The organism is Acidobacteriota bacterium (assembly GCA_016713675.1).
Lineage (GTDB): Bacteria > Acidobacteriota > Blastocatellia > Pyrinomonadales > Pyrinomonadaceae > OLB17.
Genome location: JADJOS010000004.1, coordinates 1 through 115343, shown reverse-complemented (window position 1 = coordinate 115343; position 115343 = coordinate 1). Strand labels below are relative to the sequence as shown.

General features: G+C 49.4%; 109 protein-coding genes and 7 pseudogenes (1 of these 116 running past the window's edge). 81 read left to right on the top strand and 35 right to left on the bottom strand.

Annotated elements, in window-relative coordinates:
- The 21 genes and pseudogenes from IPK01_13995 to IPK01_13895 form a co-directional block, all read right to left on the bottom strand.
- Nucleotides 1-621: the start of a hypothetical protein gene (locus IPK01_13995; GenBank protein MBK7934562.1), read on the bottom strand. 1083 nt of this gene lie to the left of the window's left edge; 621 of the gene's 1704 nt are visible here — the first part of the coding sequence; its start codon is at nucleotides 619-621; its stop codon lies off the left edge, out of view.
- Nucleotides 622-659: 38 nt separating this feature from the next.
- On the bottom strand, nucleotides 660-2069 hold the full coding sequence (locus IPK01_13990; protein MBK7934561.1) for a hypothetical protein: 1410 nt from the start codon (nucleotides 2067-2069) through the stop codon (nucleotides 660-662).
- Nucleotides 2070-2279: 210 nt separating this feature from the next.
- On the bottom strand, nucleotides 2280-2480 hold the full coding sequence (locus tag IPK01_13985; protein ID MBK7934560.1) for a hypothetical protein: 201 nt from the start codon (nucleotides 2478-2480) through the stop codon (nucleotides 2280-2282).
- A 559-nt stretch (nucleotides 2481-3039) separates the two neighbouring features.
- Nucleotides 3040-5495, bottom strand: a pseudogene (locus tag IPK01_13980) (ATP-binding protein).
- Nucleotides 5496-5502: 7 nt separating this feature from the next.
- Entirely contained in the window at nucleotides 5503-5970 is a 468-nt protein-coding gene (locus tag IPK01_13975; GenBank protein MBK7934559.1) for a hypothetical protein, read from the bottom strand.
- Between the two features lie 2 nt (nucleotides 5971-5972).
- Nucleotides 5973-6326, bottom strand: coding sequence for a hypothetical protein (locus IPK01_13970; protein MBK7934558.1), 354 nt, complete (start codon nucleotides 6324-6326; stop codon nucleotides 5973-5975).
- Nucleotides 6327-6395: 69 nt separating this feature from the next.
- Nucleotides 6396-6686, bottom strand: coding sequence for a hypothetical protein (locus IPK01_13965; GenBank protein ID MBK7934557.1), 291 nt, complete (start codon nucleotides 6684-6686; stop codon nucleotides 6396-6398).
- Nucleotides 6687-8422: 1736 nt separating this feature from the next.
- Nucleotides 8423-8944, bottom strand: coding sequence for a hypothetical protein (locus tag IPK01_13960; protein ID MBK7934556.1), 522 nt, complete (start codon nucleotides 8942-8944; stop codon nucleotides 8423-8425).
- Nucleotides 8902-9759, bottom strand: a complete 858-nt coding sequence (locus IPK01_13955; GenBank protein MBK7934555.1) for a hypothetical protein — start codon at nucleotides 9757-9759, stop codon at nucleotides 8902-8904. The genes IPK01_13960 and IPK01_13955 overlap by 43 nt, the downstream gene beginning before the upstream one ends.
- Nucleotides 9756-13178 (bottom strand): annotated as a pseudogene (locus IPK01_13950) (DUF3883 domain-containing protein). Before IPK01_13950 ends, IPK01_13955 begins: the two are co-directional and overlap by 4 nt.
- Before the next feature lie 559 nt (nucleotides 13179-13737).
- The gene (locus IPK01_13945) at nucleotides 13738-14271 is read right to left on the bottom strand and encodes a DUF1822 family protein (GenBank protein ID MBK7934554.1); all 534 of its coding nucleotides are present in this window, start codon (nucleotides 14269-14271) and stop codon (nucleotides 13738-13740) included.
- A 56-nt stretch (nucleotides 14272-14327) separates the two neighbouring features.
- Entirely contained in the window at nucleotides 14328-14726 is a 399-nt protein-coding gene (locus IPK01_13940) for a hypothetical protein (GenBank protein ID MBK7934553.1), read from the bottom strand.
- A gap of 60 nt (nucleotides 14727-14786) precedes the next feature.
- Nucleotides 14787-15332 (bottom strand): hypothetical protein, encoded by a 546-nt coding sequence (locus IPK01_13935; protein ID MBK7934552.1) that lies wholly within the window; start codon nucleotides 15330-15332, stop codon nucleotides 14787-14789.
- 2 nt (nucleotides 15333-15334) lie between these two features.
- Complete coding sequence (locus IPK01_13930; GenBank protein ID MBK7934551.1) at nucleotides 15335-15622, bottom strand: hypothetical protein; 288 nt, start codon at nucleotides 15620-15622, stop codon at nucleotides 15335-15337.
- A gap of 229 nt (nucleotides 15623-15851) precedes the next feature.
- On the bottom strand, nucleotides 15852-16886 hold the full coding sequence (locus IPK01_13925; GenBank protein ID MBK7934550.1) for a CHAT domain-containing protein: 1035 nt from the start codon (nucleotides 16884-16886) through the stop codon (nucleotides 15852-15854).
- Between the two features lie 20 nt (nucleotides 16887-16906).
- Nucleotides 16907-17527, bottom strand: a complete 621-nt coding sequence (locus IPK01_13920) for a hypothetical protein (protein MBK7934549.1) — start codon at nucleotides 17525-17527, stop codon at nucleotides 16907-16909.
- 176 nt (nucleotides 17528-17703) lie between these two features.
- Entirely contained in the window at nucleotides 17704-18408 is a 705-nt protein-coding gene (locus IPK01_13915) for a hypothetical protein (protein MBK7934548.1), read from the bottom strand.
- A gap of 252 nt (nucleotides 18409-18660) precedes the next feature.
- Nucleotides 18661-18885, bottom strand: coding sequence for a prolyl oligopeptidase family serine peptidase (locus IPK01_13910; GenBank protein MBK7934547.1), 225 nt, complete (start codon nucleotides 18883-18885; stop codon nucleotides 18661-18663).
- Nucleotides 18882-20585 carry a prolyl oligopeptidase family serine peptidase gene (locus IPK01_13905; protein MBK7934546.1) on the bottom strand — a complete coding sequence of 568 codons (1704 nt, stop codon included), beginning with the start codon at nucleotides 20583-20585 and terminating at the stop codon, nucleotides 18882-18884. Before IPK01_13905 ends, IPK01_13910 begins: the two co-directional genes overlap by 4 nt.
- Nucleotides 20586-20859: 274 nt before the next feature.
- Complete coding sequence (locus tag IPK01_13900; protein MBK7934545.1) at nucleotides 20860-21468, bottom strand: hypothetical protein; 609 nt, start codon at nucleotides 21466-21468, stop codon at nucleotides 20860-20862.
- The gene (locus IPK01_13895; protein MBK7934544.1) at nucleotides 21469-21945 is read right to left on the bottom strand and encodes a hypothetical protein; all 477 of its coding nucleotides are present in this window, start codon (nucleotides 21943-21945) and stop codon (nucleotides 21469-21471) included. It abuts the gene before it with no gap.
- Between the two features lie 710 nt (nucleotides 21946-22655).
- Between IPK01_13895 and IPK01_13890 the strand changes: the two genes are divergently transcribed.
- The 13 genes and pseudogenes from IPK01_13890 to IPK01_13830 all read left to right on the top strand — a co-directional run bounded on the left by IPK01_13890 (nucleotide 22656) and on the right by IPK01_13830 (nucleotide 32806).
- A complete protein-coding gene (locus IPK01_13890) occupies nucleotides 22656-22802 on the top strand; it encodes a hypothetical protein (protein MBK7934543.1) in 147 nt (48 codons plus the stop codon).
- Between the two features lie 459 nt (nucleotides 22803-23261).
- Nucleotides 23262-23900: an ATP-binding protein gene (locus IPK01_13885; protein MBK7934542.1), complete on the top strand. Its 639-nt coding sequence runs from the start codon at nucleotides 23262-23264 to the stop codon at nucleotides 23898-23900.
- 25 nt (nucleotides 23901-23925) lie between these two features.
- Nucleotides 23926-24291, top strand: a complete 366-nt coding sequence (locus IPK01_13880; GenBank protein ID MBK7934541.1) for a hypothetical protein — start codon at nucleotides 23926-23928, stop codon at nucleotides 24289-24291.
- Between the two features lie 239 nt (nucleotides 24292-24530).
- Entirely contained in the window at nucleotides 24531-24887 is a 357-nt protein-coding gene (locus tag IPK01_13875) for a hypothetical protein (GenBank protein ID MBK7934540.1), read from the top strand.
- A gap of 137 nt (nucleotides 24888-25024) precedes the next feature.
- The gene (locus IPK01_13870) at nucleotides 25025-25672 is read left to right on the top strand and encodes a HAMP domain-containing histidine kinase (GenBank protein MBK7934539.1); all 648 of its coding nucleotides are present in this window, start codon (nucleotides 25025-25027) and stop codon (nucleotides 25670-25672) included.
- Nucleotides 25673-25677: 5 nt separating this feature from the next.
- Entirely contained in the window at nucleotides 25678-25845 is a 168-nt protein-coding gene (locus IPK01_13865) for a hypothetical protein (protein ID MBK7934538.1), read from the top strand.
- A gap of 115 nt (nucleotides 25846-25960) precedes the next feature.
- Entirely contained in the window at nucleotides 25961-26287 is a 327-nt protein-coding gene (locus tag IPK01_13860) for a hypothetical protein (protein MBK7934537.1), read from the top strand.
- Nucleotides 26288-26923: 636 nt separating this feature from the next.
- Nucleotides 26924-28514, top strand: a pseudogene (locus tag IPK01_13855) (N-6 DNA methylase).
- A 630-nt stretch (nucleotides 28515-29144) separates the two neighbouring features.
- Nucleotides 29145-29546: a single-stranded DNA-binding protein gene (locus IPK01_13850; GenBank protein MBK7934536.1), complete on the top strand. Its 402-nt coding sequence runs from the start codon at nucleotides 29145-29147 to the stop codon at nucleotides 29544-29546.
- Nucleotides 29547-29650: 104 nt separating this feature from the next.
- Nucleotides 29651-30103, top strand: coding sequence for a hypothetical protein (locus IPK01_13845; protein MBK7934535.1), 453 nt, complete (start codon nucleotides 29651-29653; stop codon nucleotides 30101-30103).
- Nucleotides 30037-31494, top strand: coding sequence for a hypothetical protein (locus tag IPK01_13840; GenBank protein MBK7934534.1), 1458 nt, complete (start codon nucleotides 30037-30039; stop codon nucleotides 31492-31494). The genes IPK01_13845 and IPK01_13840 overlap by 67 nt, the downstream gene beginning before the upstream one ends.
- A gap of 135 nt (nucleotides 31495-31629) precedes the next feature.
- Nucleotides 31630-32073, top strand: a complete 444-nt coding sequence (locus tag IPK01_13835) for a single-stranded DNA-binding protein (protein ID MBK7934533.1) — start codon at nucleotides 31630-31632, stop codon at nucleotides 32071-32073.
- A gap of 79 nt (nucleotides 32074-32152) precedes the next feature.
- Nucleotides 32153-32806, top strand: a complete 654-nt coding sequence (locus IPK01_13830; protein MBK7934532.1) for a reverse transcriptase-like protein — start codon at nucleotides 32153-32155, stop codon at nucleotides 32804-32806.
- A gap of 11 nt (nucleotides 32807-32817) precedes the next feature.
- Here the strand turns inward: IPK01_13830 and IPK01_13825 are convergent, their stop codons facing one another.
- Nucleotides 32818-33075 carry a hypothetical protein gene (locus IPK01_13825; protein ID MBK7934531.1) on the bottom strand — a complete coding sequence of 86 codons (258 nt, stop codon included), beginning with the start codon at nucleotides 33073-33075 and terminating at the stop codon, nucleotides 32818-32820.
- A 383-nt stretch (nucleotides 33076-33458) separates the two neighbouring features.
- Here IPK01_13825 and IPK01_13820 point away from each other — a divergent pair, with 383 nt between their 5' ends.
- The 3 genes from IPK01_13820 (at nucleotide 33459) to IPK01_13810 (ending at nucleotide 38913) form a co-directional block, all read left to right on the top strand.
- Nucleotides 33459-34136, top strand: coding sequence for a ribbon-helix-helix protein, CopG family (locus tag IPK01_13820; GenBank protein ID MBK7934530.1), 678 nt, complete (start codon nucleotides 33459-33461; stop codon nucleotides 34134-34136).
- Nucleotides 34133-36514: a hypothetical protein gene (locus IPK01_13815; protein ID MBK7934529.1), complete on the top strand. Its 2382-nt coding sequence runs from the start codon at nucleotides 34133-34135 to the stop codon at nucleotides 36512-36514. The genes IPK01_13820 and IPK01_13815 overlap by 4 nt, the downstream gene beginning before the upstream one ends.
- Before the next feature lie 113 nt (nucleotides 36515-36627).
- Entirely contained in the window at nucleotides 36628-38913 is a 2286-nt protein-coding gene (locus IPK01_13810) for a hypothetical protein (protein MBK7934528.1), read from the top strand.
- Nucleotides 38914-38954: 41 nt separating this feature from the next.
- Here IPK01_13810 and IPK01_13805 read toward each other — a convergent pair whose 3' ends face one another.
- From IPK01_13805 to IPK01_13760, 10 genes are all read right to left on the bottom strand, one after another.
- Nucleotides 38955-39743: a nucleotidyl transferase AbiEii/AbiGii toxin family protein gene (locus IPK01_13805; protein ID MBK7934527.1), complete on the bottom strand. Its 789-nt coding sequence runs from the start codon at nucleotides 39741-39743 to the stop codon at nucleotides 38955-38957.
- Nucleotides 39743-40561: a type IV toxin-antitoxin system AbiEi family antitoxin gene (locus IPK01_13800; GenBank protein MBK7934526.1), complete on the bottom strand. Its 819-nt coding sequence runs from the start codon at nucleotides 40559-40561 to the stop codon at nucleotides 39743-39745. Before IPK01_13800 ends, IPK01_13805 begins: the two co-directional genes overlap by 1 nt.
- A 56-nt stretch (nucleotides 40562-40617) precedes the next feature.
- Nucleotides 40618-41007 (bottom strand): hypothetical protein, encoded by a 390-nt coding sequence (locus IPK01_13795; protein ID MBK7934525.1) that lies wholly within the window; start codon nucleotides 41005-41007, stop codon nucleotides 40618-40620.
- A 140-nt stretch (nucleotides 41008-41147) separates the two neighbouring features.
- The gene (locus IPK01_13790) at nucleotides 41148-43166 is read right to left on the bottom strand and encodes a type IV secretory system conjugative DNA transfer family protein (protein ID MBK7934524.1); all 2019 of its coding nucleotides are present in this window, start codon (nucleotides 43164-43166) and stop codon (nucleotides 41148-41150) included.
- Between the two features lie 11 nt (nucleotides 43167-43177).
- On the bottom strand, nucleotides 43178-43906 hold the full coding sequence (locus IPK01_13785) for a hypothetical protein (protein ID MBK7934523.1): 729 nt from the start codon (nucleotides 43904-43906) through the stop codon (nucleotides 43178-43180).
- Nucleotides 43903-44991, bottom strand: a complete 1089-nt coding sequence (locus IPK01_13780) for an AAA family ATPase (GenBank protein MBK7934522.1) — start codon at nucleotides 44989-44991, stop codon at nucleotides 43903-43905. The genes IPK01_13785 and IPK01_13780 overlap by 4 nt, the downstream gene beginning before the upstream one ends.
- The gene (locus tag IPK01_13775) at nucleotides 44988-46322 is read right to left on the bottom strand and encodes a hypothetical protein (GenBank protein ID MBK7934521.1); all 1335 of its coding nucleotides are present in this window, start codon (nucleotides 46320-46322) and stop codon (nucleotides 44988-44990) included. Before IPK01_13775 ends, IPK01_13780 begins: the two co-directional genes overlap by 4 nt.
- A gap of 12 nt (nucleotides 46323-46334) precedes the next feature.
- Nucleotides 46335-47612 (bottom strand): hypothetical protein, encoded by a 1278-nt coding sequence (locus tag IPK01_13770; protein MBK7934520.1) that lies wholly within the window; start codon nucleotides 47610-47612, stop codon nucleotides 46335-46337.
- A 20-nt stretch (nucleotides 47613-47632) separates the two neighbouring features.
- A complete protein-coding gene (locus IPK01_13765; GenBank protein MBK7934519.1) occupies nucleotides 47633-48427 on the bottom strand; it encodes a hypothetical protein in 795 nt (264 codons plus the stop codon).
- A 152-nt stretch (nucleotides 48428-48579) separates the two neighbouring features.
- A complete protein-coding gene (locus IPK01_13760) occupies nucleotides 48580-49326 on the bottom strand; it encodes a lytic transglycosylase domain-containing protein (GenBank protein ID MBK7934518.1) in 747 nt (248 codons plus the stop codon).
- Between the two features lie 275 nt (nucleotides 49327-49601).
- Between IPK01_13760 and IPK01_13755 the strand changes: the two genes are divergently transcribed.
- The 29 genes from IPK01_13755 (at nucleotide 49602) to IPK01_13615 (ending at nucleotide 76363) form a co-directional block, all read left to right on the top strand.
- On the top strand, nucleotides 49602-49943 hold the full coding sequence (locus IPK01_13755; GenBank protein MBK7934517.1) for a hypothetical protein: 342 nt from the start codon (nucleotides 49602-49604) through the stop codon (nucleotides 49941-49943).
- Between the two features lie 11 nt (nucleotides 49944-49954).
- Complete coding sequence (locus tag IPK01_13750; protein ID MBK7934516.1) at nucleotides 49955-50290, top strand: hypothetical protein; 336 nt, start codon at nucleotides 49955-49957, stop codon at nucleotides 50288-50290.
- Nucleotides 50291-50397: 107 nt separating this feature from the next.
- Nucleotides 50398-53154 (top strand): hypothetical protein, encoded by a 2757-nt coding sequence (locus IPK01_13745; GenBank protein MBK7934515.1) that lies wholly within the window; start codon nucleotides 50398-50400, stop codon nucleotides 53152-53154.
- Nucleotides 53151-54083, top strand: a complete 933-nt coding sequence (locus tag IPK01_13740; protein MBK7934514.1) for a hypothetical protein — start codon at nucleotides 53151-53153, stop codon at nucleotides 54081-54083. Before IPK01_13745 ends, IPK01_13740 begins: the two co-directional genes overlap by 4 nt.
- 40 nt (nucleotides 54084-54123) lie before the next feature.
- Complete coding sequence (locus IPK01_13735; protein ID MBK7934513.1) at nucleotides 54124-56463, top strand: hypothetical protein; 2340 nt, start codon at nucleotides 54124-54126, stop codon at nucleotides 56461-56463.
- Nucleotides 56464-56968: 505 nt separating this feature from the next.
- Nucleotides 56969-57427: a hypothetical protein gene (locus IPK01_13730; GenBank protein ID MBK7934512.1), complete on the top strand. Its 459-nt coding sequence runs from the start codon at nucleotides 56969-56971 to the stop codon at nucleotides 57425-57427.
- A gap of 4 nt (nucleotides 57428-57431) precedes the next feature.
- Nucleotides 57432-57803, top strand: a complete 372-nt coding sequence (locus tag IPK01_13725; GenBank protein ID MBK7934511.1) for a hypothetical protein — start codon at nucleotides 57432-57434, stop codon at nucleotides 57801-57803.
- 26 nt (nucleotides 57804-57829) lie between these two features.
- Nucleotides 57830-58801, top strand: a complete 972-nt coding sequence (locus IPK01_13720; protein ID MBK7934510.1) for a methyltransferase — start codon at nucleotides 57830-57832, stop codon at nucleotides 58799-58801.
- Nucleotides 58802-58816: 15 nt separating this feature from the next.
- The gene (locus IPK01_13715; GenBank protein ID MBK7934509.1) at nucleotides 58817-62179 is read left to right on the top strand and encodes a strawberry notch family protein; all 3363 of its coding nucleotides are present in this window, start codon (nucleotides 58817-58819) and stop codon (nucleotides 62177-62179) included.
- A 175-nt stretch (nucleotides 62180-62354) separates the two neighbouring features.
- A complete protein-coding gene (locus IPK01_13710) occupies nucleotides 62355-63401 on the top strand; it encodes a sigma-54-dependent Fis family transcriptional regulator (protein ID MBK7934508.1) in 1047 nt (348 codons plus the stop codon).
- Between the two features lie 115 nt (nucleotides 63402-63516).
- A complete protein-coding gene (locus IPK01_13705; GenBank protein ID MBK7934507.1) occupies nucleotides 63517-64668 on the top strand; it encodes a hypothetical protein in 1152 nt (383 codons plus the stop codon).
- The gene (locus tag IPK01_13700) at nucleotides 64652-64957 is read left to right on the top strand and encodes a hypothetical protein (protein MBK7934506.1); all 306 of its coding nucleotides are present in this window, start codon (nucleotides 64652-64654) and stop codon (nucleotides 64955-64957) included. The genes IPK01_13705 and IPK01_13700 overlap by 17 nt, the downstream gene beginning before the upstream one ends.
- On the top strand, nucleotides 64947-65192 hold the full coding sequence (locus IPK01_13695; protein ID MBK7934505.1) for a hypothetical protein: 246 nt from the start codon (nucleotides 64947-64949) through the stop codon (nucleotides 65190-65192). Before IPK01_13700 ends, IPK01_13695 begins: the two co-directional genes overlap by 11 nt.
- 14 nt (nucleotides 65193-65206) lie before the next feature.
- Nucleotides 65207-66028 (top strand): hypothetical protein, encoded by an 822-nt coding sequence (locus IPK01_13690; protein ID MBK7934504.1) that lies wholly within the window; start codon nucleotides 65207-65209, stop codon nucleotides 66026-66028.
- Nucleotides 66029-66031: 3 nt separating this feature from the next.
- Nucleotides 66032-66715, top strand: coding sequence for a hypothetical protein (locus tag IPK01_13685; protein MBK7934503.1), 684 nt, complete (start codon nucleotides 66032-66034; stop codon nucleotides 66713-66715).
- 8 nt (nucleotides 66716-66723) lie between these two features.
- Entirely contained in the window at nucleotides 66724-67368 is a 645-nt protein-coding gene (locus IPK01_13680; GenBank protein MBK7934502.1) for a Mov34/MPN/PAD-1 family protein, read from the top strand.
- Nucleotides 67368-68213 (top strand): ThiF family adenylyltransferase, encoded by an 846-nt coding sequence (locus IPK01_13675; protein ID MBK7934501.1) that lies wholly within the window; start codon nucleotides 67368-67370, stop codon nucleotides 68211-68213. The genes IPK01_13680 and IPK01_13675 overlap by 1 nt, the downstream gene beginning before the upstream one ends.
- A gap of 13 nt (nucleotides 68214-68226) precedes the next feature.
- A complete protein-coding gene (locus IPK01_13670; protein ID MBK7934500.1) occupies nucleotides 68227-68547 on the top strand; it encodes a hypothetical protein in 321 nt (106 codons plus the stop codon).
- Nucleotides 68548-68565: 18 nt separating this feature from the next.
- Nucleotides 68566-69942, top strand: coding sequence for a hypothetical protein (locus IPK01_13665; GenBank protein MBK7934499.1), 1377 nt, complete (start codon nucleotides 68566-68568; stop codon nucleotides 69940-69942).
- 25 nt (nucleotides 69943-69967) lie between these two features.
- Nucleotides 69968-70384: a hypothetical protein gene (locus tag IPK01_13660; GenBank protein ID MBK7934498.1), complete on the top strand. Its 417-nt coding sequence runs from the start codon at nucleotides 69968-69970 to the stop codon at nucleotides 70382-70384.
- A gap of 22 nt (nucleotides 70385-70406) precedes the next feature.
- The gene (locus IPK01_13655) at nucleotides 70407-70838 is read left to right on the top strand and encodes a hypothetical protein (GenBank protein MBK7934497.1); all 432 of its coding nucleotides are present in this window, start codon (nucleotides 70407-70409) and stop codon (nucleotides 70836-70838) included.
- A 314-nt stretch (nucleotides 70839-71152) separates the two neighbouring features.
- On the top strand, nucleotides 71153-72025 hold the full coding sequence (locus IPK01_13650) for an AAA family ATPase (protein MBK7934496.1): 873 nt from the start codon (nucleotides 71153-71155) through the stop codon (nucleotides 72023-72025).
- A 15-nt stretch (nucleotides 72026-72040) separates the two neighbouring features.
- On the top strand, nucleotides 72041-72439 hold the full coding sequence (locus IPK01_13645; GenBank protein MBK7934495.1) for a DUF1257 domain-containing protein: 399 nt from the start codon (nucleotides 72041-72043) through the stop codon (nucleotides 72437-72439).
- A gap of 14 nt (nucleotides 72440-72453) precedes the next feature.
- Nucleotides 72454-72645, top strand: a complete 192-nt coding sequence (locus IPK01_13640; protein MBK7934494.1) for a DUF2997 domain-containing protein — start codon at nucleotides 72454-72456, stop codon at nucleotides 72643-72645.
- A complete protein-coding gene (locus IPK01_13635; GenBank protein ID MBK7934493.1) occupies nucleotides 72642-73286 on the top strand; it encodes a radical SAM protein in 645 nt (214 codons plus the stop codon). Before IPK01_13640 ends, IPK01_13635 begins: the two co-directional genes overlap by 4 nt.
- A gap of 294 nt (nucleotides 73287-73580) precedes the next feature.
- Entirely contained in the window at nucleotides 73581-74201 is a 621-nt protein-coding gene (locus IPK01_13630; GenBank protein MBK7934492.1) for a hypothetical protein, read from the top strand.
- Between the two features lie 217 nt (nucleotides 74202-74418).
- Nucleotides 74419-74583 carry a hypothetical protein gene (locus tag IPK01_13625; GenBank protein MBK7934491.1) on the top strand — a complete coding sequence of 55 codons (165 nt, stop codon included), beginning with the start codon at nucleotides 74419-74421 and terminating at the stop codon, nucleotides 74581-74583.
- Nucleotides 74584-74747: 164 nt separating this feature from the next.
- The gene (locus IPK01_13620) at nucleotides 74748-75755 is read left to right on the top strand and encodes a TolC family protein (GenBank protein MBK7934490.1); all 1008 of its coding nucleotides are present in this window, start codon (nucleotides 74748-74750) and stop codon (nucleotides 75753-75755) included.
- The gene (locus IPK01_13615; protein MBK7934489.1) at nucleotides 75752-76363 is read left to right on the top strand and encodes a hypothetical protein; all 612 of its coding nucleotides are present in this window, start codon (nucleotides 75752-75754) and stop codon (nucleotides 76361-76363) included. The genes IPK01_13620 and IPK01_13615 overlap by 4 nt, the downstream gene beginning before the upstream one ends.
- Before the next feature lie 64 nt (nucleotides 76364-76427).
- Here IPK01_13615 and IPK01_13610 read toward each other — a convergent pair whose 3' ends face one another.
- Nucleotides 76428-76586, bottom strand: a complete 159-nt coding sequence (locus tag IPK01_13610) for a hypothetical protein (GenBank protein ID MBK7934488.1) — start codon at nucleotides 76584-76586, stop codon at nucleotides 76428-76430.
- A gap of 1 nt (nucleotide 76587) precedes the next feature.
- Between IPK01_13610 and IPK01_13605 the strand changes: the two genes are divergently transcribed.
- The 27 genes and pseudogenes from IPK01_13605 (at nucleotide 76588) to IPK01_13475 (ending at nucleotide 103114) form a co-directional block, all read left to right on the top strand.
- Nucleotides 76588-77208, top strand: a complete 621-nt coding sequence (locus tag IPK01_13605) for a hypothetical protein (GenBank protein MBK7934487.1) — start codon at nucleotides 76588-76590, stop codon at nucleotides 77206-77208.
- On the top strand, nucleotides 77151-78359 hold the full coding sequence (locus IPK01_13600; protein MBK7934486.1) for an efflux RND transporter periplasmic adaptor subunit: 1209 nt from the start codon (nucleotides 77151-77153) through the stop codon (nucleotides 78357-78359). The genes IPK01_13605 and IPK01_13600 overlap by 58 nt, the downstream gene beginning before the upstream one ends.
- Before the next feature lie 227 nt (nucleotides 78360-78586).
- A complete protein-coding gene (locus tag IPK01_13595) occupies nucleotides 78587-79000 on the top strand; it encodes a class I SAM-dependent methyltransferase (protein ID MBK7934485.1) in 414 nt (137 codons plus the stop codon).
- Nucleotides 78997-79209: a hypothetical protein gene (locus IPK01_13590; GenBank protein ID MBK7934484.1), complete on the top strand. Its 213-nt coding sequence runs from the start codon at nucleotides 78997-78999 to the stop codon at nucleotides 79207-79209. Before IPK01_13595 ends, IPK01_13590 begins: the two co-directional genes overlap by 4 nt.
- A gap of 15 nt (nucleotides 79210-79224) precedes the next feature.
- Nucleotides 79225-79635 (top strand): hypothetical protein, encoded by a 411-nt coding sequence (locus IPK01_13585; protein ID MBK7934483.1) that lies wholly within the window; start codon nucleotides 79225-79227, stop codon nucleotides 79633-79635.
- Nucleotides 79601-80485, top strand: a complete 885-nt coding sequence (locus IPK01_13580) for a cupredoxin domain-containing protein (GenBank protein MBK7934482.1) — start codon at nucleotides 79601-79603, stop codon at nucleotides 80483-80485. The genes IPK01_13585 and IPK01_13580 overlap by 35 nt, the downstream gene beginning before the upstream one ends.
- A gap of 34 nt (nucleotides 80486-80519) precedes the next feature.
- On the top strand, nucleotides 80520-80882 hold the full coding sequence (locus IPK01_13575) for a cupredoxin domain-containing protein (GenBank protein ID MBK7934481.1): 363 nt from the start codon (nucleotides 80520-80522) through the stop codon (nucleotides 80880-80882).
- 28 nt (nucleotides 80883-80910) lie between these two features.
- On the top strand, nucleotides 80911-81588 hold the full coding sequence (locus IPK01_13570; protein MBK7934480.1) for a DUF305 domain-containing protein: 678 nt from the start codon (nucleotides 80911-80913) through the stop codon (nucleotides 81586-81588).
- 21 nt (nucleotides 81589-81609) lie between these two features.
- Nucleotides 81610-84893: pseudogene (locus IPK01_13565) on the top strand (efflux RND transporter permease subunit).
- Nucleotides 84894-85142: 249 nt separating this feature from the next.
- Nucleotides 85143-85667, top strand: a complete 525-nt coding sequence (locus IPK01_13560; protein MBK7934479.1) for a nuclear transport factor 2 family protein — start codon at nucleotides 85143-85145, stop codon at nucleotides 85665-85667.
- A 200-nt stretch (nucleotides 85668-85867) separates the two neighbouring features.
- A pseudogene (locus IPK01_13555) lies at nucleotides 85868-86355 on the top strand (DUF305 domain-containing protein).
- Nucleotides 86356-86374: 19 nt separating this feature from the next.
- Nucleotides 86375-86803 (top strand): MerR family DNA-binding protein, encoded by a 429-nt coding sequence (locus IPK01_13550; protein MBK7934478.1) that lies wholly within the window; start codon nucleotides 86375-86377, stop codon nucleotides 86801-86803.
- Between the two features lie 239 nt (nucleotides 86804-87042).
- Nucleotides 87043-89571: a heavy metal translocating P-type ATPase gene (locus IPK01_13545; protein ID MBK7934477.1), complete on the top strand. Its 2529-nt coding sequence runs from the start codon at nucleotides 87043-87045 to the stop codon at nucleotides 89569-89571.
- Between the two features lie 36 nt (nucleotides 89572-89607).
- Nucleotides 89608-90258: a methyltransferase domain-containing protein gene (locus IPK01_13540; protein ID MBK7934476.1), complete on the top strand. Its 651-nt coding sequence runs from the start codon at nucleotides 89608-89610 to the stop codon at nucleotides 90256-90258.
- The gene (locus IPK01_13535; protein ID MBK7934475.1) at nucleotides 90255-90434 is read left to right on the top strand and encodes a hypothetical protein; all 180 of its coding nucleotides are present in this window, start codon (nucleotides 90255-90257) and stop codon (nucleotides 90432-90434) included. The genes IPK01_13540 and IPK01_13535 overlap by 4 nt, the downstream gene beginning before the upstream one ends.
- A 93-nt stretch (nucleotides 90435-90527) precedes the next feature.
- A complete protein-coding gene (locus tag IPK01_13530) occupies nucleotides 90528-91064 on the top strand; it encodes a DUF4198 domain-containing protein (GenBank protein ID MBK7934474.1) in 537 nt (178 codons plus the stop codon).
- A gap of 13 nt (nucleotides 91065-91077) precedes the next feature.
- Complete coding sequence (locus IPK01_13525) at nucleotides 91078-91884, top strand: DUF4198 domain-containing protein (protein MBK7934473.1); 807 nt, start codon at nucleotides 91078-91080, stop codon at nucleotides 91882-91884.
- 7 nt (nucleotides 91885-91891) lie between these two features.
- A complete protein-coding gene (locus IPK01_13520; GenBank protein MBK7934472.1) occupies nucleotides 91892-93286 on the top strand; it encodes a sigma-54-dependent Fis family transcriptional regulator in 1395 nt (464 codons plus the stop codon).
- On the top strand, nucleotides 93287-94378 hold the full coding sequence (locus IPK01_13515) for a hypothetical protein (protein MBK7934471.1): 1092 nt from the start codon (nucleotides 93287-93289) through the stop codon (nucleotides 94376-94378). It abuts the gene before it with no gap.
- A gap of 561 nt (nucleotides 94379-94939) precedes the next feature.
- Nucleotides 94940-95845, top strand: coding sequence for a TolC family protein (locus IPK01_13510; protein MBK7934470.1), 906 nt, complete (start codon nucleotides 94940-94942; stop codon nucleotides 95843-95845).
- Nucleotides 95778-96323, top strand: a complete 546-nt coding sequence (locus IPK01_13505; protein MBK7934469.1) for a TolC family protein — start codon at nucleotides 95778-95780, stop codon at nucleotides 96321-96323. Before IPK01_13510 ends, IPK01_13505 begins: the two co-directional genes overlap by 68 nt.
- Nucleotides 96324-96329: 6 nt before the next feature.
- Nucleotides 96330-96752 (top strand): hypothetical protein, encoded by a 423-nt coding sequence (locus tag IPK01_13500; protein MBK7934468.1) that lies wholly within the window; start codon nucleotides 96330-96332, stop codon nucleotides 96750-96752.
- Nucleotides 96737-97663 (top strand): efflux RND transporter periplasmic adaptor subunit, encoded by a 927-nt coding sequence (locus IPK01_13495; protein MBK7934467.1) that lies wholly within the window; start codon nucleotides 96737-96739, stop codon nucleotides 97661-97663. Before IPK01_13500 ends, IPK01_13495 begins: the two co-directional genes overlap by 16 nt.
- A gap of 174 nt (nucleotides 97664-97837) precedes the next feature.
- Nucleotides 97838-98632 carry a cation transporter gene (locus IPK01_13490; protein ID MBK7934466.1) on the top strand — a complete coding sequence of 265 codons (795 nt, stop codon included), beginning with the start codon at nucleotides 97838-97840 and terminating at the stop codon, nucleotides 98630-98632.
- A 31-nt stretch (nucleotides 98633-98663) separates the two neighbouring features.
- A pseudogene (locus IPK01_13485) lies at nucleotides 98664-101696 on the top strand (efflux RND transporter permease subunit).
- Between the two features lie 2 nt (nucleotides 101697-101698).
- On the top strand, nucleotides 101699-101959 hold the full coding sequence (locus tag IPK01_13480; GenBank protein MBK7934465.1) for a P-II family nitrogen regulator: 261 nt from the start codon (nucleotides 101699-101701) through the stop codon (nucleotides 101957-101959).
- 258 nt (nucleotides 101960-102217) lie between these two features.
- The gene (locus IPK01_13475) at nucleotides 102218-103114 is read left to right on the top strand and encodes a cation transporter (GenBank protein MBK7934464.1); all 897 of its coding nucleotides are present in this window, start codon (nucleotides 102218-102220) and stop codon (nucleotides 103112-103114) included.
- A gap of 261 nt (nucleotides 103115-103375) precedes the next feature.
- Here IPK01_13475 and IPK01_13470 read toward each other — a convergent pair whose 3' ends face one another.
- Nucleotides 103376-103828, bottom strand: a complete 453-nt coding sequence (locus IPK01_13470) for a DUF2911 domain-containing protein (GenBank protein MBK7934463.1) — start codon at nucleotides 103826-103828, stop codon at nucleotides 103376-103378.
- 441 nt (nucleotides 103829-104269) lie between these two features.
- Here IPK01_13470 and IPK01_13465 point away from each other — a divergent pair, with 441 nt between their 5' ends.
- The 9 genes and pseudogenes from IPK01_13465 to IPK01_13425 all read left to right on the top strand — a co-directional run bounded on the left by IPK01_13465 (nucleotide 104270) and on the right by IPK01_13425 (nucleotide 115026).
- Complete coding sequence (locus IPK01_13465; protein MBK7934462.1) at nucleotides 104270-104557, top strand: hypothetical protein; 288 nt, start codon at nucleotides 104270-104272, stop codon at nucleotides 104555-104557.
- Between the two features lie 126 nt (nucleotides 104558-104683).
- Nucleotides 104684-105127 (top strand): FixH family protein, encoded by a 444-nt coding sequence (locus tag IPK01_13460; GenBank protein ID MBK7934461.1) that lies wholly within the window; start codon nucleotides 104684-104686, stop codon nucleotides 105125-105127.
- 66 nt (nucleotides 105128-105193) lie between these two features.
- Nucleotides 105194-108311, top strand: a pseudogene (locus IPK01_13455) (efflux RND transporter permease subunit).
- A complete protein-coding gene (locus tag IPK01_13450; GenBank protein MBK7934460.1) occupies nucleotides 108298-109758 on the top strand; it encodes a TolC family protein in 1461 nt (486 codons plus the stop codon). The pseudogene IPK01_13455 and the gene IPK01_13450 overlap by 14 nt, the downstream one beginning before the upstream one ends.
- A complete protein-coding gene (locus tag IPK01_13445) occupies nucleotides 109755-111287 on the top strand; it encodes an efflux RND transporter periplasmic adaptor subunit (GenBank protein MBK7934459.1) in 1533 nt (510 codons plus the stop codon). Before IPK01_13450 ends, IPK01_13445 begins: the two co-directional genes overlap by 4 nt.
- Before the next feature lie 58 nt (nucleotides 111288-111345).
- On the top strand, nucleotides 111346-111495 hold the full coding sequence (locus IPK01_13440) for a YHS domain-containing protein (GenBank protein MBK7934458.1): 150 nt from the start codon (nucleotides 111346-111348) through the stop codon (nucleotides 111493-111495).
- 27 nt (nucleotides 111496-111522) lie between these two features.
- Nucleotides 111523-112395, top strand: a complete 873-nt coding sequence (locus tag IPK01_13435; protein ID MBK7934457.1) for a class II glutamine amidotransferase — start codon at nucleotides 111523-111525, stop codon at nucleotides 112393-112395.
- 203 nt (nucleotides 112396-112598) lie between these two features.
- On the top strand, nucleotides 112599-113459 hold the full coding sequence (locus IPK01_13430) for a TonB-dependent receptor plug domain-containing protein (protein ID MBK7934456.1): 861 nt from the start codon (nucleotides 112599-112601) through the stop codon (nucleotides 113457-113459).
- Nucleotides 113460-113523: 64 nt separating this feature from the next.
- Nucleotides 113524-115026: a TonB-dependent receptor gene (locus tag IPK01_13425; GenBank protein ID MBK7934455.1), complete on the top strand. Its 1503-nt coding sequence runs from the start codon at nucleotides 113524-113526 to the stop codon at nucleotides 115024-115026.
- A 71-nt stretch (nucleotides 115027-115097) separates the two neighbouring features.
- Here IPK01_13425 and IPK01_13420 read toward each other — a convergent pair.
- The coding region (locus tag IPK01_13420) for a cation transporter (GenBank protein ID MBK7934454.1) at nucleotides 115098-115343 on the bottom strand (246 nt) is incomplete at its 5' end.

Here is a 115343-nt window from a genome sequence, read left to right as displayed (position 1 = left end):
CCTCTCGCGAGTCAATCCAAGTATATCTCCAATCTCCTGATAAGTAAATCCGTGCCTGTAGAGAGCAAGAAATCTCTCCGCCCTATCAGCCAACTTACTCCGTCCATCTGAGCTGACTGTTGTGAAAAATCGGGATCTCGCTTCCTCTTTGGCTATGGCTGAAACCGTTCCAACGAGGTGCCGACCGAGGTCAGTGAGACTCACTTCTTCGCCTGCAACCAATATTGCCCCCAAGCTTTGCAGGCGAGGTATTAGATTCTTTCCCCCACGAATGTTGGACTTTGCAATTGGCACATCGAAAAGAAAGGTAAGAAAGTGTTTCTCGATCTTTTTGATCTTGGGCGCCGATGATGTCCCAATCCTTTGGAGCAACTTATCTAAAAGAGCGTCGTCATCCAGCTGAATATCCTGAAATATGGTATCTCCAAAGTTCGCTAAAAGGTCAATACCGGTTGAGGATAGTGAAAGGGACGTCTCTTCAACGAGTCCAAAATCACGCAGTCCCGACGCAATCCTCTCTAAACGACCATCCGAGTCTGGTTCCAGGTTACGGACGGCGATCACTTTCAGCAGCATTCGCTGTTTCTTTTGAATCTTTTTGAGAATTTTCGAAAATTCCATACCCAATCTCGTGGCTCAGATTTGTGGTTCTTCGGTGTTCAGTCGTTTGGATCCAAACCATCGACAGCTTCTCGCAACCTAGCTACCTGTGACTGCAGACCATCAGCCATTTTGCGGACAGAATCCAGTACCTTGTCGCTACTAGCTTTTATAGTTTCTGTCCAACGCCGCATGTCGTCAAGACGCTTAGCCTCTTTCTCGATCCCGAGTATCGCGGTATCGATCGCTTCGAACTCGGCCGCCTCGGCATTGCGCTTACATGATTCACGGACACATATAGCCTTCGCAAGGCTCAAGGCTGTCTTGAGTATCACATCGCTCGCCAAGTCGTCCGCATCCCAAACAACGAACACATCTTCACCATATCGTGCTATGGATTCGATGTTTGCGGGAGCGGTTTTCTTCGAGAAAACAAATACTCCAACAGCGGCTCCTCGATTCTTCCGAGCGAGCTCTATTTCGTCCCTTGCTTTTCCGATGTCACAACTCGCCGACTCTTTTGCCTCTACTACATATTTTACGCCAGCAGCCATACAGTCCGGACCAAGTTCAATCACCGCATCACCCACCCTACAGTTTTTTATCAGTCCAGTCGTCGAGCCTGTTGACCTTGCGATATCGCAAGCTCGTTGAGCGTCGAGAGTGACGAATTCGACCACAGCCGATTCAAAATCATTGCCGTGGCGAGTTGACCGCAACGACTCTTGGCGTCGGGCTTTCATTGATTCGAGAGCCGATGTGACATCACTTTGGAATCGCGAATTTATTTCGTTCTGCTTCTCGAACACACTAAGCAATTCTTGACGAAGACGAGCGAGTGAAGAGCCAGAATTATCGAGTGAGAATTCGTTAGTGATTGTCTTTTGAGCCTTATCGACATTGCGCATCAGGCGGCTTAACGCTGAGTCTTCTTTGTCAAGAGAGAATTCTGCGATCGCATCATTGATACGGTTTGAAAGGTCTCCCGTAAGTTTGCCGTTGTTCTCGGTCAATTCTGCGATCATGCGGGACATTGCACCACTCTTATTGTTGAGAGAGAATTCGGAGAGGATTCTCTCAGATTCGAGTTTCAGAGCCTCTTCCGCAGAAATTCGGATTGCGTTGACTATACCGCCGGTCTGCGTTGGATCGAGCACATTCATTATTGGGCTATTTGCTCCAACATGTGACGCCAATGCTGCTGCGAGTTCTGAGCCTTCGGCACCGACCTGCCTCCGAAGGACTTGTTCCAGGTCACCGTCTTTTTGGATGAGACGTTCGACTCGCTGCTGAAAACTGCCACTCTTCGGATCAAAATAGTCCTTCAAGACACTGCCGAGCCCCTCGGTGATCTTTGCACGGTATGACTCTAGTGAGGTTCCGAGATCGCCGAGGATCCGTTCACCTTCGCGACGAACCGCGTCTGCGTCAACCTGACCCCGCGCATGGCGAAGTGAAAGCAATCCCACGGTTAAGCATTGAGAGAGTATTCCGTTCTTTCTCTCCCGACTTTTTGCCAAGTATTTCCCGGACAGACTCCGGATCGTTCACATCCAGTTCAAGATGGACAGTGGTAGAGGATACGGACGATACTTCACTGCACATTGCGACGTCGTTTTCCTCAAATTCTGAACCGCTTATTGCGGGGCTGCTGAATGCATAAAAATCTCCTTTTCAGACTAAGCAAAAATTAAATCCTGGTCGCCATAAATTATTCCAAGCAAGCTGTCTTCAATTCGTCGAAGTCGTTCTGCATACGTTGTGGCGGTCGCTTCAGAGCGTTCGAAACGGCCCCAGTCGTTCCAGTTTTCTTCCAACGCAAGACCGATTGCTTCCGCGTCACGGCGTCCGACTATTTCTGTTAATTCGCGTGTTCTCATAATTTTTCTCCTGCTAATGTGTCTTTTCACTCCTATGCCGGATCACGAATGTGCTTTGTTCATTTTTCCCCGACATTTCCGAATTTATTTGCGGCGATTTGCCGTCCTTCATACCTAAGCCGGATCGGAGAAGTGATTTGTTCACTCGAGGCGGAAATAATTAACAAAAAGGGCTTTCTACTTTCTGGCTATTGCTAGCGAGATAGAAGAAAGCCCTTCGATCGCTGAGGGTGGGTTAATTAGTCGGTTGACACATCGTCAGAGAGTCCTAATTCGCGCAGTGCGGATTTAGTTTCTTCTAACTTCTGCATTGAAATCCCGTCATCGGGAGCGCTTTCAAACTTAACGGAAACTTTCAGGTCTTGCCCGTGGTATTTCAGAAGAACCTTTTGGTAGAACAGCGACCACTTCTGTGACGAAATTTCACCGGACCAGAAAATTCTTGAAACCGTTTGTTTGAAAAGCGGTGGTTCATCCGCACCATCGTCCGGTTTTTGGGGAGATCGCGTATCTTCTGGCGATGGCTCTTGGGGAACGGGGTCATCAATTTCCGACTTGCCTATTGGAGCGGGCGACTGTTTTGTCTCAAGGTATCTTTCCGCAAGTTCTTTTTCAGGATATAGACGTCATCTGCGATTTCGACCTCGCTTGCCATCAGCCCTTCTTTGAAACGGAATGGATCATATCCGTCACCTGATTTGATGACATAAGCAAACTGGCCACCAGATACGCCGTTTATGATCGTCTGCTTGATAGCATCGCCAGAAAGTAGTTTCGGAAATAATGGAGAAGCAAAGAACGCATCGCGAACGGACTTAACGCTCCACGCATCAAAGACAGGCGACCAGTTACGGACAAGAAAGTTTGGGCTGATCGAGTCCTGGACATCGCCTTCCTGTTTTAGCCGATTGATAATGCATTCCGAGAGCGAACTGTATCCGCTGGAATTCACCAATCCGAGGTCAATGATGCGAAGCGAATTGTCCTTATCAAGTAAAACGATATGCTTATATGTACGCCAAACACTTTCTTTTACATCGCGTCGGGCTTTCTCGATGTTTACGCGTAGCTGTGCCTTTTGGGAATCCTCAATCCTGATCGTCGGATCGCCCTCAATTGCTTCCCAAGCGAGCACTTTTTTTGCATCACTGAATAGTGTTGAAGCTGCGTCCGAAACTACCCAAATCAACGCACTCTTGAAGGTGCGGGCCGACTGGCCGCTCTCAGTGATCATCTGACCGATGTTTGCCTTTGTCTGGTCGTTGAGCTGAGATGACGGGTCTCCGACCACTATCGTAAGAATGGGGCGGTCTGTAATCTGGTTGCTTCGTTCCGGAAAATACACGTTCAATACCAGATCCCTTCTTGAATACGTCCAACACTTCCTGCCGAACCCGAGATTCAACTTCTTTTCCGTCGATCGCGGCCCGCTTGTCGGAAAGGATCTTGTTTAGATTTGCAGCGATACCGAAACGGTATTTGCTTCCTTCGACAGTCAGGTAATACGCATTTGCAGCAAGTTCTTCGAGAACCGTGATTACGTTTCCGATGTCCAAATCAGGTTCGGCGACTGCGGCGTGAATTTCAGGTAAGGGTGGTTTCGCCTCTCGACTGTCCACCGTTAGATTCGAAGAAAATTACCGTAGCGACTTTCTGGTGAAGCCTGGATTTCTTTATCGAGTCTGAAGCCTCTTTATCCAGTTGAATGGCATGAGAATCAGACTTTCCTGAAATGTCCGCATCCACTGCCACCTTCAATTTCTCTTCACCGAGCTGTTCGAAAACTACATCTCGAAAAAGGGGATCATTGAGCGGTGCTGTGCCCATCGAGATAAGCGGGTCTTTATGCGCTCCCGTAAAGCCATCAACATACGCACGCGAAACCCACAGGGCCATCATCCGCAGAACGCCGCGGGTTCGCTGGAATCTTGGAAGCGACTGCCACTTTCGTTCGAACACAGAGAGCGTCATCGGGTGGAACGGGTATGTTTCGGCGAATGCTTTTCGAGCGTTCTCCGTGTCAAAGACCTGAGGCATCTGATCTTTGTGTTCCTCGACCCAATCTCCAAACGCATTGCACGTTGCGATCGCTTCCTTTGAAAGCATCACCTTCCCGGTCGCAGCTAGCGAATTTGGAGCCCACTCAAAAGTCGGCGACGAATGATCTCAAAGGTTTCATTCTCTGTTGACATCGCAATCGGCTTTCCTAAACGATCGAGTAACTTTTTTTAAACGATCGTGGTCGCTCTGATCCTCGGCGGACATTTCGAGTTCAGAAGCGGGAATCGAAACGGCAAGGACCATGCCTTTACGTCCGCGAGCCTCTTCGGAGAGATTTTGCAGGAACGTGTAGAACTGTGCCGACAATCCGCTTTTGCGATGACGCGTGATGTAGTTCATCAGCTCATCCATCAGGATGAGGCACGGCCTATCGGGAAGGAAGTCTCGAATTACGTCGCCGCCGGGAGCTTGTCCCAGTTCGTCGTGCCTCGCAACTGCTGCAAAGCCTTCTTCGCCCCCGAGCTGAAAAGCTATCTCGCCCCAGGGCGTTTTGCGAAGAGGCGTACCGTCATCGCCACCTCGACCTCTAATCGAATCGAACTCCGTCCCGACCAAAATTGCGGTCTTCGCCTCCGGGACGGAAGCTATGTTGGCTTTGAGAAGTAATTTTTGGACGCCCTGCCATTCGTTCGCATTCGAACCATTGCCGGCCAAATGATAGAGCAGTGTCAACGCGTGGGTCTTACCACCACCGAACTGCGTGGCCATGTTAAAGATCGCGTTGGTCTCGGTCGTTTCGCCCGCGAGGCGCCTGATAACCTCAGATGCAAGATCCGTCAGACTCTTGGTCATATACGTTCGTTCAAAGAACGTTTTTGGATCGGTATAGTCCTTTGGAGCTTTGCCGTCGCGTATGAGTTCAAGATGCGCCGCAAATTCCGACGCGTCCAATGGGCGTCCTTCGCGAAGGTCTTCGCGGGGCGTTACTACGTTGTACCAGGGTTTTAATGCCATATTCTTCCTAATGCCTAATTCTTGAAAACCATGCTTCGACGCTGTGGGGAAGGGACGTTCCCATTCGTTCTCGATCGTCAGATGTCACTTCTGCAAGGGCGGCTTCGATATGCCGGCGCACTAGCTCGGAGTAATCCCGATGAAGCCTGATTGGCGAGATACACAAAATATCCCTGCCCATTTTCAGATCTCTTAGTGCTCCTTCGAACGAAGTCGTGGGATCAGATTGCCAATCTACCCACTCTTCGTCATCGTTGTCATCAAGCCTCATGCTCGTGCCGGAGTTACGGAAATATACTTTTCCTTCCGCTGTCGTAAATTGGGTGATCTCGATGCCGCCTCCTTCGAAGGCGAGCTCGAATACTATCTCGACGGTCGCGTCGGCTATCTCATTTTCAATGCGCTCGTTATCCTGTTTGAGAATGGATCTCAACAGGTCACGGTCCGCGTCCGTTATTGCGTGTCCAGCCCGCATTATTAGAATCCGAGTCCTTTCTTCCTCGCCAGAACACCATCGACCCAACGTTTTTCTTCGCTTCCACTTGGATAGAGTTTAGAAAGATTGTCAGCGAGGCGCCAGAAACGTTCATCATTGCCAATTCCGTCATCCACGAGAAATCTTTTAACGGCCTCACCACGTCCGGCACCAAAGAGAAGCATGGTCTGGTGCACACGATCGAGCGTCGTAGATGCGGCCGAAGGCACTCCACCGACACCGAAGACAGTCTCGAATTCGTCATCTTCCATTTCTGTGAAGAGCTTTCCCTGTGCCTTGCTTTTCTTTCTTTCGCCCAGTCGCTTCAGCTCCTGACGCTGCTGATTCAAGTCCAAAAAGGTCTCTAGCCGCTCACCTACGGGCAGCAAGCGAGCCTTGTCTCCTTTTATTTCGACAATCGAATCTTAGATCCTCGAGATGAGCACCGAGCCTTGAGCGATCTTTCGGGCAGCGTCGTATTCAAGAAGATAGCCTGAGGCCTTCTTTTTGCTACCGCCGTTTTCCTCGTCGATACTTCTTCTTCCTCCGGATTCTTCGTTAGCTTCTGCAGCTGAAGTTCCTGAAAATAATGTCCATAGCCACATCGCAGTAAGACTAGCGTCTTCTTCAAACCCAGTAGCGTCGGCACCAGCAAAGATCATATTTAGGGCTTCTTTCGCAACGGCTGCCCAGACATGTTCAAGATATTCGCTCAAAGTTACGGTTTCTCGCCGCTTGGTTTTCGACGCCCGAATACCGCGAGAATATTTCCAAGGCCGGTCCAAGACACGCAAAAATAGCATCGGCTCCAACGACACCCTCATTAGCAAGTCTAGGCATCCACTCATGAATTCGGATAGGTAACTCTCGTAAAACATCTCGCCAATCCCCAATTTCGTCCCCAACAGATCCGTCTGCATTCTCTCTGGGGCGGCATACAAGATGAATTGACGAAGCGAGAGCCGCTGATCCAATGGCATTAGTCCGAACACTTCTTTCAGTATCGACTGGCCCAGGACGCGGTTACTATCCATCCCGCGTCAACCATTCCCGCGAGTTGGGCTTCCCAACCAGTGGTAGATTTATGCGAAAACCACAACACGCCGATTCCATTTGGATTAGAATACGGCGACCTTCTTTCAAGCCTGTCGCAATCTGCTCTTCGTAAAATTTCTTATCTTTGTGGCATGCCGGAAGAAAGGTTTCGCCCTGCCATCTCAGTTATCTCGTCATCTTTCGGAGTTTCCTCGTTAGCATAGATCACGTGGGTACGTTATTAAGGATCCGCTTTAGCCATACGTAGAAGAAGTCGGAAAGATCTGCGTACGGAATCGCATCATAGTAAGGGGGATCAGTAATCAAAGCATCGACCGAATCGTCGGGTAAGGGATGATCGGATGCACTAAATTTCTCAGCCTTGCCTTCCACCCGCACTATGGATTGAGTTATGTTCCAGTGTATCCGCGATATCATCAATCGCTCCCGACCAACTCGCCTCCCGCCAAAATGTTTGATGGAGGATTGATCTTCTACATAGTCCCATATCCTACCCCTGAAACCCATGTCGACCGAACAAGTGTCATCCTGACGACCGCCAAAGTCAGAGGTATCCATCGACAAAGCGTGCATGCTTCTTGTTTCGACCAAGTCCGGCCAAATCCTAGTTGTCAAAGCAGGTTCCAACGTGACCTAGTCCCCAAGATCGTTCCAAGGGACATAAGATAGCTTTTTAGACCAGTCTTGTGGAATGGTTACATAGATCGACTTTCGCTTGTCGGATTGTAAGGTCGAGAGTTGCTTCGCGATGCCGAGTGACCGCGAGACGGTCCATACTAGCGTTTGGCGATGGACGAATAGGTTTACTTGCCAAAGCCGCCTGGTAGCGAGGCCCTCCACTTTCTCTGGCGTTTTACGGAGCGAAAGGATTGAAGGATGGACTCTGCATGAATCACCTGTTCCACTTGATAATCCCTGCCTTTGTTGTGTTGAGTACTGTCGCAATAAGAGTCGCATCGTCAGCCTCCATGACGGCTTTCATTTGGGACATCACGTTCGTTGGGTCGTAAAGGAACAATCGGCATCAAAGTGATTTTTCCCCGATGTGCTTTAAAAAAGAATAGCCCATAGTTATTCACTGAATGAGATACTTTTGGTTACTGAATCTACCTAGTTTTTCGGCTTCTAATCGAAATTCTCTTTTGCGTCCCTGCCAAAAGCAGATTCCCATATTTGGGATCATCGGCACTTTATCGAGAGAACCGCAGCCGGTTCAAATGTGATGGTTCGAGACCACAGATAAGCAATTGGTGTTGAGCCTCCCGGGACCAATTGGGTAGAAGTTTGCGGTTTCCTTTCTAGCCTCTTCCATGAGTCAAGCCCCTGCTTTGCGAACGTTCATCGGCGAGACCAGTTGACCAAAATTGGGTATAAATTCGAGAAGCGTCCCCGTTGTTTAGAATACGTCAAAACCGTATTTTGGTTCGGATGCAAAAGCATCCGCTCTCGCTAGTGCTTCAAGGGTGATGTTTCCCCCAGAGAATTGGGTCTGCAACCGGGGACAGTTGTCGTTGCCAGATTCGCCGCCGTTATTCACGTGGGCTGTCATCGTCAGGCAGCCTAGGCTCAGACCCAAGATGGGTAGCGTTGAAATATCCCAATTGCCGAAATGCATAACGATATGCATTTCTAATCCGAATTCTCTCCGGGAAACGAGTTCACCGAACACCATGATTTTGACACGAGCATCCCGACCCATTGCCCGGAGCAACTTTTTTGCAAGTGAGCCATATTGGAGGTTCCCTTGATTGAAATCGTCATAGCCCATTGTGGTTGCGAGCTCACGCACCGTGATCGCTCGGCCGCCGGAATGATAATGTGCTCTGAGCATTCTTAACTGGTTGTCAGTTAAACCATCGCGAATCGCTGCAAATGCTACTTTGTATTCGTCCGAGCCGGGCGGAACAAATTCCTGCATCTCCTCGGCATCGGATTCGGGAAATTTAATTGATGTTTCGTCAATATCACCCTCTTCCCAAGTAAATTTACCGACGCTTTTTGTGGTGCCGGCTCCAACTCAATCGCTATTACTGCCAGCCGTTCAAGCAGAGCCGAAAGATGTCCGGTCGCGGCGATGTGTTCCCAATGTTCATTATCCGAAATCCAGTAATCCGATCGCCAGTGGACAACAAGCAACTTGCGGATGGTTTCAAGATCTGCTGCGGCTAAGCCTTCAGAATCATCCATGAGGCGTCGGCCTTCATCCATCCAGCCCATGTAGTCGAACGCATACATGAACTGACGGGAATGAAACTCATGAACGATCCGCCTCACGATCGAACCAAATTCTTTCGAATACTCGTGTCCTTTCGTCGCTGGGTCAGCGTCACGATCGGCAACGGCCGCTTCAAGAGCAGGCAAATGAGCGACGACTGCTTCCAAATCCTCACGCGTCAATAAGCGGTCATCACCATCCGATTTCGAAGAGGCCCGGTTATCAACATTGGAGCCAACATGATCTCTCTTGCGATATGTCCGGCCGGGATCAGAGATCTCAAGGTGGGTTTCATCCAAAAGGTCGAATCCACCTGCTTCTTTTGCCCAATGGCAATACGTCGTGTCGTTGAACCGGATGTAGATCCAGTCCGACCGATCAGTATCCGCGTACGCGTCGGCCTGCACGCCGTCAAATTCCAGAACTACGGGCGTAACGCGCGAGCACCAGTTTGCCATCCGGTCGTCTTTTGCACGCTGAATGTAATATTCGCGGCCCGATGAGTTCCTTACTTTCATCTCTCTTGTGAACCGGCAGCCTGGATAACACTTGCTCCTACATGATAACGCTCGACAATCGAAAGCGGCTCCCAGCCAAGTCGAGCGGATCGCGGATAATGTTTAGGTCTGGCGTTTCGGACCCTGCGTCAAAAACAACATAAAGCCAGTAATCGTGTTTCAGTCTCCCCGCCGTTTTATATTCGTTCGTGGTTAGTGCGATCTCACCAACTGCGGATCTTCCTTTTACCTCGATGAACCTGACATCCATTGCAGTCTGAGGATCTTCAGGGTTAGGCAGTCGCGATATCAGATCGAATCCACGGTTCTGAGATTCGACCGACTCGACGATTCGGCCATGAGCCTGTTCGTGGGCTATCACGAAATCTACAGCCCGCCGTTCTATATCTGCATCGCTAACCATTCGTGCGATCTCAGGTGTTTGGCGTTCCGGATGGGGTAGCACCCAACAGCTTCCAACGAATGTCACGTCGCCGATCGAACAATTTCTTTCCTGCTCGATCTCCGTAGTTCGTTTTTCGAGACGTTTATTAAGATCGTCGAGCTTATCTTCAACAGTCTTTAGATTCGCCTCAAGAGGCTCAGACGAATCACCGCGCAACTGCTTGTCCAGTAGATCCATGTGCCTTACATTCTGACGAGCGAGAAGGGCATTAAGGCTAATTTGAACGTGTTCGCGCACCATGCCTGATTGTTTTTGGCGCTCAGCCTGAACGTCTGCAAGCAGCCCGTCCATAGCTTCGCTGAGCAAATAAGCTTCACTGTCGTCCTTTCCTGGTAGTGACGAACTCGTTAGGCTTTCTGAAACGCCAGACCCTTTGTCGCTAAGAGCTAGGTCGAGGAAAAGCGTTGGCTCGCGAAGTTCTTGCTCGCCTGACATCGCCGTTTTGACCACGAAAATCCGTTTGTGAACGGTTTCGCCAAGCCCATCTTTGATTGCGGCTGTAAATACGTCTAGGCGGTAAGGTTCGCTTGTATTTAGATCATAAAGAAAACTACCTTTCTGGAGGTCCTTCTTGACCTTCTCTTCAACATCTTCTCTGACAGCTTCGAATAGCGGGTGTCCCGGTGTGACCCATTCTGAGGACGTGTCTTTTTCTGCAAACTCTCTAGCGAATACAACTTGTTTATAATCTCTCGTGAGTCTTCCGAATTTTGGCTCCAGTCTTTCACCGATCACTTGTAATGGGCGAGGAAGGCGTCCGACTCGGAAAGTTTTTTCCTTTCCACCGATCTCTTTAGGTTGAACTCCTGAAACGGGAGAGGCACTCAAAAAGAAATCTTCGATGACTTCTGGAACAAGTCGCCGCTCTTTCGCTTTCTCACGTTCTTGCGTCAGGGCCGAAATGTTGAGATTCCGCTTCGCGAGACCTTCCAATGTGGACTCAGAAATCTTCTTGATCTTCTCAATATCGACCTGCTCCACGATTCGTGACGTAATAACATCTTCGGTTAAATTGTGAGCGTACAAGTCTCGGAAAAGCCTCTCAATCTCGTTAGGCTGGAGCAACTCGCCAACAACATCGAAAACATGATCACGCCCAAGCTCAGAACTGATTTCCTCAAGCTTTGTAAGCAGCTTTTCCATCACCCTGCCTTCAAGGGTGTTCTCAGCTACAAAATTCAAGATCAAGCAGTCCTTCGTCTGGCCGTAGCGGTGAATTCGTCCCATTCGCTGTTCGAGCCGCATCGGGTTCCATGGCATGTCATAGTTGATCATGAACCAACAGAATTGGAGGTTGATACCTTCGCCCGCGGCCTCGGTTGCGACCATTACCTGCACTGATTCCTTGAACTCGCGCTCGGCAAATATACGAGTGCCGCGTTCCTCCGAATCACCCACCTTCATCGAACCGGATATTTGGGTTACCGAAAGGCCCCATTCACGAATTTTCTCGACAAGATATTTAAGGGTGTCGCGTGCTCGGTAAATATCAGAAGCTTGTTCTTAGGATCGTCAAAAATGCCTCGACTTGTAATCTCTTCCTTGAGCCGGGAGAGCTTGGTTTCAATTTCTCGAGATTCCAAGTCCTCAGCCATGATTATTAGTTCGCCAAGCTTTTCGATCTCTTCTCGAAGATCGTCCGGATCAAAGAAGGCCACGAAGTCCTCAAGATCAGCCATGATTCGCTGCTGTTCTTCGTCTGGAAGGTCTTCGTAGTTGTCTGGTAGTTGCTTTCGTTTCTGCTCTTCTATGTACTTTTGCGGATCGTCCAGAATGGCCTGTCGCTTATCCTTCATCCGCTGCAACGAACGGCGAAGTGCGTAAATGCTCGATGCAAACCGCCTTTGAAGCATCGCCATCGTAAAACCTAGAATTCGACCTTGCGATCGGTTCTCAGCCTGCGACGCCTTAATGGATTGCTCTTCAACATAACTAGTGAGAGCGTTGTAAAGATCTGCCTCGTCGGCATCAATGTTGAACGCGATCGTGTGAACGTTACGCTTTGTAAATAACTTCTTTGACTTGCCCGTTTCAGGGTCAGGAAAGGTTACGAGAGCCTCCTTCGTACGTCTAAGGTAAAACGGAGCTTCTTTCCTTTCCATAGCTTGCTCTAAACTCTCGATGTCACCGTAGACATCAGGGTCAAGAAGCTCCAAAAATTTACGGAAATTTTTTGGGTCGCCCTTATGCGGTGTGGCCGTCATTAACAACAAGTGATCAGATTTAGGAAAAAGGTCTTCTCCGAGCCGATAGGCCAGTGTTGTCTTATCGTTACCGTAAGCGCTTAGTTTGTGGGCTTCATCGACAACTATTAGGTGCCACTCGCTTCGAAGGAGGCTCTGCTTGGCGTAGTCCTGCGTGGAAACCCAGCTTACGGACGTCACGACCTGATCGATGTCTTGAAAAGGATTCACCCCATATTGAGAACGCATATCCCCGCCCTTAATTACTCGAAATCCTCACGGAATTTATCCTTCATTTCACGTTGCCACTGAAACGACAATGCAGCTGGAGTGATGATGAGGATCCGCTTGATCAACCCCCGGAGTTTTAACTCTTTAATGAGCAATCCGGCCATTATTGTTTTACCAGCGCCTGGATCGTCTGCGAGCAGGAATCGTATTCTTGGCAACTTTAGAAAGTAGTCATAGACAGCCTCCAATTGGTGTGGAAGGGGATCGACGCGAGCGACCGACAGCGCAAAGAACGGGTCGTACTCATAAGCCAGTTTCAGCCGGAGCGATTCGATTCCCAACTTGAATTTCAGCGGGTTACCGTCAAATGTCGGCGTGTCACTAGTGATCTGTAGGGTTGCGATCTGTTCTGCACTTAGAATCGGCTCGTGCACCTTGCCGGTATTTAGGCCCTTTCCAATTATCTTCAACTTCTCGCCAACCGATTGAGTAGTGATTACCCGGACGGGTTCATTGAACAGTGAGCCCACGAGTATAACGTTTGGTATTATCTCTGCCATAATTTGCTTTGGATCGAACGCGTCCTGTTTTTCTAATTGTTCTTCTGTTGACGTGCGATCCAATTCCGAAAACCATTCGTCTGTTTCAGCCTGCTCGACATCACCCAAAATTGGGAATTGCCTGAGATTCAGAGGCCTTAGCATCCAAACTATTGAGTTCTCTTTGTTGGGCTCGCTTGAGAGGCGAGACTTGATAGCCGCCGTCAGTTATCTTGTCGATCAGCGTGACTGTATTCTTATGGGCATTGTGCTCTTCAGGAGATTCGAAAGCGTCGATAGAGGCCAACGCGCCTTGCGACTGGTAATTCGTCCTTTAGAAGTTTGCGCTCCGTTGCCGGATCAGACGATACCTGTTCTTCCCGGGTAGAATTTGAGAATAAGATTGGACTGCTAGGATGCTTGCGAATGACTTCACCTAGATTAAAGCGATCCTTGAGCTTTACCATTAATTGCTCAATTCCCAGTGGCGGAGCTTTTTCGCCGTATAGGCGAAGTACCTCGTCGCTCAGCGAGGCCGCAAGACGGTCACGATCCACAAGTGTTAGATCTGACTCGCCACCTAAGATTTGCTCGAGCTTCCGCGATAGGCGGCCCGCTCGTGTTGTCCATTCTTCAAATAGCCGAATACTTTCAGCATCCTGTGTGTGACTTGCTGAATCAAGGAAACAAATTCTTGGATGGAAAGTAACTCATCTTCCGGAAGTATCGCCATAAGGCCTTTCGGTGCTAAATCGGCATCCGCAACAAGCTTTCGTTTAGCGAATCCTAGAATTTCTACAATAGGTAAATGACGATCAACAATTGCCGAAACATAATAGTCAGACAGGACTCCAACAATCATCAGAATTGTGGGAATGTAGATGGCACGTTCCTCCGAGTCAGTTGCGGTCCTGACCTCGACACTCCAACCGTTGACGGCGAAATCGTTAACATCTAGAAGGTCAGAATAATCTGATTTCTCAGCTCGGCCATCGAAACACTCTAAGCCATGATCTTTTTCAAGATGATCCCCGAAGGTTAGGCTAACGGCTTGCGAAACTAGTAATCTTTGTTTTGCCTTCTTCGTGGATGCTGCTTGCGGATGAAGCGGCATTCTCTAGAACCTCGCGGGTAATTTCAAGTCTGATATTCGCGTTCATGATAACTTAGCTACCTTGCTCGTCCGTTTAATTGATAGAGTTCCGTCACCCGTTCTTGGCAGACATACTCGAGTCTTGTGCGCCTTCGCTGAGCTATAAGGCGGTTCATATTTTGTACTTCTGGATATTCTCCTGAAATGTGTGCCGCCAAAATCTCATCTGTTGAACATTCAGGCGCTAAGCAGGTTAGATTTAAGTACCCGTCTTGGTCATAACTCCACCAAACACGATGCCAAGCAATCGGACCAAATCCGAGGGTTGGCTTGTCTGAATGAAATTCATTGAGCGTCTGATTCAACAACTCCGAAATTTGTTTTGTAAGCTGGTCAAATTCGAGATCATGTTCAAATGAGAAGTTGGCGAACTTGTAAGCAATTGCTCCAAAATCAGAAGCTTCCAGACGAAACATTGTCAGACAACAAGTCATAGCTTTCGTGCTTGTAAGTCAACTCTTGGCGTTCCCGGAAATCTAGCCACTTTCATTTATTTGGAGGCTTTTAAGAAGCTGGCGTTCGTCAAAACCCAGCAGTCTCGTCTCGTCAGTCTGTAGAGCACAGGCTTGATTTACTGCGACACTCTGCATCGCGAATTCGACACCAACTGAGACCATCGACTGAAGTCTCAGAGCCACATACGCCTGCAAGGCCTCCGGACTTCGCTTTAGAGCACCTAATCCTTCAAAGTCTTTAGTTACGGAGTCCAAACCTTTATCAGAATGTGTCAGACAATACTCTGCCAACTCGATAGTCCGTTGTATCTTCCTGCCAATCTGGTCGACGATATAGTCAATCAGTTCTTCCGCATTGTTTAACGCGAGTTGCCTATCTTCTGTGTCCGTAAAACCGTTGACCGCATGAAGAACGGCCTTCGCGACAGGGCCGTCGTAGGCACAGTCTGCGGCTGTCCGACCCTGTTTCGGGTACCGAAGAGCGATAATTATTTCATTCAGCAGATCTCTGGCCCGATCAGAATGGCCACGTCCCGCCGATTTAAGCGCTTCGATCCAAAGTGACATGATTAGCAATAGGCTTCCAATGCAATTCTCGGAGCATGTAAACCAAACCTCGTTTGAATAACGCTAACAACGACCATCTCCGGAAGAGCAGCGTCTTGTCGAATCTCCACTTCATTAGGGAACTTCTCAATTATAGCATTAAGTGCTTTAGCCTTAACCGTATAGGAGTTCTTTCTAGAATATCCCTTAACCGTTTTCGCGATTCGATTCGCCAAAAAAGCCTTCTGCATGAGAGAATTCCGATTCTGCCGCTCAGCCTTCTGCAAAACAATTGAAAAACTTAGTTTCATGAACAATTCTCCGCTGGCGTAGTTACGCTCACACCTATGCCGGATCCAACGCTGGATTTGTTCATTTCCAAATAGTTTTTAATATCGCCTTTCGCTTAGTCCGCTGGGCAAAATTAGGTAGGTCTTGGATTCTATGCGGATTATCCTGATGGCTAGTTAGATATGGCTGAGTAGCGAGGGATTCTAAGACGAAGGTCGTCACGAATCCAATTCAGATTCTTTCGCCTGTCTACCGAAAATCTCCAAGGAGTGTAAAACCTCCCCAGAAATAGGGTTCATGAAATCCGGATGACTTGTCGTTAATCAATTCACGTGCAGCTGTTTGCAGTGAAGATGCCGTCGATGACCCTTTAAGAAGTTCTCGGTAGAAAATTCCGCTGAATTTTTGGGTTGCACGATCGCTTGCTTCCCATTGCGACGAAACTACCGATGAACTCCCAGATCCCAGCATTGCCCAAGGAATACTAACCAGCCCTTCGCCGCTATGCACTTTGCTCGTGTCGCAGGATGCGAGGAATGCTAAGTTGTTCGGCTTGAGCCGGACCGATAGGAGATCGTTGACGGTTAATTTGCCGGAGTCGGCGGCATTCTGCTGAAAGGCAAGAAATGAAGATAGAGGATTTTCGCTATCGAGTTGGGCGTGCATGGAGAAATGTAGGATGTCAGCGTCCGCCGAAGATTTGAGGAAATCCGATTTGGCGGCATTCAGTCGAGGAGAACTTCCGAATAACTTTCCAATGCCTATCGCCTCGCTATTTACATGGGCTAGTTTCTGACGGTTAAAAGTATCATTTGCAAAGATCTGAATAGTCTGTCTTCGAGGCGGTTCAGATAAGAGTTGTTGCTTTAGTAAATAAACAGAAGGCGAATACGAAACCGTATTCGTCTCGATTAAGTACTTATTACCGTCTGGGCTCAGGGCATGGAAAGGTATTCTCCACAAAAGTTTGTCAGGGACGATCACTAGGTGATTTGATTTCAGTTCCAATGGTTTTAGCAATAGATCGTAGATTTTCTTCCCATCGACCTTGAAGAAAATACGATCCTTTATCTTAGTTTGAGTTTCTGAGGCGAGTTTTGTGGCCTGTACGTCATTGACGGCAAGTTTAACTGCACGTAATGGTTTTGCTGATTCAATTACGAAGGCAAGGAGTTGACCTGACGGCGTGAATTCATGTGAAACTATTGCCACGTCCTCGGGAAGTTGCAAACCCTGTGTCGAGAAACCCTGAGTTTGCTTGCTCCCTGTTTGCTTATCGCTCACGATGCCATTTTCCAACTCTGTTAGGCCGCTTCATTTTCTTTTCCTTCAATGTAGTTGCGAGAAGTCGTAAGAAGTTGGTTTCGGATTGAATCGGAAAGGTCAGGACGTGGCTTCAGGACCGACCGTTCGATCCTGTCCCTTAGCAGATTTGCTTTAAGTAGTTCAGAATATTCAAAGGCTTTCGTGGGATTGCCAGTTACCTCAATCTCGCTGAGCAGTCGATAGACGGAATGGTGAACCTCCATCATCGCAATGGAAAGATCGACAGTCGGTGAGTATCGAAAAGGCTCAAACAAGGAGAGCGATTTTGCCGCATATTCCCTCGCAGATCGTTCGTCGCCTAGCCGCCATGACCCCAATGCGAGTTTGTAATAGATCCGGGGTAAGTCGTCTTGAAAATTCTCATCTTCAGTCAATTTACGTAGATGGTGAGCGTTCGTTATAAGTTCTTTCCAGTTCTGATCTCGCTCGGCAATCGTGCTTTTCCAATAGGGCACAATGAAGTCGGAAGTGCCTTTCTCGTTTGCCAGCCTTGAAAAATACTCCTCTGAGACTAATGGGTTTCCCTTGAAGTTCTCGACCAAGGCTCTCCCCAAGAGACATTCAAAACTAAACTGCTTTTGTTTATCGATCGATTCCAATCTTGCCAGATAGCTTTTCGCGGAATCGATATCATTTTCATATAACGATCGCAGCAAGAGGCTGGAAAGGAATTGTCCGGCGTGATAGTCCGCTCTAGCTCGGGTCGAAAGGGCAAGGCCCTTGAGATACAGAGCCTTGGATCGTTGGGGCTGACCGGTGACATCGAGCAGGTTCGCTAATTCCAGATGTGCGATTCTGTTGCGATGTTCGAATTCTCCATTGAAGATTTCGCAACTAATCTTTCCGCATAACTAAGTGCGTTGGCGTAGTAGAACTTCGCAGTCCAAGCTAAGCTCAGAAATCGTAGTGCGTCATAGTAAATGGAAATGTGGCCGCTTGCCAGAGCCTCTTTTTCAGCTTTTTCCAGCCATATGATCGCTGCAAAATCATGACCCGCTGAATACAGGGTCCGACCGACTTCCAACTGGTAACCTGCGAGCGATGCTGAGTCATTTGCCGATATTGAGTTCGCTAATCGCAGGTTTTCAAGAGCCGCTCCAAAATCACGCTTTGAGCGAGAAACTGCGGCCTTACATAGGTAAAGATTGGCGACAGAGTCGGGAAAGCGAGTTCGTAGTTTGGGATCGGAAATGAATGGATCAACAACCTGAGCAGCTTCATCATATCGACCCAGTTGGATGAAAGTCCGACAGGTTAGAAAGGCTAAATGAGATGCTTCTGCCAATCGTCCCGATTTTGAGAGTCGCGAGATTTGAGCAGGGGCGAGTTTGGCTACTTCTTCAAAGTATCCCTTTGAATATAGCTTAGATATGTTCTGTGAACCGGGTTGGCTCAAAGATATTTCCGACATGAGGGCTAATGCGAAAATGACCAGAATCGATCTTGTCGCATTAGCCCACATGTTCGGTTTGCTTCTCATCAAAGTTACTCCTAGTCCGGTGTAGGACGACAATCACCGTTGCCATTGTCACCGCCCTCATTATTCGGCTTACAAGTCGTACACTGCCGCAGGGGACATTGATCATTGCCGCCCGCGAGCGAGAGCAACGCGGTTAACGCATAGGTAACTATGCTGCTGGTCGCTGGCAATACCCCGCCAGTAGCGAAAATATTGCCAGCTAACACAGTTGTTAGGGCCATCCCTAAGAGAAGAGTTTTGATTCGTTTCATTTCATTTCCTCCGTAAGTGAGTCTTAATAAATTCATACATCGCCGCCGTGACAAAGCGTCCTCCGACGCCATGTCCCGCCTCGTTGGCATATATGAACCAAACATTGGCTCCCGCATCTCGCAGTTGAGACTTGAGGCCGAGAACATCCCCTTCGGGGACCCTTGAGTCGAGTTTTCCCCTGGTCAGGAACAACGGTGTCCCCTTCCACCTTGAAGCATTGTTCAACGGAGAAAGCTCATCAAGCTTTTCATTAAGATTTCGTCTTTTGGATCGCCGTATTCATTTTTTGCAAATTCATCGATCCAGCTTTGCTGCAGATAATTCCTGATCGACACTAGCGGATATTCGGCGATGACGGCCCGGATTCGGGAAGATTCCTTAAGCCCGGTCGCTAGAGCCACGAAGCCCCCGTAGCTTTCGCCACGGATGATCACGTTATCCGCGTCGAGGTCCGGCTGCTTTCCGATCCAATCGAGGAGCGAGCTAATATCTCGAACGGCATCCTCTCTTTTGGAGCCGTTATCCGCATCCATGAATTCATTACCGAATCCTCTCGATCCACGGATGTTAGTGTGGATAATGGACAACCCGAGGAACGTCGCAAACCGGACATCGAGAGAACTAAATGTCGGGCGGTCGAGCACCTGAGGTCCACCGTGGATAAACACTAGCACGGGACTTTTCTTTTCAATTTTCGTGGGTTTGACGATGTATCCAGAAATTTCTTTACTATCGAAAGACCTCCAACGTATTGTTTCGGGAGGTTTCACGGTGCCCGTCAAAACCTCAGGCAAATTGGAGTTCGTCCAAGTGGTTGTTTTCTTCGATCTGAGATCGAACGACTGTATCAATGCAGGTTGACTGATATTTTCAATGGTGAAGACGACCTCGGTTTCGGAAAGCCAACGGGTGTTCCAAACTACATACGAGCCGCCCAGAAAGTTTGAAGCGGTTGGAACAATTTTTCGGTCTTTGATCTTTCCTATCCAGAGGCTGTCGATTCCGTTTAATGCTTCTTGAACCAATAGTGATTTTCCATCGGGCGAAGGCTTTATGTCCCCCAGGTATCCTCGGACATTCTGAAGACCTATACTTTCCTTCTTGTTGGTGCGTGGATCAATCGAAATCAAGCATCGACTACCCCCGCACTCCGGCGAATCTTCTGCTATAACGAACGCCTTTCCGGCCGCGAAAAACGCTTTCGTCGCATTTCCTGATTCAGAAAGCGGTGTGAGTTTGCCGCTGCGGATCGAATAATTGAAAATGTGTTGATTGCTGGATGATTTCCAGTACTTGAGCAAGATGTTTCCTTGGTCGATGTCGATCACATTCCAAAGGCCCTTCAGCTCCAGGGAGAAGCACTTGCTCGCACTCAAATCGCTTTGACAGAGTTTGGTTAACTTAGTTTCGTAGTCGTTGAGAGTGTAATAAATGCTTTTTCCATCTCGTTCCCAGATAAATGAATCAACTGAATCGTCCTTTCCATTAAAGCTCGATAGCTTTCGAGCCTCAGCTTTTCCGTCCCACAGGAAAAGCGCGTAATTATCCGGGTCCTCTTTGTCGTTGTTAAAAGCAACGACTGAAGAGTTTGGACTTACTCGAAAAGTGTTTGGCACCCTTCCGTCAATCGCCAAATTTGGCTTAGCCAATGGCGACTCTACTGAATAGATGGCATTCTTTTCATCGGTGACAAACAGTTGTCGCGTCGCTCGATCAGCATCCCATATCAAATTGTTTTTTATCGCGGACGGTTCAAAGAACAAATGCTTGACATCTTCATTCTTGATTCGCGGAACCCCCTCCAATTTGAAGCTGGGTGGCACTGGAAGATCGTCAGACTGCTGCCCGTGTACTGAGACGAGCAAGCAAAAGAGGATAACCGCCCGCGACAGAAACTTAATTTGGTTGTGATTTATTCTGTTCATTTTGATGCCACACACCGCAATTCAAACGACCCCCGTTGTCTTTCCATGGCTCCGGATTTTATGTTGTCTTCCGTGGCTTTTCCCGAAGTAAGAATTTGGGGCGGACCAACGATCTTATTGCCGTTCTTTAGCGTAATGATTAGCTTCCAGCGATAGGACTTTGCCGGATCAAGCCTCACGGCAGAACGGTAATATGTTTGAGATTTCGACTCGAAATGATCGATCATGTTCTCATCGAGGTCGGAAATATAAATGTCGTAGGACTCAGCCCCTTTTACAGAATTCCATCTAAGAAAGACCTCTTTCCCATCGGATTTGGATTCAAGACTGATCGTGGCCCCGCCCGAGCAAGGGTTTTCGCTTCCGCGAGTTTCGGCGTTCTGCAACTTCGGCCCGTTTGCTGGAACGCCTGCCCCTTTCCTTTGGTCGTTTTTGTCAAGGGGCTTTGGTCTCGAATCTCTATTGGGCCGTCCACACTCTTTATGGGTAACTGTTCCTTCTCGTGAGTTGTCTGATTGGCAACGTCCGGGACTGGATTCAACTCATTCGTGACTGCGGCAACAGTATTCGACGTAGTGAACTTTTGAACACCAACAAAATAGATTCCCGCCAGAAGCAGAATCGCGAATCCTGCAAATGCCATTACCCTCGCAAAGGACAATATTGGAAAATCGAAAAATCGATACTTGTGTTCAGATTCATCCAGTCCCTGACCGTTGGCACCGAGAACACAGTCCCGGAACTCCTGCGGAGTAACAGATGGCAGTTTTGCTCGACATTCTTTACAGGCGAGAAGATGTCGACCGATCTCAATCGATCGGGAAGAAAAACTGTCTTCTCGAAACATGGCGACCTCAGCAGCTGATAAGTGATCTTGATTCATTTATTTCATCAACTCCTTAAGTCTCTTGCGAGCGTCAAATCTCGCCTTCTTAACCGCGCCTGCGGTTGTCGATCTTTGGCCATTGGCCGAATTCGGGTTTGCTATCTCAGCGATTTCAATATCGCTTAGAGGCATTCGTGTTGAAACCCTTTCCCAAGACTCCTTTGTCAGCTCGAGCTTTGCTAACAGTTCATTCTCTTCGATTCCAAATTGGAGCGCGGTGAAGGACTTCCAATCGGCTTCTGCCATTCGTGAGCCTTTGCCCTCAAACTTCGTGAGCCACTTCCAAAGCCTTAAAGCAGCCTCCTGCGAAATATCCGGCACGTCATCGGCCAGAACGGATCTACGACCAGCTATTACTTTGCGAATTAGTTTTAACGATTCTGCAAAAAAGCCCTCCCGATCAAGCGCACTATCTGACCCACTCAGCGGGTCGCCGGGTGAAGTTTGTAACTTGGAAAGGATTGGGTTATCCACAATTTTATTCCCTTTACCGGACTCGTTATAACAAGATCATATTTAACCAATGGCGTTATCCAACGTTCGGATCGATAACTAGCAATATTCGTAGAGACGCTTTTTCCGAGGTTAGAAAGTTACCTTCTTTCTAACCGGCCACTGAACTCCTGTTCTGCTTAAGTATTGACTGTTATACAACTTACGACGCGCAAATGTAAACAAAAATTATCTAGCACGTCTCGAATTTCTCGATCTGTGTTTGCTCGGTGAATAGCCTGATGCAAGATGTGTGCCGCGGAACCTCTTTACACTCCGTCCCTGATTTTATGCCCCGCGATCGGATGGGATTGTATTTTGAGGGATAGAACAAGATCTTCTCAGAAATGCCCTCGCGATCATAACAACAATCGAGCAAGGGCGGCTTAACATATGGGAATCAGTCGTTCAGGATCAATAAAGAAATTAAATCGTATTACCCATTGATTGGTGCATAAATATTCCAGATCTGGTTTGCATTTGTGCCAAGAGGATATTTACAAACCAGCCTCGTCGTCTCAAACATACGCAGCTCAGGTGATCAACCCAACTACTACTCGGCATTGACTTCACGGAAACAGTAAAGAGTTGAAACAACAGTTCTGCCTGAGATTTAAGTCATGGGAACCGTGGATCGTCCCCAGTCTGGATGCCGGATAGTACACGAAGAGCCTGAGCATTTGGCTGAGTGTATGAACAGACACGAAAGCAATCACAAGCTGTTCAGCGTTGCCTGGCTCGAGGTGGCCGCGTTTCGGCCGCCGACAGGCTTTGAGTATGAAAATATCTGTGAATTTGATTTGACCGTCGATGAACTCGAAAATCGCCTTCTTGCCTAGTACGAACCAATCAAGCCGAAATGACCCGCGAAGCAGAATTATCGGATAGCATCGCAAAAGCTGACGATGCACCAAAGCATCTCTACACCATCATCAGTTCTTGCACCGGCTCGAAAGCTTCGCCAACTCCTCCGACCCATCGATAAGAAGGATCCTGGGACCCAGATAATCAAAGAGTTATTGAAGCCAGCATGTCATTGTGTTGTGGTATCATAATTGTCAAAATCAGTGGATCTTACTAGTGATAAGCAAGATTTGAGCAGCTAATTTGCTATCTTTTCGGCATTTTACCGTAGCGATGAACATTCCTTTTAAGGTATCAGCTAGAACAGCGCACTTATTGGCAGGGAGAATATCGCTACGTTTAAGGAGCAATCATTGAGTTAGTAAAAAACGGATATGACGCAGACAGTGCGGTGAGCATTGTATATTTCGATAATAAATTTGCGGTCTTACAAAATGAGTTATCATCTGCCCATTTTCAAGAGCTTTTTAGATCGCGGAATACCGCGTGAGAATCTGGTCGCTATCTACGATTCCGTTGACGAAGCCTATCAGCTCAAAGATTTCATAAGCGATGGGGAAAAGGCCGAATTCAAAAAATTAATTTCACAATTGTCATCCTTGTACATTATTGATTCCGGGGAGGGCATGACCCAAAATGTGATTCGTAACCACTGGATGACTATTGGTACTGACAATAAGACGACCGACGTATTTACTAAAACTGGAAGGGTAAAGGCCGGTGCCAAAGGGATTGGCCGGTTTGCACTGGATAAACTTGGAAGTAAGTGTGAATTGATTACGGTTTTTAATCCAGATAATCACGAACCTGATACTAATGAAACGGGAATACCTACGAAGAATTCGGGCTACATATGGAAAGTGAATTGGGATGATTTTGAAGGGGAATTTAAGACGATTGATAAAGTCATTGCTGAATTAATTGGCACTGAAACTAAAACTCTTCGGGAGGAGCTTATTGCTCAATTACCCAATCTCGATTTGACCGAAATTGGGTCGGAGAAGAAATTTGATTACGGCACAATATTAAAGATAACGGGACTTCGGGATACCTGGGGAAGATTATTTTGTTGATCGGGTGTATTCGGATTTGGAGGTTTTGGTTCCCCCTAAAGAAAGTGGTGGGTTTGAGATATTTCTCTACAGTTCCTTGATGCCGCAAAAATACGGAGAGGTATTTGGGTCGGTTTGCGATGACTATGATTACAAAATTACCGCGATCGCCGATGAACATCAGAACGTTAAGATAAAAATTTCGCGCCGTGAATACGAAGTCGCATTAATACCGCCCGAATTTTTCAGACGTCCTGCCATGCAGGAATTTCCCTACACAAAAGCGGATTTCGAAAATGAATCATGGGAAATTGAGAAATCCTTTAATCAACTAATGCCGGGATTTGCAGAGATTGATGAAGATGACGTATTTAATGATATTGGAATCTTTGATTTCTCTTTTACTACTTAAAGAGAACTTTTAGCACACCGGATGCAAACAGATTTTTTTATCGAAAATTCGCATCGAACAAAAGAAAGACTGGTTAGATAAATTTGGAGGAGTTAAGTTATTCAGAGATAACTTTAGAGTCAGACCATTACGGAGAAGTTAAAGATACTGCCTTTGACTGGTTGGGATTAGGTAATAGAAAGCAGTGAGTCCTGCTGGGATTGCGAAAAAAGACGGTGGCTATCGGGTGGAACCTGTAAATGTTGCCGGAGCGATCAAAGATATCCAGGCTTACCAATGTAGATTTTGAAGATAAATCAAGCCGCGAAGGTTTGCAGGAGAATAAGACTTTTCAAGTCTTCAAGACATTAATTGCGTCGATTATCAACATTCTCGAAAATGACAGATCTTTTATCGCGAGGGAGATGGATGCTTTTGACGATGAGCGATACGGCCCCGCTCGGAGTCGTCAAGCCGAAAAATCGCATTGGCGAATTTTAGAAGAGAGTAGAAAGAGAAAAACAAAGGATGCAAGTGACACCGATGAAGAAGGGATACCTATAGAAGAAGATGATATAAAAAACCCAACAATTGGAGATCATTGCTGGATTGAATGAAGAAAAAATGAAGAAATCGAAAAGCTTAAGAGGAGCAGAAAGTCCTAAGAGGACTGGCTAGCAGCAGGATAGTTTTAGCATCATTCAGCCATGATCTGAGTAAATTAAATAGTGTTTTGGATTCGAGAATCGATAAATTGCGAGCATTGTTCTCTGAGAAGGTTCTTGAAGCCGAATACTCAGAAATTGAGGATAGGAAGAATCCTTTTGCTCAACTTGAAAAGATGCGGAAGCAAGATTTGAAGCTTCAGAACTGGTTAAATTTTTCTTTGGGAGCTACTAGGAAAGATAAAAGAAAGAGAAAGCAATTATTTTTCAAGAAATACTTTAACGATTTAAAAAATGACTGGACGACGATATTAGAAAATAGGGCCATTACTTTGGATATTTCTGATATAGAAGATGGGGACATTAGGGTATTTGAAATAGACTTCGACAGCATTTTTAGTAATTTGCTAGTTAATTCAATTGATTCTTTCATTATTTCAACGATACCCAGAGAAAGGAACATCACGATTTCAATCAGTAGCAATGATCGAGAGACTGTTGTTGACTATTTTGATAATGGACCCGGACTGTCTAAGGATATCGAAGACCCACAAAAGGTGTTTGAACCGTTGTTTACGACGAAGCGTAATGCTCATACCGGTGAAGAAGAGGGTACCGGATTGGGAATGTGGTTAATTAAGTCAATTGCCGAAGAGAATGACGGTACCGTTAATCTCCTTTATCCAGAAATCGGATTCGGTATAAGGATGTCATTCCCGATAAAGTTCAAGGGCTAAATAAAATGTATAAAATTCTCTTTATCGACGAACAGAAGGACGACATAGAACAATTTAAGGATTATGTCGATGCGGCAAGCACTCCGGGCAGCGTCGAAGTTGTGGCAGAATACCCGCTGGAATCTTTAGATGAAATGATTGAGAAATCTTTAAGATCGACACGGATGCTGTGATAACCGATTTCATTCTCAATGATTATAGGGAAGACATTAAATACAATGTTCCATACAATGGAGTCCAACTTGTAAAGAGCTTACAGCAATTAGAGACGGTTTTCCATGCTTTGTGATGACCTCCTTCGATGACAGAGCAATCACTGAAAGTGACGATGTAAATATCGTTTATATTAAGGACATTTTGCATAGCCAAGGTAAAGAAACCGCAGCTAAGGCTAGCTTCTTAGAAATGGTTGAGAATCAGATCAAGCACTATAAATCAAAAATAGAGGAAGCGGAAAGCGAAATACTGAGATTGGTGGAGTTACGAAATGCTGGTACAGCGACTATGGACGATGAAAGCGAGATTATACGTCTAGACCATTTCCTAGAAGTATCTACTGATAGAAAAAATAGCATTCGGATGAATATAAGACGTTATCTAACAGTCGATGACTAGAAGAACTTCTCACCAAGGTTGATACCTTATTAGGCAAAATCGAGTAACGATGGCAAAGCAATTCCGAGAAAATCATCCTACTAGGCAGTATTGCGGAACCTATGCCAATTATAGGAGCTATAAGCCCCATCTGGCTGCTGATTTTTCAAAACGTTGTGGCTACACGGATTGCCCAGATTCCTGGTTTGGTGGAATAAATAATTTCCATATTGACCATTTCATTCCTTGGAAAACCTATCCCCACCTGCCAAATTTAAAAACGGACTATCAAAATTTAATTTACTGTTGTTCGTATGTAAATATTTTGAAGTCTAATGATGAGGAGAATACATTGATCCTTGCAATGAGGTTTCCAATGTTCATTTTTCGAGAGATGATGTCGGCAACATCGTGCCTAATCCTGATTCTCCGAACGCAATCTACATGTATAAAAAGCTAAGACTTTTTATGAGACGGTATCAGATCATTTGGCTACTCGAGAACTTACATAACAAGATGCTGCTCCTGACGCCGAAAATTGAACAAACGAAGGACGCGGAAAAGAGGAAGGATTTACTGGTAACAATGGGCGAATTAGGTATGGAGATGACTAAATATCTTGAATACTTAAAGAAGCATCAGTAGTCAAAATTTCAAATGAGGCATCAAGTATTCAAGTTCTTAAAACAATGCTCATCCGAACCACAGGTCGTTGATAGTTTAATTGTCTCAGCCTTTCTTTCAATAAACGAGTTGAATGTCGAGAACAATGTACTTATAAAGTCCCTTATCGTTCAGGAAAATAGCCAAATCGAGTACCAAAACGTTAAGAAATTCATCAAGCTTCTGGAGAAAGAATTTTCCACCTTTGGTTTTGAAGAATTAATTGAACTTTTCGAGTTCGTTATTTCCCCGCCGATAAAATCGTTACTGGGGCTGTTTATACCCCGGCATACATTCGAGCATTTATTATTAGTCGAACCCTGACCTCGGATAAGAGCAAGATGCAGGGAATAAAAATTGCCGATATTTCCTGTGGTTGTGGAGGCTTTCTTTTTGACGCATCACGAAAGCTAAAAAAGAAGACCCGAAGATCATATGCGAATATTTTTAAGGATCAGATTTTCGGCCTAGATATCCAATCTTATTCAATAACTAGAGCAAAGATTTTACTTACTCTGCTCGCTTTGAGTGAAGGCGAGGATCCTGAAACGTTCCACTTCAACCTGGTCGTTGGAGATACGCTTACATTTGAATGGAAAGCACTCCAACGACTTCAATGGATTTGATCTTGTATTAGAAATCCTCCCTACGTTTTGTTCGAAACACATTTCTAGCGAGATCAAAACAAATATCGCAAATTGGGAAGTCAGTAGGTCCGGACACCCCGATCTCTATATTCCTTTTTTTCAGATAGCAATAGAAAACTTATCGCCAGATGGTCTGATGGGATTCATCACCATGAATAGCTTTTTCAAGAGCTTGAACGGCCGAGCCTTACGAGAGTACTTTCCAGAAGAAGAAGTTAGGTTTTGAGATTATTGATTTTGGAGCCGAACAGGTTTTAAAGTCTAAAAATACCTATACTTGTATCTGCATAATTAAGAATCGAGTTAGCACATTCATTAAATATCTAAAACGCAGAAGCGATGAGTTGCCCCCACCTCCAAAGTCTTTTAGTAAAATTCATTACGCCTCATTGGACTCAATGAAGGGATGGAACTTACAAGATAATGAAAGGATTTCAAAAATTGAGTCTACTGGAACTCCGTTTGGCGAGATCTATAGTACTCGACACGCATCGCTACTCTTAGAAACGATGTATATATTTTCAGGCCAGTCGAGGAGGATGACAAATATTATTACCTGCAAAATGGAAAAACATTTCGGATAGAAAAGAACATTTGTAAAGATATTGTCAATTCAAACAAACTTAGTAGGCCAACAACCATTAATGAGTTGAAAGAAAAAGTGATTTTTCCTCTTTTATAACGGCCTGGCTATTGTAGGGCACTCGGAAGAAGAATTGGCCGTAATAAAAAAAATATTGGAGTCACGACTGTTTTGGTATTACATTACCACGACGGTAAGCCATATTCTTCAAGCTATTTTCCTTAAACGGAAATTATATTAGAAACTTTGGGATCGTCCATCTGGACGAGAGCGAGAAAATTTTTGACGAACGAGCAGAGTAGAAATTCTCGATAATTTTCTTGAAAGCAAATACGATATAGACGTAAGCGACTAGAGGAATCTTTCAGGGTTTTAAACCCCAACTTAACACCAAAACCAACACATTTTAGATTTTCTAGTTCCAAGAACGCGTTATAAATACAACACGTGACGTAGGCGGGCTTATTTTGGGAAAGCTGATCAATTTTCATCCCTAGTGATTTACGACGGATTTTTTGCCGATATGCTCTAGTAGGGAAGTTTCCTGACTTTTCCAGGTTCCCAGATAGCACACCCCGAGAAATTCAGTGTCCCAATGATAGCCGAGACAGCATTCATACAGAATCTTGCTTATTGTCGCGAGTGGACTTTCCGAACTTCAAAAAGTATTCTCGTTATTTTATCAGATATCGAAATGGTGAGCCGATGTGAGACGTTGAAAAGAGTCTGACCTGTTTGATCGAACGCGGTTTATCTAACAATTGGAAATGAGAGCCCGCCCGAATCCGCTTGATCCGCAAGTTGCCAAATAACGCCTTTCGGCCGTCAAGACGCTACCGCGAATCTCAAAGTCCTTCTGTTCCCAAACAAGATTCGATAAACAAACAAATAATCAGCGGCTGAAAAGAGGTGCCTTCGGAGAAGGTTTCGAGGATGTCACTCAACATGATCCTCGGAAAATTAATCACACAGGAGAATTAAGAAAATGTCAGCAAATATTTCGATCATCGGCAACTTCGGCAAGACACCGGAAACTAAGATCACGGACAACGGCACCCTCGTGGCAAGCTTTTCAATGGCCTCGAATTCATTCAGGAACAGCGCGGAGGGGCGCGTTGAGAAGACCGACTGGTTCCGCGTGACGGCATTTGGCAAGCAGGCGGAGACACTTGCTCGCTACGTCCGAAAAGGCAGTCGTCTTTACGTTCAGGGCCGTCTGACCTTTAACCCGTGGGTGGATCAGAGCGAATCGCCACAAGCAGGTGCGGAGATCGTTCTACAGGAGTTCCAATTCCTGTCGGGCCGCCGCGATGAGGAAGGAGACGGAGCTGCAATGCAGCTGCCACAGAACGCACCGGTGGAACTTCAGCAGGCTGCCGCATACTGATCAATCAACAATTCAAATTCTAACTGCCGCCTAGAGATAGCCCTCTTTAGGCGGCATTCCTTTTTGAATCAGGATCGGCAGCTATGCGATATCGAGTCGTAAGAATGAAACGGATCTCCAGAGAGTTTGTAAGAGCCAATCGCGATCGCATATTCCTGTTCGGTGACAACCTTGCGGGCAAGGGCTTCGGCGGCCAGGCTGCGGCCATGCGGGGCGAACCGAATTGTGTTGGGATACCGACCAAGAAATTCCCGAGCAGTCGAGACGATGCGTTCTTTACGGATGCAGAATTCGAGCAAAACAAAGCCGCGGTCGACCGTGCATTTGACGGTCTATTTCACAAAATGTCGAAGGCTGAACAGACCATTGTCATTCCTGCGGACGGTCTCGGGACCGGACGGGCTCAACTTACGGTTCGCCGATGCAGGACTGGTGTGCGCATCTTTCATCGAATCCGTTGCGAAGGCGAGAACTCGAAGAGTTCTCGATCTTGGGCGATGTTGTCGTTCGAATCGCGGACGAACTTGAACCGGAAGCGTTGGACCGCGTGCGGATAATGTCGCTCGAATATGCGATGAAGGTTTTGTCCGACGAGACCGATGCCAAAGAGTTCGTCAGATGCGTAAAAGCAATCGCGAGCCCGGACGCCGGGCAGTATGAATTCGAACAGATCGCAGCCTACTACTACGGTGAGATTAGGCGACGAGGTGTTGGCGAGGTTCTCCACGAAATGGGACTGCTCGGTATGCAGTTAGAAGCTGTTACGGCGACTTCGGCAGATCGAGAGATCAGCTTCGAGGAATCTCGAACAAGAGAACAAAAACTTTGTGTTGCTGACCAACGCAGGGTTCAGGAAGTTGCTAAGAATCGCAGGCCGCTGCCGCCAAAATGCCCAAACTTCGACGATGAAATGCAGGCGGTTCTGCGGCGTGTCGGACGACATAAGGTTAGCCGCATGATGTTCGACGACTTTGCCGAATTCTATCTGGAAGATGGCGATAAATCGGTTGAAGAGCTCGACAGAGACTTCACGACTTTTGATCAACTTGAGCAGTTTGATGAGAATGGTCTTATCGGCATAACGATGAGTTCAAGCCAGCGTTCGGTGGTGGTCTTTGATCTCGATTGTGAGATCGATGCAAACTGTCTTCCATACGAATCAAGAGAGCTTTCGTCACAGCTTCCTAAGCTCTTTGTAGGCCATTCTTTAGGCGGCAACACCGTTCAGGAAGGACGCCGAATGATCAGCTGTGCTGGGTGGGCAATGCCTTCTAGACATCCGTTCTCGGATCGGGAATTCGAGGAATGGCTGGCACTTTCCCTTGATCAGATCTACGACAGCAAAGTCATCCGTTCGGTACGCCGTATCTGCTCATTTAAGCAAGGTAGTTTCGAGATCCTTGTAGATCAGGAAATCAACCCTGACTTTGAAGAGATGCAGTACGCCGCTTCTGTCCTGCGCCTATTGTGGCAGCGTCAATACTCTGACTTTCATCTGCGAAGCCTTCGCCACGATTCGTATCAAGAAACCTACCTTGCGATTCGCGGAACGTCGGACACGGCTGATTTAGCCGAACTTAAGAAAAAAGCGTATGCGGATTTTAAGGAACACAAAAGCCTTTCCCTTAAGGAGTTCACGGCTCTTAACACCGTCGCAAAATCTCAGGAAGTTAGGTTGAAGAATCAACTTTCAATCGACGCAAAACGATGGCTCCGAAAGATCGAAATGGCGACTCTTGGACAGCTACGTTTTCTGAAATTCGGTCTCTATAACGACCCGGCGGCGAAGGCATTTAAGCGGCAGGAGAAACAGAAATTGTGGGACGCGGTGAGGGCACGAGACGCGGAACTAAACGAGACCGTTCGCGCGAATCGCACGATCCAGGCGAGCCTCTTCACGCAGCCCAATGTTCAGCGAACACAGGTTAAGGTTGTGCATGCGGCCTGAAAATTGAAGAGCAATATTCAACGAAAGGAGCGGCGGTCAGTATTTTAGGCACAACGCCTGGAAAAACTCTCGCAGATGGCGAAACGCCGTTCCGTTCGGAGAACAAATAAACCACAAAAGGAGCAAGAAAAAACCATGTCAGCAAATATCTCGATACTCGGAAATGCGGGCCGCGATGCGAGCCTGAAATATTCGGAAAAGGGCACCCCGGTCGCGAGCTTTCCGATCGCTTCAAACTCGTTCAAGAATGGTTCGGAAGGGCGTATACAGGTCACACATTGGTTCAATGTGGTTGCCTTTGGCAAGACTGCGGAGACGCTCGCCGAGCATGTAAAAAAGGGAACGCATCTGCTTGTCCACGGCAGGCTCTCGTTCAGCCCGTGGAGCACAGATAAGGGCGAGCCCAGATCAGGTGCCGAGATCTCGCTCTTCTCATTCGAGTTTGTCGGATCGAACCGTTCGGACGGCCAAACGGACCAGGAACCTACTGCTGACAGCCCCGAGCCGGACGTTCCCGAATTCACGGGCACGGCTGTTCCAGAGGCACCGGTCAATGAGCCGTTCATTGATCAGTTCTGAGGTAGGTTGTTTCTGCCAGTTGGGGCATGGCGTCGGTGCCGTGCCCCAGTTTCCTATAGAGAAAAACGAGAGGTGGACAATGAGCGTTATCAAGTTAGTTGAGAATAAAAGCGGGATAGAGAGTACGGCGGAATATGCGCCTCTTGTGACGATCTACGCGGATGCATCATGCATTAGGAATGGCTCAATCGACTCGTCGGCGGGCTGCGGTGTGGTTATGCTTGATCACAATCGACTGGAGGTAAAACTGGTTTCAAAATATTTGGGACAGATCACCAATCAGCAGGCCGAGATCCTTGCATGCACGTATGCGTTGGAGCAGCTTCGCAGATATTGTCGTATAGAGATCGTGTCAGACTCAAAATATGTAATAGATACGATGATGGGCCGAAACCACATGCGTGCAAACCGCTCGTTTTGGTCGCGTCTGGTCAAAGCATGCTACGGGCATCATGTGTCCTGGCGGTGGATAAAAGGACATTCGGGAGTGCAGTTTCAGGAAGTTGCCGACCGTCTAGCCCGTGCTGCGGCAAGAATATGCTGTGACGTTTCGGAAGCTGATATGGAGCAATTGGGCGGGCTTCTGTATCACGGCTCAGACCGGTTGGATATCCGCGAATTTGAGATGAAGCTTGAAATGATTCTGTCCCAATACGAGTCATCTCATCGGTCGTTCGTTCCCGTTGCAAAATTCGATGGGATTGGAACACTTCCTTCTGCTTTTTCCGCCTAGCTCATACTCTTTTAACCTCTAGTTTTAAGCCAGCTTTTGAATGCCGGATCGCGCTCAAAAAGGTGGTTTAGCGCGTACTCGACAACATCGTCATTGGTGATATCGGTACTCATGCTGATGGACGCGAACTGAAGATATTGTTTCAGTTTGCTGTCGGTCGCTTCGAGTACACGTGTGTTCAATTTTACGAAGTTCAAGCGGTTGATCTGCAGCAGCGGACGCTCGAAATTCTGCTTTGTAGAGGGGGTGATATTGCTCTGATCGTTCATTGGTATTTGGTCTCCTTACGTTGGCGAATTTACTGGCTTGGTTGGTAAATCAATCGGCGTGCCGTAGCAGAGAACTGCGGTATTTGTGGCAACGGGCGGCGAATAAACGAACCGCTTTTGGCGTAGAAAAAGAGGCGGATCGAGGGGGCTCGTAAAAAAACAAAAATTACAGCGGCGGGTGTATGACAGGATAGACCAAGAACCAGCCCGTGTAATTCACATAAGTCTCACACTGTCAATAAGTTACGCGGTGTCATCAAAATTACAAACCGAAGCCCTCGCCATATTTCTCGCAAAAGGCACGTATTTTGCTCATGTCCAAATGGTCGGAGAAATTACAAACCGACGAATTGGTGACAAAACGCCGCCACAAAAATCGAGAGATGAGAAAGCGAGACAGAGAAAAAATAGTAAAAAATATCGAGTTGGGTATCGAGTCAAAGCAGGGACGGCCGATCAGCGTCAGGCCCTACGATGAGGACCACAAAAAACTTGAAGAGATCGCAGCCGAAACCGGTGAGAACAAGTCCGCGATCGTCCGTCGAATGATCCATTTCGCCTTGACCGATAGACACCAGCATTTTGCTTCGGGTCGCTGTCAGGAAAAGCTCGATTGGCTTGTGCGAACCGGACGCCAGAACGAGACGGTTGATCTTTCTGTAAGCGACAACATCGGCGAGATTCGAGAAAGCATTGATCGAATGGAATCGGAGCTCGAAAATGCACTAGAACTGCTACGTCAAGCAAGCTCGCTGACTACCGAAATCTACTCGATGTCGAGTATGTCGATTTCCTCGCTAAATCTCGTTTTCACAAAGCTCATCGAATATACGTCGCCGGAGACCAGCGACCGGAAACAGAGTGTTGTTATCGCCTCTACCGCAATGGCTGAGCTGATCGAACACGCCGTGTCCGATCTTAAGAAATGTCTCCTGTTCCACGAGCACGTCTCAGGAAACGAATCCCTTCACAACAGCTACCTTGCAACCAAGGTGCGAATACTAAAACAGCGAATCGATTCCTTGCCTAAACCCGCGAATCAAATAGCGAGCGAATCATGAGAGTTATTGCCAGCGTTCAATCAAAAAGAGGCAGTTCTCGCGGTCTCATTCATTATCTAGCGCACAGTAAGATCGACCGGAATGCAGAGCCCGAAAAAGGTCGTGAACTTTTTAACGAGTTTACCGAACACCTTACCGTAAGAAGCGCAAACAACTTTCTTAAATCCGATTGCGGCAAAGGCCGTCCCTCAAACAACGAACTTCACCATCTTGTTCTTTCATTTCGGCGGGAGGATTTTCAACAACTTGGTTCGACTGATGAGGAACGCCAGCGGCAAGTAAAAATCGTCACAAGATTTGCCATCGGACAGCTAGAAAAGAGTCTCCAAAGCGAGCGGCTTGCGTGGGCAGGCGCCGTTCATCTCAACACAGCAAACCCGCACGTTCATATCGCAATTCAAAAGCAATATCTGACCAAAGATCTTCAGGGTAGATCGCTGAACAAAATTCCGCGGGAGGCGCTTCCGCATTTTGAAATCATCGATGGAGAGAAACGGATTGTCGACGGTATTCTGATCGAATCCGCGAAGAAAAAACTTCAGGAGCTTGTTGCGGAACGGACACCTTCACGGGAACATGCCAATGACAAGCAGCACAATCGAAATGCTCCACAAAAACATGACGCCATTGAGTTTCAAAAGGGCGATGGAAATATTCACGAACGAGAGATTCTACGCCGGGGTATTCTTGCCGAATATCAACTCAAATTTAAGGAAGAAAAAATTGCCTTTCTTATCGAAAATCGTGAGAGCCTCAAGTTTCCGATCAGGGATCCGGAGAAAGCAATAACGCAAAGAGTCTCGCTCTTGGAGCTGAGGCAATCAGCAACCAACTCCGAAGACTGGAGCAAAACACCGCAATCACGCCAGATCATAGCGATAACCAACAGCATACTCGCCCGTGAAGAATCGGAATTCTTCAAACTCAAAGAGGAAACTGCATCTATTCGTGGGGAAGCAAATCAGATCCGAACCGACTACAGAAAAAGGGGAGTAAAAGTACCGGCGCCGGCATTCAATAAGCAAGAACTCGATGAAATTCAAAGCGAATGTCTAGCAAACACGAAAGTGCGAGAATTTCGCTATCTTGAGCAGGTGAGAACCGACCTTGAAAACAAGAAAGAAATCGCACCTAGAACTGTTTCTGATCTCGGACTTCTCGCTGGACAAAAAGCGGTTTCTGAAATGAGGATGCAGCTACATCAGCGGCAGCTCTCGGACTTCAAAGACAACGCGTATTACCGAAAGGTGAAGGTTGGAAACGATCGAGTCTCTTTGGCGATGATAGCTCGTCAAAATGATATCAAAAACGATGGTCGCGCTGTTCTTCAAAGCATTCGCTCGGCAATCGAATATCTGACCAACAAGCCCTCAAGCCGAAATTCCAAGTCAAGGGAATTTTTTCTATTTGATTCGGTCAACAGTTCTCTGAGTGAACAATCCTTGCAAATGCGCAAATCGATGCGGCAGGAGCAAAAGATTGTTGGGGTTCTGAGTGAAGTCCTTGATCGAAGCAGCACCTTCGATACAGTGAAGCCAGTGTTTTCTGCCGATCAGATCATCGAACTTGACACACTCTCAAGAAAACTCAAATTTCCCAAAGAATACGCATCCAATTGGAATCTCCAAAGGACATCGATTCAAGGGGCGGTGCCCAGCCAACACGGAGCCAAAGGAAAGATCGGCCCCGACGAAGCCGGGAATCTTTCTCACGCGATCGTGGGCCGCGCATTGGCAAGAGAAATTCTTTGCAATATCGGACTGAATAAGACAAAAGAAGACCTAGCTTTCTACCGAAGCTCGAAGCGTTTTCACAGATTTGCGATCGAGGACAAATCGAACGGTTCGATGAGTTATCTGAGTCTCAACGATGTCGATCTACCACGAAAAAGCTCGATTCTTGACCAAGCACTGAATCTACTGTTAGAGACAAAAGATCATCGAACCTTAAGACGCCAGATCGAAGACCGAGCAAAGGATCGCGAGAGATGTCTCAAAGCGGACGTGGCGGCCGCCAAAGAACTGTCGCTGAATGCGGCCAAAGAGGCTTCGGAGTTTAAGCAACTGTCCCTGTTGGGTAGTGCTGCGGATCTCACCTACCAGCCTATCTTCACAACAAGCGAGATCGCTGAGATCGAGAAACGCATCACAGCGACATCGAGCAGCCGGGAAGCAAAGCGCCTGAACTCGATACTCAAACACTCAGCCGGAATTGATGGGACGAACTTCAGGGAGCTTCTAGTATCGGTCGTCAAGCTCAAAACAAAAGCAGGGTCTGGCGAAGAACGAGATTCGACTGCACATGAAAAAGGAGGATGGCCCGAGAGGGAAGATGTGACGATTGGTCGAGGTATTAGGACCGGAATCGAACGGGGTTGATATCTAAATGTATAGAAAGCCAAACCATAATTGGTTGGCTAACTTCTAGGCACATGATTTGCCATTTCTTCGGGGGCGGTTAGCCAACGAGCCGAAACGGGGAGGGGCGAGTTATGAAATATGATCTGAGCAATAAGGTAATTGCTCGCTTGAATGAAGCAGAGTCTACGCTTCCAAACAGGAGTCTCGATCTCGGGAATATTAGCACTCCAGAATTGGGGCTTCTTTCACCCAACCGGAACGAAATTGCACCACGGGGTAGCGGTCGCGAAGCCGCACTTTTCGCTTACTCCGAACGGCTGCGAAACAGCTACAAACAAAATGATGGCGGACTGAGGGATGGTATGGTTTTGCTTGGCGATGCCTTCCGGAACGGACAGCCGATTTCGATCACGTGTTTCTGTCGGGCAGGGCAGACGTGTCACGCAGATGTTGTTAAGCTCGCGATTGAGAAAGTTGCGAAGGCAATTGAGGTCAAAGAGCTGAATCGAGCCTCACGTCATACGCTTACCCAAGATTCAAACTTTCATCCGTCGAATCCACGTACCGAAAGGGCAATCAACGAGATCCTTTCGGTTAGCCGAGCAGACCTTGAGCTTTCAAAACTTGACGACACAGATGGCCGCAACAGGAGCGAGCACGCTTCGTACTTGAACAGCAGATCACAGTTTCTCCGTGACACATACGAGCGTGGAGGAACCGTTCAGAATGGCGTTCTGATAATTCCGAAGGAGTCGCACGATCTAAAATCACCGCTCCAACTCGCAACTCTTAACTACGGAGTAATCCGGCTTGAACCATTGGTCGGGTCAGACAAAGCTCGCGAAGTCGCACCACAGATCCTTGACTATGGAAAAGCCATCGCCGGCAGCAATGCAGATCGAGAGACCGAGGCAAAGGTCTTTCGTTGGATCTATGACGCGCTGGACGGGAAACGAGAGTTTTTGGATCGGGATCGCGATCAGTCGAAAGCAGAATCGACGACAGAGCGATTCGATCGGACTCTAGCAGAAATCGCAATTGTTGCGGGTGAGATGGAGAAGCTCGAACCAACTGACCGTTCGATCCAGTATGAGCCGCTTCTCGAGCCTGATCTCCACGATACAGAACATCAATTTCGAGGATCGGTCGAAGAACCTAGTGAGACCTTCGAGCATCTTGCAACGGAACGAGATTCTGAACACGTTAATAGTACTCTCGGGTTTGAGCGCATCGAACTTGAGAGTACACATCTAAACTTGCTCGCTTCCGAAATCTCCGCAGAAGAGATGAAGCACTGGGCTGAGGTCAAATTTCCGGCACTGGACGATGCCCTGGAAAATGGCATTTCGCCCTCCATAATTCTAAAACTTTTTAGGGCAAAAGCTGATAAGCCGATCGAGAACGATGTGAAAGGAAAGGAGCTAAATTACGAGGACCTGCGAATCGCATCCGCATATCTTGAGTACCAGCTAAATCAACCTGAAACGAGACTTCGACATTTCAACGAACGGTATCGAGACTACGCACAGATGTTAGATCGCTGTCAGTCGCGTGAGGAAGTTATCGAAGCGTCATCAAGGATACGGATTGAAAATGCCTCTGTTGGGCTTCAGAGGCCACAGAATGCCGAGAATCGAGATACTAAGAACCTTCCGGCTCTGACACAGAAGGAGATGCAAATGTTGTTTACCGAGCAGTCGCCCCGGCATTACACATCCGAAATGATCGTCGCGAAACTAAACTATGCGGGTGACCGCGAGACAACAAAAGCAAGAACTGAGGCTTTGAAAAGAGGCGAGATCGCACGCAGCCCAGAGGCCCAACAATTAATCGAAAGTCTGGAATCTCGAATGGAAAGAAAGTACCTGAACGATTCCTTATCAGCAACAAAGCATTTTCTACAGAGTCTCAAGACCCCGAATGAGGAACTCCGCTTCAAAAACAACTTCGACCACAGTGAACTTTACAGCAAACTGCCGCCTGCGGAGAGGGATTTCGTTTATCAAGTGGCCACCGAGCAGAAGGAAAAGCTAGAAACAACAGTCAGACTGACCGCCCAGGAATCGAAAGGTCCCGTCATCGACGGAACTAACCAATCCACGCCCGATCTCCAACCAGGCAAGCTTCAAGCAGCGCTGAAAACCGAGCTGCTCGAATTGTCACTCGCAAACGCCGATCCGAAGTTTGTTGAGGAACGAACCAATATGATCCTGGACGATCATTTGAGTTTAGTTGGAGCAAGAAGTGCGAATAACGACGCGAGACAATTGCTGACTTCCGAACTCAGCAGCATTGTTAATCAATATAATGACAAGGAGCTATCCAAAGATCGTTTTCCATTCTCCACGCAGTCGGTGTCCGCAGGCGTTCGAAGTCGGGATGACCATTTTCAAACTACGTCCCAGCGTGTTCGGTAGTCTAAGTGCCCCTCGATTTATTCGATCGGCAAACCAGAAGCCTAGAGCTTTTCAACAAGTTCATCCTTTATGAAATTAAATGCCTCATTAGCATCATACTGTTCCGTTGGTCTCAACAACGCACGTGTGTCGCCGAGGAACTCGTTGTCCTGCATCTTGGTTTCGAGGTTCCGGAGAAACTGTTTTCTTGTTGGCGGATTGTCTACGGAAAAAGCGATATACTTTCGATAAACTTCAATGATCTGTTGAGAATCTGGCCGTTGCTCTTGATACGCCTTGTAAAGATCGTAGAGGTCGCGCCCTTTGCGACGCTGATACAGAGCCCTAAGCTTTGTTCCGAGAAGCTCTTCGATCCTGTACGTGACAATATCGGTACTTCCGCTAAACCAGTCAGATTCCGTTGCAAAGGGAAACTCCTGCAAGCCCATCACGTTAAAATGTTCGCGGCAGTTTATTTCGACTTTTAGTTTCAAAGGTTGGACCGGAGGTATTTCCGATTCGAATCGAAAACGCAGAGTATTATTGTCTTTCTTCTGAGCCACAGATGCCGGACCGACGAATTCAAGCCTGCTTTGAAGGCGGGCGAGCGTTTCTTTAATTGGTTCAGGTTTGATCTGAACGAGATCGATATCTTCGGAATACCGAGGTTGCGGATTCAAGTAGAGTTTATGAAGAGCGGTCCCGCCGCGAAACGCCAGGCGTTCGCGTAGGAAATCATCCGAAAAGATTTCCACAATGGCGCGCGTGATCACAAGGTCCTGCTCGACCTGTTCATTCGTCTGCCATGGGACGAAATTGGCCCATTGGGTGATATATGCGGTAGGAATCACTATTCGGTATCTATCGTTTCATTTACAACTACATTCCATCTCGTTTCAACCGGAAATCCACGTTTCCTTTTTGTTGTACTTAATGGCACAGGAAAGAACTTTTCGACATTTAACGCCGCGGCTTTATACAGCCCGTCGGCGAGTGACTCTGCACCTGTTGCTGTTTCGAGCAGATAACCGAGCCGCTGAATTACGGCAGTTGGAACGAACTGAATAAACTCGTTGTTTAGTTTCTCGATACGGATCGCTTCGGTCAGCTCTGAGAGCACTTCAACTACTCGGTTCAAACCGCCGACTCTTTTATGGTGCTGCACCAAATCGGCAGCGGTAAGTTCTGGCGAGGAAATCTTAACAACTCCAGTTTCGGTCTTTCGGTTTTCGAGAAGGTCATCTGGGATCTCTTTTCTGGTTATGTAATTTACCTTTATCCCCTTCTTCACGGTCGGCCTCATGGGCGGAAAACTCGTGAAAACAAAGAACTCTTGAGGCACCTGGTGTGCCGCGCCGTAAAATGCAGCAGCGTTTAAAAGGCCAACGTAATATGAACGCTCCAAGAAACGCATTAGTCCGTCAATGAATAGTGCCGGAGGAAGAATCCCGCGTGAAGAGTATTGAGGCGTGACAATAACGTAATAGCCCTTGTGGGCGGAAATTATGGTGCCCTTTCGTGATAATCGGTTCAGAGAACGTTTGATCGCGGTTTCAGAATACTGCGGCAGCTCACTCTCAACTCGATCCAGAGAGAAAGCGCTCCGGCCGTAAGCAATTTCCTTATCTACCCATTCTTCGACTCTAAGTTGCGAACTTTGTGATCTCATGAAAGTAATCCTTTGCACAAAGTACCACTTTTCGGTACTTTTCGCAAAGAAATACTTTACTTCGAATTCGAGTACACCGCTTTGTGATCTACCTGCTCAACCATTCCTCTAAGAGCCAGATCCTGTTCGATCGGTAACAACCGGGGTAGTTTGCCGACATCTTCTACAGTGAGAGCGGCTCCTTTCCATGTTCTTTTTTTCATAGGCGTTCCTACTAAAAATAATGTTGATGCCTCCTCACGCTCTTTGCCGATTGGGATGGCCCAGAGAGTGAACCGATTTTGGTCAATTCTTGAGTAAAGATAGAAGTAATTTCTGTGAATCATTGAATGTCCTTCCGAAACAAAATTTCGATCCTTCTTTTCCCAGACGACGCCTTCGAGATCTTTCAGCGTTGCGGGGAACGAACCGCGTTTTTGGTGGAACTTCACCAGATCTCTGTTCATCGATGCGGTTGCGTCAACGGGGATTTCTGAGCTTCGCTTTCGTTCCTGCGACCAAAGGGAGTAGACATAGACGCCGATCAAAATTGTGAGGGCCAGCGGGGCTAGGATGAGCGAGATCTTGAGTCTATTTAGCATGCGTTTTAGATCGATGCGTGTTCAATCACCAAAGAACCTCTATTGCCTTGGGCGGAAAAGTATCCCACCTCGACAGGAAGGTTGTTGAGAGCGTTGTAAACTGGATCCTTTTTCGCCGATTCGCCGTCTAATTGATGTTCCAGCGAGTCAAGTGCTGGCTCTTCTGCAGATGGAAAAGCCAGTTCTGAAAGACGTTCGTTCGAACAGATTCGATCGACCTCAGATGAGATAACTTCTTTGAGAGCTGCCTTGTCATGTTCGGCAGCCTCGTTAGCATGGCCCGAGTCTGTAAACGAGAATTGAGGATCAATATCTCCAAGGTGGATTTCGCGGGGTGTGCCTTTGGTCGCGGCGGAATAAGTGTTTTTATGAACCGCAAAAGGCGGGTATGCAGCGCGGATCGGCGGGGCGGTGTCGCTGATAATCAACACTTCGGAATGAGCTGCTGTTTGTCGAATCTCATTCGGCAGCATGAGGGCACGCTTTTGCTCCGCGTATCTGGTGTTGTCCTGTTTCTTTCCCGGAAAGTCCTGAAATGTTTTTGAGAAGATCGTCGTTTCGCCCAGCTGCTTTGAGGCGTACTCGGCAGTCACATCGTCAAGGCCAGGCAGAAAGATCTTGGTCATTATGGTGCCGAGTATCGCATTCGCCTGCTCACGACCGTATTGGTCGTACATTTGAGGTAAGTCCTGATATCCGAGACCGAGTCCAACACCACGTCCACGTCCGATACCTGATATTCTCTTAACCTCCGATACATTCAACTGGTAAGCCTCGTCTATGAGAACGAAGCACGGATGCTCTGGTTCATTTACACCATCGAGCCTCATTTCCATAACGGCCTGTCCGATGAAGGTAGCGATAAACTCTTTATAGACGTCGGCGGCCCCTTCCGAGACGACAAGGTAAATTGCTGTACCGGGTTTGCGAAGGTCTGCGAAGTTTATCGAGCGGCAACCAAGTGCCGCTTCGTCTTTGGTTGGCGGCATCATCACCATCCGAGCAGGTGCAAGTGTGAACGGTCGAAGCTTGTTGTACAAACCTATCAAAATGGATCCGCGAGTCTGAACCGGTGCCTGGCGAAAAGCCAAATACGCTTGTTTCGCGTAGAGGCTTGGGGAATTCATCATCGCATCGTTGAAAGCCTGATCGCCGTCGCCGCTCAGGAAGAGTAGAAAGTCGGCCGCGAACGCTGGGATAGCTTTCTCACGGTAAACTTCCGCGATGTGAAGCAAAATTGCCGTCAAAGCTATCTGTTCGGCATCACCCCAGAAAGGGTCGGCATTCGTCCGGCGTCGGCCTTCTATACCGAGCATCATCCCGGCAATCTGACACGCAAACGCAGGATCGTTTCGACATTTTGGAATGAAGTTCCACCGATCGCTTTTTGTCGGATCGTTGAGGTCCAAACGATAGATCGTTTCGGCGGAACGGGCAGTCTGGGCGAAAAGCTCGCCTTTAGGATCGTAGACCAGACAAGATGACTTGTTGAGGATCGCCCGGATCATGGACATGAAAAAAGTCTTTGATTTACCGGAACCGGTCGGGCCGAACATAACAAAGTGGCGAAGCCACTGACTTGCGGGAAGAAATACATCGCGACCCCAAAACGCTTTTGCGAGAGGAAGCGCATTTGCAGGTAGTGGCAATCCTCTAATCCGATTCATCAGACCGCAGCGAATCAGATCGGATGCCTTCGCCCACCGCGCTGAGCCATGGGCGGTACTCATACGCCGAACGCGGTACGCCCACATTAGTGAATAGGAATCTACAAGCGAACCCGCAAGACAGATCAGAGCCATCGCCCAAAAGACCAAAGTTATCAGACCATAAACGTCTAAAAGATATCCCGCAAACAAGCAGACTATTGAACCGAGTAATCCCAAAGCAACGAAGAAAACGCACATGCCAATGTCAGCCGACCACTGCCAAAACGCTTGATACGATGGCAGATACTGCTCATTTGCTTTCCTTGGAATACCGTAGGAAGCGTCAAATTTCTCAATCCATTCACGCGAAAACATAGCTTTATCGGTTACCGTGTGTTACGAAGATAGTCACTCTGTTCTTTCAGCGAATCATATGTTGCCGAAGTGATGGACAATACATCACCTCGCCAATGCCGTATCCTCCAGCCTGACGCACTCAATTGTTCAACCGTTGAAAGAGCTGCCGGAAAGGGTCTATCGCGGAGCGCTTCAAAATACAGAACCGTATTGGGTTCGCTTTGAGGGAGCGGAAATCTAAAAAGTAATTGTGAGCCTAGATCGGATTTTGGTACGGCCAGTACTTCAAATGAAAAGGGTTCGCGTCGATATACGATATGAAACGTGCTTCGCTCTGAAGTAATAGTTGCTGAATTTGATTGAACCCCGGGCGGCAGTAGTCGGGCGGCATTAACGTGGCGAATTATCCGATCGACATTCTCTGGGAGTCTTCCGTTCTGAGCATTCAGCGACAACACAGACAACGAGATCGCCATTCCCAAGGCCGACGTTTCTCTGAGTCTTACCGCATTATCATACTCGAGGCCGGAGAACGGGTCTTCGGTCTGCGGTCCGGTCGGCGAAGACTCTTTTTCAGATTCAAGCCCACGAGTTTCAACAAATCGAACCTGGGCCGTTTCGCTCTGCGGCATCAATATTCTGACAAATCCGTAGACGCCGACCACGCAAACGACTACCAGTAGGCCAGAGTATTGAGTGCGAACCACCGACTGTTTGATCGTCGAAAAAAGCCCCAATTTGGATTCTGTTCTATTCATAGCGAATTGTCGGCGAGCTGCGGCCACCTAATCTTCCAACTGGCATCGCGCGAGCCTAGCCAAGAATCGATGTCCGGGTGGAAGGCGTGCGTCATCGCCAAAAGATAATCGAGCTGAAGGGTGAGCAGTTCTCTGGATGCTCCGGTCTTTACGAAATAGCAAAAATATCGGACCAAGTCTTTCGAATTCAGAGACTCAACCAAGTCGCGTTCGAGAGCTGCAACGATGTCGATCGACTCACGGACACTCGGATGATCTTCCATTCCGGCGATTCCGCGAACGGCGTCTATTAGCTTGGTTGTAAGTGCTAAGTGGGTTGAAGTCGCGCGTTTATTTCTAGTCGATAAGATCTCAAGCTCCTTTTCCAGCGAAGGACTCGCGAACCGGCTGTAAACGTGTCTCGAAATGAACGGCGAACTGAGTTTGTGGCGCAGATCATTTGAGGTCGTGATCACGATCGGTCTCGAATTCCAGTCGGGAACGCCGATTGTTCCGCCTTCGAATCGCGGAATGTAGATCAGTCCACGTTCGAGCGGCATAAGAAGTGAATCTTCAATGCTGGCCCCAAACTTATCGCTTTCATCAAGGATCAACACCGGCGGTGGCTTCATTGGAGTGCTCGACGCCGCGCTTGCCGCCAAGTCGTATGCCATTCCTACTTCACCAAGAATCAGAAATCGGCGCTGCCACTTAGAGCGTCGGGCATTGTCGAGAAACTCGGCCTGCTCTTCAAGTGGCAGTTGTTTTGCGAGTGCCAGGTGTTCTCTCATCCACACGGCTTGCTCTTCATTATCCCAGTCATAGAGGATCTCTTCCTGTTTTAACCCATCGCGTCCGGCAACAACGCACATCGAAAGATTGCAGGCGGCGGCTAACGCTTCGGGAAATGCAGTCTTCCCGCTGCCGCGCGTACCGGAAATAAGCCATGCCCGTCCAGACTTAAGACTTTCACAGAAGTCTTCGAATACTTGCTCGTCGGGCACGTATCCGTGTCCAGCCATCAGTTGGAAAAGCTCACCATGCTTTCCGTCTGAGACAAGTTCGCGAGGGTTGATCTGTGGACGGGATGCGTCAAACGGAATCATTCCTTTTTTGCTCCCGTTTCTGCGTTGGCAATTGAAGAGTTCGGTTCGGGTAGTTGCGTTACAAGTACGTATCCGGTGGTTCCGGCTAAGACCTCTAGGAACGTGTCCTCGGGTTCGTTTCCAAACAGTGACTGACTCGTGTCCTCAGACAGTTTTTCGGATCCTCTACGCAGGGGCTCAGATATTACTACTGTTCCCCCTGAACGGAACGAACCGACCGATCCCAATATCGAGCCGGCAGTATCTTTTATGCCTCGAAAGAATCGGGTCCACTTTCCGGTGACTCTTTTCCTGTTTCCGGGAATCCCTGAGGCACCGTCAGTTCCCAATAGTTCGCCGGTGAACTTCACCAGTTCACCAGAAACCGGATCGATCAGGCCGATAATATTGACGAACGCTCTTACGGATTCACCGCCCCGTAGATTACCAATTAGAGTCGTGCCTGCCGGATAGGAGTAACCTTTTCCTACAACCGGTTGCGTCAATTCCATACGTACGACCCCACCGGAATTTCTAAGCGTGTAGATCGCTCCAATAAGGCGGACCGTAAGCAGTGAGCCAAACGGCAGTGAGCCACTTACTTTTGGCTTTGGTGTGTCCGAGGTTGTCGCTGTAGTCGCTGCACTATTATTGCGAAATTGCTCATCTCTGACCTTTGTGACTCCAAAGAACAGCGAGCGTCCTAAGGGTTCGGTTGACGATACAGATTTTGACAGGGGAGTGTCGTTACCTTGTGGAGAATTCTTCTTTGTCTCCAGGTTGGTGGGCTGATCCTCTCGTTTGAGAGCGTCCCTTGGGGAGACATCAGTGCCAACATTCAAGGAAGGCTCGGTTCTCGTTCGCGATGCTGACATCGAAGAGATATCGTTTGACTCGGTGTTAACAGAAGCGGGTTTGTCGACTGATATCGGTTCATCGGATTGCCCAATTACAGAGTCCTTGCTTGGTATTGGCTCTTTTGACGCTACCATTGTGAGGGCAGCCTTAAGTTTCTCATCCTCGGTCATTGGAGCCGGAGATGAATCCTTTTGGCTCGTTCGATTAACGGCCTGGGGATTCGGCGTAGCGAACCAACCCATACCGAAGAACCAGGTGATCGCTGTACCCATCAGTAACAAGAATACTGTGAACGCGGCAGCGGTTTTTAGTACCTTCGCGGTTCGGGAAGTTTTTCGTTCCGATCCGGTTTCAAGATCCAATTCATCATCATCAACTTCATTCTTCGAAAGTTCATTCTGATCATCCAGCAACATTTTCTCGCGTTCTTCATCTGCCTCGATGTCCGGTAAGGCGGTCGGAATATCGGAATTTGTAGTTAACGTAGTTTGCATTGCGTGTCTCCTTTATTTCGATCCGTTAAGAGTTGCCGAGATCGGAGCGTCGATAGCTTCAGTTTGAGCAACGGCGACTCGAATCTTTTGATTAACCCCAAGGAGCGGAGATTTGTAGACAAGAGCATAGAACGTAGTAGAGCCTGGTTGGACAAGGCCCTCAAACGCGGTTGTTTCCAAATAGCGGAGATCGAGTTTGGTGGTAAGAAGGCTGTTGCCGTCCTTGTCGAGCGTCTGGATCTGAAGTTCAGGGGAACCTCGAACGAGCCTTAGATTTGTTGATGCAGAATTGCGAATCGCAACAACAACAAGGCGGTTTTCGGAATCAAGATCGGTGACGCGGGTCAGTGATAGTTCCAGACCGTGAAGAGGTGAAGACCACGCGGAGAGGTGCTTCTTTTGATCTCGAAGAACGTCAGCCAACCGCTTGTTTGCAGCCTTCGATATCTCAGCATCGGTCATTGCTCGCTTCGAACCCGCCCGTTTTGATTCGGGTATTTCGGCGAAAACAGCGTTTGAGATTGAGTTCAACTCCGACATTGGAGAATCAGAAATCTTCTCTTCGGCGGGCCGTGGTGAACCGACCAGTTTGGATAGTGCCCGTGAGTTGATCGGAGGAGAATTCTTAGTGTCACCGCCAAGGTCAAACGCGAGTCCTGCAACCTTCCGCGCCGAGACAACTGCTTCGCGGTCATATGAGATAACGCATCTGTGAGCATTCTTCTTCAGGTCGCTGACCGGTACCAGTTCCAGAATCAGAACCAGGCCGGACCGCATCTGCAGGCTGATCGCGGCAGAGGTCGCCCCGTCTTTTGAAGGGACGAATCCTTCTCCCGGATAAATGGTTATCGATCGGTCGGTTTCTTTTGTCGGAGACTGAAACACTGACGCAAGCTTGGGATTTCCCTCATGGATGTAATAGATTCCGTCCGATGCGGGAAACTCGACAATAGAAACTGCGTTTTGAGCCAGTCCCAGACGCACAACCGTAGGCTGCTTCGGGTTGACCGTTACATTTGCTTCACCCGAGAGGAAATCTGGGAGCGGAGTATTTATCACCGCAACGGGCTGTGCTTCCTTGGAGACCGCTGAAATGTTTACGACCTTTTCATTTGAGGTCTGATTAGTCTCGTTCGAGACCGGACGAACGACATTCTTTACCTTAGGTTTGTGAACAGTCTTCCGGCTCTGCGGATAAACATTGACAACAAATGCCGACAGGACGACGAGAGAGATTCCTAAGATCCTCGTACTGTATTTTCCTAGATTTGAAATGCTTAAAGTTTTCATGATTCAGATGATGTTCCTTGCTACTTACCGCCAGTTGTTTCACTGCCGGGTTGAATTGCTGATGATGTTTCCTCTGCATCGCCAATGAGCGATAAAGGCGAGATGGTCTTGCCGTTTACGGGTTCGACGCGAAACCGGAGAATGGTAAATCCGGTTCTCAGGTTATTGTCGTTTCGGATCGGAGTTGCAGGGCTGTCCTTCAGCAGAAATTTACATTTGAGCTGAACGGACTCTTCCACATCCTGGCCTGAGGCTTTTCGCCTTATCTTGCGCGTGCCGATCGCTCGCAGAATATATGGGTCGCTTTCATCTACGGACAAGTCCTGTAGCTCCCATGACGAATTCACGCTTTCTGTCTTCTCGGCAGCGAGAACGCCGTTCTGCTTTAGTCGATTGGCCATCGCCATCGAAAGATCAGGGTCGAGCATTCGGAGCAGTTTGTTTACTTGCGCCTCGCGCGTCGTTTGTTCGACTTCGTAAAGAGCGGTTAGAAATTCCTTGACCAGATACTTCTTGTCAGTTGATGTTGGAACGTCCGGCGTGATGCTGACGGTTTCGGTCGAACCATAATCGCGGTTGTTTAGTTCGACAACTCGTCCGCTCGATTTATCGACCACAATCCGGTCTGCCTTTCTAAAGATCAGGAACATGTTTACGCAGCCGCTCATAACGAGGGCAAACAGCAACACGGCGAGGATCTTCAAAAGCGATGCGATCGTAACGATGTCATCCGGGTCGCGAGTAAGGTAAGTTGGTGACCCGTTCACCATGTTCCCTGTATCAGGCGTTTCGATTTTTGTTTCATTTGCTTTCATAAGATTTCGGTCTCGAAAGGGCTAATGGCAAACGCAGTGCCAGACGCGAAATAGCCACTCTCGGGTCAAGAGTCGGTTTCTAACTCCACATCGGCAGAAAAATTTGCCGAACGGTGCGAAAGTCGTCCGCAGTTGACTCGAAAATTCGCCGACTATCGTTCGTGAGTCGATAAAACAATTTCTCCGGCGAAAGTTGAGCGGGCTCGCCGCGCTGAATTTGTTGGAATGTTTTGTCCGACAATAACGGGGCCGAAACTGAGTTGTTGAGCCTCGTCTGAAGTTTTCCGAGAGATCAGGCTTCGTCTACCGGTTCGCGGATCGTAAAAAACCAAAATTGCTTTGCTTTCCTGAACCTCCGTTGCGTTGATCTCCCTTTCACCCTTGGGGTATTTCTCGTCGGCGAATTGAATCGGAGGCGTGCCGAATCTGCCTTGCTGCTTGAGCCAGCGATACACCTGCACGCCTTGCGAAACATAGCCCAGAGTTTCCTTGTACGGAGGGACACCGTTGACCGTCCTCCGTTGCGAGGCATTGATTATTCGTCCGTTCGACTTTAGATTTCGTCCATAAAGATACGCAGAGACGGTGCCTTCGCCGGCGTTATAGGCGGCTAAAACAGACTCAAGTCTCCAATCAAATAGGCGTCCCAAATACTTCACATACTTCGCTGCCGCATATAGCGATGAGGTCGGCTCGTACGGGTTCGTGAGCCCAAACCGGGCAGCAGTCGCGGGCATGAACTGCATCAATCCCTGAGCGTTCTTTGGACTGGTCAGCCATGGCCGGAACCGCGTTTCGTTATAGGCAATAGTCCATAGGATGAGCGGGTCGACGCCTTCGCTTTTTGCGACCTTTTCTATCGTCGCCTCGAACAATCTGGCACGTGAAAGTACATCCATTCTTCCGAGTGAAGTTCGAGAAACCAGTTGTTTTTCCTGCGCTGTAGCAGCTAAAGGAAAACCAGCAAAAAGTAGCAATAACAATGTGATCGGGTGTGTGATTCGTTTTTTCATATCACCCGCCCTTCGCAACCGATGTGCCACCGATGTGCAACCGATGGGCCGCCGATGCCGATCATCGAACGGCACGAACCTTGCAGAGCGAGTGAAAGTATTGACGTATCTGGACCCTTTTTCCGGGTTCGTCAACGAAAACTTATAAAGCGAGGACGACTATGAAAAAACTACTGACACTTATCAAAAGCCATGTACCTGCACTGGCGCCGCTCGGATTAATGTTGCTTTTCACGCAACTGACTTCTGCACAAGGCCCGATCTTCACCGGAGATGCAAGTAACCTCTCCAACATCATTCGTGAGGCCCTTAAGCTCATGGCGATCATTCTCTTCTGTTTAGGAGCGGTCGGCGTGGCTTGGTCGATCTATAACAAGATGACCGGAAAGGAATGGGGCAACCAGGCGTTCGGTTCGCTCCTGTCGTTTGCGTTCGGAACGATCGTCGCGGTGTTCTGGCAGCTTGCACAAGGACGTGCGGTCGGGGTTGATACGAACTTCTAGGAGGAAGCCACATGAGAAGACGTGCAACACGACCTAATGTTTTCCGTGGCCTGAAGCGATTCGGGGTCTACTCTACCGACTGGAAGTTTATCCTGATCCCCACCGCGATCGCCTACATCGTTCCTTTTGTTTTCGGGCTTTGGGTGGGCTACGTTCCGCTGGGATTCCCATTGGGACTGCTAGTTTTTCTGATTCTTTTGGGAATCTTTAACTATCTGCGTTTGAGTAAGCCTTCCTACTGGCTTTCTCAGAAGTTTGACGCCGAGATAGACCGATGGACAGAGTATCGACCGCCGCTCCGAGGCGAACTCGAACCGACAAGTTGGAAGACATCGAACAGGAAATAAGCATGGACACAGCAAACCTAACCTTCGCGCAAATCGCAATCTCTCTTTTCGGAGGACTTCTTTCCGTCGGTCTTGGATTGGTAGCCGGATTTCGTTTCATCCCGGCAGTGAGATCGTTATCGAGCCGTACGCCCTTGGACCGCGGGTCACGAACTCAACTCATCGAGAATGCAGAAGCAGGTCGGATACTTCCGACCGAGATCGCGGGCCTCGACGGGAACACGATCCGTTACCGAGATGGCAGCTATGGAAAGGCCTATATTTTCGAACCGTCGAACAGTCTTTACATCGACGGTTACGTGACTGAACAACGGATCGACGAGCTAAAAACGATACTGAAATTCGAGAAGCCGAAGAACACGATCATTCAGTTTCGGTTCCTAAATTCGCTCGACACGGGTGATGTGCTTCGGTCACACCTCTCATCCAGAGACACCGCATCATCCGATCCAGTCGCCGGTGTGCTTCAGGCCACCAATCTTGCCCTTCACGAGGAAGCGATCAGATCCGGCGAAGTTATGCGACAAACCGCAACGGTGTGGATACGAGTTCCGGTACGTGATCCAGGGGAAAAGGGAATGATGTCTTTGCTCTTGCCTTCTATTTCAAAGGACATAAGGGATCACGGGTTTGCACGACTATTCCGCTTTCCCCTCAAAAGCATAAGAAATCGCGAAAGTGAATTGATGGTGCAGAGAGAGGTGCAAAGTGAAGCCGCCTGCAAACTAAGAGCTTCACGAGTATTTCAATCATTCGAAGCCAATTTTCCGCGCAGCTTGCAGCTTCGGGAGATGAACCGAACAGAGATATTTGAATCACTCTTTATCAGCCATCGCCGGGAGCACGGTCCTTTCCCCAACCTGGCAAGCTCAGATTGCGTCGATCTGCGGCGCTATCTTTGCAGTACAGAAATTGAGACAAAACGCGAGCAGTACATCCGTCACAATGGTACGCCTGCAAGTTTAGTCAGTCTCAAAACACTTCCAAATGGCTTTGTGACCGCAGATATCATGCGCTATCTGACTGCTACGAAGGCCTTAGGTTTTCCGCACGAGATCGTCGTTGATTTGATGACAACTGAAAAACAGGCTGCAAAAAAAGACCTGCAGAAGCGAATCGATCGTATCGACGGCAGCCGCAACACCTGGCTTGGGTTCCGTAATCTCAAAAAGGACGCGGTTGTTATCAAGTCAGACCTTGAGGGCCTGCTCGAACAGGTCGAAGGGGACAATGAAGAGATCTGCGATCTCAGACTGAACGTTATTGTCTTTGCGGGCCGCTCAAAAGGGCCAAAGGAAACGCGTCGGCAACTTGAGATTCTTGACGACCGATGTGATGCCGTAGTCTCAGCGATCCGCAAGAAGATCGGCGCGGACGCAATTAGAGAAGACGCGGTGCGGCAACGCGCGATCTATCCGCGAATGCTTACCGGTGAACTTTCCTGGAAGCCAACAGGTCAGGAACTTACGGAAACGGCCGACTCGGTAATCTCATTTGTCCCAACCGAAACTAGCTGGCGCGGAAGCGGGCGGCCGCACAGCATCTTTATAACTCCGAACGGCCAGATGTTTGGTCTTGATCTCTACGATCGGGCACTGATCAAATCTCCAACAGTCATCGTCACCGCAGCGTCCGGTGAAGGCAAATCATTTCTTGCGGCTATGCTGATCACGGACATCCGGGCGCATCGCGGAAACGTAAAGGTCCGCGTGATGGACTACAGGCATTCGTTCAAGCCTATATGTAAACTTTTTGGCGGCCGTCACATCGAGTTTAACGAAGCCGAGCCTAAACCGATCAATATCTGGAACTATCCGGGAATCGAGGAAGGTAACCGACCCACGAAGCGCCAGCTTTCAATGGTGTTGATGGACATTCTCATTCTAAGCAAAACAGCAAAGACAGACGCGATCACAAGTGCTATTGCTGCCACCGTTATCGATGAGGTCTATAAGATGTCGCTGGCTCGAAACGGAGACGGCAGACCGAAATTCCAACCAACGCTTGGACATTTTCTGGATGTTCTTAAGACCTATCACTGGGAGCCTGCACAGCAGGGCCAGGCGAGCGAGCTTTACTTGAAACTTAATGTTCACCGAAAAGACCCGTGGCTTAACTCGCCGACCCATCCCGACTATGACGTGCCATCGATGTTCGATGTGTTTGAACTTTCGGGCATCAGTGGCCTTGACGAGAAGATCCGCGAGAGCGTCGGCTTTCGGATTAGCGCCCAGATAATGCAGGAGATAGGCGAGGAAGACGAGCGGAAGCAAAAGACACCGATCCTGTTTCTCTGCGACGAAATGCGCGAGATCAACAAGCACTTTCCAGCGATTCAGGAACTCATTGCCGAGGCATCAGTGACCGGCCGTAAAGAAGGTCTTGTTACCGTCCTATTCTCGCAGGCTTACGAGCATTTCACCGGAACTACAGAGAGGCCCAACGAGATTGGAATCGACCTTGTAAAAAACTCAGGTGTAAAGATGATCGGCAAACAGATCGGCGGCTTCGACCGCTTGGCCGCTGACTGCGAGCTGGCACCTGAGACAGTTGCAGCGATCCGTGCGATCAGAAACCAATACGGAAGATACACCCAGTGGGTTTTCGTCATCGGCAGCGGAGCGGACAAGATCGTCCAGATGGCCGAGATCCGTCTTTCGCCGGCGATGCTTTGGGCTAACACCAACGACACGAACGAAGCGAATGCGCGAAGACTTGTCGAGAATATTCGGCCCGACCTGCCGCCTGAGATCGTCGTGTCCTGGCTGGCCTCAAAGTACCCGAGCGGATTGACCGCAGTCGGACTCACGGAAATATCTTCTTTTGACCTGAATGAATTGAACGGTTTGGAGGTATCAGCATGATCGGAAGTAACGAAACAATAAGACAGATCGTTCTCGGAGTAGTTCTTTCTTCGATCTTCATCGGGATCGACGTTCGCCCGGCCCGGGCACAGTGGACGGTATTCGACCCATCTCAATACGTTCTCCAAGTTGAAAAAAGGGTCGAAGAGGCGGCCCGGTGGCTTGAGACCATCAACCACTATATCGATACCTATGAACAAGCGGTCAAGCAGTACGAAAAGATGATTGAAAGCGTAACTAATCTGCGAGGGATTCTCGGTAAGGTTGAAGAGCAGGTCATGCGGCACAAGCAGCTGATAACTACCTACGCAACTATCGGACGGCTTATTCGCGGGACCTTCGAACTAAAGAAACGAATCGAGGCGACTATTACCAGCCAAATTCATTCTGTCGTCAATATTGCAAGACGCCTTAAGAACGGCATCTTCGATATGGACGCAAACAAGCGGGACCTTGATGACTTTCTACGGCATTCGATCGGTCGAACCGCCGATGCCCACCTCAAGAATCTCGAACGCCTTGCAAAGCTCGATTCTGAACTCGAACGCATGCTTTTTGACCGCGAAAACATGCTTCTCGATCTGGCAAAACTCTACGAAGAGCGCGAGAAGATCGCTGATGAAACGCGAGCGATAGAGGCTAATCCAGCCGCCAATCGAGATGGTGTTCAGTCTCTCATCGACCAGATGCTCGCGATCAATCTGCGTATTTCAACAGTCGAAGGACAACTGCGCGAACTCGAAGCGAAGATACAGGCCAAATTTATTGCATACGGCCTCAAGATCGAGCAGATGACCGAGTTCGGAAAAGAGATCCGCCGAAGCACTGAGATGATGACTGGGATCACACGAGCCTCCGACGAGTTTCTTCGTGAACTCGAACGCTATGAAGTATGGAATGACGACGTCTATGAAAGCCCTCTTCCATAATCGCCAAAATATAGGATCTAAGAACTAAAACATCAAAGCCATGAAAAACGTGACCTCTTTTCGCCACGCTTTAGCGACAGCTCTATTCATTCTTGCCTACTTCGTCTCGCCATGCCTCCTCGCCCCGAAAGCGGCCGGGCAAACCCGGCCGCGCCCTCCTCGTGTCGAAGGCCAGACTCCAGTAGGTACGATGAACGGACAACCGGTAACAGCAAATGACCTGATAATGACGATCAACTCGGATTCTCCTTTTATGCCGCCCCTCGATGGAAGTCCGGCGCCGATACTTCGGCAGTTCGAGAATAAATATCCAGCGAACCCAGTCGCGAGTCCTTCTCCCGGCCCGGTCGTTCCGCCAAAACCTCCTGCACCGAGTTTCAGCGAACAGATCAAGAATCTCATGCGGACTGGACAGGAATGGCTGTTTCAATCCGTTCTCAATACCATCATAAAACCGCTCATGCCGATCCTTATGTTTCTCGCTTGGATCATTGCGAGTTTTGTTTTGATCTTTGCGTTTATCCGCCGGTTCCACGACAACCGAGGCCTCGGACCCGAGCAACTCGTTGCCTGGGCGATCCGTTCGATCATTTTCATGGTATTGATCGGAGCGAGCCCGTTCATCATTGACGGTCTCACGATAACCGGCAAGTTCTTTGCGCGGCCAATTCGCGCCTACAACCGTTCACTCGTTACTGAATTTGACGACAAGATGAAGAAGTATGTGAAAGCAAACTTCGCCGTTGAAGATCCCAACGAATTGCTTGCCGAACGCCTTCCGAACGGTGAACCGGGTCTTGTCGGCATCATCATGGATAAGGAATCATCCGTGAAAGACATTACAGGTGAACTCAACATACTCGGATGGGATATGCCCCGAATGTTTACCTTTATGGTGATCGGGCAGAACATCATAAAGTTCGGCGGATTGTTTCTTGCGATCGCCGGCCTGTTTATATTGATCGGCCTGAAACTGGCGGCTCCTGTGTTGGCTGCTTTCGGCTTTGACGAGAAGTTTGCGGCTCAGATGTTCTATCCGTTCTGTTGGGGCGTTGCTACATTTGCGTTGGCATTTCCGATAGTAAAGGAAGTGACCCTCTATGTTTGCTATGCCCTTGGCGTTCTCGCGCTTTCTATCTACAACGGTGAGAGTACATTTTCTCTTGATCCCGTAACCGCGAAGATCATAACCAACGGCGCTTATGATCCGGCTTCAAGTGCGCTAATTGTGACCGCGTTGTTCTTCGTTTCGAGCCTTTGCTTCATTCTAGTTCCATGGCTAAGTTACCGAGTTCTTCGGGGACAGGTTTACGAGGGCGTTTCTCAGATCTCGATGGGTTGGATGCTTTCGAGCATGGGAACGGCGCTTGAGACATACGGACTAGTGGCGGGAGCCGCAATCAATCGTCAGGCCGAAAACACCCAAATTCAAGGCATCTACAATGCCGAGCAGACGGCCGCCAGAAAATCCTTGGAGGCTGCCAACCAATCAACCGACGCTCGTTTGGTCTCGTCCGTTGCCGGAGTCGAAGGCGGCCTTACCACTAGTTTGGGACAGATCCGAGCAAATCAGGTAACGCAGACATTACTTGCCGAGGCGAGCAAGAACTACGGTCTGAGCAGCAGTGCAGCGGCAACTAAGCGCGAGATCGCAGGAACACTGGCCGAAGCTCAAGGAACCCGTGAAGCTCGAACCATCGATGGAATGAAGGAAGTCGAACTGCGCGGTCAGGGCAACCTTGAGCGATTTGGAATGAAGACCTACGAATTTACGCCCGGCGGCTCCTCGATCGCCGGAACTTCCGTTCCGATTCGCACCGGGCAGGAACTCTTCGACTGGTCGAGAAATAAGCATCCTATTCAAGAAGTGAACAAGCAGATGGACTCTACCACTCGCAGTAACATCGCACTTCAAAACAACAACACCGGCATTGTCGCGGACACGAAGGTAGAGGCAAGCAATGTCTATCAGGGTGAGATCAATCAAGCGCTCGAAACTCAGGCTTCACAAAGCAAGCAGGCTTTCAATACCGGCAGTTCGATCGCCTCTTCGAGCACAAGACAAGGTGCCGGAATCCAACTCTCAGGAATTCGTCGTTCGGCCGACATGGAGAAAGTATCAAATCAATTAAACTTTGAAGGCCGCACTGAGGCTGCGTCGATAAATCAGACCGCAGCGATGGAAGCTGCCAGACTCAGGATGGTTTCAACCGTCGTGACCGGGTTTTTCCGGGATATGGATCGGCGCCTGGAAGAAATGAAGCCAAATACTAGTGCTTCGAGAAGCAGTTCACAACCTGATCGCTCGTGTTCGCCGTGGCAGGTTGTGATGAATTTTGAGCCAGCCCTTTCGACCATAGCCCTTTTCCGGAGATTGTAATGATAAAGGCGATAGCCCCATGGCCGAATCCGGCCGAACTTTGAATCGCGATCTGGAAACCGACATCTTTATCCAGCGGCCTTGGGTGGAGATAGATTCCCGCCGAGCCGAACAAGATCCCCTGGCGACAAGCCGGACATTCTTGCTGACTAATTCCCACGGACTTCCCTGAGCCAGTGAAAGCCGTTTTGTACCGTAGTCGCATGCACCACATTCGCTCAAGAAGAGCCACAAAATAACAAAGAAGCGGTAGGAAAGAAGCGGAAAAAGTATGGCAACCGGATACCAACGAGTATCAAGAAGATCTCCGTGCCGAATTTGCGGAAAACCGGACTGGTGCAGCACGACCAAAGATCACAATATCGCATTCTGTGCCCGTTCCGCGACAAACGCCGACAGACTTAGCAGCAAAGGTTGGGGGATCTTTTATTACGATCGTCGAAGCCCATCCCGAGCCGGGGAAATCAGGGATAGGATCTATCAGAGACTTATTAGGCTTTCGCCATTGCCTGAAAACGGCAAAAGAATTTACGGTAACGAATGGCTAACCAAACAAGGTCAGGAATTCGGACGCTGCGGAATACTGCCAAGATTGGTTATCGAGAGACACTGTCTGGTTCGATTGCTTATCGAGTCACTTGTAAAAGAAAAAGGAACCATTACAACTTTCAAAGGTGTTCCAGGATTCTGGCAGGGATCGAACGGACGGCTACGACTGGGGAGTGATTTCGATTACGACGCCGATCTCATTCTGATTCCATTCTTAGATTCGACTGGAATGATTCAGGCTTGCCAGCTCAAAGCTATCGGAAAGGCTAGAAATACGTCCGGAAAGTATCAATGGCTGTCGTCGATCGGAAAGCGTGAAGGATGTAGTTCTGGCACACCGCTTCATCACGAAGGCTCTATAAGTTTCAGAGGAAAGGCCACTAAGACGGTGCTTGTTACCGAAGGTTTACATTAAAGCCGTGACGGCCCAACACTTCCTACCGGATCGATACGTCGTCGCCAATGGCGGAGTCGCGACTTCGCATCGGGAAATCGTTAAAGTCGCACGGCAAAAGATTCTGGAAATCGCATTCGATGCAGATTGCTTCACCAATCCACATGTAGCGAGAGCATTGGCTTCATTACTCGCTCTTCGGATTCGGGAACAGCAGTTCTTGTCCTGCGACAAACCTACAAAAATTCTCGCGTGGGATAGCCGTTTCAAAGGTATTGACGATGCGCTGATCGCGGGAGCCTCTCTTAAATATCTGGAGGTGTCCGATTGGCTTGGGTTGCTGACTCCTGAATGTTTCGACGAGGCTAGCCATCAACTGGCTGGAATCTTTCAATAGGAAATTAGCGGCTGGCAGTTCACGTCATGAGCGAGCCAACAGTTCCCCCAACCTCATTCAGAGATCTCATCGAACAAGTTGCAGGGATTGTTGACAGCGACCGAAAGATCTCAAACAAGGAACTTATTGAGATCTGCAAAGGATGCAGTGGCTTTGATTTCAACTTCGATGCTCATATCTATCACGAGATAGCTGAAACTGCGTTGAACTTACTCATTCTGAAAAAGTACGGACGCGATCTACTTGCATCGACGAATCCGATCGAAGCAGTTTCTACAGTCTTAAGACCTTTGCAAAAAAGGCTTCCGACACAAACCTGGCGAAGTGAAACGCAGATCTCCTATCAACAGTTCTCCACGCCGGTTACTATTGCGTATCTAGCCGCTTATCTTTTGAACATTCGCCAAGGCGAGACAGTGCTCGAACCTTCCTGTGGTACGGGTTGTCTCGCTGTATGGGCGTTTGCATCTGGAGCCAAGGTGATAGCCAATGAGATCGACCCTCGAAGAAGAGGGGCGGCATTGGCGTTGGGGTTCCAGCCATATTCTCTCGATGCAGAGTTCATCGACGATCTTCTGCCTGAGCATTTACTCCCTGACATCGTTCTCGCTAATCCGCCGTTCTCTTCGACTGGCGGCCGCGTGAAAAATAACAGTCGGGACTTCGGTTTTCGTCATATCGAATCGGCATTACGAAGGCTAAAGAAAGGCGGGCGATTCGCGGTGATACTTGGTGAGAGCGGTTCACCGAGATCCCGCAGTGGAGATCGGTTCTGGGAAGATCTTTCCCCTGAAATACAGGTAAAAGCCTCCATCGAACTGCCTGGGCGTGAGTTCTACTCCAACGGGACGAGCGTCAAGACGACGCTAATTATCGGCACCAAGTCGCCTGCGATAGATACGCCATTGAGTTCGGAACTCGAAGCGACTCCGCATATTGTTGCTCAGTCGGTCGAGGATGCCTTCGAACAGGCCATTTCGTTAAATCTCCGTTTTTGACCAATAGAAAAAGCAATGTATTCCATTCAAGAACGAAGTTCGGAAGGACTTCCTGCTCCCGTACTTACCTCGAGTGAAAGGACTCCAATCGTAGAGCATAATCACCAACCTGATCTAGACATAAACATTTATTCCCCTCGATTTATTACCGGCGGATCGCCACATCCGGGAGTGATTGTTGAGCCTCCGGGCCTCGCCAATGTTGAACCGCCCCAGATTCGTTACCGGCCGCGACTTCCAAAGCATCTGTCAGAGACCGGAAAACTCTCGGCAATGCAATTGGAGCGGATTATCTATGCTGGACAAGCACACGAGCAGCGTCTTGCGGACGGTTCGCGAGCGGGCATAAGCATCGGCGACGGAACCGGAACCGGCAAGACGGCGACGCTTGCGGGAGTCATTCTGGACAACTGGTTCCAGGGACGGCGGCGAGCCGTTTGGTTTTCAGTAAAGGCCGATCTGATCGAAGCTGTCTCCGATGAGTTCAAGAGACTTGGGTTGACGCCGCCGATCAAGCTGATCAATGACTTTCCAACCGATCAGGAGATAGACATTCAGGACGGAATTGTTTTCTGCACATATCGATCGCTAATAGCCAGATCGAAAAAGGGCAATAAACGGCTCGATCAGATAACCCGTTGGCTTGGCCCAAGCGGCGTCGTGATCTTCGATGAAGGGCATAAGGCTAAGTACGCTTTTGCCGACGATCGGGGCAAATCTACACAGACCGGAGCCGCCGTTCTTGAGATCCAGAATCCAGAAAGGTTTCCGGATGTGAGAGTGGTCTACTCTTCCGCGACATCGGCCGGTGAGGTGAGACATCTAGCATATATGTCACGGCTTGGTTTGTGGGGGGCAGGAACTAACTTTCCGCTAGGCTTCGAGCAGTTCGCTGAAGAGATCGAATCCGGAGGTGTCGGTGCTTTAGAGATGGTCTGCCGCGACCTTAAGGCGATGGGACGATACCTGTGCGGCAACCTGAGTATGGGAACCGATCCGGAGTCGGGCCTGTCGGTTGAGTTTCGTGAGGTAATTCATAAGCTCACCCCTGCTCAGCGAAGGATGTATGACAACATGGCCCAGGGCTGGCAGGAAGTCTTTCGGAATATCCATCGAGCCCTGGATCTAACTAACTCCGGCAAGGCCACGCGAAGCAGTGCCCTCAATCAGTTTTGGGCAGAGCATCAACGCTGCTTTCGCAATCTGATCACAGCATTTAAGGTTCCGACGCTGATCCGCGAGATCGAAGATGCCCTCAGCAGAAAAGAGTCCATTGTGGTGTCGATAACGGGCACCGGCGAGAGCCAGACCAAAAAGCAGATCGAAAGGGCGGCAGATCAGGAAGAGGCGATTGACAGTCTCGATTTCAGTCCGAGAGAAACACTTACTCGACTCGTAGCGAATTGTTTTCCGACCGCCTGCTTTCAGGAAAGAACCAATCCTTACAGCGGAACTGTTGAGTACATTCCTCTTGTCGATGCCAATGGCGATCAGGTTGAGAGCAGAGCCGCTTTGCAGTTGCGAACAGAACTTCTGGATAAGCTATCAATACTTGAGGTTCCCGAGCATCCGCTTGATCAACTCGTGAACTATTTCGGGGTAGAGAACATTGCAGAGATGACCGGCCGGAAGAAACGCCTGATCCGGACGGCGAAAGGCACACTGGAGTATCGGCCGCGACAACTTGCTGGTGTTCCTTCAAAGCTTATCAACCTCCATGAAAAGAACGCCTTTCAGAATGGTGATAAACGGATCGCGGTCATGTCTGAGGTGGCATCGACCGGGGACAGCCTTCATGCAGGCAAATCCGTTGGGAATCAGCAGCGACGCCTTCATATCGCTGCGGAGCTAAAATGGTCAGCCGATAAACAGATCCAGGACTTCGGACGTACTCATCGGACAGGTCAAGTGGCACCCCCGGTCTATCTGCTAGTCTTCACGGAACTCGGCGGCGAGAAAAGATTCTCCTCAACTATCGCCAGAAGACTCGGTAATATGGGAGCCCTTACAAAGGGTGACCGCCGTGCCGAAAAGGCCGGCAACCTTGATAAATATAATCTTGAATCGAGAGAAGGGCGTTCGGCGTTAAGTGTCGTATTCACTGGCATCATGAAAGGCCGGGAGATCGAGGGGCTCGAAGATCCGAAACAGGCGCTGAGAGATATGGGCCTTGTTAAGACGGTCGATGGTGACGAGCAGATCCCCGACAGCGAAAAGACAAATATCCCTCGATTCCTAAACAGGCTGCTTTCGCTTGAGGTGGACCGGCAGAATGCTCTTTTCGACTACTTCTATTCAACATTCCTCGAAACCATTGAATATCTAAAGCAGAAAGGAAAACTGGATGATGGAATGGAAGACCTGAAAGCGATGTCAGTCGCCATCTCGGGATCGCCCCAGGTTCTTAATTCAGATCCCCTGACCGGAGCAAAGACGGTTTATTACAAATTGGAACTTAAAGTCGCGACGACGCCGGCTAGATATCTTGACATGGCGGCCAGCGAGATACACCAGTTCTATCAGGACCGGCGAGACGGATCGTTTATATCGGTCAGAAGAACTTTATCCCATACTGATCCCGAAACTGGGGAACGGTATCAGATGTTCTCTATAACAAAGCCTTCCGGCCGCAACGTAGCCTATTTACGCGAGAGCGAGTTGAATCAGCGGTATCGGATCGTTCCGAAAACCAAGGCGGAAGACTGGTGGATCAAAGAGGAGACCAAGATACCTGAATTTGAGAACAGGACCGTCCATATTCTCAGCGGTGCATTGCTTCCCATATGGAAATATCTTAAGACACTCAGCCACGATGCGCTGAATATCGTTCGAACCACCACTGATGACGGTACGAGGCTCGTTGGCGTGAAGATATCGGAAGAATGGCTCAGAGATATCCGTCAGCACTTTGGCCTTCGATCAAGTATTCCAACAACGGCGAATGAAGTAATGCGAGTAGTCGATTTTGAAAAGAACAGCGTCAATTTGATCGACGATGTCACTGTGCGGTCATCGCGGTTCCAGGGTCAACTGCTCACAGAAATTTGTCCTTCCACTTTCGAGCAGATCAGAGAACTCCGGGGAATGGGACTCGTCAATATCGTACAGCACGGGCGCCAGAGATTCTTTCTTCCACAGGAATCACCAGGGCTCGCTCTCGAAAAAGTCTTGTTTCTTTATCCGCCGGAATCGACAAGCATATCGTTTCTTCCGGAATTACAGGCCGCAACCGAGGAACTCACAAAACAGGAACCTGTAATCCTACCAGAATGGCTTATCGAACCAGCTCTCGAATCCGTAACCAGTCTCGGCGGCTCCGCGAAAGTGTTTGTAGATCAGAACGGTATTCCGCTATTGAACGAAACATTCGCGATGTAAAAAAAAATCAGAAAAAAAGGGTATATAAAAGGTAACCACCGCGTTTATCGCGGGTTTTTAGTTATGCAGGCTTAAGTATCGAATGGGTGAATCGGGTTTTTCTCGCACGGAAAGACCGGATTTGTAGCCGAAACAGCTCTGCAAGCCGAAAGTTGTTCGTGGGAGAAGTTACCTTATGGCCGATAATTATGTTGATGACAGTGCTTTCAAGGGAAGGTCGATCTTGGATGAAAAAATCCTCCTCTTCGCCAGAGTTCCGCATTACGTCCTCATTACGGGGGAAAGAGGCACTGGAAAGACAACCATTGCCCACCAAATGCACGATCTTAGTCCCAGGTCGAAACGAGATTTCGTAAGCGTCAACTGCGCCAGTTTTACGTCTGAACTTTTGGAGTCAGAGCTTTTTGGATACGAGCGAGGTGCCTTTACCGGTGCGACCGCTGCGAAAGCGGGTCTGTTCGAAGCCGCACAAGGCGGAACACTCTTCCTCGACGAGATCGGAGAACTCTCGCTTGGACTTCAGGCGAAGTTTCTAAAAGCGGTCGAAGAAAGACGCATTCGTCGGGTTGGCGGAACGATGGAACGCGAAATTGATGTGCGGGTTGTTGCTGCGACTTCAAGAGATCTTCGATCAATGGTCAAGAACGGGACATTTAGGGCCGATCTCTTCGACCGTCTGAATATCCTTCAGCTTGAAACCTTGCCGCTTCGTTATCAAAAGGAAAGAATTGTCGAGACATTCCTCGACCAGTTAGAGACTGATAGAGGCACAATAGGGCTGGAGGAGCCTCTACAAATCGAAAAAGAAGTTCTTGTAGCGATCCAGGAACTCGAATGGAAGGGGAACTATCGAGAGATTAGAAATTTCGCAACCCGCCTTGCAGTCGAAACCATTGACGAACCGGCGATCACTCTTCAGGTCGTTAACAATATGCTAAGTGGAGAGACCAGATTCCGTTCCGAATTAGAACTAGCTGACGAAAAGGAAAACAACTACCTGACCGTCACTCTCGACCCGGCGACAGACGACCTTGATAGCGTGTACATCAAGTCCGCCGCAATTTTTGTCGAAGACGCCTTACAGCGTTCTAACGGAAATCTTCGCCGGGCCGCCCGTTCGATCAATACCACCCATTCAACTATCTCCCGCATTCTGAAAAAGAATCAGGAACGGTTTGTGACTCCATCAAACGCATCTGGCTCACTTGCGGCTGCAGCATAGGCGTTTCAAAAGGCGCTGGGTCAAAAGGTTCGCGAGTTTTCGCGAGCCTTTCTTGTTTGTTCGACAAGCATTTGGAGAACAAAAGAGCGGTAGATAAGACGGTGGAGATAGAGATATGGAAATTCTGAATAGCGGTTCGTTCATTCCTCTTGATAATCGCGAGAAAATCGAACAACTGATCTTTACGGCCCAAACGCTCGCGTCTGAAGTACATCAGAACGCGGGATTTCAAGGCAGCGGGCAGACGAATCAGCAGATCGGGTTGGAACTCTGGAAAGGTGCTGAGTACATGACTCGGTCGCATGAAGAAGTAACCATTCGGAACATTTTTCTGAGCAAGTTTCTGGAAAGGCTCCGAGATATCGAACGCGAAACCATTCCTAGGGCATCCGCTCCAATTCAGAAAGCGATTCCGCGTGCAATTGAAAACACGGCCGCAAACGTAGCAGCGATATCTGCTGAACCGAACACCGATGTGAAGACTGAATTCGTCGAGGCAAAAGACGAGTTTCTCGGTATCGTCCATACAGAAGAATCAGGCTCCGAGCGACCATCTTACGCGAATGAGTGCAAGCCGGAATGCGAGGAAGAGATCGTTTCGATGTTGAGTCCTTCGGAGGCTTTTGGAATTGTCGAGCCAACGCGTGACCAAAGTGCAGAACAGACTTCCATTCCGATTCCGGACCCGAGTATCACCACCGGGGAAGCCAAAGAACAGGATTCGATTCTCTCGACTACTGGTGTCGAGGCAGTCATTGAAACTGCTCCGTTGATGAACTCAACCGATGAAGCCGTCCCAGCCGACATAATCGGTACTGAACAGTTCGTAAGGTCGGTCGTTCTGTCTGAAAAAGAACCCTACAACTTTGAAGCATGTACCGTCACGGCTGTGATCCAGTTGCTGCCCGAATCCAACGGAACGAGAGATTGCATCGTAAGTGTGCGTTCGCACGACTTTGCTCCCGAAGTTACATTTATTAATCGGTGTAGCGAACTTGGTGAGCTAAATCTATCCAATCCGTTATCGGCGGCTCTCGAACGGTACAGAAACTCACTTCCTCTATTGTCCGCGGAGAAGATGAAGAAGGAACAGGCTGCAACCAAAAAGCGGACACCCCAGACTGCTGCAAAAAGTCCCGACAAAGCTGCCGAGAAAGCAGATTCGAAATGCCGACGGATCTTCAACTTCAACCGCGATACCGCAGGAATCAGCGAAGGATCAACAGTCCCTCTTCGCGTCATAGAAAATCATGGAAAACGAAACTAACACGCCACAGGAAGAAAATGCACCTAGCAACGCGAACAACGGCGAAGCGGAAGCGACGGAAAGCACGGATGCGACATATCCGGTGACCGATCCGAAGGCGACCATCAAGATCGAGGGCCAGACTTTCGAACTGGATGCATCGCTCGCACAGGAGGACAAGACACTGAAGGTCGTACTTCAGCCGCACTTCGCTTCGATCGAAAATGCGAATATCACTCGCGAGGTTAAGGACGGCAAACTCAGTGTCACCATCGTCAAACGAGCACAGCATAAGGGCTATGCAGCCTGATGAATCGCCGCTCGAATTATTGCGGGCTGAGAACGAGCAGATCAATCCGGCGATCATTCTTGCGGAACGGCTAATGCGACGGGAGGCTGCGGAACTTTTGAGCGTCGAGGAAGTGAACGAGGCCGAGAACATCCTGGCCATCGGCACTCAGGAGATCGAAGCAATCGAATCCCACCAAAAGGCTTTTCAGAAGAGCCCGCCATCATCGATCGACTATCTTCCGATTGGGTTCTGAGGTATGTAGACTCTATGACCGGATTAAGATTGGCGACGGCCGAGAACGGAAAGCCAATTTTTGGATTTGGCGAACGTCTGGTCCGCTCGCTCGAATATCTTCGATTTAAAGCAAAAAGCCACAACGCCTTATATGCATGCGAAACAGTCTCCAGAGTCGTATCGGAACAGCACAAATACCGGCTTTATATTGAAATGTTTCCAAAAGACTGGGAACGATCAACAAAGAGCCTGTATCGAGCAGGTTATTTTAAGGCGTACAGCGAACGGACGAATGAGTTCTTTCAGCTTATAAATGATAACCGCTTTCCACTGCTTGAATACTGGCATGACGATCCTGAGTTAGAACTAGAACGATTTGCCATCCCGCCGATGAACTTCGACCTGTGCTGCGAAGAAGTTGATTTCGCACACTTGAGGGACAGCTACCTGGCCGGCCTGATGTTCTATTTTAATGAAGATGACGAGATCTGGAATTACTTTTCTGAAAAGTACGGAGTTGATAAAGAGTTACTGCCTCCGATCAAGTCGGCACATCCAAATATCTGGAAGGAAAAGCACTGTGCAAAAGTAAAACCTTTCAGCGATCTGATCCGCCTAGTGGATCACTCCACCGGTAACCCGTGGCTGGACATTACTAACTGCCAATATCCGGATTTGTTTGAATGGGACAAAGAGACTGTTGAATGGTTGACCGAGGCGTATAAGGCCGCAAACCTGTACTTCAAGAATCTCGAACAGCTAGACAAAAGGATCGAAGATGATGCACAGACATTCTTTTACCAGCTTATTTCATTCTGGAATACCGGAAAGGTCGGGCCGGAGAGGCAAAGGTAAGCGATGAATAACACCCTGCAAATACCTGCCGAAGCTTCAGCTGCTCTCTATTTTCTGCCGGGCCAATATCTCTTTGCCGATCTTAAAGAATCATCTGTGTCGTTGAAGGCTCTATCGAGTGACCAAGTGGCTAGAGCTTTTCGAAAGGTCCATACAGATACGGGATGGCTTGGCAAACGGGTTATGCGTTACCGTGAGGCTCCCGAAGGCAATGCAATCTTATCGTATGAACCAGCCGCAATACGAAAGATAACCATCGCTTTTTCTGACAAGGGCATTGTTGAGATCTCAGTCCCGATGCCCCCTCTCATCCTTCTTGGTAAAGGACGGGAATATTATCTTTGGGCCGCTGCTTCATCTCATATATCGGCTAATACCAACCTTGCCGTCGCCCCGCTGCCGAATGTCGGTTCCGGTAAGATCTGCTTTGGAAAAAACGAAGTTCCTGAGACCCATCCTTCTACAGTCAGCGAAGTTTGGAAACTAATTTTTGACACTCCATTCAATGCAGACCACGCAAGCGAGCGATGCCACTCTGAACCACAAGATGTACGTGAACTTCTTTGGAAACTGGCGGCTGACAAGGCGAAGAAGTTTCCGAAGTCCGAACTGATCTTATCAAGCACTACGATCGACGACGCGTGGGAAACGATCGTTGAACAGCGACGGTACGACTCCCGGTTCTGAATAAAATTATGGAAAGAGAAAGGGAGTTCATCGGTCATCGGATTGCAAAAGAACGATTCGAGCCCGTAGAAAGCATTCTCTACGAGTACCTCCTTGCCGGAAACGGAGTAATTCTCAGGGCTCAGCGTGAGGAATTTACGGTTTCAGTTCCTCTGGTCTTTAGAGAGATAAAGGACCTTCCAACCGTATTCGTAGGTATCAAATGGCACAAGCCGAAAGTCCCAAGCCGTATTTGGGACGAAATTTGTAAGCACGCCCAGGCCTCCAATTCGAAGGAGAATTTTAGAGAAGAACTTTATCTTATCTATTGGGATAGCGAGCGATACGCGTGGCAGTGGAGCACATCGAGTAAGGACAGAACGTATGCCTCAACCATCGCCGACGATAGACGGCCCGAATACTCAGATGCCTGTATAGAGGTTCATACGCACCCTGACGGGGCATACCAGTTCAGTTCTGCCGATGATCGTGATGAATCAGGCAAGTTCCGAATATTCGGTATCATTGCTGACGTCCACGATAAGCCGAAGTTCAGATTCCGTTGCGGCATTTACGACCACCTTACCCCAGTTCCATTTTCCTGGATCGGCAACCTGCCAAGCGGAGTTGTCGATCTGAATGAGGTCGAAGCTCTGCTTCAGATGATGTTGTAATGGAAATCGATCTTAGCTTCTCGCAGGCCGCCGTTGTGATGCCTGTGGAATATAACACTCTTCGATTCATCGTTGTCGGTGCCGGTGGAACAGGCTCTTTTGTCGTTCCCGCTCTAGCCCGATTGATCTTCGAACTAAAGGAACAGCAGAACAAATCCGCAGAATTGCTGATCGTCGATCCAGATATAGTCGAAGCCAATAACATTCCGCGAAGCAATTTCTGTTTTGCAGAGGTCGGGCGATACAAAGCCCAGACGCTAGCAGAGCGGGTTACAACGGCATGGGGAATTGAAACAAGCTTCTCGTGCGAGAGTTTCGATCCGGAGAAACATTTCAAAAACTCGAACAGCGACTACAGGAGTCTGAGCATCATCGTCGGCTGCGTCGATAATTACCGAGCTCGCCGAGAGATGCATCGAGCACTTGACGAGTTTCGAAGTTACGGTGAATCGTCGAGGGTATGGTGGATAGACGGAGGAAACGGCAAGACATCGGGCCAGGTGCTGCTGGGCTCGACGACAAAGACACTCAAACCCGAGCAGTACTTTACGGGAACGAGTATCTGTCGGGCACTCCCGGCACCATCGCTTCAACATTCCGATCTTCTTAAGCCAGAAAAAGTTGAAGCCAAGAGCGATGCGTCGTGTCCCGAGCGCGTTCGACTAGGTGAGCAGGGGCTTAACGTGAATCAGCGAGTGGCGGTCGAAATGGCGGAGATGCTTTCGTCAATGCTTTTGACACGTACCCTCAAGCGATTTGCGGTCTATTTTGATCTGGAGAGCGGTAGTACTAGATCCGCCTACTGTACTCCATCAGCCGTGCCTGACGTTCACTGCAACTTGTAGATCAAAAACGGTTATGTCGGAACTCTTACCAAAAGAAATTGAAAGTATCCTGCCACGGATCAGTGACCAAGAGTGGAACAAGAATCCGACCGTCTATGCCGTGTTCAAATTTCCATTGAGCGGATGGATTTGGTTTGTGACAGAAGGCGATGCATATGAAGACGATTTTTGCTTCTTTGGTTATGTCGTCGGGCTTGAGCGCGAATGGGGATATTTCTGTCTCAGTGAACTGGAATCCGTTGACATCAACGGGATCAAAGTTTGTCGTGACGAGGATCACGTCCCGAGGCCATTATCCGAGTGTCTTCAGCAATACGGAATCGTTGAAAATTAAGCGGTGGACAGGATGCGAATGGAAACTCAAACATCTGCCGGAGTTGCCGGCACGCAGGTATTGCCATCGTTAGCATCTTCGGTGCTCCGAAACGTGTTCGGTGGCACTCAAATGGACGGCAAATCCACAGAAGAAATCTCACGAAATTCTTCGGTAGAAGTTCCATCTGAAATTGCTCAGCAAGTTCTAACCCGCCTGGAAACCAGGATGGAGCGAGCTGCGACGGAACTGGGTATCAGTGCCGGAGAGGTTGAATCTCTTCCATTCGATCTATCGACGCTGGAAAGTGAAGGCATCTTCATGAATATCGATTGCCGAGGATTCGGGAGTCTTGTTCGACAACTGGAATGGAAAACTCTCGGAGTCCAGCTTCCTGAGAATGCGGCCGTCAGAGTGAGTCCGCCGCGAGCCGGGTTGCTGCCTGATATCTATCGGAATCGCCTGATGCGAGGAGCGGCCCAGGCTCATAACGCCCTCAACAAATTCGGCTTCAGATTCACTCTCTGCGAGACCGTCTGGGGAACGAGCGAATACAAGTGGATTCCCTGGACCGCGTTTGAATCTTTCGAAAAAGCATATCTTCAAGCCTGCGAAACTCTCGCCGCAGCAAAGAGTGAAGTTCTTTCGAAATACGACGAGATCCTGACAATCCTTCAGGACAGTTTCTATCAGCTTGCGAGAGATTCTGCCGACAGGTTCGAGGCGACTAGTGATGAGCCTTTTGATAGAGAGGAGTTCGTAAATGCGGTTGCGGCCCAAGCCATCGGAATGGTCCCGACACGCGAAATGATCCGCGATGGCCTCGTGATAACAATGAAGCCGAAGGTGATCATTCTCGGATCGGAGATGATCGCCGAGCGAAACCTCGCAAAATCTCTTGCACTCGAAACGACTCGTATCAATTCTGAGCAGACGAAGATCGATCTTGAGATCGATGCCAAACGCCGTATCGAAGAAATAAAGGTCGATGAGGTGACTGCTGAAACCCGAAGAGAACGTGAAGTGAAGGAGCGTATCCGGGAGATGAAGATCGAAGCGGCCCAGCGTGAAGCGGAAGAGGCCGTTTCTCCGATCAAGGAAGGCTTTGCCCAGATAACAGCGAAGATCTTCGATTCCGCTTCAGAAATGGCAGAACGCATGAAGGATGCGGAGTTCGTATCGGGTTCATTGGCCAAACGAGCACGTCAGATGTGCGAATGGTATCAGCTGATGAACTTCACGGGCGATACATCTCTCGAAAACGTACTCGAACAACTGCAGACCGCTGCCGGCCGGGAAGCCAAGCAGCGCTCGCCGGAAGAGATGCGAACCGCTCTAAGCGATCTTCTGAGGATGACATCCGTTCATTCAAAGAATCTGCTCTATGAAGATCGGCTAAGCGCTCTCGAACTTTAGATCGACGAAGACGAGGTCTCCACAAATGGCAAACTTCGACCTGAGCAAATACATTCCGGTTCATGCACGCATAGCGGAGTTCTATGAGAAGTATCCGGACGGCCGGATCGTCACAGAGATCATAAGGCTTAACGAAGACAGCGGTTTCGTGTGTATAAAAGCCGGAGCGTATCGGAACCGAGATGACGCGGAACCCAGTTCGACCGGGCATGCCTTCGAGGTCCGCGGGCAGGGCTATGTAAACACCACATCCTTTATCGAAAACGGTGAAACAAGTGCTGTAGGCAGGGCTTTAGCTAATCTAGGGTTCAAGATCGACAACGGCATCGCATCAAGAGAAGAGATGCAGAAGGTCGAAAGAATGACCGAGGCACCTAAACCGACCGGAAACAATGGACGAAATGGCCATAACGGGCGTCTTGTCACACAATCCGTTTCTTAAACACTTTCCCAGTAAATAAATAATGTCTGAAATAGAAACCGGAGCTGACAGCATCCGGAAGTTTCTGCATGAGCTCGATATAAGGATCAGAGCCCGGTATCCGCTTATTGCTATCAATACCTTCGAAGAAGATCGCGTAAGAGAGGCGTTGGTCGATCTCGTCTTTCAGGAGCGGCATAAGGAAAAGTCTCTCTACTTTTGGAGCCGTCCAAGCGGCCTTCAGAAGGTAGTCGATCCGAAAGAGGGACTGCTAAGCTCGCCTCAAACGATCGGCGATACCGAAGATCCCGAAAGTCTTCTTGGCTTTATCAGCGAGCAGAAGACAGGTATTTTCCTGCTGTGTGATTACGCTCCCTATATCTCACCGTATGGGCAGGAAGATCCGCTGCTCGTTCGACGACTTCGTGAGATCGCCTGGAAGCTCAAATCGACGAAAGCCACGTTCTCTTTGTAGGACCGAACTTTCCCGGAACTCAAAACACTCGAAAAAGAAGTCACGCAGATAGAACTCGACCTTCCGAGGGAGTCGGAGATCGAAGACTCGATCGAACTTCAGTTTGAAAACCTGCGTTCCAATGGTCTGGATATTAGTCTGACCAAGGAGACGCAAGACGCGCTTCAGCAGTCTCTGCTTGGTCTAACAGCAGTCGAGATCAGCAATGTGGTTGCAAAGCAGTCATCAGTTGTAACGGGCTCAATCAGGATTCGATCAATGTCATTCTTGAAGAAAAGAAGAATGTCATACGCGGTAGCGGCTCATTGACCTATGTGCATCCAGAACCGGCAAGCAACTTAGGCGGCTACCAATCGCTTCGAGCCATCCTTGAACGCGCGGCATACACATTCAGTCCGAGAGCAAAAGCACGCCACGTCGAACCTTGCAAGGGAATTCTCCTCGTTGGATTGCCGGGGTGCGGAAAGGATCTCTGTAAACGGGTTGCGTCAAGCATCACGAATCGGGCTCTGCTTGATCTGGACTTTGGTTCGATTATGGGTGAGGGCGGAGGTGTCATTGGCTCATCCGCGATGTCGATAAAGCGGGCGTTATCTATCGCTGGCACGATCAAAGGCATTCTTGGTATCAGTGAGTTCGAAAAGGCGGTCTCAGGAATGAAGTCGTCCAACAAGACGGACGGCGGTGAGACAGCACGAACTATCTCCTATCTTCTCAACTGGATGCAGGACAACAAGGACGTTCTCGTATTCGCGACCGCGAACGACGTACGCGAACTCGAATCCGAACAGTTCAGGATCGGTAGGTTCTCATATATACACTTCGTCGATCTTCCGGAGATTGAGGACCGTAAGGAAATATTCCGGGTTCACCTTAAGAAAAGAGCACTCGATGCCGACCACTTTGATCTCGATAAGCTGGTAGATAAGAGCAAGGACTTCTCCGGGGCGGAGATCGAAGGTGCAGTACAAGACGGGGTCCTTGAAGCGTTCATCGACGGTGACCGGCAGGCCGAAACCCGCGACATTATTAAAGCCGCCGAGAACATCACGCCTACAGCCCAGATGATGAGCGAGAAGATCGAGGAGATCCGAAAATGGGCTCGAAATAATATCAAGGGCGTAGGCTCTCGAATCGAGAATAATAGCATTGCCGGAAACCGCACCGATCGAATCTATGAACTCTAACTACGGAGAATCTCAATGAGCAAATATATGACCTTTGAATCCCAGTCATTCCCGAATCGCGAGTTGCTCCTCGAAGCATTAGCCGAATGTGGTTTCGCATCTCCGACTATAGGAACTGACATTCCTCTCGAAGGATGGGATAAGCGGGATCCACAAACAGCCGACGTCGTAATCAGGCGTCGGCAAGTACGGGGACAATCGCTTTTAGGAGATATCGGCTTCCGGAAATCGTCAAAAGGTTATGTCGCAGTCATTGATGATATGGATTTGTCGTTTCGCTTGGGGAAAGACTTTATTGTCCGACTTCAGAACAGCTATCACGAAGCAGCGGCAAGAAAAATGGCCAAGAAACTCGGCGGCACGCTTATTAAAGAACGAATCGGAAAAACTCTGAAAATAAGAATCAAATACTGAGGAGGCGACCGACAATGCCCGAAGTTGAATTCAAGATCGATACCGAAAGCGGAACGTGCGAAACCGAGATAAAAGGGTATCAAGGGACTGCGTGCGAGAAGGCCGCGAGACAGCTGAAGGAGATTTTAGGTGACCCCTCTATTGAAACTAAAAAGCAGGAATATTTTGTCACGCCCAGTGTCAAACAGACCAATAAACTAGGATGAGTAATAAGATCACCTTCATACTCGAACCAGACAGTGGGAAACTTACCGCTGAAGTCTCAGGCATTCCCGCTGATCTACTGATCGATCTCAGAGACGACCTTGGAACTTCCCAAAATTTGAATTGCGGAAAGCCGATGCAAGGTCAGTCTTGGGAACCGGGTAACCTTAAGGATGATCGCTATTACATCTGGCTTCATCGCATATATCACAAGTCGGTGGTTGATGGTCCGGGTCGTCGGAGCGTGATTCAAGTTGCGGGTTGTTCAATTCGTTGTCCAGGTTGCTACGTTCCCGAAACTCACGATCGCCACAATGGCAAAAAGGTTTCTATTTCCTCAGTTCTCGATGAGATCCTTTCAAGATGCCATGAGAACGACGGTGTAACAATTCTCGGAGGCGAGCCTTTTGATCAATCTGATTCCGTGGCGGAACTTGTGTTGAGACTGAATAAACTTGGCTCCCACATTATCGTCTACACGGGCAATACTATCGAGTATTTATCTACAAAAGACGACCCTAGCGTCACCTATATTCTATCCCACATTGACTTGCTCATTGACGGTCCTTTTGAATCATCTCTAGTCGCTGAAACAGGGGAGTATCGAGGGTCAGCGAATCAGCGCTTGATACAGCAGAAATAGGTTGGGCCCGTCTAGTCTCTCATTGATTTCAATCTACACGAAAAATCATCCAAAGTTTTTCATGGCATCCCGTCATATTCGCAGTCGCAAATCTCGTGCTAATCCTCATTCGATTTTCAAAATCAGAAAGCTGGTTTACGTAAGATCTCGCTTACCCGCCCTTGGTGTTTGATAACAGACAACTGCTGTCTCTTTTGCACATTTTGCAAACATCGTCTTCTCGAATACTCCCGTTAAACTCAATAAACATTCAAAAACGCGAGTGGTATAGCTGTTGCAATCAGTTCCGAGTATATGAGAGGTCAGATCGCGCGATATATTGGGTTTTTTATTCTGGGTAGCGTCCTGTTCACTGTTGTCTCGCCTACCGCGATGCTCGCTCATGGTGGCGAGGATCATGGTGACGCGAAGCCAAAGTCCACGGCGAACGCAAAGGGCGTTGTATCCCATTCAACTCGTTTGGGCGAACTCGAGCTAATGGTAAAGCACCCTTCGATGGAGCCGGACAAGCCTACGGCCGGGCTTCTTTTTATTACGAAATTTGAGACCAACGAACCTTTCAAGGCTGTCGATGCCAAGGTTGAGGTCGAATCGGCGAGCGGTGCGGTCTTTAATGCGACGGTTGCGGCTGGCGAACAAGCGGGCACATACAGCGTGACCTTTCCCGCGATTCCGTCCGGCGTTTACAAGATGCGGGCTAACGTGTCGCACGACGGCGAAACTGACACTGCCACTTTTTCCGGAATCGAAGTAAAGCCGCCCGCGGTTACGGCCGAGGGCGGAACGTCTTGGTTCACGCAATTGGTGATCGGCGTTGTCTTTTTGATTGTAATAATTTTGCTTTTCGGGCTTGTGTTTTTCGTGTGGCGTTTCGCCGCTGGCCCAGGAGTTAACGAGGAAGCACTTTCTGCGTAAGAATCTAGCGAACATCGTTTACCGACACTCCATGGGCATAAGGAATATTTTAGCGATCGTAGGTGAGTAGTCAGCAAAGCTCGGTTTAGCCGTCCTCTTTTTGGCGGCTTTCATTCGGCATTGGCCCAGCAAACTGTTCCCTCGCCCGTTCCGACTCCGGCCCCGTCGCTTCAATACATTGGCCAGGATGGCATGAGTGTCGAGCGGCTTGTAGAAAGTGCTGGCAGCCGGCGAGCGGATCTGCTCGCAGCGCCAACGGCTCGCGATAGCCGAAGGGCGTCTGGTTCAAGCCGGACTTCGGCCAAATCCGGTCTTTAGCACCGAATACGGAAGCCCCGTTTTCTGGGCGGCGAAAGCGAGTATGACTTTTCCGCAGGGTTAGCTCAACCTTTTGAGCTCGGAGGAAAACGTGGAAAGCGACGGGCCGTTGCAGAACTCGAACTCCAACAGGTTCGGGCCGAGGTCGCGGCTATCGAACGGAATATCGCTGTCGAAATTCGCCGGGATTATGCGCGGGCTATATCGGCCGCGAGGCAGCTCGATGTATTGGAAAGACTTCTGGCCGCTGACGCGGAATTGGTGCGGGTAACGGAAGCACGCTTAAACGAGGGCGATGTGGCACCGCTCGACCTGAATTTAGTCAAGGTCGAAAGCGATCGCCCCAAGATCCAAAGGATCGAAGCGAGAAACGAATTGGAAACTGCCTTGTTAAGGATTCGGACGTTGATCGGATCCGATGTCTCGGACCCGCTTCGCTTGGAGCCTCAGTCCGACCGGCCTCCACGCCTCGATCTGGGACTTAGCGAACTCACACAAAAGGCGTTGAGCGATCGCTCCGACTTACAGGCCGCGCGGATCGGCGAGCGGCTGGGAACCGCGAGGCTAAACCTGGCTCGGGCTCAGGCGGCTCCGGACATTACGCCATCAGTGCGTTTTTCGCGCACTAAAGCATTTACGGATCTGCCCGCATCAGCCGGCGGCGGAATTATCAACAGTCGCGACAACGAACTGACATTCGGCGTGTCGATAGATCTACCGGTGTCAAACCGTAATCAAGGCGGCATTGCCTCCGCTGTCGGCGAACAGGTTCAGGCGGTGCGGACACGTGAATTTTTAGAGGCGACGATACGGCGTGATGTCGCTGTTGCTTACGGCCAGTATCGGGCTGCGGCAGAAAAGCTGGTGCTGTACACAACTCAAATCCTGCCGAGAGCTGAGGCAAATCTACAGACTGTCCGAGCAGCCTACAACGCGGGCGAGTTTTCGGTGTTTGAGGTCGTTAACGAACAGCGTCGTTTGAACGAGAACGTTACGAATTACAACCGGGTTTTGGAAGAATACTACACGACCTTAACAGCACTCGAGGCAGCAGTCGGTGCGGCCCTGCCGCCATCCGCCTTCATGCCGGGATCGACATCGGTCCTCCCCGATACCAGGATAGTGCCGAGACAGTTTAACAGGGAAGAATTTTTGAAGTCGATCAACGAGGATAAAACCGAACGTATTGGATTACTAAACTCGACCAAACCAAGAATAGAAGAGGAGAAAAAATGAAAATACTCATATTTGTAACTGTGATTACCGCGAGCCTGTTTTCACTAGCGTGTTCCGGCGGAACACCAACCCCGCCGCTAACACAGCAACCGCGAATAAAGCCCGCGAACTCGACCGCTGCAAATAACGCTGCCGCACCCCCGAAAGCCGATGAGATTCCGGCCTCGGTCAAGGCGGCACTTCCCGGCGCACAAACATTTACGGCCATGCACAAAGAGCTGACCGATGCTCAGATAGCTTCTATTGAAAAAGACACGGGCGGGAAAGTTTCCGAGAAAGATCATCACTCCTATCCGGGATTTTCCACTGCGAATGGTACAAAAACGCAGATCGGATCCGTCACGATCGTCAAGGCGGCGGGCAAGGAGATCATAGTTATATATGAGAACAAGGAAGGGTCGCCGTCAATCAAAGAGATTAAGGCCGAAGGCGTGCCGGCCGGTTTTCTCAGCCAGTTTGCAGGAAAGGGCCATGATGACGATCTGCTGCTAGGGGCTGATATCAAGGCAAACGGTGCGAAGGATGATGTGGCAAAAGCAATAACCGACGCCGTGAGGATCGATGTTTTGTCGATGCAGGCTCTGTACGGCAAGGCACACACACATTAATGTTCAAGTCCATCAAAAACTTAATGCTCAGGGCTCGTTCAGTTTGCCCAACAGGGAGGCGATTTCAGATATCGTTCTTTGCCTCAGCCTGGGTATTTGCTCTAAGTCTCGTGACGGCCTTCGCTGCTAACGGACAAGCTCCGGCAGGAACGCCGTCAGGCGCAATCTCGACGATTACCTCAGAACGGAATGTGAAAAATGACAGCGGAGAGCTGACTGTCATTATGAAACGCCTCCCAGGCGATCCGCGCTCCGGTGAAACGGGACATGTTCTTGTCTCATTGAGCGAAACGGTTCAGGGCGGGTTCGGTTCGGGGCCGTTGCCGGTCGAAAAGGCCGCCGTTATGTTTAGCATTACAAGGCCTGACGGTGCGGTAGTTGCCGGGAATATCGCGGCGACGGAAGAACTGGGCGGTTTGTATCGTGGTTCCTACCAGTTTGACAGCGCGGGCGATTACAAAATGGTTGTTTCGGTAAACACTGAAGACAAAAGGACGTTTTCGGCTGAGTTTCCTGTCACTGTATCACGAGCACCGATCCGCACATCCTTTTGGGTCGGTCTTCTGATCCTGCCTGTGCTTTCGGGGATCTCTTTTGCCGTCGTCTTTTATGCCTTGAAAAGACGAAAGGGGATACGTCTTTTCGGCGACTTGCTCCGGCAGGTGCGGTTGTTCTTACGGTGTTTCTTCTGGGGGCGGTTGCTCTGGCGTATCTTCTTCCGCCTTCTCAGACCCGCGAAACGGCTGCAATTCCGCCTGACGCCTTTTCAACGGCAGCGGTTAACGAGTTGCCGAAGGGAACGACGATCACCGTGCCGAAAGAATCGCAGCTTTTGTTTGGGATAAAGACTCAGTTGATCGACACGAGGCAAATTACGAGCGGTTTGAAAACCACGGGAGTAGTCAGGGCCCGACCGGACGCCAAAGGAGTCGTAACAGCACAGGTGCCGGGAAGGATCGTACTTACTCAGGCGGTATCTTTAGGTTCTGCTGTCGGTAGCGGTGAACAGATCGGATACGTTGAGCAGGTTCTGGACGTATCGGGACAGACAGAGCTTGAGACGCAAAGACTGGATGTCGAGGCACAGCAGCGGGAAGTTGAAGCTCGAAAGCTGGAATTGCGAAATACTGCACTCGCTCTTCAGTCGCAGCAGGCCCAAAGCAGAGCTGCGGCCCAGCAGGCGAGGACGCGACTCGCACAGGCGCAACGCGAGCTTCGAAGGTCGCAGAACCTTCTTGAGGTTGGAGCAGTGCCTCGAAAACGTGTCGAAGAAGCTCAAACAGCCGTTAAGGTAATCGACGATGAGGTAGCATCAGCCGATAAACAGGTTGTTTTATTGGGCGACCAGATCAAATCGGCACAGGCCGGGCAGGCCATTTTCCGCTCTCCTACAGTCAGACAGCCGTCGCGCAATTTCCCGTTAATATCGCCAATAACGGGAATAATCGATCAGATCAAGGCCACGAGCGGCCAGCAGGTTGCAAGCGGGGCCGAATTACTTAACATCGTCAATTTGTCCACCGTCCTTTTAGAAGCTCAGGTTTTTGAGAAAGATCTGGCCACGGTCCGCGAATCCACACGGGCAAGTTTTACCTCTTCGGCTCTGCCCGGCGAGGTCTACACAATTGGTACCGCTGATGGTGACGGACGCCTTGTCTCGATCGGTCAGACCGTAAATGATCAGACGCGGACCGTGCCTGTGATATATGAGGTCAAGAATCCCTTCAATCGGCTCAAGGATGGCAATTTTATCGAGATCACCATCGACACCAGCGGCAATAGGCAAGTTCTGGCCGTGCCGAAGTCAGCGGTCGTTCGTGAACAGGCAGAGACCTTTGTGTTTATCTTCGACGGCGGTGAGACCTTCGAGAAGCGTCAGGTTGCACTCGGAGCGGAAGGTGCGGATTTCTACGAGATTGTATCAGGACTAAAAGAAGGTGATCGCGTTGTCATTGAAGGGGTGTATCAGCTTCGCACTACGCAGGCGGGTGAGTAGTTAAAAGACCGTTAGGGGCGGACAGTTGGTACGGTTTTACTGAACGCCGACTAACTACTTCGCAGGATGTCAAATGAAATGAGAGGACAATCGCAACTAGATTTAATAAATCGAAAGACTTACGCGAATGCCAAAGTGCTCGATTACTATGACGGATTAAGCGAACTCTTCCCTGCGGAAAAGGTTCTTTTGAACAACTGTCATCGAAACTTGAAGGTGCGGAAATTTTGGATATTGGAGTAGGAGGCGGCAGAACAACTCAATATCTGTTACCGAAGGCCGCTGAGTATACGGGCCTTGATTACGTGCCGGAATTCATTGAACGGGTTAAGAAGAAATATCAGATCTGTAATTTCATAGCGGGTGATGCGAGGGATTTGAAAGAGTTCGAGGATGAGAGCTTCGATTTTGCACTATTTTCTTACAACGGTATTGATGCCGTTTTGCACGAAGACAGACTCAAAATCTTGAATGAAATTAATCGCGTACTCAAGAAAGGCGGGATAATAATGTTTTCGAGCCATAACCGTGATTACCGACACTTTAGAAAACCGTATTGGCTTACTGAACCTAAATTTAGTTTATCGTTCGCAAAGAATCTACTGTCATACATTTTCTTTTGCCGCGTCATCTGCAGATGAGAAAACACGAGGTCTTCAATGACGAATACGCGATCGTTAATGATCAAGACCATCGTTTTTCGCTGCTCGTTTATTACATTGGCATCGGCCGGCAGATCAAGCAGCTTGAGGATATCGGCATGTCAGATGTTAAGGCATACAACATGAAGGGCGATCAGGTGATTGCGGACAAAGATTCTTTCTTGATTTACTACTTGGCCACCAAGTGATTAAGGAAAAGGAATATGAGAAAAATATTTATTTTGGGAACAGTTTTATTGGTTTCAACTATTGCCGTCTTTTTTACGGCATGTACTAACGGAGCAAATTCGCAGGGCGTTGACAACGCAAATGGTACGAATACGGTTGCTAGCGAAACAAATTCCGCGAACGCGGCCGTTTCGGATTCGGCCTTTAAGGTTGATTTCAAAACGGAGCCGGGCCAGATTCAGGCCGGTGCTCCGGCGACGCTGGTATTTACCGTAAAAGATAGTAAGAGTGCTGTTGTGAAGGATCTGCAGATCGTTCACGAAAAGCCAATGCACTTACTGATCGTGTCGAAGGACCTCTCCGGAGTTCTATCACGTCCATCCCGAGCCGTCATCCGACGGATCTTATCGAGTGCAGCACACGTTTCCGAACGGCGGCGATTATAAGTTCTACGCCGACTTCACGCCGCCTAATGCGAAGCAAGTGGTCGAACGCATTGATGTGAAGGTCTCGGGAACTGAAAGGGCGAAAGTCGCTCTCGTTGCGGACACGAAGCTTGAAAAATCTGTCGATGGCGTGAAAGTGACGATGAAGCCGAGTGCGAAGATCGAGGCGGGCCAGGAACTGACGCTTGATTTCGCCGTCTTTGATGCAAAAACCGGAAAGCCCACGACCGATCTGCAAAATTACCTGGGCGAATTGGCGCACTTCGTCATTATCAGCGAAGACCTCGTTGACTTTGTCCATGCACACCCGATGGCAAAGGGCGAAAAGATGGACGGGATGAAGATGGACGGCGATAAGAAGGAAAAAGATCACAACGCCGACGGCCATTCGCACGGGGCAGATTCGAAAAAGGCTAACCAGCCAAGTGCTTACGAAGTTTCGGCCCACACGGCTTTCCCACGGCCCGGGCTTTACAAGCTTTGGGCGCAGTTTCAACGCGGCGGGAAGGTCATCAGCGTTCCGTTTGTCGTAAATGTTCCGGCAGGTTCTGCAAAACAGGTGGAGGCCGCGAATGTTCCTGCTGGAGCAACGAAAATCACCGTTTCATCGAAAGGCTACGAGCCGTCTTCGATTCCGGTTGTTAAAGGCCAGCCGGTGAAACTGGCGTTTTATCGAGCTGACTCGGAAAACTGCGGAGGCGAAGTCGTCTTTACAAAGCAAAAGATCCGAAAGAAACTGCCGGTTGGCCAAACGGTCCTGGTCGAATTCACGCCAACCGAGGTCGGCGAGATCGCCTTTGTCTGCGGAATGGACATGCTCAGCGGCAAAGTCATCGTGACCGAAAACTAGAATTTTGAGAAGTGATTTAAAAGGAGAACGAGAAATGACCAAATTCAAAATATTTCTGACATTAGTAGCAGTGATAGTTATAGCTGGAGGAGCCTTCGGCGTAATGACCGCCGCTGTTGAGGCCCACACGCGAACCGTGAAGGTAAAGGTGGATAAGAACGGTTTTTCGCCTTCGTCGATCGACATCGAAGCGGGTCATAAGCTCAACCTCGTGTTTAACCGAGCGAACGACAAGAACTGCGGCAGCAAAGTCGTATTTACAAAGCTTGGGATTAGCAAAACTCTGCCAGTGGGCAAGGACGTTGTCGTCAGCATAACGCCTACCGAATCGGGACAGATATCATTTGCCTGCGGAATGGGGATGTATAAGGGAAGCATCGTCGTTAGCGAGGGGTGAGACATCTCACGACAAAAGGGGGAATAAAATGAAAATACTATTGTTAACGGCCACATTGGGGCTGGCAGCCGTAGGCTTGGTCGCGTGCGGTCAGGCGGGCACTAACTCGAGTTCCATGAATCACAATTCGATGATGAAGAATTCAAATTCATCAATGAACATGAACGGCATGGATCACAATTCGATGCCGATGAACTCGAACATGTCGATGGACCATTCGGCAATGAAAAGTTCGCCGAACGCCGCGAGTCAGCCGTACGATCTGCAGTTTATCGATACGATGACGGCCCATCACAAGGGAGCTGTGGACATGGCGAAGATGGTCGAAGGGAAAACACAAAATCCCGACATCAAGAAGTTTGCCGCACAGATCATCGCAGATCAAGAAAAAGAGATCAGCCAAATGAAAGACTGGCGCGAGAAGTGGTTCGCTGGCAAGCCGGCGGCCATGAACGTGGATATGCCGGGAATGATGGATTCCATGAAGATGGATATGGCAAAGCTTACAAATTCGAAAGACAAAGAATTTGACCTTGCGTTTATCGACATGATGACTCCTCATCACGTTGGGGCCGTTACGATGGCTAAAGAAGCGTTGCAGAAGAGCGAAAAAGCCGAAATCAAAACGCTCGCTGGTCAAATTATTAAGGCTCAGGATGCCGAGATAAAAATGATGAGCGCGTGGAAGGCAAAGTGGAGTAAATAGTTCCGGTCGTATCTGATTCAAATGCTCAATGGAACTATTAAATGGTCTCTTCAGAACCGGTTGATCGTTGTCGCGATCGCTGCCCTTTTGCTTGTCTGGGGCAGTTACGTGGCGTTCAATCTACCGGTCGATGTCTTTCCCGACCTTAATAAACCTACTATTACGGTTCTAACCGAAGCTAACGGGTTGGCACCCGAAGAAGTCGAGACGCAAGTATCCTATCCGATCGAGACCGTGATGAACGGTGTTCCGGGCGTGTCACGAGTTCGTTCGGTAAGTGGCGTCGGATTGTCAATCGTCTACATAGAATTCGAATGGGGAACGGATATTTACCGAAACCGGCAGTTGGTTTCGGAAAAGATAACTGAGGCCCGCGAACAATTGCCCCAAGGCGTCTCCCCGTTTCTCGCTCCCATCTCGTCAATAATGGGCGAGATCATGCTGATCGCGGTGTCGAGCAAGGACGGAACGACCGACCCTTTAGAACTGCGAACCTTGGCAGACTGGACCATCCGTCCTCGGCTATTGACTATCACCGGGGTTTCTCAGGTTATTCCCATCGGGGGAGGCGTAAAACAGTATCAGGCGCTTGTTTCACCTGAAAAGCTGAGGCAGTTTGGCATCACCATTGAGGATGTTTCGGTCGCGCTGGAGAAATCAAATATCAACTCCACCGGTGGCTTTGTAGATGCCCAATCGCAGGAGTATCTTGTTCGGAACCTCGGCAGGTTCTATTCGATCGACGAGCTAAAACAAACTGTCGTCGCGTACCGCAATAACAACCCGATTCGGCTCGGTGATGTCGCCGAAGTGCAGTTTGGTGCGAAGATAAAGCGGGGCGAGGCCGGAACGAACGGAAAGCCCGCCGTCATTGTTTCCGTTCAAAAGCAGCCCGGGGCGAGCACCCAAGATCTGACAGAACAGGTCGACGAAGCGGTTAAGGAATTGCAGAAAACGCTGCCCCCGACGTTGAGATAAACCCTAATCTCTTTCGCCAGGCCAATTTTATCAACGCCTCTATCGGCAACGTTACCGAAGGATTGCGTGACGGTGCGATCCTTGTCGCAATTGTACTGTTTCTGTTTTTGCTCAATTTTCGCACCACCTTCATTACACTCACGGCGATTCCGCTTTCTTTCATCGTAACCTTTCTTATTCTCTACGCTTTCGGGATCAGTGTTAATACCATGACCCTTGGCGGCTTGGCAGTCGCGATCGGCGAGTTGGTTGACGATGCGATCGTGGACATTGAGAATATCTTCCGTCGACTCGGCGAAAACCGGAACCTTGAAAATCCGCGTCCCTCAATTGAAGTGATCTATCACGCCTCGCTCGAGGTGCGCTCATCCATCATTTACGCCACGGTGATCGTCGCCCTCGTGTTTATTCCGCTGTTCGCCTTATCGGGTGTCGAAGGCAGATTGCTTGCTCCCTTGGGCCTCGCGTACATTACTGCACTCGTGGCATCTCTGTTCGTAAGTTTGACCTTAACGCCCGTCTTAGCGTCGTATCTGTTGCCGCAAACATTTAGGCGAAAGGAGACAAAGATGGTCGATGGTCCGGTTGAGATCGATCACGAAGATGGGAATGGTGCCTCTATTTTCTCGAGGATACAGCGGTGGTTTCGATCTTCGTCCGCTGCGGAACATCAGGACAGCATCCTAGTTCGCTGGTTAAAGAAATACGACACCCGGCTTCTACATTGGACGCTCCGTCATCCTTACAAAGTCATCGTTGGGGTGGCGCTGGTGTTCATCTTGACCATGGCGACGCTCCCGTTTGTTGGCACATCATTCTTGCCGGAGTTCAACGAAGGAACGCTTACCGTCAATGTTCAGGCCCAGCCCGGTACTTCTCTGGCTGAATCCAATCGCATCGGCCAAATTTCCGAGAAACTACTTTTAGAGGTGCCCGAAGTTATCTCGACCGGACGTAGGACGGGAAGAGCCGAGCTCGACGAACATGCCGAGGGTGTTCACTACACCGAGATCGATGTTGATCTAAAGAAATCGGATCGCTCGCGTGAGGAGATCCTTTCGGCGATCCGAGATAAACTCGCGGTCGTTCCCGGAGTTACCTCTAACGTAGGACAACCCATCTCTCATCGGTTAGATCATTTGCAGTCCGGTGTTAGGGCACAGATCGCGGTCAAGTTGTTCGGCGACGATTTGGCTACACTGCGTTCAAAGGCTGAGGAGATTCGCAATACGATCCAAACCGTCGAGGGGGCAACGGACGTTTCGGTTGAGCGACAGGTGCTGATCCCGCAGGTGCGATTTAATGTTGACCGCGTCAAAGCGGCGCAATATGGGCTTCAGCCGGGCGAGGTTACGCAGACATTGGAAACGGCATTGAACGGGCGAACCGTCTCGCAAGCCATTGATGGATCCCGGCGTTATGACGTAGTGGTACGTTTTGATGAAGCGTCTCGCAACAGTCTGGATGCGCTCCAAAATGTCACCATTGATACACCGCAGGGAACCCAAATTCCTATTTCAGCCGTTGCCGCCGTTGAGAATTTTCCGGGACCGAACCAGATATTACGAGAGGACACAAAACGCCGAATTGTAATTGGAGCAAACGTAGCCGGACGCGATCTTGGCTCCGTGGTCAGTGACATTCAAAGCCGTGTCGCAACACAAGTTCAACTGCCGATCGGCTACTTCCTCGAATATGGAGGGCAGTTTCAGGCGTCGCAGGAGGCTAACAGAACTTTATCACTGCTTTCGATCTTCTCACTTGTCGCGATCTTTTTTCTCCTGATAAAAGCCTTTGGCGACTGGCGAGTAGCCCTTCAGGTGATGATAAACATCCCCCTAGCGTTGATCGGAGCCGTCTGGGCCTTGCACCTCTCGGGAGGCGTGTTTTCGATCGCGACAATGGTCGGATTCGTATCGCTGGTTGGGATCACCTCGCGGAACGGAATCATGATGATCTCGCATTATCTGCACTTGATGAAAGAGGAGGGCGAGGATTTTACCGAACACATGATCGTCCGCGGTTCATTGGAAAGACTCGTTCCCGTCTTGATGACTGCTCTGACCGCGGGGCTCTCGTTAATACCCTTCATCCTTGCCGCCGACGCCCCGGGCAAAGAGATCCTGCATCCACTCGCTGTTGTCGTTTTAGGCGGCATCCTGACCTCGACTCTGCTCGACCAAATTGTTACGCCGGCAATCTTTTATAAATTCGGGCGGCCTAGCGCTGAGCGAGTCATCGCGGAACGCGAAGGCTTAAGCGACAAAGACTTCGGCGAGAGCACCGATCTTCCGCCGTTCGGGTCGCGTACGCCGGATCTTAATTAAAAGGAAAAATGGATGTATCAGACTAACACCTTTTACCTATTACTTGGCCAGAGGCCTTTCTTGCTGGCGTTTCTCGCTCTGTTGGGAGCATGGTGAATTGACCGAGGTCCGCTGCTCGGCTTGAGTCAGCAGCATTTATTCTACGACGCCATTGTTTTATAGCTGTTCGGTATCGGAATGTATCTTGACGGTTAATGGTCATAGCAAAACATTGGATTTCTGTTAGACCTAAAATGAGGAGAAGAAATTATGACGAGAAAAGATTTTAATAAATTGTTGATGGCTGCTTTGGCCGTTTTGATTGGTGCGGGAGCTATCGCCTTTAGCCTCAACGAGACTGTTTCGGCACAAACCGACGAAGTAAAGGCCGTGACGGACGTCATGACACGCGAGGCGCTTGCCATCGAACAAGGCGATCTCGCCGCACTCGATAAGATCTGGGCGAACAGCGACGATGTCACCGTCTTCGAAAGCGGACACGCCAATTACGGCTGGACCGATTACCGAAACACGCATCTTGCACCGGAACTAAAGGAATTCAAAAATACGAAATACTCCTTTTCTGATATGAAAATAAAGGTCGACGGCAAGACCGCGTGGGCGACATTCAAATACAGTCTCGCCTCTGAGATGGGAACGAGAAAAGTAGAAAGCGGCGGCCTTGGTACGGTAGTCTTAGAAAAACGCGAAGGCAAATGGCGGATTGTTCATTGGCACTCAAGCGCCCCTCGCCGTGCCCCGGCACCTGCGGCGTCTCCGACTCCTAAAGCGTAATTTAATTTTGCTCGACACTGTATAAGGACATGTTAGAAGGGAGTCCAGAAGTTTATACGGTCAATGAGCAAAAAGGCGTCGGGTAGTGCCTATTTGCCCGACGTCATCTTTTTCGGCCACGTGGTAATGGAACTCGAAATACTCCACATTTCGTCTTGAGTTAATAACCGTATGAATTTGGAATAGGAGGATTGAGAAATATGAAAGACATGAATCATACAGAAAGCATGAGAAACATGAAAAGCATGTACGTGAACCTAGCGATAATGGCGGTTCTGTCGTTTATCTCAATGTTTGTGTTCATGTATATGATGGTCGATTCATTCGCCAACGTATATCCAAACATAAACCAGCTTTACATGGCCGGGCTCATGACAGCTCCGATGATTGTGATCGAGATCTTTGTAATGTGGTCCATGTACAACAACAAAAGGCCAATCTTATCATCGCTGGTGTGAGCGTCCTGCTGCTAATTCTGTTTACGGCCTTTATCAGATATCAAACGGTAGTTGGAGATAAGCAATTTCTCAAATCGATGATACCGCACCACGCCGGAGCGATCCTCATGTGTGATAACCCGAATCTTCGAGACCAGGAGGTCAAGGATCTGTGCAAATCGATAACGATCGACCAACAAAAGGAAATCGACTGGATGAAGAATAAACTCGACGAGTTGGAACGTAAATAATGAGGAGTCGATCAAGCTAATGATGACTGCAACAGTTCTGGCAAACCAAGCGGATGTATCGCTTTACACGGTTAGGCACTATACGCGCATAGGTCTACTAAAACCCGCCCGCAATACGCAAAACAACTACAAGGTCTATCAGACATCGGATGCCGTGCGTGTGCGTTTTATCAAAGCGGCCGGCAATCTGGGATTTTCGCTCGCCGAGATCGCGGATATTTTGAAAGAGGCGAAAGAAGGGAATACGCCGTGTCCGATGGTTCGGGAAATTATTGTCCGACGCATTGCGGAGAATCAACGAAAAATAAGAGAGATGCAGAAACTCCAACGGAAAATGGAGAAAGCCCTTCAGGACTGGTCAAAAATGAGGAATTCAATGCCGACGGGCGATTCAGTTTGCCATTTGATCGAGTCGGTAAGCGAGGCAGAAAAAAAGAGCTTGACCTGACCCCTGCTGACAGGTTGTAGAATATATTCTGTCGTTACTTTTTAATGACAGGAGTGATAAAAAATATGTTGGAAAACAAAACAACCACGGCTGATACATTCATCGACCCAGTTTGCGGAATGCAAGTCACACCGGTAACCGCCGTTGCAGAAATTCTTATCTCCGAACAGTAGCCCGGCAAGCTGTTGCAGCGGTAATTGAGCAAGGGTGAAAACGTTTTTTTCCCACCAGGAGGGGCTATGACAGGAACTGAGAAACAGATCGCTACGGCAGACGAATTTATTGATCCGATATGTGGAATGACGGTCGATCCAATCGCGGCAGCAGGAACTTTTAATCATGAGGACAAGACTTACTATTTTTGCTCTAAGGGCTGCTTGCAGAAATTTATTGCCCAAACACAAGACGTTCCCGCGAGTGGTCTTGTCGAGATCGGACGCGAACAAAAGGAAACCGTCCCGCACGGCGACATGAAGGCAACGGCTGGCGGAGAGTTTGTTGACCCGGTCTGCGGGATGACGGTCGCTCCCGAAACGTCAGCGGGAAAATACGATTTTGAAGGCGAAGCCTATTATTTCTGCTCGACGGGCTGTATGAATAAGTTCAAACAGAATCCGGCGAGCTTTCCCACGAGAAAAAGAAAAATACTGGAGGCAGAGAGCGTCGGCGTTGAATATACATGCCCGATGCACCCGGAAATCGTGCAGATCGGCCCCGGAAGCTGTCCTAAATGTGGGATGGCTCTTGAACCGAAGGTGATGACCCTCGACGATGGTCCCGATCCGGAATATGTGGATATGAAGCGGAGGTTTTGGATCTCGGCCGTACTTACGCTCCCCGTTTTTGCTCTGGCAATGGGTGAGATGCTGCCGAATTATCACGAATACGTCGCACCGAAGATCGCACTCTGGATCCAGTTTGCTTTAGCAACACCCGTAATTCTCTGGGGCGGATTTCCTTTCTTTCAGCGTGCTTGGACTTCCGTCAAGAATGTCAGCCCGAACATGTTCACGCTGATCGCCATCGGCACGGGGGCCGCATATCTTTTCAGTCTTTTTGCTCTGTTCCTCCCCGAATTGTTCCCCGCATCGATGCGAAATGAGCACACCGGGTTGATCTCCGCATACTTCGAGGCGGCGGCCGTTATTACGACGCTTGTTCTGCTCGGACAGGTGCTGGAATTGAGGGCAAGGAGCCAAACCTCGAGCGCGATCAAGGAACTCCTCGGACTCGCACCTGAAACTGCTATCGTGGTTTTTGACGACGGAACTGAAGCCGAGATCGCACTTAAAGATGTACAGATCGACGCTAGTTTGAGGGTTAAGGCGAACGAAAAGATTCCAACGGATGGCTCTATCCTAGAAGGCGATACTTCGGTCGATGAGTCGATGGTGACGGGCGAATCGATCCCGGTCGAAAAGACGGTCGGCGATAAAGTTATCGGCGGAACGATCAATGGCCGACGCGGTTTTGTAATGAAAGCGGAAAAGGTCGGCAGCGACACGCTGCTCGCACAAATCGTTCGAATGGTTGGCGAGGCTCAGCGTTCACGGGCTCCGATCCAGCGTCTGGTGGACGTCGTGTCGGCATATTTTGTCCCGGCGGTGATTGTCGTTGCGATTGTCGCGTTCGCCGTCTGGCTGATCTTCGGCAGTTTTGCTTACGCAATGGTAGCGGCGGTTTCGGTTTTAATTATTGCCTGCCCGTGTGCCCTGGGCTTGGCAACTCCGATGTCGATCATGGTTGGGACCGGACATGGTGCTCGGCATGGCGTGTTAGTTAAGAAGGCCGAAGCATTGGAAATTCTGGAGAAGGTGAATTCGATTGTCGTTGATAAGACCGGCACTTTGACCGAGGGCAAACCTCGGCTTCAAAAGGTTGTCGCGTTGAATGGATCTGGCGAAATCGAGATCTTGCGGTTAGCAGCCAGTCTTGAGAGATCGAGCGAGCATCCGCTTGCGGAAGCGATCATCAAAGGCGCCGAAGAGAAAGCTATCGAGCTTGCTAAGGTGGAAGATTTTGAATCCATCACAGGTAAAGGGATTACGGGATCGATCGACGGAAAAAGGGTGTTACTGGGTAATGCGAAGCTCATGACAGAAAACAATATTGATTTCCCGGCGGATGGAAAAGCCGATGAGCTTCGAGCGGAAGGGCAAACAGTAATGCTTGTGGCCGTTGACGGGAAAGCCGCTGGCCTGGTCGGCGTTGCAGACACAATCAAAGAGTCTGCGAAGGATGCCATCAGTGAATTGCATCGGCAAAAGATCGAAGTCGTCATGATGACGGGCGATAATGCAATTACAGCCGACGCCGTAGCAAAAAAGCTCGGGATCGACAAGATCTTCGCCGACGTGTTGCCCGAACAGAAGGCGGAAAAGATCAAAGAATTACAGGCCCAGGGCAAGATCGTCGCGATGGCCGGCGACGGCGTGAATGATGCACCGGCACTCGCTCAAGCCCAAGTCGGGATCGCAATGGGGACCGGAACCGATGTGGCAATGGAATCCGCCGATATAACGCTTCTAAAAGGCGACCTTCGTGGAATCCTGAGGGCGAAAAAACTTAGCGAAGCGACAATGAAGAACATCCGGCAGAACTTGTTCTTCGCATTCATTTACAACCTCGTCGGTGTTCCGATCGCGGCGGGTGTTCTGTATCCGGTTTTCGGTTTGCTACTAAGCCCAATGATCGCCAGCGCGGCAATGACCCTCAGTTCTGTGTCCGTAATAGTCAACGCGCTCCGATTGAGAAATCTAAAACTTTGAAATTGGCTTAACAGGACTTAAAATGAAACCGAATACATCCCGGCTTTGAGTTTTGATTGGCTTACACCTTTCTACGACCCGGTTGTCCGTTTGACCACGCGTGAGGAGATTTTCAAAAGGGCTTTAGTAGAACAAACCGGGATTGAAGCTGAACATCGCGTCCTCGATCTCGCTTGTGGCACTGCGACGCTTTCTATTTTGCTGAAAGAAAAACAACCGCAGGCCCAGGTTGTCGGAATTGATGGTGATGCAAAGATCTTGGAAATCGCAAAAACGAAGGTGCGTAAGGCCCGTCTTGAGATTCAGTTCGACGAGGGCATTTCGTTTGAGTTGCCATACAAGGACGAATCGTTCAGCCGGGTTACTTCCAGCCTTTTCTTTCATCACTTAACGCGGGAAAATAAGGCGAAAACACTAAGCGAAGTAAGACGTGTGCTCAAGCCAAATGGCGAGTTTCACGTCGCGGACTGGGGACTACCCGCTAGCTGGCTAATGCGTGGGTCGTCGTATTTGATCCAGCTTCTGGACGGTTTTGAAACGACCGCAGATAGTTTCGACGGTCTATTGCCGCAGTTGATGGCAGAGGCAGGGTTAGCTTCGATAGAGGAAACGGCTCATTTCAACAGCTTGTTTGGGACAATTAGATTGCACAAATGCAGTAGGCAAGTCATCCTGGAGGACAAATGAAAACAAAGATCACCTTTTTCGCAATGGCCGTGGTTTTGACGGCCCTGTCCGTTTTTGCTCATGACCTTTTCTTAAAACCTACCAGCTATTTTGTAAAGGTTAACGAGAAAATCACGATCAGCGTTATGAACGGCACGTTTCAGAAAAGCGAAGGCGCGTTACATTTGCGCGTTTGACCGATGTGAGCGTCATTGCACCTTCGGGCAAGCGTTCGAATCCGGTGGAGACCGATTTTACTAAAAAATGAAACAACTGCCTTCCTAAATCTTGTGCCGACTGAGGCCGGGACTCAGGTAGTGGGTGTCTCTACCAGTTGGCGTGAGAACGCTCTTGCGGCAAAAGAATTCAATGAGTACCTGCCCGCCGAAGGCATTCCCGATATTTTGGAAAACCGAACACGTGACGGAGAGCTCGGTAAGGACGCACGTTACCGTTATTCGAAATATGTCAAAACGATCTTCCAGGCGGGCAATAAAGCAACCGATAATTACAATACGATCCTTGGCTATGCCGTCGAAATGGTGCCTCAGCAAAATCCTTATATGCTAAAGAAAGGAAGTGCGCTGGATATTTTGTGTCTCAAGGACGGCAAACCGCTCGCCGGCCAGATCGTTACAACCGGTTATGAGATAGCGGGCAGAATGCTGGGCGAAACCAGTGCCCGTACCGACAAGGACGGCATGCTCAAAGTCAAATTATCCGGCTCCGGCAAGTGGTACGCCAAGTTTATAAACATGGTAAAGATCGACGATCCGAAACTAAATTACGAATCCAAATGGGCGACCCTGACTTTTGAAATCAAGTAGAGAGGAAATCAAAATGAAAAAACAAACAATCTTTGCATCTATTTTATCGCTGTCGCTGGTCGCGTCGATCTTTGCGCACGATCTGTTTCTCAAAACGGACAGCTATTTCCTGAAGCCTAACTCGAACTTTACCGTCAAGGTGATGAACGGAACGTTTCTAGCAAGCGAGGGAGCGGTTACGTTCGCCCGGCTAAACGACGTGAGCGTCGTTTCAGGTGGAAATCGTGTGCATCCGGTGGAAGCCGACCTTACCAAAGACGAGACGACCGCGTTTCTGAACCTGACAACCGGAGCGGCGGGAACCTATGTCGTCGGGCTTTCAACTAAGTCCCGCGAGATCGCTCTAAAAGCGGCAGAATTCAACGAGTATCTCCGTGAAGACGGTCTACCCGACACTCTGGAAGAACGCCGCAAGACGGAAGAACTCGAAAAGGATGCAAAAGAGCGTTACGCAAAGCATGTCAAGGCAATTTTGCAGGTTGGCAAAACTCAGACTGATGATTACAAAGCTATTCTTGGATATCCCGTCGAACTCGTCCCTCAGCAGAATCCTTACAAGCTTAAAAAGGGTGACACGATGGAAGTCCTGTGCCTGAAGGACGGGAAGCCACTCGCGGATCAAGTCGTTCTCGCCGGTCGCGAGGAAAGCGGAAAGATCAAAACGTCACCAGAACTCAGAAGCGACGCGAAGGGCATTGTGAAGTTGAAACTCGACGGATCAGGGAAGTGGTATGTCAAGTTTATCAACATGAGCAAACTCGCCGATCCAAACCTAAACTACGAATCAAAATGGACAACGCTTACTTTTGAGATGAAATGATCTAAAAATGAAAGAAGCGAACGCCAAAATCTTGCTCGTCGATGATGATGATTCCTTGCGCCGCGTCCTTGAATTCCAGCTTTCGGAGGCCGGGCATTCTGTCGTAAGCGAGAGTGACGGCAGGGAAGCGTTGAAGTCGTATTCCGCAGAAGACTTTGACTGCGTGATAACCGATTGGCGAATGCCGAAAATAACAGGGTCGCAATTGGTTCAGCAGGCGACGGCGATCAACAGCGAAGTGCCCATCATTGTTATTACCGCGTTCGGAGATGTCGATACAGCGGTCGAAGCTATGCGCGGTGGGGCTTTTGATTTTATTACCAAGCCCTTTAACCGTCAGGAAATTCTGCTTACAGTCGAGAAAGCATTAAAATACGGCCGAGCCTTAGCGGAAAATAGACGGCTGAGACGTCAGATCCACGAAGACTTTCGGATCGAGAACGTTATCGGAACATCTGACAGGATGCTTCAAGTTTTTGATCTGGTTGAGCGGGTGTCAAAGACAAGCGTAACGGTTTTGATCGAAGGCGAGTCGGGGACCGGAAAGGAATTGATCGCGAAAGGTATACACTTTTCCGGCACGCGCAAAAGTAATCGGTTTATTGCCATCAACTGTGCCGCCATACCGGAAACACTAATCGAAGCTGAGCTATTCGGATATAAAAAAGGAGCTTTTACTGGTGCGGTTGGAGAATCAAGGGGTAAATTTGAGGAAGCTAACGGCGGCACGTTGTTTCTTGATGAGATAAGCGCCATGCCTCTCCAGTCGCAAACAAGGCTTTTGAGGGTTTTACAGGAGCAGGAAGTGACACGCCTGGGCGAAAATACCCCGCGAAAGATAGATGCTCGAATAATTGCTGCCACCAACGAAAACCTGCCCGATCTTATAAAAGAAAACGCTTTCCGCGAGGATCTTTACTACCGGCTCGCGGTAGTTCCGATCACGATTCCGCCGCTGCGTGAACGCCGCGAGGATCTACCGGTCTTGACCGAACATTTTGTCACGCGATCCGCCTCGAAACATGGTATGAGGCCGCCAAAGATTGCGCGCGACGTTTTCAAGGTATTTTTCGATTACCCTTGGATGGGAAATGTTCGCGAGCTTGAGAATCTGGTCGAAAGAATGGTGGTACTTTCCGACGGCGATACTCTAACTCTCAACGACGTCCCCGAAAGCGTGAAAAACCCTTTTTCAACAAAAGGGGAGTTGTGGTTTGACCTGCCTTTCGAGCCGATAAATCTAGAAGCCCTAGAACGGGAAATTATACGTAGCTCGCTTCTCAGGCATGACGGAAATCAGTCACAAACATCAAAATATTTAGGTATTACTCGAAGCGCCCTTATATATCGGATACAGAAGTACGATTTAGACGAGTCGGGTTCCAGCATTACGGACGATTAAATGGATACGCAGACTTTCAATATCATCTCCTCTCGGAACCGCCTGTATGTATGGATCGTCATTGCAGTGGTGATTATCCTAATTACGGTGCTCCACTTTCTTACGCCCACAGATCAGATCGTTTGGCACGAGATATATCAGCGGATCTACTACGTACCGATTATAGCTGCCGCTTTGATATTTGGTCTCAGAGGTGGGCTCGCGGCATCTCTTTTTACAACCATCATTTACTCGCCACATGTTTATCTACATTGGCAACATGGACATTTTGATTACTCTATAAACCAATATGCCGAAATCGTTATCTTCAATCTCGTTGGCGGAATAATGGGAGCTCTGGGCGACCGTTTAAGAAAGGCCAGAGAACGGGCTGAAAGAAATGCTGAGGAGAAACGAAAGGCGTACGATGAACTGCAAACAACGTTCCAACAGCTACTTCAGGCAGAGAAACTAACCTCGCTCGGAGAACTTTCTGCGGGAATCGTTCACGAGGTTCGAAACCCACTAGCGTCTATCAAAGGGGCTATAGAAATATTGGAGGATGAACTGACTGTTGACAGTCCTCGGCGTGAGTTTGTGGGACTGGCAAAAGGTGAAATAGATCGGTTAGACCGGCTAGTGGGCGAGTTTCTTCGATTCGCACGACCGACCGAACCGTCCAAGACGCCGACTGATCTTAACGAGATTGTGGACTCAATCACAGGTTTGATCGAGAATCAGGCTGCATTACAGTCCGTTGCAGTGGTTAGAGATCTCCAGAAGAATCTTCCGCTGATTCTTGTCGATGCCGAGCAGATCAAGCAGGTGTTACTAAATTTAGCAATCAATGCTCTGCAGGCCATGTCCGAGTCGAACGGTGCCGACAAGACCCTTTCGTTTACAACTTTTCAGCTAGACAATAATTTTGTTGTCGAGGTCGCCGATTCGGGTTCCGGCATTGACCCATCAAATCTCTCAAAGATCTTCGACCCGTTCTACACGACAAAGGATAAAGGGGTAGGACTTGGCCTTTCAGTTGCCCATAAAATCGCGTCGCAGCACGGCGGAAAACTAATTGCCCAAAACACCTCTAGTGGAACTCTATTTCCCTAATCCTTCCAACCACGACAATTGCAATGAGTGCTCGACGACAATAGCCCACCCTGAATAGCGAGCGGTTAAGATTCATGCGGCTATTGATTATATGAACTAGACAGACTAGTTAAAAATTTGAGAACATCAAGGCGTGAGAATCGTGACTTACATCTTTGTAGCGTATTTGCTTTTCCTTTCGGTACAGCCGTGTAAGGACAGCCTATTGCCACGCGACAACCAAGGTCACCCGGTTCAGAAGGTCGCCCACTTAGATCCGCTTTCGCAGGATAGCGAAAGTGATTCGAATGATGATTGTTCGCCGTTTTGTGTCTGCTCGTGTTGCGGAAGCAACCCCTGCTCAAACGATTGTCTACTCGGTGGCTGTGACCTCTCCCAAAACCGTTGAGCACGCGAGTTCTGATTTTTCTCACTATAAAGCCCCCTTACGAATCTACCCGCTCCTTCTCAATTTGGCAGCCGCCAAAGCCTAACTCAAAACACCATTCATGCCTTTTTGGCTAGCGTGCGAATCTTCGCGCCCTAGCGGGCTAGCGGATTGTTTTTGAGATAGGTTTATAAATGTTTAGAAAATTAATGTATGTCGTCATTGCGACGGCTGCTACTGCGTATTCGCAGGATACTACCAGTGCAAACGCAATCGGTGTCGGCTCAGCCAACATCGTTTCAAGACCGGCCGTCGCTCCGGCAGAAAGACGATTGGTTATCCCGTTTGCCGAACGCTACTACAGTCAGGCGGACGGCATGTCCCTTGCCGAGATCGTGCGGCTTGCCATCGCCAATAATGGAAATATCAAGATCGCCCAACTTGAGATCGAAAAGGCCAGAGCTCGGCTTACCCAGGCTGGGTTGCGATCGAATCCGACGCTCGAAGTTGAGCAGTCAACCGGAAGAATCGTAGGTTCGCCCGGAGATCGTCTGTTGAGTGTTGGTTTTTCTCTGCCGGTTGATGTTTACGGGCAGAGGCAAAAGCGGATCGATCTCGCACGAGCGGAGATCACATTACGCGAAGCGGAACTTATAACTCGACAGCGTGAGGTCACAGGTCAGGTTTTTAATACCTATGCCGAAGCACTTGCCTCTCTTAAAGAATTACAGGTTTTGGACGACCTTCTGGAACTGGACACACAAACGGTTCGCTTTGTACAGACTCGGGTTAACGAGGGCGAAACCGCACCGCTTGAATTGAGTCTCCTGCAAACCGAGGTCGAGCGGCTTGGCACGACGAGAGATTGCAGACGGCAGCATCCAAACGGCGTTGACCAAACTGAAATTCTATGCCGGAATTGCTTACGACCAGCCCCTAAAACTCATCGAGGAAATTTCCGCAGCTCAGATTCCACAACTGCCAACAACAATCGAAACAGGCATCTCGGTTGCACAAAGGTCAAGGCCCGAATTGCGAGTTGCAGAGCTCGAAGAACAACTCGCGAGTGCTGGGTTTCGGCTCGTTCGTTCACAGAGTAAGCCCGATGTCACTGCGTATACGCGTTATACGCAAGGGCGGTCGAGTATCGATCTGCCAATTGGATCATTCCCGCAGAGTACGGATCGCAGTCTTACATTTGGCGTGTCAATCGGATTGCCGGTCTTTGACAAAAAACAAGGGGCCAAAGCTGAGGCCGAAATAGCAATACGCCAAGCACAGGAGAGGCGTTTATTTGCCGACGCGATAATTCGGAACGAGGTTGTTACTGCTTTTCAACGGATCGAGGCAGCAAAACGGGCATTGCGAACGCTTGAAACGGCAGTTATTCCGCGTTCTTTAGAAAATGTCGAAACCATTCGAAAGGTATATGAGCTAGGACAAATAAAGATCACCGACCTCATTGCCGAGCAGCGAAAATTGCTCGAAGCAAATCGAGATCTAACCGAAGCACTCACCTTACGATACCGCTCGCAGGCCGAGCTTTTCATCGCTATCGGAGCCAACTTGGAGAACTAAAATATTATGTCGGAATTAAATATAAATGAGCAGAATGAGCATCATGTCGGCGACGAAGCGGAACTAGACCGTCTCGAATCGAACCTTGAGAATGGCGGAGATCGTAACCCTGAAAGCCCGGCGGCTAAAGGATCAGTCGTAGCGTGGATAATAACCGCGGCGGTAGTCGGGCTCATAGCGATCATTGGAGTTGCGTGGATCGTTAACAAAAACTCCGCCAGCGGCGATAAAGCTGCCGCCGAGGAACATAAGGAAGAGTCGGGACATTCTGAGGACGAGAAGGGCAAAGAAGTGAAACTCGATCCGGAAATGCTCGCTTCTGCGGGAATCGTTACGGAAGCCGTCACCCAGCGACCTGCAATAGCAAGATTGATGGTTACGGGTGCGGTCGAATTGAATCCGAGACAACCGAGATGGCGACGGCATTAGTTGGCGGAAGAATCGAAAAAGTTTTCTACGGTGTTGGTGACAATGTGCAAAAGGGAGCAGTGCTTGCCGTTATTTCGAGTCCGCAGCTTGCTCAAATGCACGGCAAAATGCACGAGGCTAAGACGAAGTATGAGCTGGCCCAACGAAACCTTTCACGTGTACAAAAGGCCGAGAACCGCGTCGCAGTATTGCAGGCGAAAGCTCGACTGGACGAAGCCGACGCTACTTTGAAAAGGACAAAGCGGCTGGTCGAGCTCGGAGCAGGAGCGGGAAAAGATCTAATGACAGCCGAGACAGCGCAGAGAACCGCCAAAGCGGATTACGATTTTCAATCCAATATTGCTCTAAACAAAGAATTGCAGGAAGCACAGGCTGAGGTTGAAACCGCCAGGGTTGATCTTAAACATATAGAGGACGAGTTACGCTCGCTCGGCGTTCCTGTCGAATCGAACAAACCCGACGATCATCGTAGCGATACATCGCTCGTTTCCTTAAGATCCCCACTTTCCGGTGTCGTCACCGAAAGAAAATTCAATTCCGGTGCAGGTATCGAGGCGGCAGTTCCGATCTTTTCTATTTCAAATCTCGGCACTGTTTATGTCATCGCAAATGTTCCAGAGGCGAACATGGCGAGGCTTCGGGTTGGTTCCGTTGCGGAGATCACGTCGCCTGCTATAGGCACGGTCAGCGGACGTGTTTCATACATTGATCCGCAATTAGACGAGACAACCAGAACCGGACGTGTTCGGCTTGAGGTTCCAAATGCTCAGGGCAAATTACGGGCTGGAATGTTCGCGGAGGTTGGATTCTACTCGGGAACAAATGAAGCGACAGGCGAGGAACTCGTTGTGCCTTCGAGCAGTACAGCGAACGGCCGACAAAACGATAGTATTTGTTCCACGAGACGATGAACCGGGAGCGTTTAAGGTCCGAGAGATCGAGGCCGGAGCCGATATCAACGGCTATACAAAAATCATCGAGGGTTTGAAACTCGGAGAAAAGGTTGTCACAAAGGCAGCTTTACGCTAAAGACACAGCTTGAAAAGGGTGCGATGGGGGACGATCACTAACGCGCAGGACGACAAATGGAAAAAACGATCTTTCAGATAAATGGGATGGATTGCCCCTCGGAGGAGAATTTGGTGCGCGTGAAGCTCGACGGAGTGGCGGAAATCAGACATCTCGACTTCGACATTCCCAATCGGCAGTTGACGGTTTTTCATGACGGACAGCTTGATCAGATCGAGTTTCGGATAGACGAGCTTGATCTGGACAGCAAGGCAATTCGAACCGAGGAAGCGGTCGACGCTTCTTTTGTAGACGACCACCGAAGCCAGCGGAATTTGTTATGGATCGTGCTGGCGATCAATTTTGGCTTCTTCGCGATTGAAATTACTACCGGCCTTATTTCCGGCTCGATGGGACTAATCGCCGATAGCCTCGACATGCTTGCCGACGCATTCGTTTACGCCATCAGTCTTTTCGCGGTAGGTGGAACAGTTGCGAGAAAGCGGAATGTCGCAAGGCTCGCCGGATATTTCCAGATCAGCTTAGCCGTGATCGGTTTCATCGAGGTCATTCGAAGATTTATCGGTGTCGAGGAAGTCCCTGATTTCCTCACCATGATAATTGTTTCGACGCTGGCCTTGGCGGCGAATGGCTTTTGCCTCTATTTGCTTCAAAGGTCGAAAAGCAAAGAAGCCCACATGCAGGCGAGTACAATCTTTACCTCAAACGACGTGATCATCAATTTAGGCGTCATCACGGCAGGCATTTTGGTCAGCCTGTTGGGATCGAACAAGCCTGACTTGATCATCGGGACAATTGTTTTTGTTGTGGTCGTCAGGGGTGCGCTTAAGATCTTGAAGCTCGGAAGATGATTTGCAACTGACCTAAGTTGCTACAAGAATTATGATCAACGCACTTATAAGATTCTCCATTGCTCAAAAGCTGATCGTTCTTTTGCTAGTCGCGATCATGGCGGCGGCGGGAGCGTACAGCCTCATAAATTTACCGATCGATGCCGTGCCTGATGTCACCAATGTTCAGGTTCAGGTGTTGACCAATGCGCCAAGTCTTGCGCCGCTGGAGATCGAACGGCAGATCACCTTTCCGATTGAAGTTGCGATGTCGGGCATACCGGGCGTCGAAGAAATTCGTTCGGTTTCCAAGTTCGGCATATCGAACGTAACTATCGTTTTTGAAGAGTCGACCGATATCTATTTCGCACGCCAGCTAATTCTCGAACGCATGGCGACCGCTCGCGAGAATATTCCGCCTAGCATCGGTTCTCCCGAAATGGGGCCAATAGCTACCGGCTTGGGCGAGATCTACCAGTACGAAGTTCGTGCGGAACCGGGAAGCAATTATACGGCGACGGATCTCAGGACGATTCACGACTGGAATATTCGCCGACAATTGATGGGCGTTCCGGGTGTGACGGAAGTCAATTCGCACGGCGGCTACGGCAAACAGTTCGAAGTCCGACTGTCTCCCCGAAAAGCTGCAATCATATGGATTGACGCTAAGAGATGTTCACGATGCGGTCATGGCAAATAATGGCACGGTCGGCGGTGGTTATATCCAGAAAGGAGCGGAGCAATATCTGTTACGAGGCGTCGGTCTTGTCGAAAAGATGGACGACATTACGAATATTGTAGTCAAAACTGGAAAAGAGGGAGTTCCGGTCTTCGTCCGCGATCTTGGAGAAGTCGTCGAAGGGCAGAGCATCAGACAGGGTGCGGTTTCAACGAATGGCGAAGGCGAGATCGTGTCAGGTATGGCGATCATGCTAAAAGGCGAGAACTCCCGAGTTGTAGCCGAAAGGGTTAAAGCAAAGATCGAAGAGATCAAGATGACCCTACCCAAGGGCGTCACCATCGAACCATTTTATGACCGAACGTCGTTAGTAAAACGTGCGATCTGGACAGTCGAAAAGAATCTGCTGGAAGGAGCGGCACTCGTGATCTTCGTTTTGTTATTGCTGCTTGGCAACTGGCGGTGCCTTGCTGGTTGCGACCATAATTCCACTTTCGATGCTCTTTGCGGCGATCCTGATGAGAATATTCAACGTATCGGGAAACCTGATGAGTCTCGGCGCGTTGGATTTCGGATTGATCGTTGACGGAGCGGTCGTGATGGTCGAGAACGTGGTTCGTCGCCGTGCCGAAGCTCAGCATGAAAAATCTCGCGAGCCGCCCGAACGTACGATTCTCGAAGCATGTCTCGAAGTCGCCCGACCTGTGGTTTTCGCCGTGGCGATCATCGGCATCGTTTATCTGCCGATCCTCAGTCTTCGCGGTATCGAGGGCAAGATGTTCGTTCCGATGGCTTTGACGGTGATCTTTGCTCTTCTCGGTTCGCTTATTCTTTCTCTGACATACGTTCCAGCGATGCTTGCATTGATACTCAAGGGCAATGTTTCGGAATCGGAAAGTTTTCTCATCCGTTGGGCGAAGCAGATCTACCGACCGTCACTTGCGTTTGTAATGAAGTTCCGTGCACAGGTACTCGCGATCGCGGTTACTGTGGTCGTAATTTCGGGAATTATCTAAGCGTCTCTCTCGATCAATCAATGGTAATGACGACTGCCGTTGAAAAGTCACTTAAGGTCTACCCAGAGGTTAAGACGATAGTATCGAAGTGCGGGGCTCCGGCAGTCGCGACGGATTCGATGAGTTTGAATCAGTGCGATGTATTCGTGATGCTCAATCCGATCGATGAATGGAAGTCTGGTTGGTCCAAAGAAAAATTGATCGAGGAAATGTCTAAAAAGCTCGAAGCGGAAGTTCCAGGTGCAGCGTCTTTCGGTTTCATGCAGCCGATTGAGATGCGTGTCAACGAACTTATCGCCGGAACGCGTGGCGATGTTGCGGTAAAGCTTTTGGCGACGATCTTCAAATACTCGCGGGCAAGGGCGAAGATATCGAAAAGGTCCTGGCCGCGATAAATGGTGCAGAAGAAACAAAGGCCGAGGTAACTACCGGTTTGCCGCAATTGCAGATCAAGCCGGACCGGGCGGCGATAGCGCGATACGGGATCAATGTCGAAGATGTTAATGAACTTGTCGAAGCGATCTTTGCTGGGAAGAAGGCGGGCGAGGTCTTTGAAGGCGAGCAACGTTTTGACATTGTTCTGCGTTTGAACGAAGACGCAAGTAAGTCTGTCGAGTCAGTTCGAGGATTGATCCTAACTGCTCCGAACGGTCAGCGTGTACCGCTCGCACAGGTTGCCGATATTGCACTGGTCGAAGGAGCGGCGCAAATATCGCGTGAAGCCACTCGGCGCCGGATCGTTGTCTCCACGAATGTCCGTCAACGCGACATTGCCAGTTTCGTAACTGAGGCAAAGGAAAAGATCGGTAAGGAAGTGACACTTCCGCCCGGATATTATTTGCAATGGGGCGGAGCCTTCGAAAATCTGGAAAGGGCAACCAGTCGCTTGTTGATCGTGGTGCCGATAGCGTTGTTCCTGATCTTTGTGATGCTATTTTCGACGTTTGGTTCGGCGAAGCAAGCATTGATGATATACACCGGAATTCCGTTTGCAATCGTCGGAGGAGTAGTGGCTCTGGCTTTGCGGGGTATGCCATTCTCGATTTCTGCAGGCGTCGGCTTTATCGCACTATTTGGCGTTGCCGTTCTAAACGGTGTTGTGATGGTCAGTTTTATCAACCATCTCCGCGAAGAAGGCAAGTCCGTCCTTGACGCCGTGAAAGAAGGCTCGATGACGCGTTTGCGTCCGGTTTTGATGACGGCGTTGGTTGCCAGTCTCGGCTTTATCCCGATGGCATTGGCAACGTCTGCGGGTGCCGAAGTTCAACGTCCGCTTGCGACGGTTGTGATCGGCGGACTGATAACGTCAACGTTGTTGACACTTTTAATACTGCCAACGCTTTACGCATGGTTCGAGAAGGATGTCGAGGGCGAATTTACGGAGGAATAACAGTGAAACTGATAATCGCAATAGTGCGGCCTTTTACGGTGGAGAAGATCGTGACAGCCTTCGAGAACATCGAAGGCTTTCCCGGAATGACCTTGATAGATTCCGAAGGATTTGGCCAACGAATGCGTACCGGAGCATACGACGCACTTGATCCATTCAAGGCGAACAAACGAATTGAGATCGCGGTGAATGACCAAATGGCCGACGATATCGTTGCGGCAATCAAGAACAACGCTCACACAGGCAAAAGGGCGACGGCATAATCATGGTCGTTCCGATTGAAGCCGCAACGTTGATTTGAGTTGGAGAAAAGTATCTGGACCCGCCATTTCCGAATACTAGCTGGAGCCGTGATCGGAACCGGGATGATTCTGCTCATCGCTTGGTTACTGCCATTTTTGACGAGGCGAGGAATCCGAACATATCCAAACGAGAAGATAGAGCGTCGATAGAGGCGTAAAGGGCGGCTAAAGGCTGAAAAAAGGCGCACGACTCGAAGGTACAGATTCTGAATTGAAAATATGGGACACGGACACACACACGAAATATCGGCGGCAGGGCGGAATAAGAAACCGCTAATGATCGTCTTTTGCCTAACGTTCTTTTATTTGATCGTCGAGGTAATTGGCGGATTTTGGACGGGCAGTTTGGCGTTGCTTGCAGATGCCGGGCATATGCTGACAGATGTTGCGGGCGTCGGTTTAGCCTTGCTCGCCATACGGTTTGCTGAAAAGCCAGCATCGCCCGAAAGGACGTACGGCTATTACCGCGTCGAGATACTCGCGGCGATGACGAACGCCATCATCCTGATATTTATTTCGATCTACATCCTTTACGAAGCATACGAACGCTTCAAAAACCCTCCCGAAGTGCAGAGTGCTGCGATGATCGGCGTCGCATCGATTGGGTTGGTGGTCAATATTGTCGGTATGGTTATACTGCGTTCCGGCTCCAAAGAAAGCCTGAACATGAAAGGCGCTTATTATGAGGTTCTTTCAGACACGCTTACGTCTGTCGGAGTAATAATCGCCGGAATAATCATGCTCACGACTGGCTGGTACTATGCCGATCCGTTAATTTCGGCGGGAATCGGCCTGTTTATCTTGCCGCGAACGTGGGCGTTGCTAAAGGATGCAGTCGCTGTCTTGCTCGAAGGTACGCCGTCTGACGTAAACATAGCCAACGTGCGAGACAAACTTTCAAAGATCGAAGGCGTTGCCGAGATTCACGACCTTCACGTATGGTCGCTTACATCGGGCGTAAATGCCTTGAGCGTCCACGCCGTGCTTGCCGAGGGAGCCGAACACGACGACGTTCTGCAACGTGTCCACGATTCATGCACGAGCGAGTGTAAGATCTCACACCTAACCGCCCAAACCGAACGCGAGGGCTTTGCGTGTCACGAGACACATATCTAATAACGAAAATGGAGCAAGAAACAGACTTCTTTCATCTTTTTACTCAACATCAGTTCATAATTTTCTTAGTTGTAAGCCTGCTGATCATTTCCTTCTTAGTAGGAATAAGCGTTTTCATCGGAAGGCATGCCGAGAGAAGGAGCAAAAAAGGGAGGACAATATGAACCCCGAAAATAATCAGGTATTGTCTTACGACATTACCAACGAGCTAATTATAGCCGATTCGTTCGTTGTTAGCGGCAAGTTCAATTTGGCCTTCTATCACTTCGGACGAGCCCACGCTGTCAGTACGGCCTCACAACTCACGAATCGGTAGAATACATTTGACTTTTCGTGACGAAACCACACCTGAAGGGCTACACGCTCTTCGGCTAATGCTTGTAGAAACAAAATATTTGACTTTTTGTTTTGTTCATCGACCCGCTGAATGGTGCATTTCAGTCTGACCACCTCGTCACCTCGCTTCATACTACCCATTGTTTTTCCAAAGTAAGTCATCGCAACTTTTCGAATTACAATAAACGGCGTCGTATTTATGTCGACCCTATAAATCTGATACATCCCTTTTTCGACTATCCGATCGCCAATTCTTATTGGCGACGAAACGTGAAATTCTCCTTCTTTGTCGATACCGATTGTTTTTCCTTTTGGGCAAAACCTGGAATTGAGAACAAGATGACGACGGCGATGGAAACAGCAAATCCTAGAAACAATTTTACATTCATGTACCTCACCTCTTTATTGGATGAAACTACTTCTAAAATACTCGAGCTACATCCACACCAAACATTTTTATCAAAACGTAAAAATAAGCCTTCCTCTTATCTAGAGACAATACCTGTGCCACGCAGATAGTCTTGTGCGCACCGTTTGTACTTGGACCAGCACTACCGAATGCTTCGTCAGAGCCCTGAAAAAACTTTACGATGTGCGTAAAACCTCGCGCTTAGTTCCAATGCCAAATTTGTTCACCACCAAATAGTGATTGTGACCAACATCTGGTTACTTGCAATTTGTGACGTAAATCACTGATTTATCCAGAAAAAGTGGAGTATACTGTGTTCAATGTTCACTCGGGTCTTAATTCTTTTCGTACTTTTCACTGTTGTCGGTGGCGTGGTGTCAGGGACACCCCTGCATGCACTGAGCGGCAAGATGATGAAATGTTGCGATAAGGCCAAAAGCAAGGACAGATCACCTTCAGCCGAGGCTGCAGGCCTTTGCTGCGCGACAAACTGCTCAAATCCGGCGCCGATCTCGTTCGGCGGCTCGTTTAACTTCACTCCTTCCACCATAACGATCTACAAATCCATCGCCGATCAGATCGCAGCTTTGTTCCCAAATACAAAAACCAAGTCGTCTGCATCGCCTCAGTATTTGAGTAAGCCGTTGACGAGCACTTTCCAGCCCAAATACCTCCAATATAATTCGTTCCTAATCTAGTTTAGATGGTGAAGTGCGCCCTTTTTTGGGGTGTATTGCACCTTTGCGACTATTTCATTGTGGTTCTGCGAACTACTTTGTAGGCGTCGGAACTCTCTAGATATTTTCAACACAGGAGACTAAAAAATGAGAAAGACAGTTTTATTCATTTGCTTATTGACCATCATTGGGGTGATCACCTTATTCACGTCGTGCAGTTCCGGCGCGCAGCCTACGGCCGAAAACCCGGTGCAGGGAAAAGTCATCAAAAGCGGTTCGATCAACAATTTGACGGTTTCGGTATCAAGCGACACCGGCAAAGTCAAAAACGGCGAGCAGGAACTAATGCTTGCTTTTACGGATGCTTCGGGCAAAGCGGTTGATGTGGGAGCGGCTTCGCTAAATTTCTACATGCCTGCGATGGGTTCGATGGGGGCGATGAACAACGCAGCGGCTTTGACCACAACTGGCACGCCCGGCGTTTATCGCGGCAAAGTCAAGATTGAGATGACCGGCGGATGGGAGATGCAGATCACTTACGAAGGTCCGGCGGGAAAAGGAAAAACATCGATTCCCGTAACGGCGCAATAATGGGGCCCGGGACATGGGGCTCGGTTATCTGTCCGCCGAAAATATTAGAACGAGGGTGGTATTAGTATGATTAACTGGCTTATCGAATGGTCGCTTAAGAACCGAGTAATCGTCATCGCGATCTATGTCGCATTGGCGTTAGCGGGCTATTACGCACTTGTAAAGACCCCGATTGATGCCATCCCTGACCTTTCGGACAACCAGGTCATAGTTTTTACCGACTGGGCAGGCCGTTCCCCGCGAGAGGTCGAGGACCAGGTTACTTATCCGCTTGTGACGAGTCTTCAGGGGCTGCCGGGAGTTCGGACCGTCAGGGCTAGTTCCGCCTTCAGCTTCTCGATGGTCAATATTATCTTTGAGGATAATGTCGATCTTTATTGGGCCCGGACACGAGTGCTGGAGCGCTTAAATCTCGTCACGAAACAATTGCCTCAGGGCGTAGTGCCAACGCTCGGCCCGGACGCGACCGGTCTTGGCCAGGTATTTTGGTACACGCTCGAATCGGACGAGATGAGCCTCCGCGATCTGCGCACGCTGCAGGACTGGTTCGTACGTTATCAGCTTAATTCAACGCCGGGGATCGCGGAGGTCGCGACGGTCGGCGGCTTTGTCCAGCAGTATCAGGTGGACATAGACCCGAATAAGCTCCGCGCTTACAACATGCCGTTATCCACCGTGGTCGAAGCGGTTGAAAGTCGAATAACAATGTCGGCGGAAACGTCGTCGAACAGGGCGGCGAATGGGCCATTGTCCGCGGTATCGGGCTTGTCGAATCGGTCGCGGATGTCGAAAATATCGTCGTCGGCTCTCAGAACGGAACTCCGATCTATGTCCGAAACCTCGGCGAGGTCAAACTCGGCAACGCCTTTCGGACAGGCTCGCTTGATAAAAACGGAAAGGAAGCGGTCGGGGGCGTCGTCATCATGCGCTACGGCATCAGCGCTCTCGAAGCGATCGAGAACGTCAAGAAGAAGATCGAGGAGATCAAACCCGGTCTCCCTCCGGGCGTTCGGCTGGTTCCATTTTATGACCGCACCGATCTGATCAACCGCACGGCCAATACGCTCACATGGGCGTTGACCGAGGAGTTCATCCTCGTAACACTTGTAAATCTGATCTTCCTTGCTCATTTTCGTTCGACGCTGATAGTTACGATACCTCTTTTGCTTGCCGCGCTTGCCGCGTTCCTCCTGATGTATATCTTTGGGATCACGTCAAACATCATGTCGCTCTCCGGTATCGCGATCGCGGTTTCAGACCTCGTTGATGCTGGAATTGTCGTGACTGAGAATGCGTATCGAGCGATCGAGAAAGAGGGAGTGAGCTTTTCTGACAGAAAGCGTGTTTGGGAGATAGTGCTGGAAGCGACGAAGATGGTCGGGCGCCCGATCGTCGCATCGATAGCGATCATTGTGATCGCGTTTATCCCCGTCTTTGCATTAACAGGACAAGAAGGAAAGCTTTTTCATCCGCTGGCGTTTACGAAAACTTTCGCGATGATCGCGGCGGCGATAATCGCGGTCACGCTAATCCCTGTTCTGTGCGGCTATCTGCTCGGCGGGAAGCTGCGTCCCGAAGAGTGGAATCCGATCATGCGCTTTTTGCGTCGAGTGTACAAGCCACTGCTGATCACTGCGCTTCGGAATAGGCTCGCCACGGTTTTGCTCGCTCTGGCGTTCTTCTCGGGCGCGATGTTTGTCGCGACTCAGATCGGCAGCGAGTTTATGCCTCCGTTGAATGAAGGCGACCTGATGTACATGCCGGTGACCGATCCCGCAATTTCACTGGACGAGGCGACAAGGATCCTGAGCAAACAAGACGAGATCTTGAAAGCCTTTCCCGAGGTTGAATGGGCGGTTGGAAAGGCCGGCCGCGCCGAAACCTCAACCGATCCCTCGCCGATAAACATGAACGAAACCATCGTTCATTTGAAGCCCGAAGATCAGTGGCGTGATGGGATGACGCGGGAGAAACTGATTGCCGAAATGGACGAAGCTACACGGCTGCCGGGCGTCACAAACATCTGGACGCAGCCGATCATCAATCGCATCGAAATGCTTGCCACCGGTATCCGCTCGCAGGTCGGCATCAAGATCTTCGGCAACAACCTCGATACTTTGGAAGAAACGGCGAGGGAAATTGCGACGGTGGTAAAAGATGTGCCCGGCGCAGCGGACGTTTATCCCGAGAGGATCGGCGGAGCGCCGTACGTCGATATTGATATTGACCGCACGGCGGCGGCCCGGTATGGAATTGACGTCGGAACAATTCAGGACGTGATCGAAAAAGGAATAGGCGAAACGAATCTGACCGTGACGATCGAAGGACGACGACGGTTTCCCATCCGTGTTCGCTATGCACCGGAGTTTCGCGCGTCACCGACCGCGATCGGCCAGATCCCGATAACCTCTCCATCTGGAGCGTCGATCCCGCTGTCGCAGCTTGCCGATATTCGCAGCCTCGAAGGGCCATCGATGATTCAGAGCGAGAACGGCCTGCTTCGCGGCACGGTTCTGCTCAACATTCGCGGCCGCGATATCGGAAGTTTCGTGGAGGAAGCTAAGGATGCTATTCGCGACAAAGTTGAGATGCCGGCGGGTTACTACATTACATGGAGCGGCCAATACGAAAATCAGGAGCGCGCCCGCCAGCGGCTGTTGATCGTGGTCCCGATCGTCCTGCTTATCATCTTTGCCACGCTCTATATTACATATCACTCCTTTCTCGAAGCGGCCCATATTCTGCTTGCCGTGCCGTTTGCCTTGACCGGCGGCTTTTACCTGCTCTGGATGCTGCAGTACAACTTTTCGGTCGCTGTGTGGGTTGGCTTTATTGCTCTTTTGGAGCGGCTGTGCAGACGACAATTGTAATGGTCGTTTATCTTGAAGAGGCGGTAAAACGTAAATCGGACGAAGTCGGCCAGCTTGATAGGGAATCTTTGCTCGAAGCAGTCACCGAAGGTGCTCTTCTTCGACTTCGTCCTAAAGTCATGACCGTAATGACTATTGTTGTCGGGCTCTTGCCGATCATGTGGAGCACCGGCGCGGGGTCAGAAGTAATGAGGCCACTGGCGACACCGGTGTTTGGCGGCATGGTTTCGAGCCTCCTGCACGTGCTGATCGTAACGCCGGTCATTTTTTATTGGCTTAGGGTACGCGAATTGAAACGAAATGAAGATTTGTAAGATTACAGGCAGTCTCTTGATGACCGACTGGACCGCAAGCGTCCCGCTTGCAGTGCCATCGCGAGACGCCAACAAGTTTTTCACGTGTTCGAGCTCGTGGCAAGCTAGGAGGCTTGCTCTCAAGTCCGTTGTTAAATTATTCGCGTTCGGGTTTATATTTGCGCTGGCGGCGACGGCTCAGACAGTCCAGAGCGACCAGCCGGTTTCGCTCCTATATTTGAATCCGCAAGGCGGAATGACGGCTGACGCAGCCGTGGCCTTAGCTCTCGAAAACAATGGCGAAATACAAGCTTTGCGCAAGGAGGTCGACGCAGCGAGGGCATTGGTCAAACAAGCGGGTTTGCGAGCGAATCCAAAGCTGACCGCCAGCGGAGCAAAGCAGATTGGCGCCGCTGATAATAATCAAATGGCCGAGGCCATGCTGCCGCTTGAGCTTGGCGGACGTCGAGCAGCCCGAGTTGCCGTCGCACAACGAGAGTTAGAAATTCGCGAGTTTGCGCTTGAGAATCAGGAACGTCTGCTTGCGTCAGAAGTGAGACTCAAATTCGGTGAAGCTCTGGCGGCGATCACAAAGTTGGAGGTTACCGAAAAGACCTTGGCAGCGGCAAAGCAGGGTTTCGAGCTTGTTGCGGCTAGAGTTACTGAAGGAAAGATCGCACCGCTCGAACAGAATATTTTTCTTGTCGAGGTGAATCGGCTGCAATCGATCCGCGAAACCGCAGAAGGAAAGGCCGAGACGGCAATGTTCGAGCTTCGCAATATGATTGGGATGAAGCCGGAAGACCCGCTGCGTCTTCGCGGCGATTTCAATAACCTAATCGCAACGCCGCCTTCAGTCTCTGGATCAACCGATTACGCTTTGCGTGAGCGTCCCGATCTGCAAGGTGCAAGGACAATGGACCAACTGGCTGTCGCACAAATCGAAAAGGCAAAGTCTGAAGGGCGGATCGACGCAAGCGTCAAGGCGGGTTACCAGCGCATGAACACCGGCTTTATGCTCAGCGGTTTTGATGATCGCGGCCTTTTGCGGCCCATTCAGGATGTATTTCACTTTTTCACCTTTGGGGTTGAAATCGATCTTCCGCTGCTCAACCGAAATCAAGGAGCGGTCGAAGCCGCCAAATTCGAGCGAGAAGCGGCTCAGAGGCGAATTGAGTTTGGCGAACTTACTATCCGGCGCGAAGTTGCCGTGGCCTTCGCTCGATATAACCGTTCGGCGCGGTCATTGTCGATCTTTCAAAACGGCGTTCGCGATCAGGCAAATTCTAATTTGCAGGTAATTTGGCAAACCTACGAACTTGGTTCGAGAAGTTTGCTTGACTACATTGCCGAGCAACGGCGTTTTCTCGATGTCGAGAACGAATTGATCGATGCCGGACTCGAAACATACATAGCAAACATTGAGATCATGCGGGCGACCAATGCACCGGAGTTAAAAAAGAAATGACCGAAGAGAATAACGAAGAGTTCAATAAAGAAACAGAAATGGGCGAAAACTCGAAGCCAACACCGAATCGAAAGCCGCTGTATATCGCATTATCGGTCATCGGCGTTGTCCTAGCGGGAGTGTTACTTTTTTGGTATTTGGGCTCGCGTGAGGGTGGAAATGCCGTCCCGGCTCCACGGACGGTCACATTCGACGACAACAGCACCGGACAAGCAACAGAAACTACGGCCGAACAAACTGTCACCATTCTGCCCGATCAGGTTGAAAAGATCGGCTTGAAGATCGAAACGGTTGGCGAAACGTTATCGAGTGAAGCAATGGATGGGGCCTCGACCGGCGTCGTCCAGTCAAATGCCTACAAAGAAACGCCGGTGATCTCACTTCTCGGTGGGGTACTCCGATCCGTTAGTGGCGAACTAGGCCAGTATGTTGGCAAAGGCCAAACGCTTGCCGTTATCTTCAGCGATGAACTTGCAGCGTCTCAATCGCGCTATCTGGCCTTGCAAACCGACGCTCAGGCCGCACGGCAAAACTACGACCGGACGGCAAAACTCGTTAAGATCAGCCCCGTGAGCAATACAGACGTTGACCAAATGTTGGCGCGGTTAAAAACCGTTCAGGCTGAGCTGGAAGAAAACCGTAAGAGACATGACCGTACGCTTAAGTTACTTGAAATAGGGGCTGTCAGCCGCGAGGAATTTGAGCAGGCCACGACAAAAGTACGAGCGTCGGAGGCGGACGTTGAAGAAGCGAAAAAAAGATTTGACCGTGCCGTCAAGGTCGCCGAGATCAATCCTGTCAGCCGAAACGAATTTGAGCAGGCCGCCGTCAAACGCCAAACGGCCGAATCCGACCTTGCGACCGCCAAGCAAAGACTCTTGTTGCTAGGTTTGTCACCGCAAAAAGTAAATTCGCTCCGCTCCCCATCGCAAATAACGTCGGAGATCGCATTGATTGCGCCTATATCAGGCACGATCACAAAGCGAGACGTAAACGCGGGTGAAGTTGTCGAGGCAAACAAGGAATTGATGCGTGTTACAAATCTCGCAAGCGTTTGGGTTATCGCTCAGGTCTTTGAAAAGGACCTTTCATCAGTTCGTGATGGAAGCGGAGCAAGCGTTACAACCGGCGCCTATCCTGACAGGCTCTTTCGCGGTCACGTAACCTACATCGACCCAAATATCAGCCCCGAAACACGCACCGCACAAGTCAGAGTCGAACTCGACAATCCGGGACAAGTCTTGAAGATCGGAATGTACGTAAACGTCGCCTTTGGCGCGGGTGGGATGGCCGAACGCACAATGCCGATGATCCCGTCGTCTGCCGTCCAAAATATGAACGACAAACAGGTTGTTTTCGTCGCCACCGACAAACCAAATGTCTTTAATATAAAGCCGGTGCGTCTCGGCAAAGAAAACAACGGTAGGTTTGTCGTTCTCGAAGGGCTGAATGTCGGCGACAAGATCGTCACAGACGGCAGCTTCCTGCTCCGTGCTGAAATACTAAAAAAGGACCCGACACATCATTAAGGTCGGATACGCTTTGTCAGAGTACGGCCTGCTTTGCCGCACATTTAAGGAGAACATGATGATTATAGACTTGGTTTGTAAAATGGAGATTGACGAAGAAGCCGCCAGCTATTCGTTGAATTATGATGGCAAAGACTACTTTTTTTGTTCGGAAGGGTGTATGGAAGAATTCACGCGTCGCCCGCTTGATTATGTAGAATCCGTTTAGCCGCGCTAGACGTAGGAGACAATCGCGATGTGTAGATTTCTCGGCTATTTGGGAAGCGAAATTTTGCTCGCTGACCTGATTTCAAATCCAGCTAACTCACTCATTCGTCAAAGTTATAAGTCCAAAGAACGGAGCGAGCCACTAAATGGCGACGGGTTTGGCGTTGGTTGGTATTCACCAGCGATTTCCAACGAGGCTTGTGTTTTTACCAGCATAACTCCAGCCTGGAACAACCGGAACCTGTTGAATTTGGCTCAACATATCCGATCGCCCTGTTTTTTCGCTCACGTTCGCTCCGCATCGCCCGGAATGGTTGTCTCCGAAAGTAATTGTCATCCATTCCGTCAAGGGCGATTTATGTGGATGCACAACGGTACGATCGAAGGCTTTAGTTCTATAAAGCGCCGCCTGCGACACTCGCTGACTGACGAGATTTATCAGACGATTGAAGGCACCACGGATTCAGAGCACGCTTTTGCTGTTTTCTTAAACCTTCTGGGCCGACACACGGAAAAACTAGTAGCAGTGGATTTGGCGAGCGGATTGGTGAAAACCATTCGCCAACTTGAGGAATGGGCGTATGAAGCTGGAATCAAAAAGCCTTCAGTTTATAATTTTGCGGTCACTGATGGTGAGAGCCTTGTAACAGTGCGTTATGTCTCCAATCCGCAAATTGAGCCGATTTCACTCTACTTTTCAAACCGCGGAAAATACAGGTACCGTGAAGGGAAGTTTGAAATAGTTGAATCCGACAGCGAACAAAGCGGAATCATCATCGCTTCCGAGAGATTGACCGATGATCGCACGAGTTGGACTAGAGTCGCCCCAAACCACGTCGTAATTATTAATAGTGGATTGGACGTGGTGGTACAACTTCTACCCAACGTACGGGTCAGTTAAATAAATCCCGCAAATGGAGAACCAGGCAGACCTGTCGTGTCAGCCTCAAATCATCAATCAGAAATAACGTCTCCTTCATTTGCTACTGCAATATGTTGTTTGACACTGCCGACAGGGTCTTGTACTTTTATTAATATGAAATTGAAAATCGATTTCAATAAGGGTTTTTGTTTTTAGTGGCTCGTAATCTAACTGGTGTTTTTATGAAGAGTATTGCTGTGAGATCCGTTGCTTTTAGTTTAGCCTTATCCATTTTTGCCGTAATCGGTTATTCACAGGAGCGTAATGGCGTGGAGGGGCGAATCGTTGATAGTAACGGCGACGTAGTTGCGGGAGCAACGCTGACCGTTCGGCACCAGGATGTCCGGTTGGTTGCAAAAGCCGTAACAGACGGCGAAGGCCGGTACTCGCTTACAAATATGTCAGAGGGTAAGTATAACGTCACGATCGGTGCCATAGGTTTTGCGACACTACACAGTGAAATGACGATCCCGTCAACGCAGCTAGTCGTCTTTACCATAACACCCGGAGGCATTGCAGTGGACGTTTCCGTTACGTCAAGCTATCTCGCTGGAACCCCGGAAAGCCTTTCGGAAATTCCGGGTTCTATCGAACGGATCGATAGGCAAACACTGGAAAACAGCCGCGCGTTCAATTTCTCCGAAGTGCTTAGGAAAGTATCCGGTGTGAATGTAAGGGATGAGGAGGGGTTTGGTTTGCGGCCCAACATCGGCATTCGCGGCACCAATCCGACGCGCTCAACCAAGGTGTTGCTGCTTGAAGATGGACTTCCGTTGTCTTATGCGCCCTACGGAGATAATGCGTCTTACTACCATCCTCCGGTGGAGAGATACGAGTCGATCGAGGTTCTCAAGGGATCGGGTCAGATTGCTTATGGCCCACAAACGATTGCGGGCCTAATCAACTATCTGACACCCAATCCGCCTGATAAACCGACTTTTAATTTCAAACTAGAAGGCGGCAATAGAAGTTTTTTTCAACGGCGGAGCAGGTTTTGGTGGCACGTTTGGCAAACTTGGCACGATTTTCAATTTCAATCATAAGCAGGGTAACGGGTCGAGAGAGAACACAAGTTTTAAGTTATATGATTTTTCGAACAAATCGGTTTTGCAGTTAAACGCTCGCAACGCCCTGACTGGAAAATTTACTGTCTTTCGTGAGGATTCGAATCTAACCTACACAGGTGCGACCGAGGCGGAATTCGCCGCGGACCCCCGAGGCAACATCTTTAAGAACGACGTCTTTTATGGCCGTAGGTCCGGTTTCTCGCTGCAGCACGCGGCAGTTCTGACCTCTAAAATCAATCTGACGACTAGCTTTTACTCTAACTACTTTTCGCGCGACTGGTGGCGTCAGTCGTCCAATTCCAGTCAGCGTCCTAATCGTTTGAATGTCGATCCCGACTGCCTCAGCCTGGCTGCATTGAACACCACCTGCGGCAACGAAGGAAGGCTTCGCGATTATCTTACTCAGGGCGTCGAGACGCGGTTGACCACAAACTTCAATTTCGGATCAGTTGCGAATGAACTTGTCGTCGGTTTTCGAATTCATGGCGAGGATCAGGAACGGATCCAGCGAAATGGCGACCTTCCAACATCGCGCGACGGCACTATTGCTGAAAACAACGAGCGTAAAGCTTTCGCTCAATCCGGATTTATTCAACATCGCTTTACGTGGAAGAACCTCGCATTGACCCCGGGCGTACGTTTTGAGCGCGTCGTATTTAGCCGAACGAATCGTCTCGCTAACAACGGAGCGGGGGCGACCGGTGAAACAACCGTGACCGAGATGATTCCGGGTTTCGGTATTGCCTACTCGGGTGTTAAGAACACTACGGTATTTGCCGGCGTTCATCGAGGGTTTTCCCCTCCCAGAGTAGAGGACGTCGTAACAAATTCTGGCGGCGTGATCGAGCTTGATTCAGAATTGAGTTGGAACTATGAGGTCGGAGTGCGAACTCGACCACTCAGAGGAACCGAATTGTCCGCCGCATTTTTCCGCAACGATTATCAGAATCAGATTGTCGCGGCTTCGATCGCTGGCGGGGCGGCCTTCACAAACGGCGGAGCCACACTACAGCAGGGGTTTGAATTTACGGGGCAGATCGATTCCGGCTCTGTTTTTCGTAGCCCCCATAATCTTTACCTACGAACCGCCTATACCTTTTTGCCGACGGCGGAGTTCCGTGGCATGCGCCTAAGCTCTATCACCAGTTCGGCAACACTTAGTGTGTACTGCCCGACGACCAGGCGGGTCTCGGTAACCAGTTGTTCGATCACTGAGAATCGCCTTCCGTATGCACCGCGTGTCCTTATGACGACAAGCATCGGCTATTCGCATCCCCGCGGTTTCGATGCTTTTGTGGAAAACGTTTACATCGGGCGCCAGTTCGGCGACGATTTGAACGCGGTTAACCCGAACTCGAATGGCCAGCTTGGAGCGATACCAAGCCAAACTTATTGGAACGCGACGGCAAACTACCGTGTCGAGAAATGGAAGACGACATTTTTCGTTACGGGCAAGAACTTGCTCGACCGGATATACATCGTTGACCGTACGCGTGGATTGCTGCCCTCAGGTCGCGTCTCGTGCAAACGGGAATCAAAGTGAGTTTTTAATTTGGCAGAGGCGAAATATCCGTAGGAAACACGGCGTTTAGGTTTGAGTGTAGAAAGCTCAATCTATGCACTCCGTAGTTCGCGTTTTGCACCTGAAAAGACGCGGAAAGCGGAGCGTAAGAATAGGCAAACCAATGCGAGGGCTATGATGATGTCCGGCCAGCCCGACTGAAAGAACCAAACTGCACCGGCAGCGACAAAGACTGAGATATTCGACGCAATATCGTTACGCGAACATTCCCACACCGAACTCATATTCACATCGTCAGTCTTGTGCCGCGTAAGCAGATAAAGACATATCGAATTCCC

Coding starts and splice junctions, on each gene's coding strand:
- IPK01_13985 (MBK7934560.1), bottom strand. CDS start 2,480: ATGAGAACACGCGAATTAACAGAAATAGTCGGACGCCGTGACGCGGAA.
- IPK01_13975 (MBK7934559.1), bottom strand. CDS start 5,970: ATGCGGGCTGGACACGCAATAACGGACGCGGACCGTGACCTGTTGAGA.
- IPK01_13960 (MBK7934556.1), bottom strand. CDS start 8,944: ATGCAGGAATTTGTTCCGCCCGGCTCGGACGAATACAAAGTAGCATTT.
- IPK01_13955 (MBK7934555.1), bottom strand. CDS start 9,759: ATGAAAGTAAGGAACTCATCGGGCCGCGAATATTACATTCAGCGTGCA.
- IPK01_13945 (MBK7934554.1), bottom strand. CDS start 14,271: ATGCCGCTTCATCCGCAAGCAGCATCCACGAAGAAGGCAAAACAAAGA.
- IPK01_13940 (MBK7934553.1), bottom strand. CDS start 14,726: ATGTTTCGTCTGGAAGCTTCTGATTTTGGAGCAATTGCTTACAAGTTC.
- IPK01_13935 (MBK7934552.1), bottom strand. CDS start 15,332: ATGTCACTTTGGATCGAAGCGCTTAAATCGGCGGGACGTGGCCATTCT.
- IPK01_13930 (MBK7934551.1), bottom strand. CDS start 15,622: ATGAAACTAAGTTTTTCAATTGTTTTGCAGAAGGCTGAGCGGCAGAAT.
- IPK01_13915 (MBK7934548.1), bottom strand. CDS start 18,408: ATGAGAAGCAAACCGAACATGTGGGCTAATGCGACAAGATCGATTCTG.
- IPK01_13905 (MBK7934546.1), bottom strand. CDS start 20,585: ATGAACAGAATAAATCACAACCAAATTAAGTTTCTGTCGCGGGCGGTT.
- IPK01_13900 (MBK7934545.1), bottom strand. CDS start 21,468: ATGAATCAAGATCACTTATCAGCTGCTGAGGTCGCCATGTTTCGAGAA.
- IPK01_13890 (MBK7934543.1), top strand. CDS start 22,656: ATGAACAGACACGAAAGCAATCACAAGCTGTTCAGCGTTGCCTGGCTC.
- IPK01_13885 (MBK7934542.1), top strand. CDS start 23,262: ATGAGTTATCATCTGCCCATTTTCAAGAGCTTTTTAGATCGCGGAATA.
- IPK01_13875 (MBK7934540.1), top strand. CDS start 24,531: ATGTTGCCGGAGCGATCAAAGATATCCAGGCTTACCAATGTAGATTTT.
- IPK01_13865 (MBK7934538.1), top strand. CDS start 25,678: ATGTATAAAATTCTCTTTATCGACGAACAGAAGGACGACATAGAACAA.
- IPK01_13860 (MBK7934537.1), top strand. CDS start 25,961: ATGACCTCCTTCGATGACAGAGCAATCACTGAAAGTGACGATGTAAAT.
- IPK01_13850 (MBK7934536.1), top strand. CDS start 29,145: ATGTCAGCAAATATTTCGATCATCGGCAACTTCGGCAAGACACCGGAA.
- IPK01_13845 (MBK7934535.1), top strand. CDS start 29,651: ATGAAACGGATCTCCAGAGAGTTTGTAAGAGCCAATCGCGATCGCATA.
- IPK01_13835 (MBK7934533.1), top strand. CDS start 31,630: ATGTCAGCAAATATCTCGATACTCGGAAATGCGGGCCGCGATGCGAGC.
- IPK01_13830 (MBK7934532.1), top strand. CDS start 32,153: ATGAGCGTTATCAAGTTAGTTGAGAATAAAAGCGGGATAGAGAGTACG.
- IPK01_13825 (MBK7934531.1), bottom strand. CDS start 33,075: ATGAACGATCAGAGCAATATCACCCCCTCTACAAAGCAGAATTTCGAG.
- IPK01_13820 (MBK7934530.1), top strand. CDS start 33,459: ATGAGAAAGCGAGACAGAGAAAAAATAGTAAAAAATATCGAGTTGGGT.
- IPK01_13815 (MBK7934529.1), top strand. CDS start 34,133: ATGAGAGTTATTGCCAGCGTTCAATCAAAAAGAGGCAGTTCTCGCGGT.
- IPK01_13810 (MBK7934528.1), top strand. CDS start 36,628: ATGAAATATGATCTGAGCAATAAGGTAATTGCTCGCTTGAATGAAGCA.
- IPK01_13800 (MBK7934526.1), bottom strand. CDS start 40,561: ATGAGATCACAAAGTTCGCAACTTAGAGTCGAAGAATGGGTAGATAAG.
- IPK01_13795 (MBK7934525.1), bottom strand. CDS start 41,007: ATGAACAGAGATCTGGTGAAGTTCCACCAAAAACGCGGTTCGTTCCCC.
- IPK01_13790 (MBK7934524.1), bottom strand. CDS start 43,166: ATGTTTTCGCGTGAATGGATTGAGAAATTTGACGCTTCCTACGGTATT.
- IPK01_13785 (MBK7934523.1), bottom strand. CDS start 43,906: ATGAATAGAACAGAATCCAAATTGGGGCTTTTTTCGACGATCAAACAG.
- IPK01_13780 (MBK7934522.1), bottom strand. CDS start 44,991: ATGATTCCGTTTGACGCATCCCGTCCACAGATCAACCCTCGCGAACTT.
- IPK01_13775 (MBK7934521.1), bottom strand. CDS start 46,322: ATGCAAACTACGTTAACTACAAATTCCGATATTCCGACCGCCTTACCG.
- IPK01_13770 (MBK7934520.1), bottom strand. CDS start 47,612: ATGAAAACTTTAAGCATTTCAAATCTAGGAAAATACAGTACGAGGATC.
- IPK01_13765 (MBK7934519.1), bottom strand. CDS start 48,427: ATGAAAGCAAATGAAACAAAAATCGAAACGCCTGATACAGGGAACATG.
- IPK01_13760 (MBK7934518.1), bottom strand. CDS start 49,326: ATGGATGTACTTTCACGTGCCAGATTGTTCGAGGCGACGATAGAAAAG.
- IPK01_13755 (MBK7934517.1), top strand. CDS start 49,602: ATGAAAAAACTACTGACACTTATCAAAAGCCATGTACCTGCACTGGCG.
- IPK01_13750 (MBK7934516.1), top strand. CDS start 49,955: ATGAGAAGACGTGCAACACGACCTAATGTTTTCCGTGGCCTGAAGCGA.
- IPK01_13740 (MBK7934514.1), top strand. CDS start 53,151: ATGATCGGAAGTAACGAAACAATAAGACAGATCGTTCTCGGAGTAGTT.
- IPK01_13735 (MBK7934513.1), top strand. CDS start 54,124: ATGAAAAACGTGACCTCTTTTCGCCACGCTTTAGCGACAGCTCTATTC.
- IPK01_13720 (MBK7934510.1), top strand. CDS start 57,830: ATGAGCGAGCCAACAGTTCCCCCAACCTCATTCAGAGATCTCATCGAA.
- IPK01_13715 (MBK7934509.1), top strand. CDS start 58,817: ATGTATTCCATTCAAGAACGAAGTTCGGAAGGACTTCCTGCTCCCGTA.
- IPK01_13710 (MBK7934508.1), top strand. CDS start 62,355: ATGGCCGATAATTATGTTGATGACAGTGCTTTCAAGGGAAGGTCGATC.
- IPK01_13705 (MBK7934507.1), top strand. CDS start 63,517: ATGGAAATTCTGAATAGCGGTTCGTTCATTCCTCTTGATAATCGCGAG.
- IPK01_13700 (MBK7934506.1), top strand. CDS start 64,652: ATGGAAAACGAAACTAACACGCCACAGGAAGAAAATGCACCTAGCAAC.
- IPK01_13695 (MBK7934505.1), top strand. CDS start 64,947: ATGCAGCCTGATGAATCGCCGCTCGAATTATTGCGGGCTGAGAACGAG.
- IPK01_13690 (MBK7934504.1), top strand. CDS start 65,207: ATGACCGGATTAAGATTGGCGACGGCCGAGAACGGAAAGCCAATTTTT.
- IPK01_13685 (MBK7934503.1), top strand. CDS start 66,032: ATGAATAACACCCTGCAAATACCTGCCGAAGCTTCAGCTGCTCTCTAT.
- IPK01_13680 (MBK7934502.1), top strand. CDS start 66,724: ATGGAAAGAGAAAGGGAGTTCATCGGTCATCGGATTGCAAAAGAACGA.
- IPK01_13675 (MBK7934501.1), top strand. CDS start 67,368: ATGGAAATCGATCTTAGCTTCTCGCAGGCCGCCGTTGTGATGCCTGTG.
- IPK01_13670 (MBK7934500.1), top strand. CDS start 68,227: ATGTCGGAACTCTTACCAAAAGAAATTGAAAGTATCCTGCCACGGATC.
- IPK01_13665 (MBK7934499.1), top strand. CDS start 68,566: ATGGAAACTCAAACATCTGCCGGAGTTGCCGGCACGCAGGTATTGCCA.
- IPK01_13660 (MBK7934498.1), top strand. CDS start 69,968: ATGGCAAACTTCGACCTGAGCAAATACATTCCGGTTCATGCACGCATA.
- IPK01_13655 (MBK7934497.1), top strand. CDS start 70,407: ATGTCTGAAATAGAAACCGGAGCTGACAGCATCCGGAAGTTTCTGCAT.
- IPK01_13645 (MBK7934495.1), top strand. CDS start 72,041: ATGAGCAAATATATGACCTTTGAATCCCAGTCATTCCCGAATCGCGAG.
- IPK01_13640 (MBK7934494.1), top strand. CDS start 72,454: ATGCCCGAAGTTGAATTCAAGATCGATACCGAAAGCGGAACGTGCGAA.
- IPK01_13635 (MBK7934493.1), top strand. CDS start 72,642: ATGAGTAATAAGATCACCTTCATACTCGAACCAGACAGTGGGAAACTT.
- IPK01_13630 (MBK7934492.1), top strand. CDS start 73,581: ATGAGAGGTCAGATCGCGCGATATATTGGGTTTTTTATTCTGGGTAGC.
- IPK01_13615 (MBK7934489.1), top strand. CDS start 75,752: ATGAAAATACTCATATTTGTAACTGTGATTACCGCGAGCCTGTTTTCA.
- IPK01_13610 (MBK7934488.1), bottom strand. CDS start 76,586: ATGACAGTCAGCTCTCCGCTGTCATTTTTCACATTCCGTTCTGAGGTA.
- IPK01_13605 (MBK7934487.1), top strand. CDS start 76,588: ATGAAACGCCTCCCAGGCGATCCGCGCTCCGGTGAAACGGGACATGTT.
- IPK01_13590 (MBK7934484.1), top strand. CDS start 78,997: ATGAGAAAACACGAGGTCTTCAATGACGAATACGCGATCGTTAATGAT.
- IPK01_13585 (MBK7934483.1), top strand. CDS start 79,225: ATGAGAAAAATATTTATTTTGGGAACAGTTTTATTGGTTTCAACTATT.
- IPK01_13575 (MBK7934481.1), top strand. CDS start 80,520: ATGACCAAATTCAAAATATTTCTGACATTAGTAGCAGTGATAGTTATA.
- IPK01_13570 (MBK7934480.1), top strand. CDS start 80,911: ATGAAAATACTATTGTTAACGGCCACATTGGGGCTGGCAGCCGTAGGC.
- IPK01_13560 (MBK7934479.1), top strand. CDS start 85,143: ATGACGAGAAAAGATTTTAATAAATTGTTGATGGCTGCTTTGGCCGTT.
- IPK01_13550 (MBK7934478.1), top strand. CDS start 86,375: ATGATGACTGCAACAGTTCTGGCAAACCAAGCGGATGTATCGCTTTAC.
- IPK01_13545 (MBK7934477.1), top strand. CDS start 87,043: ATGACAGGAACTGAGAAACAGATCGCTACGGCAGACGAATTTATTGAT.
- IPK01_13535 (MBK7934475.1), top strand. CDS start 90,255: ATGAAAACAAAGATCACCTTTTTCGCAATGGCCGTGGTTTTGACGGCC.
- IPK01_13525 (MBK7934473.1), top strand. CDS start 91,078: ATGAAAAAACAAACAATCTTTGCATCTATTTTATCGCTGTCGCTGGTC.
- IPK01_13520 (MBK7934472.1), top strand. CDS start 91,892: ATGAAAGAAGCGAACGCCAAAATCTTGCTCGTCGATGATGATGATTCC.
- IPK01_13515 (MBK7934471.1), top strand. CDS start 93,287: ATGGATACGCAGACTTTCAATATCATCTCCTCTCGGAACCGCCTGTAT.
- IPK01_13510 (MBK7934470.1), top strand. CDS start 94,940: ATGTTTAGAAAATTAATGTATGTCGTCATTGCGACGGCTGCTACTGCG.
- IPK01_13500 (MBK7934468.1), top strand. CDS start 96,330: ATGTCGGAATTAAATATAAATGAGCAGAATGAGCATCATGTCGGCGAC.
- IPK01_13495 (MBK7934467.1), top strand. CDS start 96,737: ATGGCGACGGCATTAGTTGGCGGAAGAATCGAAAAAGTTTTCTACGGT.
- IPK01_13490 (MBK7934466.1), top strand. CDS start 97,838: ATGGAAAAAACGATCTTTCAGATAAATGGGATGGATTGCCCCTCGGAG.
- IPK01_13475 (MBK7934464.1), top strand. CDS start 102,218: ATGGGACACGGACACACACACGAAATATCGGCGGCAGGGCGGAATAAG.
- IPK01_13465 (MBK7934462.1), top strand. CDS start 104,270: ATGATGAAATGTTGCGATAAGGCCAAAAGCAAGGACAGATCACCTTCA.
- IPK01_13460 (MBK7934461.1), top strand. CDS start 104,684: ATGAGAAAGACAGTTTTATTCATTTGCTTATTGACCATCATTGGGGTG.
- IPK01_13450 (MBK7934460.1), top strand. CDS start 108,298: ATGAAGATTTGTAAGATTACAGGCAGTCTCTTGATGACCGACTGGACC.
- IPK01_13445 (MBK7934459.1), top strand. CDS start 109,755: ATGACCGAAGAGAATAACGAAGAGTTCAATAAAGAAACAGAAATGGGC.
- IPK01_13440 (MBK7934458.1), top strand. CDS start 111,346: ATGATTATAGACTTGGTTTGTAAAATGGAGATTGACGAAGAAGCCGCC.
- IPK01_13435 (MBK7934457.1), top strand. CDS start 111,523: ATGTGTAGATTTCTCGGCTATTTGGGAAGCGAAATTTTGCTCGCTGAC.
- IPK01_13430 (MBK7934456.1), top strand. CDS start 112,599: ATGAAGAGTATTGCTGTGAGATCCGTTGCTTTTAGTTTAGCCTTATCC.